Source organism: Allocatenococcus thiocycli (genome assembly GCF_921292965.1).
GTDB lineage: Bacteria > Pseudomonadota > Gammaproteobacteria > Enterobacterales > Vibrionaceae > Vibrio > Vibrio natriegens.
This window is the reverse complement of sequence record NZ_CAKLCK010000051.1, coordinates 57,672-173,014: the sequence shown is the minus strand read 5'-3', so window position 1 is coordinate 173,014 and position 115,343 is coordinate 57,672. Positions and strand designations below refer to the sequence as shown.

110 protein-coding genes, 1 pseudogene and 1 riboswitch (2 of these 112 cut by a window edge) are annotated in these 115,343 nt (G+C 44.0%); of the genes and pseudogenes, 49 read left to right on the top strand and 62 right to left on the bottom strand.

Going from position 1 to position 115,343, the window contains the following annotated elements; all coding sequences use genetic code 11:
• Window positions 1-433: pseudogene (locus L9Q40_RS21565) on the bottom strand (histidine kinase); its annotated part reaches 184 nt to the left of the window's first position; the annotation flags it as partial.
• 480 nt (window positions 434-913) lie between these two features.
• Between L9Q40_RS21565 and L9Q40_RS21560 the strand changes: the two are divergent.
• The 5 genes from L9Q40_RS21560 to L9Q40_RS21540 all read left to right on the top strand — a co-directional run bounded on the left by L9Q40_RS21560 (window position 914) and on the right by L9Q40_RS21540 (window position 6,009).
• A complete protein-coding gene (locus L9Q40_RS21560) occupies window positions 914-1,141 on the top strand; it encodes a hypothetical protein (RefSeq protein WP_014231956.1) in 228 nt (75 codons plus the stop codon).
• Window positions 1,142-1,273: 132 nt separating this feature from the next.
• Window positions 1,274-2,689, top strand: coding sequence for a TolC family protein (locus L9Q40_RS21555; protein WP_498794589.1), 1,416 nt, complete (start codon window positions 1,274-1,276; stop codon window positions 2,687-2,689).
• Window positions 2,690-2,692: 3 nt separating this feature from the next.
• Entirely contained in the window at window positions 2,693-3,673 is a 981-nt protein-coding gene (locus L9Q40_RS21550; RefSeq protein ID WP_498794588.1) for an HlyD family secretion protein, read from the top strand.
• 21 nt (window positions 3,674-3,694) lie between these two features.
• Window positions 3,695-4,861, top strand: coding sequence for an ABC transporter permease (locus tag L9Q40_RS21545; RefSeq protein ID WP_498794587.1), 1,167 nt, complete (start codon window positions 3,695-3,697; stop codon window positions 4,859-4,861).
• Window positions 4,858-6,009: an ABC transporter permease gene (locus L9Q40_RS21540; protein ID WP_498794586.1), complete on the top strand. Its 1,152-nt coding sequence runs from the start codon at window positions 4,858-4,860 to the stop codon at window positions 6,007-6,009. Before L9Q40_RS21545 ends, L9Q40_RS21540 begins: the two co-directional genes overlap by 4 nt.
• Window positions 6,010-6,161: 152 nt before the next feature.
• On the opposite strand, the gene L9Q40_RS21535 is transcribed toward L9Q40_RS21540, so the two are convergent.
• The 4 genes from L9Q40_RS21535 to ectA form a co-directional block, all read right to left on the bottom strand.
• Window positions 6,162-7,586 carry an aspartate kinase gene (locus L9Q40_RS21535; protein WP_498794585.1) on the bottom strand — a complete coding sequence of 475 codons (1,425 nt, stop codon included), beginning with the start codon at window positions 7,584-7,586 and terminating at the stop codon, window positions 6,162-6,164.
• Window positions 7,587-7,676: 90 nt separating this feature from the next.
• The gene (locus L9Q40_RS21530) at window positions 7,677-8,063 is read right to left on the bottom strand and encodes an ectoine synthase (protein ID WP_020336355.1); all 387 of its coding nucleotides are present in this window, start codon (window positions 8,061-8,063) and stop codon (window positions 7,677-7,679) included.
• A gap of 15 nt (window positions 8,064-8,078) precedes the next feature.
• The gene (gene ectB, locus L9Q40_RS21525) at window positions 8,079-9,344 is read right to left on the bottom strand and encodes a diaminobutyrate--2-oxoglutarate transaminase (protein ID WP_329351609.1); all 1,266 of its coding nucleotides are present in this window, start codon (window positions 9,342-9,344) and stop codon (window positions 8,079-8,081) included.
• Window positions 9,345-9,379: 35 nt separating this feature from the next.
• Window positions 9,380-9,913, bottom strand: coding sequence for a diaminobutyrate acetyltransferase (ectA, locus tag L9Q40_RS21520; protein ID WP_264901678.1), 534 nt, complete (start codon window positions 9,911-9,913; stop codon window positions 9,380-9,382).
• 704 nt (window positions 9,914-10,617) lie between these two features.
• On the opposite strand from ectA, the gene proV reads away from it, so the two are divergent.
• The 12 genes from proV to L9Q40_RS21460 all read left to right on the top strand — a co-directional run bounded on the left by proV (window position 10,618) and on the right by L9Q40_RS21460 (window position 23,290).
• Window positions 10,618-11,805 carry a glycine betaine/L-proline ABC transporter ATP-binding protein ProV gene (proV, locus tag L9Q40_RS21515; RefSeq protein WP_498794583.1) on the top strand — a complete coding sequence of 396 codons (1,188 nt, stop codon included), beginning with the start codon at window positions 10,618-10,620 and terminating at the stop codon, window positions 11,803-11,805.
• Window positions 11,806-11,809: 4 nt separating this feature from the next.
• The gene (proW, locus tag L9Q40_RS21510; RefSeq protein WP_498794582.1) at window positions 11,810-12,889 is read left to right on the top strand and encodes a glycine betaine/L-proline ABC transporter permease ProW; all 1,080 of its coding nucleotides are present in this window, start codon (window positions 11,810-11,812) and stop codon (window positions 12,887-12,889) included.
• Window positions 12,882-13,889, top strand: coding sequence for a glycine betaine/L-proline ABC transporter substrate-binding protein ProX (gene proX / locus L9Q40_RS21505; protein ID WP_014231967.1), 1,008 nt, complete (start codon window positions 12,882-12,884; stop codon window positions 13,887-13,889). Before proW ends, proX begins: the two co-directional genes overlap by 8 nt.
• 242 nt (window positions 13,890-14,131) lie before the next feature.
• Window positions 14,132-14,743: a thermostable hemolysin gene (locus tag L9Q40_RS21500; protein WP_065299722.1), complete on the top strand. Its 612-nt coding sequence runs from the start codon at window positions 14,132-14,134 to the stop codon at window positions 14,741-14,743.
• Window positions 14,744-14,750: 7 nt separating this feature from the next.
• The gene (locus L9Q40_RS21495; protein ID WP_498794581.1) at window positions 14,751-16,286 is read left to right on the top strand and encodes an AMP-binding protein; all 1,536 of its coding nucleotides are present in this window, start codon (window positions 14,751-14,753) and stop codon (window positions 16,284-16,286) included.
• A gap of 10 nt (window positions 16,287-16,296) precedes the next feature.
• Complete coding sequence (locus L9Q40_RS21490; protein ID WP_065299724.1) at window positions 16,297-16,980, top strand: iron-containing redox enzyme family protein; 684 nt, start codon at window positions 16,297-16,299, stop codon at window positions 16,978-16,980.
• An 8-nt stretch (window positions 16,981-16,988) separates the two neighbouring features.
• Window positions 16,989-17,783 (top strand): SDR family oxidoreductase, encoded by a 795-nt coding sequence (locus L9Q40_RS21485; protein ID WP_118118652.1) that lies wholly within the window; start codon window positions 16,989-16,991, stop codon window positions 17,781-17,783.
• Window positions 17,784-17,797: 14 nt separating this feature from the next.
• On the top strand, window positions 17,798-18,433 hold the full coding sequence (locus L9Q40_RS21480) for a tetratricopeptide repeat protein (protein ID WP_498794580.1): 636 nt from the start codon (window positions 17,798-17,800) through the stop codon (window positions 18,431-18,433).
• A 3-nt stretch (window positions 18,434-18,436) separates the two neighbouring features.
• On the top strand, window positions 18,437-19,093 hold the full coding sequence (locus L9Q40_RS21475; protein WP_014231973.1) for a response regulator: 657 nt from the start codon (window positions 18,437-18,439) through the stop codon (window positions 19,091-19,093).
• A complete protein-coding gene (locus L9Q40_RS21470) occupies window positions 19,083-20,495 on the top strand; it encodes a sensor histidine kinase (protein ID WP_498794578.1) in 1,413 nt (470 codons plus the stop codon). Before L9Q40_RS21475 ends, L9Q40_RS21470 begins: the two co-directional genes overlap by 11 nt.
• 200 nt (window positions 20,496-20,695) lie before the next feature.
• A complete protein-coding gene (locus L9Q40_RS21465; protein WP_498794577.1) occupies window positions 20,696-22,636 on the top strand; it encodes an LTA synthase family protein in 1,941 nt (646 codons plus the stop codon).
• A 270-nt stretch (window positions 22,637-22,906) separates the two neighbouring features.
• Window positions 22,907-23,290: a hypothetical protein gene (locus L9Q40_RS21460; protein ID WP_372378465.1), complete on the top strand. Its 384-nt coding sequence runs from the start codon at window positions 22,907-22,909 to the stop codon at window positions 23,288-23,290.
• A 79-nt stretch (window positions 23,291-23,369) separates the two neighbouring features.
• Here L9Q40_RS21460 and L9Q40_RS21455 read toward each other — a convergent pair whose 3' ends face one another.
• The 3 genes from L9Q40_RS21455 to L9Q40_RS21445 form a co-directional block, all read right to left on the bottom strand.
• A complete protein-coding gene (locus tag L9Q40_RS21455; RefSeq protein WP_498794576.1) occupies window positions 23,370-24,104 on the bottom strand; it encodes a chromosome partitioning protein ParA in 735 nt (244 codons plus the stop codon).
• A gap of 32 nt (window positions 24,105-24,136) precedes the next feature.
• Window positions 24,137-24,295: a hypothetical protein gene (locus L9Q40_RS21450; protein WP_014231978.1), complete on the bottom strand. Its 159-nt coding sequence runs from the start codon at window positions 24,293-24,295 to the stop codon at window positions 24,137-24,139.
• A gap of 478 nt (window positions 24,296-24,773) precedes the next feature.
• The gene (locus tag L9Q40_RS21445; RefSeq protein ID WP_498794575.1) at window positions 24,774-27,419 is read right to left on the bottom strand and encodes a S8 family serine peptidase; all 2,646 of its coding nucleotides are present in this window, start codon (window positions 27,417-27,419) and stop codon (window positions 24,774-24,776) included.
• Window positions 27,420-27,933: 514 nt separating this feature from the next.
• Between L9Q40_RS21445 and L9Q40_RS21440 the strand changes: the two genes are divergently transcribed.
• The gene (locus L9Q40_RS21440; protein WP_498794573.1) at window positions 27,934-28,905 is read left to right on the top strand and encodes a LysR family transcriptional regulator; all 972 of its coding nucleotides are present in this window, start codon (window positions 27,934-27,936) and stop codon (window positions 28,903-28,905) included.
• A gap of 36 nt (window positions 28,906-28,941) precedes the next feature.
• On the opposite strand, the gene L9Q40_RS21435 is transcribed toward L9Q40_RS21440, so the two are convergent.
• Window positions 28,942-29,601, bottom strand: a complete 660-nt coding sequence (locus L9Q40_RS21435) for a nitroreductase family protein (protein WP_014231981.1) — start codon at window positions 29,599-29,601, stop codon at window positions 28,942-28,944.
• A 553-nt stretch (window positions 29,602-30,154) separates the two neighbouring features.
• A riboswitch (glycine riboswitch) is annotated at window positions 30,155-30,255 on the top strand.
• 115 nt (window positions 30,256-30,370) lie between these two features.
• Here L9Q40_RS21435 and L9Q40_RS21430 point away from each other — a divergent pair.
• The 5 genes from L9Q40_RS21430 to L9Q40_RS21410 all read left to right on the top strand — a co-directional run bounded on the left by L9Q40_RS21430 (window position 30,371) and on the right by L9Q40_RS21410 (window position 34,641).
• A complete protein-coding gene (locus tag L9Q40_RS21430) occupies window positions 30,371-31,744 on the top strand; it encodes an alanine/glycine:cation symporter family protein (RefSeq protein WP_020336373.1) in 1,374 nt (457 codons plus the stop codon).
• A 298-nt stretch (window positions 31,745-32,042) separates the two neighbouring features.
• Window positions 32,043-33,056 (top strand): DUF2817 domain-containing protein, encoded by a 1,014-nt coding sequence (locus L9Q40_RS21425; RefSeq protein ID WP_498794572.1) that lies wholly within the window; start codon window positions 32,043-32,045, stop codon window positions 33,054-33,056.
• A complete protein-coding gene (locus L9Q40_RS21420; RefSeq protein WP_498794571.1) occupies window positions 33,044-33,805 on the top strand; it encodes an alpha/beta fold hydrolase in 762 nt (253 codons plus the stop codon). The genes L9Q40_RS21425 and L9Q40_RS21420 overlap by 13 nt, the downstream gene beginning before the upstream one ends.
• Before the next feature lie 145 nt (window positions 33,806-33,950).
• Window positions 33,951-34,331 (top strand): MsnO8 family LLM class oxidoreductase, encoded by a 381-nt coding sequence (locus L9Q40_RS21415; protein ID WP_498794570.1) that lies wholly within the window; start codon window positions 33,951-33,953, stop codon window positions 34,329-34,331.
• Window positions 34,309-34,641 carry a hypothetical protein gene (locus L9Q40_RS21410; protein ID WP_498794569.1) on the top strand — a complete coding sequence of 111 codons (333 nt, stop codon included), beginning with the start codon at window positions 34,309-34,311 and terminating at the stop codon, window positions 34,639-34,641. Before L9Q40_RS21415 ends, L9Q40_RS21410 begins: the two co-directional genes overlap by 23 nt.
• 54 nt (window positions 34,642-34,695) lie before the next feature.
• Here L9Q40_RS21410 and L9Q40_RS21405 read toward each other — a convergent pair whose 3' ends face one another.
• On the bottom strand, window positions 34,696-35,331 hold the full coding sequence (locus L9Q40_RS21405; RefSeq protein ID WP_024373076.1) for a LysE family translocator: 636 nt from the start codon (window positions 35,329-35,331) through the stop codon (window positions 34,696-34,698).
• A gap of 209 nt (window positions 35,332-35,540) precedes the next feature.
• On the opposite strand from L9Q40_RS21405, the gene L9Q40_RS21400 reads away from it, so the two are divergent.
• Window positions 35,541-37,022: a carboxypeptidase M32 gene (locus tag L9Q40_RS21400; RefSeq protein ID WP_330470272.1), complete on the top strand. Its 1,482-nt coding sequence runs from the start codon at window positions 35,541-35,543 to the stop codon at window positions 37,020-37,022.
• Window positions 37,023-37,213: 191 nt separating this feature from the next.
• Entirely contained in the window at window positions 37,214-38,176 is a 963-nt protein-coding gene (locus L9Q40_RS21395; RefSeq protein WP_498794568.1) for a ketopantoate reductase family protein, read from the top strand.
• A gap of 156 nt (window positions 38,177-38,332) precedes the next feature.
• On the opposite strand, the gene L9Q40_RS21390 is transcribed toward L9Q40_RS21395, so the two are convergent.
• From L9Q40_RS21390 to L9Q40_RS21370, 5 genes are all read right to left on the bottom strand, one after another.
• A complete protein-coding gene (locus L9Q40_RS21390) occupies window positions 38,333-40,384 on the bottom strand; it encodes an FUSC family protein (RefSeq protein WP_498794567.1) in 2,052 nt (683 codons plus the stop codon).
• Window positions 40,385-40,386: 2 nt separating this feature from the next.
• Window positions 40,387-41,253, bottom strand: coding sequence for an efflux RND transporter periplasmic adaptor subunit (locus L9Q40_RS21385; RefSeq protein ID WP_014232004.1), 867 nt, complete (start codon window positions 41,251-41,253; stop codon window positions 40,387-40,389).
• A 6-nt stretch (window positions 41,254-41,259) separates the two neighbouring features.
• Window positions 41,260-41,460: a DUF1656 domain-containing protein gene (locus tag L9Q40_RS21380; RefSeq protein WP_014232005.1), complete on the bottom strand. Its 201-nt coding sequence runs from the start codon at window positions 41,458-41,460 to the stop codon at window positions 41,260-41,262.
• Between the two features lie 273 nt (window positions 41,461-41,733).
• Window positions 41,734-42,684: an LpxL/LpxP family Kdo(2)-lipid IV(A) lauroyl/palmitoleoyl acyltransferase gene (locus tag L9Q40_RS21375; RefSeq protein WP_434170446.1), complete on the bottom strand. Its 951-nt coding sequence runs from the start codon at window positions 42,682-42,684 to the stop codon at window positions 41,734-41,736.
• Window positions 42,685-43,060: 376 nt separating this feature from the next.
• Window positions 43,061-43,417, bottom strand: coding sequence for a DUF6559 family protein (locus tag L9Q40_RS21370; RefSeq protein ID WP_014232007.1), 357 nt, complete (start codon window positions 43,415-43,417; stop codon window positions 43,061-43,063).
• Window positions 43,418-43,780: 363 nt separating this feature from the next.
• Between L9Q40_RS21370 and metA the strand changes: the two genes are divergently transcribed.
• From metA to L9Q40_RS21345, 5 genes are all read left to right on the top strand, one after another.
• Window positions 43,781-44,722 carry a homoserine O-acetyltransferase MetA gene (gene metA, locus L9Q40_RS21365; protein WP_014232008.1) on the top strand — a complete coding sequence of 314 codons (942 nt, stop codon included), beginning with the start codon at window positions 43,781-43,783 and terminating at the stop codon, window positions 44,720-44,722.
• Between the two features lie 149 nt (window positions 44,723-44,871).
• Window positions 44,872-45,594, top strand: coding sequence for a type IV pilus biogenesis/stability protein PilW (gene pilW / locus L9Q40_RS21360; RefSeq protein WP_498794565.1), 723 nt, complete (start codon window positions 44,872-44,874; stop codon window positions 45,592-45,594).
• A 165-nt stretch (window positions 45,595-45,759) separates the two neighbouring features.
• A complete protein-coding gene (locus L9Q40_RS21355; protein WP_498794564.1) occupies window positions 45,760-48,924 on the top strand; it encodes a response regulator in 3,165 nt (1,054 codons plus the stop codon).
• Window positions 48,925-48,935: 11 nt separating this feature from the next.
• Window positions 48,936-49,412 (top strand): hypothetical protein, encoded by a 477-nt coding sequence (locus L9Q40_RS21350; protein WP_498794563.1) that lies wholly within the window; start codon window positions 48,936-48,938, stop codon window positions 49,410-49,412.
• 1 nt (window position 49,413) lies between these two features.
• Entirely contained in the window at window positions 49,414-50,505 is a 1,092-nt protein-coding gene (locus L9Q40_RS21345) for an outer membrane protein (RefSeq protein WP_498794561.1), read from the top strand.
• Here the strand turns inward: L9Q40_RS21345 and L9Q40_RS21340 are convergent.
• From L9Q40_RS21340 to L9Q40_RS21325, 4 genes are all read right to left on the bottom strand, one after another.
• Entirely contained in the window at window positions 50,502-50,828 is a 327-nt protein-coding gene (locus tag L9Q40_RS21340) for a hypothetical protein (protein WP_020336389.1), read from the bottom strand. The genes L9Q40_RS21345 and L9Q40_RS21340 overlap by 4 nt on opposite strands.
• Window positions 50,829-51,053: 225 nt before the next feature.
• Window positions 51,054-51,488, bottom strand: coding sequence for an Mpo1 family 2-hydroxy fatty acid dioxygenase (locus tag L9Q40_RS21335; RefSeq protein ID WP_243974059.1), 435 nt, complete (start codon window positions 51,486-51,488; stop codon window positions 51,054-51,056).
• 160 nt (window positions 51,489-51,648) lie between these two features.
• On the bottom strand, window positions 51,649-52,005 hold the full coding sequence (locus tag L9Q40_RS21330) for an MmcQ/YjbR family DNA-binding protein (protein ID WP_409390911.1): 357 nt from the start codon (window positions 52,003-52,005) through the stop codon (window positions 51,649-51,651).
• Between the two features lie 20 nt (window positions 52,006-52,025).
• The gene (locus tag L9Q40_RS21325; RefSeq protein ID WP_263836952.1) at window positions 52,026-52,508 is read right to left on the bottom strand and encodes a MarR family winged helix-turn-helix transcriptional regulator; all 483 of its coding nucleotides are present in this window, start codon (window positions 52,506-52,508) and stop codon (window positions 52,026-52,028) included.
• Between the two features lie 119 nt (window positions 52,509-52,627).
• Here L9Q40_RS21325 and L9Q40_RS21320 point away from each other — a divergent pair, with 119 nt between their 5' ends.
• A complete protein-coding gene (locus tag L9Q40_RS21320; protein ID WP_498794560.1) occupies window positions 52,628-53,494 on the top strand; it encodes a DMT family transporter in 867 nt (288 codons plus the stop codon).
• Window positions 53,495-53,758: 264 nt separating this feature from the next.
• Here the strand turns inward: L9Q40_RS21320 and gabT are convergent, their stop codons facing one another.
• The 8 genes from gabT to L9Q40_RS21280 all read right to left on the bottom strand — a co-directional run bounded on the left by gabT (window position 53,759) and on the right by L9Q40_RS21280 (window position 62,687).
• On the bottom strand, window positions 53,759-55,030 hold the full coding sequence (gabT, locus tag L9Q40_RS21315) for a 4-aminobutyrate--2-oxoglutarate transaminase (protein ID WP_498794559.1): 1,272 nt from the start codon (window positions 55,028-55,030) through the stop codon (window positions 53,759-53,761).
• 11 nt (window positions 55,031-55,041) lie between these two features.
• Window positions 55,042-56,469 carry an NAD-dependent succinate-semialdehyde dehydrogenase gene (locus L9Q40_RS21310; protein ID WP_498794558.1) on the bottom strand — a complete coding sequence of 476 codons (1,428 nt, stop codon included), beginning with the start codon at window positions 56,467-56,469 and terminating at the stop codon, window positions 55,042-55,044.
• A gap of 71 nt (window positions 56,470-56,540) precedes the next feature.
• On the bottom strand, window positions 56,541-57,623 hold the full coding sequence (aguA, locus tag L9Q40_RS21305) for an agmatine deiminase (RefSeq protein ID WP_330470262.1): 1,083 nt from the start codon (window positions 57,621-57,623) through the stop codon (window positions 56,541-56,543).
• A 12-nt stretch (window positions 57,624-57,635) separates the two neighbouring features.
• On the bottom strand, window positions 57,636-58,502 hold the full coding sequence (aguB, locus tag L9Q40_RS21300) for an N-carbamoylputrescine amidase (protein ID WP_014232021.1): 867 nt from the start codon (window positions 58,500-58,502) through the stop codon (window positions 57,636-57,638).
• A gap of 17 nt (window positions 58,503-58,519) precedes the next feature.
• Window positions 58,520-59,797, bottom strand: coding sequence for an NAD(P)/FAD-dependent oxidoreductase (locus L9Q40_RS21295; protein ID WP_014232022.1), 1,278 nt, complete (start codon window positions 59,795-59,797; stop codon window positions 58,520-58,522).
• 48 nt (window positions 59,798-59,845) lie between these two features.
• Complete coding sequence (locus tag L9Q40_RS21290; protein WP_065296926.1) at window positions 59,846-61,330, bottom strand: aldehyde dehydrogenase; 1,485 nt, start codon at window positions 61,328-61,330, stop codon at window positions 59,846-59,848.
• A 35-nt stretch (window positions 61,331-61,365) separates the two neighbouring features.
• Window positions 61,366-61,923: an HTH-type transcriptional regulator PuuR gene (puuR, locus tag L9Q40_RS21285; protein ID WP_014232024.1), complete on the bottom strand. Its 558-nt coding sequence runs from the start codon at window positions 61,921-61,923 to the stop codon at window positions 61,366-61,368.
• A gap of 17 nt (window positions 61,924-61,940) precedes the next feature.
• Window positions 61,941-62,687 (bottom strand): gamma-glutamyl-gamma-aminobutyrate hydrolase family protein, encoded by a 747-nt coding sequence (locus L9Q40_RS21280; RefSeq protein WP_498794556.1) that lies wholly within the window; start codon window positions 62,685-62,687, stop codon window positions 61,941-61,943.
• A 339-nt stretch (window positions 62,688-63,026) separates the two neighbouring features.
• Here L9Q40_RS21280 and L9Q40_RS21275 point away from each other — a divergent pair, with 339 nt between their 5' ends.
• From L9Q40_RS21275 to L9Q40_RS21265, 3 genes are all read left to right on the top strand, one after another.
• A complete protein-coding gene (locus L9Q40_RS21275; protein WP_498794555.1) occupies window positions 63,027-64,370 on the top strand; it encodes a glutamine synthetase family protein in 1,344 nt (447 codons plus the stop codon).
• A gap of 18 nt (window positions 64,371-64,388) precedes the next feature.
• Window positions 64,389-65,864: a Na+/H+ antiporter NhaC family protein gene (locus tag L9Q40_RS21270; protein ID WP_014232027.1), complete on the top strand. Its 1,476-nt coding sequence runs from the start codon at window positions 64,389-64,391 to the stop codon at window positions 65,862-65,864.
• A gap of 313 nt (window positions 65,865-66,177) precedes the next feature.
• A complete protein-coding gene (locus tag L9Q40_RS21265) occupies window positions 66,178-67,134 on the top strand; it encodes a helix-turn-helix transcriptional regulator (protein ID WP_498794554.1) in 957 nt (318 codons plus the stop codon).
• A gap of 131 nt (window positions 67,135-67,265) precedes the next feature.
• On the opposite strand, the gene L9Q40_RS21260 is transcribed toward L9Q40_RS21265, so the two are convergent.
• From L9Q40_RS21260 to L9Q40_RS21240, 5 genes are all read right to left on the bottom strand, one after another.
• Complete coding sequence (locus tag L9Q40_RS21260) at window positions 67,266-68,204, bottom strand: OmpA family protein (protein WP_498794553.1); 939 nt, start codon at window positions 68,202-68,204, stop codon at window positions 67,266-67,268.
• A gap of 136 nt (window positions 68,205-68,340) precedes the next feature.
• Complete coding sequence (locus L9Q40_RS21255; protein ID WP_498794552.1) at window positions 68,341-70,176, bottom strand: fimbrial protein; 1,836 nt, start codon at window positions 70,174-70,176, stop codon at window positions 68,341-68,343.
• Between the two features lie 82 nt (window positions 70,177-70,258).
• A complete protein-coding gene (locus tag L9Q40_RS21250) occupies window positions 70,259-72,766 on the bottom strand; it encodes a fimbria/pilus outer membrane usher protein (RefSeq protein ID WP_498794551.1) in 2,508 nt (835 codons plus the stop codon).
• A 100-nt stretch (window positions 72,767-72,866) separates the two neighbouring features.
• Window positions 72,867-73,577, bottom strand: a complete 711-nt coding sequence (locus tag L9Q40_RS21245; protein WP_498794550.1) for a fimbrial biogenesis chaperone — start codon at window positions 73,575-73,577, stop codon at window positions 72,867-72,869.
• Window positions 73,578-73,641: 64 nt separating this feature from the next.
• Window positions 73,642-74,190 carry a fimbrial protein gene (locus L9Q40_RS21240; RefSeq protein WP_498794549.1) on the bottom strand — a complete coding sequence of 183 codons (549 nt, stop codon included), beginning with the start codon at window positions 74,188-74,190 and terminating at the stop codon, window positions 73,642-73,644.
• 332 nt (window positions 74,191-74,522) lie between these two features.
• Between L9Q40_RS21240 and L9Q40_RS21235 the strand changes: the two genes are divergently transcribed.
• The 3 genes from L9Q40_RS21235 (at window position 74,523) to L9Q40_RS21225 (ending at window position 77,725) form a co-directional block, all read left to right on the top strand.
• Window positions 74,523-75,077: a DUF3750 domain-containing protein gene (locus L9Q40_RS21235; RefSeq protein WP_065302400.1), complete on the top strand. Its 555-nt coding sequence runs from the start codon at window positions 74,523-74,525 to the stop codon at window positions 75,075-75,077.
• A gap of 441 nt (window positions 75,078-75,518) precedes the next feature.
• Window positions 75,519-77,234 carry an amidohydrolase gene (locus tag L9Q40_RS21230; RefSeq protein ID WP_498794548.1) on the top strand — a complete coding sequence of 572 codons (1,716 nt, stop codon included), beginning with the start codon at window positions 75,519-75,521 and terminating at the stop codon, window positions 77,232-77,234.
• Window positions 77,235-77,524: 290 nt separating this feature from the next.
• On the top strand, window positions 77,525-77,725 hold the full coding sequence (locus L9Q40_RS21225; protein WP_014232029.1) for a hypothetical protein: 201 nt from the start codon (window positions 77,525-77,527) through the stop codon (window positions 77,723-77,725).
• A gap of 94 nt (window positions 77,726-77,819) precedes the next feature.
• Here L9Q40_RS21225 and L9Q40_RS21220 read toward each other — a convergent pair whose 3' ends face one another.
• The 17 genes from L9Q40_RS21220 to L9Q40_RS21140 form a co-directional block, all read right to left on the bottom strand.
• Window positions 77,820-78,215 (bottom strand): ACT domain-containing protein, encoded by a 396-nt coding sequence (locus L9Q40_RS21220; protein WP_498794547.1) that lies wholly within the window; start codon window positions 78,213-78,215, stop codon window positions 77,820-77,822.
• Between the two features lie 36 nt (window positions 78,216-78,251).
• Window positions 78,252-78,581 carry a zinc ribbon domain-containing protein YjdM gene (locus L9Q40_RS21215; protein WP_020336411.1) on the bottom strand — a complete coding sequence of 110 codons (330 nt, stop codon included), beginning with the start codon at window positions 78,579-78,581 and terminating at the stop codon, window positions 78,252-78,254.
• 74 nt (window positions 78,582-78,655) lie between these two features.
• The gene (locus L9Q40_RS21210) at window positions 78,656-79,372 is read right to left on the bottom strand and encodes a TSUP family transporter (protein WP_498794545.1); all 717 of its coding nucleotides are present in this window, start codon (window positions 79,370-79,372) and stop codon (window positions 78,656-78,658) included.
• Between the two features lie 30 nt (window positions 79,373-79,402).
• On the bottom strand, window positions 79,403-79,822 hold the full coding sequence (locus tag L9Q40_RS21205) for a GFA family protein (protein ID WP_498794544.1): 420 nt from the start codon (window positions 79,820-79,822) through the stop codon (window positions 79,403-79,405).
• A 16-nt stretch (window positions 79,823-79,838) separates the two neighbouring features.
• A complete protein-coding gene (locus L9Q40_RS21200) occupies window positions 79,839-80,153 on the bottom strand; it encodes a hypothetical protein (RefSeq protein ID WP_118118711.1) in 315 nt (104 codons plus the stop codon).
• Window positions 80,154-80,285: 132 nt separating this feature from the next.
• A complete protein-coding gene (locus L9Q40_RS21195) occupies window positions 80,286-80,711 on the bottom strand; it encodes a GNAT family N-acetyltransferase (RefSeq protein WP_498794543.1) in 426 nt (141 codons plus the stop codon).
• Between the two features lie 24 nt (window positions 80,712-80,735).
• Window positions 80,736-81,098, bottom strand: a complete 363-nt coding sequence (locus L9Q40_RS21190) for a VOC family protein (RefSeq protein WP_498794542.1) — start codon at window positions 81,096-81,098, stop codon at window positions 80,736-80,738.
• A gap of 66 nt (window positions 81,099-81,164) precedes the next feature.
• Window positions 81,165-81,782 (bottom strand): HAD family hydrolase, encoded by a 618-nt coding sequence (locus tag L9Q40_RS21185; RefSeq protein WP_498794541.1) that lies wholly within the window; start codon window positions 81,780-81,782, stop codon window positions 81,165-81,167.
• 130 nt (window positions 81,783-81,912) lie between these two features.
• Window positions 81,913-82,329 carry a VOC family protein gene (locus L9Q40_RS21180; RefSeq protein ID WP_014232038.1) on the bottom strand — a complete coding sequence of 139 codons (417 nt, stop codon included), beginning with the start codon at window positions 82,327-82,329 and terminating at the stop codon, window positions 81,913-81,915.
• 148 nt (window positions 82,330-82,477) lie between these two features.
• A complete protein-coding gene (locus tag L9Q40_RS21175) occupies window positions 82,478-82,828 on the bottom strand; it encodes a hypothetical protein (protein WP_498794539.1) in 351 nt (116 codons plus the stop codon).
• Between the two features lie 108 nt (window positions 82,829-82,936).
• The gene (locus L9Q40_RS21170; RefSeq protein WP_065296934.1) at window positions 82,937-83,476 is read right to left on the bottom strand and encodes a GNAT family N-acetyltransferase; all 540 of its coding nucleotides are present in this window, start codon (window positions 83,474-83,476) and stop codon (window positions 82,937-82,939) included.
• A 54-nt stretch (window positions 83,477-83,530) separates the two neighbouring features.
• Complete coding sequence (locus L9Q40_RS21165; RefSeq protein ID WP_498794538.1) at window positions 83,531-84,049, bottom strand: GNAT family N-acetyltransferase; 519 nt, start codon at window positions 84,047-84,049, stop codon at window positions 83,531-83,533.
• A gap of 83 nt (window positions 84,050-84,132) precedes the next feature.
• Entirely contained in the window at window positions 84,133-84,570 is a 438-nt protein-coding gene (locus L9Q40_RS21160) for a GNAT family N-acetyltransferase (RefSeq protein ID WP_065296936.1), read from the bottom strand.
• A gap of 89 nt (window positions 84,571-84,659) precedes the next feature.
• Window positions 84,660-85,121, bottom strand: coding sequence for a hypothetical protein (locus L9Q40_RS21155; RefSeq protein ID WP_498794536.1), 462 nt, complete (start codon window positions 85,119-85,121; stop codon window positions 84,660-84,662).
• A gap of 16 nt (window positions 85,122-85,137) precedes the next feature.
• The gene (locus L9Q40_RS21150) at window positions 85,138-85,833 is read right to left on the bottom strand and encodes an aspartate/glutamate racemase family protein (protein WP_498794535.1); all 696 of its coding nucleotides are present in this window, start codon (window positions 85,831-85,833) and stop codon (window positions 85,138-85,140) included.
• Between the two features lie 34 nt (window positions 85,834-85,867).
• Window positions 85,868-86,446 (bottom strand): DJ-1/PfpI family protein, encoded by a 579-nt coding sequence (locus L9Q40_RS21145; protein WP_498794534.1) that lies wholly within the window; start codon window positions 86,444-86,446, stop codon window positions 85,868-85,870.
• Window positions 86,447-86,480: 34 nt separating this feature from the next.
• Window positions 86,481-86,933, bottom strand: a complete 453-nt coding sequence (locus L9Q40_RS21140; protein ID WP_014232046.1) for an HPP family protein — start codon at window positions 86,931-86,933, stop codon at window positions 86,481-86,483.
• Between the two features lie 95 nt (window positions 86,934-87,028).
• Between L9Q40_RS21140 and L9Q40_RS21135 the strand changes: the two genes are divergently transcribed.
• Entirely contained in the window at window positions 87,029-87,583 is a 555-nt protein-coding gene (locus tag L9Q40_RS21135) for a TetR/AcrR family transcriptional regulator (protein ID WP_498794532.1), read from the top strand.
• Window positions 87,584-87,685: 102 nt separating this feature from the next.
• Here L9Q40_RS21135 and L9Q40_RS21130 read toward each other — a convergent pair whose 3' ends face one another.
• Complete coding sequence (locus tag L9Q40_RS21130; RefSeq protein ID WP_498794531.1) at window positions 87,686-87,976, bottom strand: YkgJ family cysteine cluster protein; 291 nt, start codon at window positions 87,974-87,976, stop codon at window positions 87,686-87,688.
• A 228-nt stretch (window positions 87,977-88,204) separates the two neighbouring features.
• Between L9Q40_RS21130 and L9Q40_RS21125 the strand changes: the two genes are divergently transcribed.
• Window positions 88,205-88,444 (top strand): RNA recognition motif domain-containing protein, encoded by a 240-nt coding sequence (locus tag L9Q40_RS21125; RefSeq protein ID WP_065299817.1) that lies wholly within the window; start codon window positions 88,205-88,207, stop codon window positions 88,442-88,444.
• Between the two features lie 172 nt (window positions 88,445-88,616).
• Here the strand turns inward: L9Q40_RS21125 and L9Q40_RS21120 are convergent, their stop codons facing one another.
• Both L9Q40_RS21120 and L9Q40_RS21115 read right to left on the bottom strand, forming a co-directional pair.
• Window positions 88,617-88,997, bottom strand: a complete 381-nt coding sequence (locus L9Q40_RS21120) for a VOC family protein (protein ID WP_014232050.1) — start codon at window positions 88,995-88,997, stop codon at window positions 88,617-88,619.
• 382 nt (window positions 88,998-89,379) lie between these two features.
• On the bottom strand, window positions 89,380-89,802 hold the full coding sequence (locus L9Q40_RS21115) for a CPBP family intramembrane glutamic endopeptidase (RefSeq protein WP_498794530.1): 423 nt from the start codon (window positions 89,800-89,802) through the stop codon (window positions 89,380-89,382).
• Between the two features lie 993 nt (window positions 89,803-90,795).
• Here L9Q40_RS21115 and L9Q40_RS21110 point away from each other — a divergent pair.
• The 3 genes from L9Q40_RS21110 to L9Q40_RS21100 all read left to right on the top strand — a co-directional run bounded on the left by L9Q40_RS21110 (window position 90,796) and on the right by L9Q40_RS21100 (window position 95,393).
• Entirely contained in the window at window positions 90,796-93,462 is a 2,667-nt protein-coding gene (locus tag L9Q40_RS21110) for a beta-N-acetylhexosaminidase (protein ID WP_498794529.1), read from the top strand.
• An 88-nt stretch (window positions 93,463-93,550) separates the two neighbouring features.
• The gene (locus tag L9Q40_RS21105; protein WP_498794528.1) at window positions 93,551-94,213 is read left to right on the top strand and encodes a response regulator transcription factor; all 663 of its coding nucleotides are present in this window, start codon (window positions 93,551-93,553) and stop codon (window positions 94,211-94,213) included.
• Between the two features lie 85 nt (window positions 94,214-94,298).
• Window positions 94,299-95,393 (top strand): sensor histidine kinase, encoded by a 1,095-nt coding sequence (locus tag L9Q40_RS21100; RefSeq protein WP_498794526.1) that lies wholly within the window; start codon window positions 94,299-94,301, stop codon window positions 95,391-95,393.
• Window positions 95,394-95,486: 93 nt separating this feature from the next.
• Here the strand turns inward: L9Q40_RS21100 and L9Q40_RS21095 are convergent, their stop codons facing one another.
• The 7 genes from L9Q40_RS21095 to L9Q40_RS21065 form a co-directional block, all read right to left on the bottom strand.
• Window positions 95,487-95,966: a GNAT family N-acetyltransferase gene (locus L9Q40_RS21095; protein ID WP_498794524.1), complete on the bottom strand. Its 480-nt coding sequence runs from the start codon at window positions 95,964-95,966 to the stop codon at window positions 95,487-95,489.
• 75 nt (window positions 95,967-96,041) lie between these two features.
• A complete protein-coding gene (locus L9Q40_RS21090; RefSeq protein ID WP_065299824.1) occupies window positions 96,042-96,317 on the bottom strand; it encodes a hypothetical protein in 276 nt (91 codons plus the stop codon).
• 508 nt (window positions 96,318-96,825) lie between these two features.
• Window positions 96,826-98,340, bottom strand: a complete 1,515-nt coding sequence (locus L9Q40_RS21085; protein WP_014232078.1) for a CoA-acylating methylmalonate-semialdehyde dehydrogenase — start codon at window positions 98,338-98,340, stop codon at window positions 96,826-96,828.
• A gap of 826 nt (window positions 98,341-99,166) precedes the next feature.
• Complete coding sequence (locus L9Q40_RS21080) at window positions 99,167-99,385, bottom strand: hypothetical protein (RefSeq protein WP_498794522.1); 219 nt, start codon at window positions 99,383-99,385, stop codon at window positions 99,167-99,169.
• Window positions 99,386-99,395: 10 nt separating this feature from the next.
• Entirely contained in the window at window positions 99,396-99,560 is a 165-nt protein-coding gene (locus tag L9Q40_RS21075; protein WP_020336440.1) for a hypothetical protein, read from the bottom strand.
• Between the two features lie 11 nt (window positions 99,561-99,571).
• Window positions 99,572-99,736 (bottom strand): hypothetical protein, encoded by a 165-nt coding sequence (locus tag L9Q40_RS21070; protein WP_162889686.1) that lies wholly within the window; start codon window positions 99,734-99,736, stop codon window positions 99,572-99,574.
• Window positions 99,737-100,280: 544 nt separating this feature from the next.
• The gene (locus L9Q40_RS21065; RefSeq protein WP_014232080.1) at window positions 100,281-101,450 is read right to left on the bottom strand and encodes an iron-containing alcohol dehydrogenase; all 1,170 of its coding nucleotides are present in this window, start codon (window positions 101,448-101,450) and stop codon (window positions 100,281-100,283) included.
• Window positions 101,451-101,730: 280 nt separating this feature from the next.
• Here L9Q40_RS21065 and L9Q40_RS21060 point away from each other — a divergent pair, with 280 nt between their 5' ends.
• Window positions 101,731-103,110: a GntP family permease gene (locus L9Q40_RS21060; protein ID WP_014232081.1), complete on the top strand. Its 1,380-nt coding sequence runs from the start codon at window positions 101,731-101,733 to the stop codon at window positions 103,108-103,110.
• 139 nt (window positions 103,111-103,249) lie between these two features.
• Here the strand turns inward: L9Q40_RS21060 and L9Q40_RS21055 are convergent, their stop codons facing one another.
• Both L9Q40_RS21055 and iolB read right to left on the bottom strand, forming a co-directional pair.
• On the bottom strand, window positions 103,250-103,705 hold the full coding sequence (locus L9Q40_RS21055; RefSeq protein ID WP_065299827.1) for a methylglyoxal synthase: 456 nt from the start codon (window positions 103,703-103,705) through the stop codon (window positions 103,250-103,252).
• A 178-nt stretch (window positions 103,706-103,883) separates the two neighbouring features.
• Window positions 103,884-104,708, bottom strand: a complete 825-nt coding sequence (gene iolB / locus L9Q40_RS21050; RefSeq protein WP_014232083.1) for a 5-deoxy-glucuronate isomerase — start codon at window positions 104,706-104,708, stop codon at window positions 103,884-103,886.
• Window positions 104,709-105,524: 816 nt separating this feature from the next.
• Here iolB and L9Q40_RS21045 point away from each other — a divergent pair.
• The 3 genes from L9Q40_RS21045 (at window position 105,525) to L9Q40_RS21035 (ending at window position 109,235) form a co-directional block, all read left to right on the top strand.
• A complete protein-coding gene (locus L9Q40_RS21045) occupies window positions 105,525-106,547 on the top strand; it encodes a Gfo/Idh/MocA family protein (RefSeq protein WP_014232084.1) in 1,023 nt (340 codons plus the stop codon).
• A gap of 157 nt (window positions 106,548-106,704) precedes the next feature.
• On the top strand, window positions 106,705-108,180 hold the full coding sequence (locus tag L9Q40_RS21040) for a sugar porter family MFS transporter (RefSeq protein WP_020336445.1): 1,476 nt from the start codon (window positions 106,705-106,707) through the stop codon (window positions 108,178-108,180).
• A 149-nt stretch (window positions 108,181-108,329) separates the two neighbouring features.
• Entirely contained in the window at window positions 108,330-109,235 is a 906-nt protein-coding gene (locus tag L9Q40_RS21035; RefSeq protein ID WP_020336446.1) for a sugar phosphate isomerase/epimerase family protein, read from the top strand.
• Between the two features lie 66 nt (window positions 109,236-109,301).
• Here the strand turns inward: L9Q40_RS21035 and L9Q40_RS21030 are convergent, their stop codons facing one another.
• Window positions 109,302-110,318: a LacI family DNA-binding transcriptional regulator gene (locus L9Q40_RS21030; protein WP_498794521.1), complete on the bottom strand. Its 1,017-nt coding sequence runs from the start codon at window positions 110,316-110,318 to the stop codon at window positions 109,302-109,304.
• Between the two features lie 245 nt (window positions 110,319-110,563).
• On the opposite strand from L9Q40_RS21030, the gene L9Q40_RS21025 reads away from it, so the two are divergent.
• The 3 genes from L9Q40_RS21025 to adhE form a co-directional block, all read left to right on the top strand.
• The gene (locus tag L9Q40_RS21025) at window positions 110,564-111,502 is read left to right on the top strand and encodes a sugar phosphate isomerase/epimerase family protein (RefSeq protein WP_118118740.1); all 939 of its coding nucleotides are present in this window, start codon (window positions 110,564-110,566) and stop codon (window positions 111,500-111,502) included.
• A 337-nt stretch (window positions 111,503-111,839) separates the two neighbouring features.
• Window positions 111,840-113,747 carry a bifunctional 5-dehydro-2-deoxygluconokinase/5-dehydro-2-deoxyphosphogluconate aldolase gene (locus L9Q40_RS21020; RefSeq protein WP_498794520.1) on the top strand — a complete coding sequence of 636 codons (1,908 nt, stop codon included), beginning with the start codon at window positions 111,840-111,842 and terminating at the stop codon, window positions 113,745-113,747.
• A gap of 449 nt (window positions 113,748-114,196) precedes the next feature.
• Window positions 114,197-115,343, top strand: partial view of a bifunctional acetaldehyde-CoA/alcohol dehydrogenase gene (gene adhE / locus L9Q40_RS21015; protein ID WP_498794519.1) — the 5' end (the start) only. Its footprint extends 1,550 nt past the window's final position; 1,147 of the gene's 2,697 nt are visible here — the first part of the coding sequence; it begins with the start codon at window positions 114,197-114,199; its stop codon lies beyond the right edge, outside the window.

The following is a 115,343-nucleotide window of genomic DNA, read 5'->3' as shown; positions in this document are numbered from 1 at the left end:
CAAATATCGCGGCTTTGCCTCGAATGGAGTAACCCAATGAGCCCTTCGCTGTCGATATATATGACTTGCCTTCATCGAGCGCTCGTTGGTTATCACCGCCTTTCATTGGCTTTCCTATCCGCTCATCGATAGGGTGAATCACACGTACCCCATTACGATCGCCAATGACAATAAATGCCGCACCGATAGCTTGAGTCAGCTCGCGAAAACGTTCTTGATAACGTTGTGGATCATCACTCTCAATGATTTCACGCACGATCTCGGAGTTTGCTAAAAACTGAGCGACACCGAGCGCTTTCTCACCCATTTCTTGCTCTTGATTGACTTTCAGGTACGTAACCCCAGCAGCGACAAGGAGCAGCAACTCAATGAGACCAGAAAGTGTCATAATAATGAGCATTCGCTTACGAAAGCTAATGGTGCTCCAACTCATTATTTACTCCTCATCAACACCTTCCAAGCCACATAAGTTAACATTGAGTTAACAGTCAGGCTGTTATCAGATAGCAAATCTGTGAACAACACAAACAAACAGCAAATTTTGTGCTCAAATAATAGACGGCATGAAAGCGTTAGAGACAATCATTCACCAAAAAATGGGGAATTACCTTATATTCAACAGCATACATAACACTTACTCGAAAACATGAATTCGATCACGCCAATTTAGGCGATTTTTGAAGCGTCCTTAGGTTTTCAAGCGTATAATTTTTAGTCAGGGAGGCCGAACAGAGCCTCTCACTTATAAAGCAGTGAAACCGGAAGTCTATAAAGAGCTCAACATAATTGTCAGTAAATTCGAATAATAAATTCATAAAAAGAAATACTGCGATATGACAAATAGTTAGACACCATCTGAGTACTAAAAAACCATAAACAGAGGTGTATTTATAGTTAGAAGGAACACTTAAAAATGGAACGTGATAATTTTGGAATTTGTCTTAATAAGGCCATGTTGTCAGAAAATATGTATTCAACTTTCACGCATGTCCGTGCTTATGAGAAAAATGGAGGTAGCGCGTCAGAACTTAAAGTGCTGCTGTCATTCCCTCAGATGAGTGGAAAGGATCTATTGAATACAATGTGTGGCTCTCGCCAGTTAGAGTGGAGAGCTGAGTTCCACTGCCCGTACCAAAAATAAAGTTATGCTAAGTTGGCGTCTGGTAAGCATTAACCGGACGCCGTTGTAGCCCGCTTTTCTCGCTTTAACCACTTAACATCGCACGATTATTCCTCTATATTAGAGCTAATACTCTATAACAAAGCAGCCACTATGAAACAAACTGGAAAGTTTTGGGTACTTACTCTCATCAGTAGCTCGATTTCTTTCGCTTGTCATTCCACTCCTATTACCCTAGATAGTGCATGGCAATTGCTATTAGAAAACAACTATTCTCTGAAAGCACAACGCTCGAATGTTGAAAGTTATCAATATCAGGAGAAAGCAACAGGCAACCTTAATTTGCCGCAAGTTTCTCTTGGCGCAAACTACACTCGCTTAGATACCGACATCACCCTTTCTGGCAAACAGATTTTCGACAGCACAGGTGCTGAGATATCGGTTCCGCCTGCCTTTCAAAACATTTTGGGTACGCTAGCGAACACCACGTCGACCATTACTGAGCGTGATATTTTCTCTTCTTCTATTCGCGCGATCTGGCCTATTTTTACTGGCGGTCGTATTTCTGCCGCGCAGACTGCCGCCGAAGGGAAAACTGACGAAGCAAAAAGCCAACTCGCGATGGAACAACAAGCGCGTTTTGAAGATCTGTCGAAGTACTATTTTTCAGTTGTGCTGGCAAAAGAAGTGCTGGCGACTCGCCAAGCAGTAGAAAAAGGGCTGAGAAAACACCGCGACTTCGCGATTAAGCTGGAAGAGCAAGGACAAATTGCCCGAGTGGAACGCTTGCAAGCTGAAGCGTCATTAGATAAAGCCTCGGTTGAAACTCGCAAAGCCTTGAGTGATCTCACCATTGCTGAAGCCGCGTTGGGAAAAATTCTCGCCCAAGAGCAATCTGTTGAGCCAGCAGAAACGTTATTTATCAACACGAGCCTTCCGCCACTCAATGCCTTTATTGAGCAAACATTACACACCTACCCTGGTTTAGCTCTTCTTGATGCTAAAGACAAACAAGCTCGAAGTTTAATCAAAGCGGAAAAAGGCAAGTACTATCCCGAAGTCTTTTTATACGGTGACTACACCTTATATGAAGACGACTCTCTCGCAAGCCAAATGAAACCCGATTGGTTGGTCGGCGTTGGCGTGAGTGTCCCATTGATAGAATCAACTGGCCGAAGTGAAAAGACCAAAGCGGCGCAAAGTATGGTTTCGCAAGTCGACGCTTTGAAATCTCAGGCGAAACAAGACTTATCACTATTGGTTCAGAAAACCTATCTGGAAGCTCAACAAGCGATTGATGAAGTGCAAGGGTTAGGATCCAGTATCGCGCTTGCAAACGAAAATCTGCTTCTGCGTGAAAAAGCGTTTACCCAAGGCCTATCTTCTTCGCTCGATGTTGTTGATGCGCAGCTCTATGTCGCCAATATAGAAACGCAACGTTCGGCAGCGAGATTCCGCTATCTGATCTCTTTGACCAAGTTATTGGCATTAAGTAGCGAAATCGATAGTTTCCAACAATATAAAAACACCGCCTATACCCCAGCTTTACCGTCTAAAGAGGTGCGATAAACCATGGCAGCAAAATCATTAAAACCCATTTTATTATCACTTTGCGCTGTAGGTGTTACCGCTTGGGTTGGCTTTCAGTTTTATAAGGCTTATAGGCCAGAGCCGGTTCGTCTACAAGGCATGATTGAGGCACAGCAATACAGCATTTCCTCAAAGGTGCCGGGTCGTATTGATCAAGTCATGGTCCGTAAAGGGGATGATGTTGAGAAAGGCCAGCTAATTTTCACGCTTCACAGTCCAGAAATAGCGGCAAAATTAGAACAAGCCAAAGCGGGTGAGAAAGCGGCAGATGCCTTGGCCCAAGAGGCGGAAAAAGGGGCTCGTGAGCAGCAGATCCAAGCCGCTAAAGATCAATGGTTAAAAGCGCAAGCCGCCGCGAATCTCATGGAAAAAACCTATAACCGAGTTAATAACCTGTACCGAGATGGTGTCGTTGCTGAACAGAAACGCGACGAGGCATTAACTCAATGGCAGGCAGCTAAATACACAGAAAGCGCGGCTTTCCAAATGTATGAGATGGCGAAAGAAGGCGCTCGCAGTGAAACCAAAGTCGCAGCGGCAGAAAAAGCGCGCATGGCGTCTGGCGCTGTTGCTGAAGTAGAAGCTTACGCGAAAGACACCCAAATACACAGCTGGTTTAATGGCGAAGTGTCTCAGGTTCTACTGCAAAGTGGAGAACTTGCACCACAAGGATTCCCTGTGGTTACGGTTATTGATACACAAGACGCGTGGGCAACGCTGAATGTGCGTGAAGATCTTCTGAAGTATTTCAATGAAGGGGCAACCTTTCAGGCTTACTTACCCGCTTTGGATAAGAAAGTAGAATTTAAAGTCACACATGTTGCGGTAATGGGCGACTTCGCGACTTGGCGTGCAACGGATGCGGCTCAAGGGTTTGATTTACGTACTTTTGAAGTCGAGGCGAGGCCAGTCCAGCAAGAGTCTGACTTGCGTATGGGCATGAGTGTTGTGGTTGAACTCTGAACACGGCCTTAGGTTAACGTTATGACGATTCAGATTTCACAGCGCCATATAGTACGACGCGATAAATGGTTGGCATCCTGCCTTACTTGGGTGCCCATTCTACTTGCTCTGACGATTTGGGGAGTCTTCTCTGCTGGTATCGCGCGCGATTTACCCATCGGTATTGTGGACATGCAGCACTCGCAGCTTTCGCGTAAGCTGATCCAGTCCTTAGATGCGTCTTCGACTTTGTCCGTGGATTACCATTACGCCAGTACCACCGATGCGAAAAATGCCATGATCGAAGGTGACATTTACGCTTATGCCGTGATCCCGCCAAAGTTTGATCAGGACATACTTCAGCACCGTCAGCCTCAGCTGTCTGTTTTCTTCAACAGCCAATATATTCTGGTAGCGAAGTTAATAAACTCGGCCGTTGCACAAGCGCAAGGCTATTTTGATGCTCAGGTGCAATCCATGGGTAATCTCGCCAAAGGCAATACCACTTCGCTTGCCGCTATCGGGCAGGCCGTGCCTGTTTCGACACAAATTACTGCGCTTTTTAATCGCAATACCAACTATGCACAGTTTCTGGTTACGGCTATCGTGCCCGCTATCTGGCAGATTTGTATCGTAGTAAGTACGATTTTAATTTTTGCTGCTCATTTTCGTATTTATGGCGGTAAAAATAGGTTCGAGTTTCTCGGCGAAAAACCTTGCTTACGACTGGCGTCGATTCTAAGCCATTACATTCCAGTATTTATGATACAAGGTGCTCTATACCTCTACTGGTTTTATGCTCTGCTTAACTGGCCAATGGAAGGCAGCGTCGTAGTTATATTACTGGCGCAGCTGGTGACGGTTATCGCCTGTATTATTATGGGTGCTCTGTTTTTCTTTCTGTCTATGGATCCCGCTCGCGCGATGAGTTTCGCTGGTGCGTTTACTGCGCCAAGTTTTGCCTTTATGGGCATTACTTTTCCAGTCACAGACATGAGCACGCTTGCTACGGCTTGGCGCTCGCTATTGCCAATCAGCCATTACATTGAAGTTCAAGTAGGTCAGGCAAGCTACGGCGCGCCAGCGGCTCAATCACTGAGTTCACTTTGGACAATGATCGGTTACACCGTACCGTTGCTACTCACTGCTGCGTTAATCCACAAACACCGAAATGCCACAAGCCTTAATCATAATCAGGAGAGCGCATGACACTCTGGCAACTGATTAAAGCGGAAATTCGCTCAGTTTTTACCAACCCGGTCGTCACACTAACCGTCTTCGGTGGTGTGATATTTTATTCATTCCTATACCCACTGCCCTATACCCAGCAAACCCCACGGGAGCAGCCGATAGCCGTCGTCAATTTAGATGGCAGCCAGACCAGTCTGAAATTGGAGCGTATGGTGGATGCGACACCTCAGGTAAAAATTGTATCCAGATTACATACCATCGAAGACGCCAAACAAGCCTTTTTGAACCGCGATATCACCGGTTTTTTAGTCATTCCTGAGCACTTTTATAAAGACTTGATGTTAGGTAAAAGCCCAACTCTTGTCTATGCCGCTGACGCTTCTTACTTTTTGGTGTACGGCACAGTCGTAGAAGGTTTGGCACAAGCTGGCGGGACGCTAGGTGCGCAGGTAAAAGTCAGTAAGCTGGTGATTGAAGGTGTGCCTTTGAGTATGGCTAGCCACAACTACTCGGCCATAAAGCTTAATATGAAACCGACCTTTAACCCCACCATGGGTTATATCGAATACGTAGTACCTGCGGTGTTCGTTCTGATTCTACAACAAACGTTGATCATGGCGGTTGGATTACAAACGGGATCACAGCGACATGGTCGAGGTTACTGGTCACAAGTTACAACGACCTCATTGTTGTTTGTGCGAACGCTTATCTTTGTCGCGATTTATTTCCTGCTTAGTACGTATTATTTTGGTGCCAGCTTTGAAAGGTTAAGCGTTAATCACATCGCTCAGGCAACTGAACTGCTTTCCTTGCTGGTTCCGTTTCTGTTGAGCTGCTGTGGTTTGGGTTTTTGGCTCGGTTACCTTTTACCACGCAGAGAACTGGTCACCTTAGTCGTATTGGTCAGCTCAATGCCACTTATCTTCCTTGCCGGTTTCATTTGGCCAGTAGAATCCATTCCGGCTCCCCTGCTTTGGGTTGCTGATTTAAGCCCGAGTACTTGGGCGATTAAGGGCTTTCTCGCCTTAAATCAAATGGGCGCAACATGGCAACAAGTGGCTAAACACTGGACTGCCCTTTGGCTGCTAACTGTGTTCTGGGGCGGTATCGCGTATTGGATAGCCAGACGCCACTCAAATCCTGTCGTGACAGAAAGTGTAAGCTAAAGAAGGGATATGCATACGCACACAGGCACACAGCCCGTGTGTTATCGTCCAAACAAGCCGCTTTTCATTGCCGAAATAAACACAGTAAAGCCACAAACAACAAAGGAGCCTAAAAAGGCTCCCTTTGTATCACGTCTTGTTGTGTAATTGACTTACGCAACGTCTTCTATCGACTCAGCATTCTCAACCGGTTCGAAGAACTCATCATGTAGTGCACAAATCGCTCGCTGATACTCTTTATCACCCACAACGAATTGTACATTAACATTTCGTAATGATGAGTGCAGAGCCACTGGCGTAACACCACTATTCATCAGTGCCAATACACCTTTCGCCAAGGTTTTGTTGGTCTCAATCTGAGAACCAATCGCTGAGATCAACGCTACCATACGGCCTTTAATTGATGCTTTCGGGTAACATTTTTCCGCTTTATACAGAACTTTGTTTAAGCTGTCTGCATTACCGCCCAGGTAGTAAGTAATCGAGTTGGCGTTCATCTCTTTACCAACCAATGTCACGTGTGCATCTGAGATGATTTCCATCAGCTCGTAACTCACGTTATCTACTTTACCAACCATCGCTTGGTCAAACAGATGCAACGCAAACACTTTCTGCTTACCCGCGATGATCTCCACTTTGTCTTCCTCTGGACGGTAACCAGAAGAAATCAAAGTACCTTCATGTTCAGGTTCAAATGTGTTTTTAATTTGCAGTTCGATACCACTTTCACGCAAACCCGCTGCTGCGTTAGGGTGGATAGCTTCCATCCCTAAGTTCGCAAGCTGGTCCGCCACATCGTAGTTCGTGCTGCCAATTGGCAATACTTTCTCAGGACCAACAACACGTGGGTCAGCAGAACTTAAGTGATACTCCTTGTGGATTATCGCTAAATTCGCTTTCGTGATCGAAGCAACTCGGCTGAAAGTCATCTCACTGTAGCCTCTGTCATACGTATGCATAAGACCTTCTTTACAATATGCATAACCCGTCACGATAGGTAGTTCTTTTGATACATCGATATCAGCAAAAGCTTCACTGATTGATTCATCAAGACTCTTCGGCTCGGTTGTATCCCAACCTGACAAGTCGACAAACTTAGCGTTAATGCCCATGTTTTTCAGTTTCAACGCGGTGTTATAAGCACTGTGCGCTTCACCAATTGAAGAAAGAAACTCACGGATTTGAGGCAAGTAGTGACGCAGTGAAAACTGGCCGTACTGGCACGTTTCTAAAATATTAGCGATACAGTTTTTCGCTTCTGAAATGCGTGAACGAATAAACTTATCCGCTCGCATTCGATTCATTGGATCGGCGAAAATATTCTCGTTTGTCAGCAACATACGATTCTCTACGTATGCCAACGCTTCTTCCCACGAGTCATCACGCTTAGCAACCAGTTGGTATACGCCCGCTTTACTGGTTTTTTTACATTCTAATAGCGCGTCAGTCATACCACCGTAAGCCGATACAACAAAAACTCGGTTGTATGGTGTCTTGGGACGAAGAATAATATTGTCTAGAACAGCATCAAATGCTGTCATTGAAGTACCGCCGATTTTTTCTACGGTAAAAGTCATGTTAAGCCTTTTTTGATTGGTAACTTAAAAAATAAAGAAGAGAGAATTGAAATGTGAGGTGGAAACCCACCTCACAGTGACTATTTAGTTTTAGTCAACAAGAGGGTACACGCCGTTCTCATCGTGTACTTCCGCACCTGTGATAGGTGGGTTGAATACGCACGCCATTACCATTTCTTTGTTTTTATATGCTCTTAGGTAGTGCTCGTCGTTCTTGTCCAGAATATACAGTGTACCTGGTTTGATTGGATAGGTTTCACCACCTACCACTTCAATCTCGCCTTCACCACTCATACAGAAAACTGACTCTAAGTGGTTTTTGTAGTGGATGTGCGTTTCCGTACCTTCGTAGATAGTTGTGATATGGAAAGAGAAGCCCATCTTGTCGTCTTTCAACAACATACGGACACTTTCCCAAGTATCTGAAACTACACGTCGCTCACTGTTGCGACACTCTTCGAGTGTTCTAACGATCATTATTAATTTTCCTTATTAAGATGCTTGTTTGAAGTGTTTTGCAGCGATAGTTTCTACGGCATTTTCAAAAATGCTTAGTCCTTGATCGAGCTCTGATTCGCTGATAGTTAAAGGACAGAAGAATTTAACCACTTCGTCGTCTGGACCAGCAGTCTCGATGACCATACCGCTGTCAAAACACGATTTAGCAATTTCTGATGCCAGGTCACCACTGTTACACTCGATACCAACCATCATGCCACGACCTTTCTGCTTCACGAACATTTGTGGGAATCGACGTACACAACGCTCAATAACGCTGCTTACACGCTCTGAACACTGCTTGATGTGCGTTTCAAAGTCTTCGTTAGCCCAGTAGATTTCCAGCGCTTTAGCGGCAGTAATAAATGCGTGGTTGTTGCCACGGAATGTACCGTTGTGCTCACCTGGTTTCCATTGGTCAAGCTCTGGTTTCAGAAGCACAACCGCCATTGGTAAACCGTAACCACCAATAGATTTCGACAAGGTTACGATATCTGGCTGAATGCCTGCTGGCTCAAAACTAAAGAACGTACCCGTACGTCCACAACCAGCCTGAATATCATCGACAATCATAAGAATGTCGTTTGCTTTACAAATTTTGCTTAGACGTTGTAACCACTCGTTTGAAGCGACATTCAAGCCACCCTCACCCTGTACTGTTTCAAGAAGTACAGCGGCAGGCTTGTCCATGCCCGCTGAGTTGTCGTTAAGCATGGTTTCGAATAGAGCCAAACCATCCACGCCTGCGTAACCTTCGAAAGGAATACGAGACACGTTGTGAAGGCTAGAACCATTGCCTTGTCTATGATGCTGGTTACCCGTTGCCGCCAATGCGCCTGCTGTACAGCCGTGGAAACCATTGGTGAAAGCGACGATGCTGCTGCGGCCCGTTACTTTTTTAGCCAGCTTAAGTGCTGCCTCAACGGCGTTAGTACCAGTAGGCCCAGTGAACTGAACTTTGTAGTCCAATTTTCTTGGCTTAAGAATGTAGTTGTCCAGCGCTTCAAGAAACGTTGCTTTCGCTTCTGAGTGCATGTCTAGACCATGTGTAATACCGTCCATTTCAATGTACTCAAGTAATGCTTGCTTAAGTACAGGGTTGTTATGGCCGTAATTTAGAGATCCCGCTCCAGCAAGGAAGTCTAAATAGCGTTCGCCCTGTTCTGTTTCCAGCCAGCAGCCTTTCGCTTTACGAAATACGACTGGAAAGTTGTTTGAATATGAGCGTACGTTGGATTCCTGCTTTTTGAAAATATCCATGATAAGACCGTTTTTTAATTCCTATAGTTAGAGGATTATTTTAGGGGAATTCGATACAAGTACTCTGTATCGTGTTTGCCTTTAAAGTGGGCTTCTTCATCCAAAAATGTGCTTACTTGGCCAGAATTGCCGTTCATCGCATCTAACTTTTTGAATAATGCCCAAGAGGCTTTGTTGTCTTCCGTGATAGTCGTTTCTACCATTTTCACGCTACTCAGACCTTCTCTGGTAAGAAGTTCTTTTAACATGCGAAACGCTAAACCGTGACCTCTGTAACGAGGTGAAACTGCAACCTGCCAGACAAATAACACTTCTGGTTCATCTGGTTTCTGATAGCCCGATATGAAACCGGCGATATCTTTATTGCTTTCAACCAGAATACTGGTTTTACTAAAATGTGTTGACTGAAGGAAATTGCAATAAGAAGAATTCATATCTAACGGTGGACAGTCTGCAATTAAGCTGTAGATGTCGTCACCATCAGAGATCTTAGGTTCACGAAAAATCCATTTGTTTCTTGTTTCCTCTTCAATTTCTGGATAGAGGACCCAAGGTGCTGATGTGATCATGTGAAAATTCATATCCTTTGAGGTCTAATTAATTTCGCTATTATTATGGGCATCTCTCGCCACCAAAAATCAAATATTCGTGGATTATAACCGCATTTATGTGACTTAAATCACACTTTATGGCTAATTAACCATATATTAAAATATTTGATTTCTAATCTTCTCCGGAAGCTGTTAATAGCGCGGAGAAGCATAAATTAGCAAATATAATTTTGCACATGCCCTACTTTTCGAGAGAACATAAAGCCTGCCAATGAATTAAGGCGTGCTTTTTGACCCCTTCAACGCAAAAAAGCAATCAAACTCATTTCTTGCTGAGCAATTAATCCAAGATTTCAAACAATTTCCCTAACGAATGCATCTCAACTCTGACCTCCACACCAGTCATTCGGCATCTAAACATTTGACCTCTAAATTTAAGGTCAGGGTGATAGATCTTAAAAACTGGTTGAGATGTAGACACAATATCTACATGAAAATGTCTCATAAACTTCAAAATTAATTTACGCTTGGGTTAAGGGCCAAACAAAAGGCAAAATAAACACATTAACACTATGTTTTTAAAGAACATAATAACCCAAAGCGCGTTACTAGCAATAAGCTCAATACAGTTGGAGCAAAAATCACATTTTCACCTAGTTCGTTGATATTTTTTCAAAAATTAATTAGAGTACAAAACGTTAGATGCAAAAAAGGACGATTACATGGACCCCATACTGGAAGTTAAGGGACTTTATAAAGTGTTTGGTGAAAACCCAGAGCGTGCTTTCTCACTCATCGACAAAGGTGTCGATAAAGACAATATCTTTGAGCAGACTGGTTTAACTGTCGGTGTAAACGATGTTTCTCTTTCCATCAACGAAGGCGAGATTTTCGTAATCATGGGTCTTTCTGGCTCAGGTAAATCCACTCTTGTCCGCCTTCTAAATAGATTGATTGAACCAACCAGAGGGAGTGTCTACCTAAAAGGTGAAGATATCGCCCACATCTCTGAAGACGAACTAAGAGAAGTCCGTCGTAATAACATCTCAATGGTTTTCCAAAGCTTCGCACTGATGCCACATATGACGGTGATTGAAAACGCCGCCTTTGGTCTTGAGCTGTCCGGAGTTAATGTAGAGAAAAGACGAGCCAGCGCTCTGTCTGCGCTAGAGCGCGTAGGGTTAGATACTTACGCTGAGTCATTTCCGGATGAACTGTCAGGCGGTATGAAGCAACGTGTAGGCTTAGCAAGAGCACTTGCCTGTGACCCTGACATTCTTCTGATGGACGAAGCATTCTCTGCCCTCGACCCGCTTATTCGAACTGAAATGCAAGACGAGCTTATCCGTTTACAGAATGACGATAAGCGAACAATCGTGTTCATTTCTCACGATCTTGACGAAGCGATGCGAATCGGTGACAGAATTGCGATCATGCAAAATGGTGCGGTTGTTCAAGTTGGTACACCGGATGAAATCCTTCACAACCCCGCTAACGACTATGTAGAAGCCTTCTTCCGCGGCGTAAACATAGCCAGTGTTTTGACGGTTAAAGATATCGCTCGTAAAAAGCCAGCAGCCGTGTTTAAAAAATCGGATAACGACGGTCCGGGATCTGCAATGCAGATACTCATGGACCATGATCGTGAATACGGTATTGTCATCGACAAATCCAGCCGCTACTCCGGCATTGTTTCGCTCGAGTCATTACGCTCAGCGCACAAAGAAAATCGCTCCTTAGCCAGCGCACAGTTAGAGAACGATGTCACCCTCCAACCACACCAGTCGATTAACGATATTTTAGGCGTGGTTGCTGACGTTCCTTATGCTGTACCCGTTGTCGATGAACAAGGGACTTACTTTGGCGTTGTGACGAAATCACGTCTTCTGCAAACACTAGACAAGGAGTAAGGCAATGTCATCAGAAGAAACAAATAACGATCCGTGGGCTCAGCCAGCTCCTGCGCAAGATGATCCCTGGGGTCAAACCTCGGACGCAGCCACCAGCAATGACTGGCTCAGCTCAGAAACAGTTGAACATGCACCTTTTGATATCATGCACCCATTTAAGGAACCAGTACTTCCCCTCGATGACTGGGTAGAAACAGGGTTAAACTGGTTAGTGGATCACGGCCGTCCGGTTTTTCAGGCGATTCGAGTTCCAATCGACTTTATTCTGACCTCATTTGAAACCACACTTGTGTCAACGCCAGCACCAATTATGGTACTGGTTCTGTTTCTACTCGCGTGGCAATTCTCAAACTTCAAACTGGGCGTCTCGACCGCGCTATCCCTCATTTTCATTGGATTGATTGGCGCATGGTCTCAAGCGATGACCACACTGTCACTGGTCTTAACAGCCGTGTTTTTCTGTCTGTTGATCGGGCTACCTTTAGGGATATGGCTTGCAAGAAGTGACACCGCGGCAAAATTTGTCAGGCCGATCTTAGATGCCATGCAAACGACACCTGCGTTCGTTTATCTGGTACCTATCGTTATGCTGTTTGGTATCGGTAATGTTCCTGGTGTTGTGGTTACGATTATTTTCGCACTTCCGCCCGTTGTTCGTTTGACCATTCTGGGTATTCAACAAGTACCAGAAGAACTGATCGAAGCTGGTCATTCGTTCGGCGCAAGCAAAAAACAAATGCTTTATCGCATCCAATTACCTTTGGCACTCCCAACCATCATGGCGGGTGTAAACCAAACTCTGATGCTTTCGCTCTCTATGGTGGTTATCGCCTCCATGATCGCTGTCGGAGGCTTGGGCCAAATGGTACTACGTGGTATCGGGCGACTTGATATGGGCCTCGCAGCCGTTGGTGGTATCGGGATCGTAATCCTTGCGATTCTTTTGGACCGAATCACTCAGGTATTAGGCGTAAACGCAGGTAATACCAAACTGCGCTGGTATCACACGGGTCCTGTTTCATACCTGTTAAAACTGAAAACGAACCAAGACGACGAAAAACTTAGGAGAAAAACGAATGAATAGTTCATGGAAGACAACCCTTTCTATTGGGGCACTAAGTACCATTGCTTTTTCGACAAGTGGTATTGCAGCCGATCTACCAGGTGAAGGTGTGACTGTTCAACCAGTACAGTCAACCGTAGCAGAAGAGACGTTTCAAACATTAATCGTAAATCGTGCGTTGGAAGAACTTGGCTACGACGTTCAGCCAACCAAAGAAGTAGACTACAATGTTGGCTACACTTCCATTGCTAAAGGCGACGCGACGTTTCTAGCCGTTGGCTGGTTCCCTCTTCACGCCGACAAATACACCATGTCTGGTGGTGACGACAAGTTCTATCGCAAAGGCCAGTACGTTAGCGGCGCGGCCCAAGGCTACTTGATCGACAAGAAAACCGCAGAGAAATATGGCATTACCAATATTGGCCAATTGAAAGATCCAAAACTGGCGAAACTGTTTGATGCCAACGGTGACGGTAAAGCCGATTTAACTGGCTGTAACCCAGGTTGGGGTTGTGAAATGGTGGTTGAACACCAGATGGATGCTTTCAAACTTCGTGACACCGTCACGCATAACCAAGGTAACTATGCCGCGATCATCGCAGACACCATTTCCCGCTACAAGAAAGGCGACCCAATCCTTTACTACACGTGGACGCCATACTGGGTAAGTGGTGTTTTGGTTCCGGGTAAAGACGTCGTTTGGTTAGAAGTACCATTCTCTTCACTACCTGGTGAGCGTAACGATATCGACACTACCCTGCCAAACGGTAAGAACTACGGTTTCGAAATGAACTCTATGCGCATCGTTGCGAATAAAGAGTTTACTGAGAAAAACCCAGCGGCGGCTAAGCTGTTTGAAATCATGAAGCTCAACATTAATGACGTAAGTGCACAAAACATGATGATGAGCCAAGGTAAAAACAGTACTGCGGATATCGAGTCTCATGTTAACGGCTGGATTAAAGCGCACCAAAAAATGTTCGATGGCTGGGTAGCCGAAGCTAAGAAAGCGGCGATGTAAACCATTAGATAACGACTTTTAGAGTGCTATGTAACAGCACAAATCACGATGATAAGAGCCATTGGTTGATCCAACTGGCTCTTATTTTTTGACCTTTCCAGCCTAAACATGCCACTCCCTACGTCTTCTAAGCTACTGAAACTGCATTTGTAAGATAAAATTCAGTTAAATTTCATTCCTTAAGAGTTTCTTAAGTTTCGCGTTTTATTTTGTTGGTGACTAAACAACAAATGGAAGCGCTAATGAAAAAACATGAACAGACTTCTATTCAGGGTTTTACTTTAGACATCGTAAGCCCTACTCATCCTCTTTGGCATGATGTGATCGAGCATGTTTCTCTGCGTTATCAAGAAGCATTTTTTGCCGAACTTAAAGTTTTCATGCCTGCGTATTTAACGCTCATCGATAACGACAATATTATTTCAGTTTGTGGGTTTCGTATTGCAGAGCAAGAGCCTCTGTTTCTCGAACAATATTTAGAAGACGAAGCGCAAAACCTTGTCTCAACCGTTTTTCAGTGTGACGTAAAACGATCCAACCTGGTTGAGTTTGGACACCTTGCCTCATTTGCGAAAGGCATGTCTGCCCTGCACTTTTACCTGATCGCTCAAATGCTGGTCGATCTTGGCTTTGAGTGGTGCATTTTTACCGCAACGGATCCTCTTCACGCCATGATGGCTCGTCTTGGATTAGAACCACAAACCCTTGCTCAAGCCGATCCAAACAAGGTTCCGGATTCACTGTCGACTTGGGGGTCTTACTACGATCATCAACCGCGTGTGCTCGCTGGAAACCTGGTCAAAGGGTTAGAGCGTCTTCGTTTAGTTCACGAACGCAAAAGCAAACAAGCGTAGGTAAAATATGAATATTCTTTTCGATACTCTTAACCAGTGGGCTAATACAAAACCCAATCAAATTGCACTTGTTGGTACCGATGAACAGGGACAAAGCGTTCAATTTACGTATGCTGAACTGGTGGAGGAAATAGAACAGACCGCTGAAGCGCTGAAGGCTCTGAATATAGAAGCACTAGCGCTACGTGCTGAAAACAGCGTGAACTGGGCAATTATCGATTTGGCGGCAATGGCAGCGAATATCGTCGTTGTCCCTATTCCTACTTTTTTTTCTAACGCACAAGTGGCGCACACGTTAAAAGAGTCTCGAGTAGACGCGCTGATTGGCGACTGGAAAGAAGTTTTACTTCCGGCATCTATCGAGCCTCAAGCGAACCAGAATGCTAGCACCAAAGTCGCTGGCTTGAATGTCTTACGCATAGCCGTTAAAGGCTCCACTTCTTATCTGGCAGGCACGGGGAAAATCACCTTCACCTCGGGTTCAACAGGTCAGCCAAAAGGTGTCTGTTTAAGTAATGAACATCTCTGTGAAGTGGCTCAATCGCTAGCAGAAAGTGTTGACGGTTTAGCCAAATCACATTTGGTTTTACTTCCCCTATCGACATTGCTGGAAAACATCACAGGGATTTATGTACCACTTTTATTGGGCGCGACTTCCTATATTCTGCCTGGCGAAAAAACCGGGTTGTTGGGCTCCAGTCAGTTCGACGCGGGGTTATTTGCAAAAGTGTTAGCGAAGATTAAGCCAGACAGCTTAGTACTCACTCCTGCGCTGTTGCTCGCACTTATCCATATTGTCAGACAGCAGCCAGATCTTGCTGCTTCGCTGAAATTTGTCGCCGTTGGAGGCGCAAGAGTGTCGTCATCTCTGATTAACGCGGCTCACGCGCTGAACATTCCCGCATTTGAAGGCTACGGTTTATCGGAATGTGGCTCGGTCGTTTGTTTAAACACGCCTTTGTCTTTCAAAGCTGGGACGTGTGGAAAACCACTGCCGCATACACAAATTCGTATCGCAGAAGATGGTGAACTGCATGTAAAGGGCAACATCGCACTGGGCTATTTGAATGAGCCTTTTAGTCAAGAATGGCTAGCAACGGGCGACTTAGCGCAGCTCGATGAACAAGGGTTTGTCACCTTATCGGGTCGCAAGAAAAACCTTATCGTCACCGCTTATGGACGAAATGTGTCACCTGAGTGGATTGAATCTGAAGCATTGGCATTTCTGCCTAATGTTCCGCTCATTGTCACAGGTGACGGACGGCTTGACTTGTGCGCCATTGTCGCCACCAGCGATAACCTGGTAGAAAAAATTTCCGCATTAAATAGCACACTGCCTGATTACGCGCGAATCCAAACTTTGCTGGTCATCAAAAATCCTCGAGCCATCGCAAGTTGGTACACCGAAAACGGCAAACTTAAACGCAGTGAAATCGAACACAGTGTTAATCAACTAATCACAAATACGAATCCAGAATTCATGCTGCAAGGTCAAAAGGTTCAAAAACTTGACCTGCCTTTACCGCAGCCCATCGCATCTTAAGGAGAAGGTTATGACCCTTTTTTTCGAACAACTAAAACAACAAACTTCAGCAGCTCAACAAGTTATGCTTAGCGCACCAGTAATTGGTGACGTGCAACAAGGTCAAATTTCTAAGCAGATGTATATCGCCTTTCTTACCCAGGCTTATCATCACGTTAAACACACCGTGCCACTGCTGATGGCTTGTGGAGGCAGACTATCTTCTGAATATGAATGGGTTCGTGAAGCCATTGCTGAATATATTGAGGAAGAGAAAGGCCACCAAGAATGGATTCTCAATGATATCCAAGCCTGTGGCGGTAACGCTGACGCTGTGCGTAACAATCAGGACGAAGGCCGAGTCGGACAAGCAATCGAATTGATGGTGTCTTACCTCTACCACAATATCGATCGAAATAACCCGTTAGCCCTCTTTGGCATGGTTTGGGTTCTTGAGGGTACAAGTGTTGGCATCGGCGGGCAAATGGCAGAAAAAATCCAGTCTGTGCTGGGCCTTCCTCCTTCTGCAATGACCTATCTCGTTTCTCATAGCGTGTTGGATCAGGACCACCTGCAGTTTTTCGAGTCATTGATGAACAAAATCACCAAAGAGGAAGATCAGCAAGTCATCATCGACTCAGCAAACATGGTGTTTTCTCTTTATGGCCAGATGCTTCGAGCATTGCCATCTTACTCGAATCAGCAAGCCGCGTGAGGTAAATAATGAACATCAAAGACAGTAAAATTCTACTCACTGGCGCAACAGGCGGGATTGGTCAGTCTATTGCGACCGAGTTAGCCAATCGCGGTGCGACATTGATTTTAGTTGGAAGAAATGAAGAAAAGCTGATCGCGCTTAAAGCTTCGCTAGTCAATCCAGAATCCCACGACGTGTTAGTCGCAGACATTACCACTACCGATGGACTGAATGCCGTACGTGAACTAGCCCGACAAAAACAAAAGGTGGATGCGTTAATCAATAACGCCGGATGTAACGACTTCTCTTTATTAAGTCAAAAACGTCCGACACAGATTGAAGCGGATATTCAACTCAACTTGGTCGCACCCATGCTGCTTTGTCAGTCTGCACTATCCTGGCTGAAGCAACCAGGCGTTATCCTAAACATTGGTTCCACATTCGGATCCATTGGTTATCCAGGTTATACCTCCTATTGCGCGGCAAAAGCGGGCCTGCACCGTTTCACTGAAGCGCTGGATCGTGAATTGTTTGCGACTGGAATTCGGGCTTTGTACCTAGCGCCTAGAGCCACCGAGACATCATTAAACAGCGACACCGTTAATGAACTGAACCAGAAACTAGGGAACAAAACCGATTCACCACAGGTGGTCGCCGAACATGTCGTCACCATGCTGGAAAAAGAGATTTCAGCCAAATGGATCGGCTGGCCTGAAAAGCTTTTTGCACGCATTAATCAACTGTTGCCAAACATCGTGTCATCCGCGATTAGAAAACAGCAAGACACCATCCATCAATATGTAAACCGCGCCAGCCATTAAGAAGGACAGAAACGATGAATACTAAAAAACTACTATGCACTTTAACTGCGTGTTCAGCGTTAGCTTCAACCGTAGCGTTGGCAGGAAACACCCCACTCCAAGATGTGCAAAAGAAATGGGCAGAATGTCAGTACAGTACACCTAGCGGTGATGAAAAGGAAAATTGCTTTAATCGCGCAATTGCAAAAACCAGCATTTACTTAGACAGAGAACCGGGCAACCCAGAGCTGACGGTTTGGCTGGCTATCAATAAAGCGTCTCTTGCGGGAGCTAAAGGTGGATTGGGTGCACTGTCTCTAGCGAAAGAAGCGAAGTCTCTGCTTGAACAAGTCATTAAAACTTCACCACAAACTCTTGATGGATCAGCTTACACCAGCCTGGGTTCGCTGTATTATAAAGTTCCGGGGTGGCCAATTGGGTTTGGTGATGACGATAAAGCTGAACAAATGTTGAAAAAAGCTTTAGAGATCAACCCAAACGGCATCGATCCTAACTATTTTTATGGTGATTTCCTTGCTGAGGAAGGAAGAGATCAAGAAGCGAAAGTATATCTGACTCACGCAATGCAAGCCTCTCCTCGCCCTGACCGCCCTTTAGCTGATAAAGGCAGAAGACAAGAAATCGAAGCAACGCTAGGGAGACTAAAATAATTTATGCGCTTATTGCTGGTAGAAGATGACAAACTACTCGGCCAATCCATGGTGACTTCACTTAGTCGCCATGGATACACCGTCGACTGGTTAGAAAAAGGGGCGGGTGTGACTAGCGCACTTAAAACTGAAGCGTTTACTGCCGTGATTTTAGACCTCACTTTACCTGATATTGATGGATTAGAGGTGCTACGTAACATTCGAAAAGGCGGATTTAAACTACCAGTCATGATACTCACGGCACGAGATGATATCCGCGATCGTGTTCAGGGCCTGGATAGTGGCGCGGATGATTACCTGGGCAAACCATTTGCGCTGGAAGAACTGCTTGCGCGGTTGCGCGTGGTCATTCGACGTCAATCAGGCAGCGCCGATGAGCTTATTCAAGTTGGATTGTTATCCCTGTCATTATCTGAACAGAACATTCGTTATGACGGCGTGCCTCTCAAACTGACCCGCAATGAGTTTAAAATTCTAACGAGTTTGATCACCAACGCTGGTCGGGTACAAAGTAAAGAGCAGCTGCAACAATCTCTGCATGGCTGGGATGAAGGCGCAAGTGACAACGCGATAGAAGTACACATACACAACTTACGTAAAAAAGCGCCAAACGTAGCGATTAAAAACATTCGTGGTGTGGGGTACATTCTTGAAAAATAACAAGCCCTACTCTTTAAAACGTAAGCTTACCGTCTCTGTTGGCTTGCTGGTCTCGACCTTACTCCTGATATCACTTTATTTCAGTTTTGAATCCGCCAAGCATGAAGTGGAAGAGGTTTATGACGCAAGGCTTGGACAATCCGCGAAACTGATGTTTCTCACCCTTTCTGTATCGAAAGAAGAGAGCACACTTGCCAATCATAAAGAGTTGTTCCAGCAATGGATGCAAAATATCAAGCAGTTAGCAAAAGCCGATGGTGATGAAGCAACCAAGTTCGGCCACCCCTACGAACAAAACCTCGTGTTTCAGTTTTTCAGGAACGATGAACTCATTTGGAGTTCGTCCCCCAGCCTGCCTCCGCTTTCGTCTTCATCAAATAACAACGGCTACTTTGACATTAAAGTAAACAGCACAGCGTGGAGAACCTTCCAACTCTCCTTCCCTCATACCACCCATAACAATGAATATGTCGTGGTAGCTGAGAAACAAAAAATCAGACAAGAGATCATTCGTGAAATTGCTCTGTCGACATTGATTGAACAGATCTTGCTGATCCCAACATTATTGCTTTTGTTGATTTGGTTGATTCAACGCTACTTTCGCCCCATCAATGAGCTTCGTAGTGCCATCACACAAAGAAATGTACATCGATTAGATCGAATTCACGTAACGGACCACACGGTAGAACTAGACCCTTTGGTAAATGCGCTAAACTCCCTGCTGTCTGAGCTGGAACAGGCATGGCAACGTGAAAAACGCTTTACTCGCGCCGCCGCTCACGAGCTGAAAACGCCGCTCACTATACTCCGCTTAAACGCTGAAAATGCGCTTCAGAGTAATGATCCGGAACAGCTGCGTGGTGATCTGGAAAACATCCTAAAAGGCATAGAACGAACCGACCGGCTTATTCATCAGCTTCTCACTTTAGCCAAAGTAGACAGTCTCTCGGAACGTGTATTTAACACTATTGAGCTTACTCCTCTGCTACAAACGGTGGTCGCCGATTTGGCTCCGCTGGCATTGAGACAAGAGCAAGACATCAGCCTCTCCTCTCTGGATGTTCAGGTGTCCGGAGATCCGATGTTGCTCGGTGTCCTGTTCCGCAACCTGATAGATAACGCCATTCGATATTCCGGTGCGAATAGCGAAATTCAGGTGCAAGTGGCCCAGAATAAGAATGCCATCAAAGTGTCTGTGTCGGATACAGGGCCAGAAATTCCACAAGAAACTCGTGAGAGAATTTTTGAGCAATTTTATCGTGGTCACTCAGAAACCGGCGATGGTGCTGGTCTCGGTATGTCAATTTGCAAAGACATTGCATTACTGCACAATGCCACGATTGAGATTGCGCCTAGGGAAAACGGGATGAATACGTTCGTGATCGCATTCCCCAATACCTAACAAACGAACCAACCGCGCCAAGTTGCGCATAGCTTGCGCGGTTATTGACCCTACTATCAGTGAGGTTCGTCTCATTCCTTAACAAAAACTCAGATACTTCTCCTTTCACATATAGATTACGGTTATGTTTCACGTTTATTTCACAAAACGTGTGGTAGAAACACCGTCGCACAACTTTTAAATCTACCAAATAAGTAAATATGAGAAGTACTTTTAATAGACCCGTTTTTGGGCCACTACAGCCAATTGCTGTTTTTTCCTTGTTTTCACTCGCTTTCTTATCACTTTCACGAATTCTGTTACTCTTTTGGCAATCAGACCGAATCGAATCATTTCAAGATCTCATTTATATTCTTGGCCAAGGCGTTCGCGTCGATTTCGCTACATTGTGTTGGTTATTTATTCTCCCTGCTCTGCTGTCTGCACTGCTGCCTTTGAAGGGCAAAATAGGCAGTGGCTGGAAGTGGATACTGCGCCTGTGGATGGTCGCTGGCCTATGGATTCTGGTCTACATGGAATTGGCAACCGCTCCGTTTATTCAGGAGTATGACCTGCGCCCTAACCGCCTGTTCATCGAGTACTTAATTTATCCTAAAGAAGTCATGAGCATGCTCTGGACAGGTTATAAGCTAGAGCTGTTCATTGGTGCCGCTGGTACGGCTATTACTCTTATTTTAGGTTGGAAATGGAGTAAAAAGCTGACTGATTCTGCACAGCAGATCCACTGGAAGTGGCGTCCTTTGTTGGCGATTTTGGTTGTACTGATTGGTGTCGCAGGCGCGCGCTCTTCTTTGGGTCACCGTCCTCTTAACCCAGCGATGGTAGCCTTCTCTAGCGACCCTCTATTGAACGACCTGACCCTCAACTCTTCATACTCTCTGTTGTTTGCCGTCAATAACATGAAATCGGAAAAGAGTGCTGAGCAGTTCTACGGCAAGATGGATAGCCAAAAAATGTTGGAGATCGTTCGCGAATCGTCGAAGAAGTCGGATTTTAACCCTGAACTCTTGCCAACAATGAATCACAACTCTGCGACTTACAAAGGAAAACCTAAAAATTTAGTTATCCTTTTGCAAGAAAGTTTAGGTACGCAGTTTGTGGGCTCTTTAGGTGGCCTGCCATTAACACCAAATCTGGACAAATTAACAGAGGAAGGCTGGTTATTTACCCAAATGTACGCCACGGGTACACGATCAGTACGAGGCATTGAAGCGGTAACGACTGGTTTTCCGCCATCCCCTTCACGTTCGGTTGTGAAACTGAGCAAAAGCCAAACCGGCTTCTTTACCATTGCTGATTTGTTGAAAAATCAAGGTTATCACACACAGTTTATCTATGGCGGTGAGGCAAACTTCGACAACATGAAGACCTTCTTCTTTGGGAATGGTTTTGAACAAATTGTTGAAGAAAAAGATTACCGAAACCCGGGCTTCGTTGGATCATGGGGCGTAAGTGACGAAGACCTTTATAACAAAGCGGATGAAGAGTTCGAACGCCTGTCTAAGAATGACAAACCATTTTTCAGCTTAGTGTTCACATCAAGTAACCACAGCCCGTACGAATACCCTCAAGGTAAAATTGAGAAGTATGATGAGAACTACATGACGCGTAACAATGCCGTGAAGTATTCAGATTACGCGCTTGGCACCTTCTTTGAAAAAGCAAAGAAATCTGGCTACTGGGATGACACCATATTTATCGTGATTGCCGACCATGATGCTCGTGTATCAGGCGCTAACTTAGTGCCGGTCAAACACTTCCACATCCCTGCATTGATCATCGGTAAAGGGATTGAGCCTCGCAAAGACGATCGGATTTCTAACAACATCGACATGCCACCAACACTGCTTTCGCTGATTGGCGTTGATGCCAAAAGCCCGATGATTGGACGCGATCTGACCAAGCCGTTAGCACGAGAAGACGAACGCGCTATGATGCAGTACGACAAAAACTTTGGTTACTTAACGCGTGATAACTTGGTCGTGTTCTCTCCTGGAGAAAAAGTGACCACTTTGTCATACGACTTTGAAAACAAAACAATGCAACCTTTGGATGTTGAAGAAGCCATTGTTGAAAGAGCGAAAGCCAATGCGCTATTTGCTTCAAAAGCTTATAAACATGATTGGTACTCATCTCAATAAGAAGAAGATTTGGGGTTAACACTGATTAAAAGAGGAGCCATTTGAGCTCCTCTTTCTACATGTAAAAGACCCTTAGCTTTTCGACATCGAGTGTAAAGTTCGTAGCAGAAAAACCACATTTTTAGCCCTTAACCTCAAAATGAATTATTATTCACCAAAAAAGACTAAAAATATCATTTTAATTTCCATTCAACCATTCCCATTGGGACTTCAATAAATTAGACTCAAGTGAAAACCAACAGCTGTGTAGAAGACAAAAAAGGAATGGCAATGAGCTCAAGTATGATCCTTAGCGAGTCCCTAATCGAAAGCGGACGAGATATCCCACTAACTGAACTCCTGTACGCAAAACGCGTGCTTGATAACTACATGGCAGTGGCGAAGGATAGTAGTCCTCTTGAACTGCTGGCGGAAATGAAAGCAGCGGCACAACAAGTTGAATATTTCAAAACCGTTGATAACCCGTGTGAAGCTCGTAACGTCATCAGCGGTATGATCGATGAAATTGCCAAGGCGACAACGTTCGCTGAATTCAAAACATTCGCGGGTAAACCTTCCCTGGCGTTAAACGAATTAATCGAAGATCGTGCGCAATTGATTAAACGCGAAAGAGAGCTACTGCTGGCGTCTGGCTACGACGCGTCACGTATTTAGCTTCTAAAGAGTACGAAAAAAGGAGCACGTATTGGTGCTCCTTTTTGTTTATGCTTATATGAAGTGATAGTCAGACTAATTAGAGCCCCATGTCTTCACTCATTTCTTTGATCTGCTTTAAATCCATTTTGTGGACTTCAATCAGCTGATCAACCTGACTTAAGCGTGATGTAGCTTCGTCATGTTTGTTACACACATCAGATTTCACGTCCCAAGACTTGCCTTCTAAGTACACATCGCACTCTTTCTTCAGCTTACTAATTTTCGGCAGTAAACTTTCACGCTCTTTTTCTAAAGATTCTAATTCTTGTGAGACTTTAAGCTCTTTCTGGAAAACTTCGCGCGAACGTTCCAGCATTGTCGCTTGTATTCCACTCTGGCGAGTCAGTTTTTCGTTCTCTGATTTAGTGGTACTAATCTTGTCGTTCTGTTGCTTAACCTGAGATTCAAGAGACAAGTTTACCTTCTCGACTTCGGTAAGTTGTGACTGTAGCGCTTTCAGCTCTTTTTGATGCTCCGCTTCTTTTGCCGCAAGAAGAGCCGCGACTTTGTCCTCGACTTCTTTTTCTAAGCCCGCTTCGCGAACTTGCACTTGCGATACCAGCGCAGTTTTGTCCTGAGCAAGTACCTGATATTTCTCTTCTAAACTTTGATACGCCGATTCCCATTTGTTCGCAGTTAAAATGGAGCCGACTAAGCCACCCAAGGCAATGCCCAAGACCGCTGCAATTGCGATATAAATTTGAGTACGTTTGTCACGCTGCTCAATCACAACCACGTCTTCATGTTCTTCAATGTTATTCTGAGAACTCACCGTATATTACTCCAAGGAATCTTGTTATTTTGCTAGCGAATCAGTTCCGCGACCATTATCGATGCGGTGTAAATCAGGAATGCGCCTATCAAAATAATGATGGTCGCTTTTTGGACTTTTTCATTGGTTCGATAACGAAATAGCACGAATGCAAACACGATCAAAACCACTATGGCTAACAATCTGGTCATACAGCCTCCTTGTCCGATTGTGACATCGCCTATATCCACAGACAGTTTCACAAAAGTTTATTGTAACCTATTTCTATATTCCTCAACGTCAACATAGCGTAGATTTTAAGGTGAGTGCGGGTGTTTTGATCAATTTTGTGCTCTTAATTGAACTACTTACCTAGAGTCACAGAATAACTATTACCTGACGCTATGGAACATCTGGTCGACATTACGCTGCAAAATAGTGAAGTTTATACGATGTATAGCGCAAAACGATTAGCTAGCCATGATTAAGCACGCTCTTGGCAAATAATTATTTGAAAAATAAATCCGCATTGGGTGCTCAAAGTCAGTCGAGATGCATGAAAAAGTTTTCGGAACATTTATCGAGCGTGAGTTCTATTGGCAGATCCACTGTTGAGTGACGACCCTTTTTCTTCGATTCATTAATAAAAACGCCCGCTAATTTGCGGGCGTTTACACAGCTTAAAGGTAATTACCTTTTCAAGGTGATTGGATGCGATTCCCAAGTTTCAATGTCTGGTGACATGTCGTTTTCACCAAGTAACTTATGGAATTCCAACTTGATTACGTATTCTCCCGCTGGAGCATCGGTGCCATCTGCGAGTTTACCATCCCAGATACCGAACTCTAGACCAGTACCAGCACCACTAGTACGCACCATATACTGAACATCTTCCATCGTCACGCCTTCAGGCATGTTGCGCCAACCCAGAGGAGCAATAACCTTACCTTTGTTGTTTAGCACTTGTGCTCTAAATTTTCGCAACATAGGGAAGGCTTGTGATATCCCCATAAACACCGTATCGTCTTTTGCACTGTCGTTAGTAAAGTCTAAAGTGACAGGGACACCAGGGCCATATGATGGACCACAAGAGCCTGCAATTTCAGTTTGGTTACAACATGGAGATTGGTTCCAAACAGGGCCACTACAATTCGGAGTTGCTTCTGGACGAGTAAAGAATGAGCTCATGCTTGGGTTAATATCGGTCAATGTCTGATTTTCTACAGGTAAGGCGTGATAGTCACCTTTTAAGCCTAAATAAGGAACACGAATGATTTGACCTGTTTCAATCGCATCAAATACGATCCAACCTGAAATCACTGAACCCTCTGGTACTTCTGTAGGCTCTGTAATACTAAAATAGATGGTACCGTTACCACTTGCTGAGACTTCAATTTGATCGACGTTAAACGTTACTTCAGCCGCTTCTTTCTTCGCAATCCATTGCTGGGTCATTGGTGGCGCTGCGGTTAATGCTGCTTCATGACGAACATTGAACGTTAATGTTTGATCAGATTCGTTATTTAGCTCGATTGACCCATCAAAACTATGACCGTTCAAATCACCAATAGCAAATTTAGCAGGTAACGCAGTAACTTCTGTGGTCAAAGCTTGAATAGCGTTTACCATACCAGCGCCTTGCAATGCTGTTGATGCTGGTCCAACTACGCCAGTCCAGCCAATGACTTGTGGCTGAGCAGTATTCATAAGTATGTTGCGAATATCGCCGGGCTTAAGTTTTGGATTTGCAGACTGCATTAACGCTGTTATACCAGCTACATGAGGTGAAGCCATTGATGTTCCAGTTAAAAAGCCGTAATGAGAATATCGGCTTGGCATCGCAGAGAAAATTTGTTCTCCCGGTGCCATCACTTCCGGTTTGAAGTCTAACTCGTGTGTAGGCCCCCACGTAGAAGAAATAGAGGGAGTATTGGCATAAGGGTTGTCTATAGATACATAGGAACCCCAAACCACTGTTGTTTCTCCAGCTTCAATTTTTGCCTCTAATGCGGGTGCATCAATAGGTCTGATCCTAGCAACAGGAATCGATAGGTTTTGACCATACGAAATCATATTACTGGCCCAACGATATAACCAGAAGTCTGATTCATACCTTGGCTCATCCCACCAAATAATTGCGCCAGCGCCTTCTCTTTCAAACAAAGCAGCCTGTTTAGAAGTACACGAATAAGGAATAGATCCTTTCGGCTTTTTAACTAATACTGTTTTGCCTTCAAAAGGACCTGCCGGTTCAACATCACAGTCAAATGCGCCATAGTTAATAACTTCACTTTCACCACCTAGCGGTACAGATGAATTATTTGCAATAACAAATGGTACCTTTAAATCATCGATTTTAAATGCTAGCGCCGCGTCATAGTAACTACCAATAGCAGAGGCTACCGCTGTCGACTTTTTAGCAATTGCCGGCGATGATGGAAGGAACGGTCCTGCAATCGCATTACCAATAGATATGACCGGTGCGATACCTTTTACCGCTAATTTATCAACCGCTTTAGGTAGAATTGACTTTTGAATTACACCGCCATGGGCCGTGCCTAAACTCATGTTAACAACATCACAATCATCAGCAACGGCTTGCTCAAGCGCATTCAAAATCGTTGATGTATAGCCCCCGTATTCACCGCCAAATACTTTATAAATACGTAAGTTCGCATCCGGCGCTACACCCACCATATTTGGGCCATTACCAGCAAGAATACCTGCAACGTGGGTACCGTGGTAGCCGGAGTCTGAGTAGTCAGAATCGACTTCGGCAAAGTCATAACCACCTAAAATTTTACCTGCAAATGCCGGATGTTCGGTATCAATACCAGAGTCAATCACACAGGCAGTAATGCCTTTGCCGGTAAAACCTGCAGCATGGGCCTCTGGAACACCCGTAAGATTAGTTACGGTTATGGTTTCTCGGGTAGCATCAGTTTCAGCTTCTTCGATTTCTTCACCTGAGTAGTACATATATTCAGGATGAACAGCCTTTACCATTGAAAACTGTTCTATTGCTTTAATCGTTTCAGAATCTGCTTCAATCGAAACACCATTAACCAATCGGTTAAATTTGGAATGCTCTTTAAAATTAAGTTTCTTTTTCTTCGCTTGGCTACGAAAAGCGTTTTGTTCTTCCTGTATATCTTCTAGGTGAGAGCTTTCATTCGAATCGGTAACATCAGTAAGTGACTTACCTTTAAACTCAATGATATAGCGATCTTTTACACGACCATCACCGTCTATTTGATTCGCTAATGCTGTTGTTGAACAACAAGATAGCGCGACTATACAACTAGCTAACCTAGCTTTAAAACTAAGACTTTCCATTTACTTTCCTAATCCATTAGTTGTCGTAATTTTGAGACCTAGGCATAATTTTGATACCGAGGTCTATTTTTATGCTAGGGCGATATGCTAATCCATTCAATGCATTGGAAATGAATACGTAGTGTTATGATGTAACAAAATGAAGCGTTATCACAGAACTCGATAGTGGTTGCAAAATGTTGCTTTAATGTAATGAATCCACATCCCCATTACTTTTTCGCAACAAATAAAAACCAAGTGAAAGGATGCAGAGAATGCAACATCGCCTGTCATGAGCATCTTGCTCCAGGATCTATATCGTGACTTCATCAGAATGAATAAAGAGAGAGATGGAATAACTCAGAGTCATATTGTGCAATTGTTAAGGAAGGCATCGGCAGCGCTGAACATATTAGGTTTAAGCGGTAACATAACAAGGCGCTACGGCAAGTCTGACTCGTTTGAGTCCAGTTTCGAACTAGCTAATGAACTGTTATTTTCTAGCTTTTACTCCCCCTGATTTGATAGGAACATCATGGTCAACTCCAACCAAATTCTGCTGTTTGTCGATGTTGTACAGCAAGGCTCGTTTTCCAAAGCAGCAGCGCTCAATGAAATGGATAATTCCTCACTATCCAAACAGATCAAGCGCCTTGAGAGCGCTCTGGGCGTGCAGCTACTGAATCGCTCTACGCGCTCATTTTCAATGACCTCAGCCGGTGAGGAGATCTTCCGTTACGGACAAACTCTGCGCAATACCTTGCAAGAGATCCAACTCTCCGCAGATGCCTATCAGGAAAAACCCAAAGGGGTCTTGCGTATCACGTCGCCCAGTTATTTTGGTCATCAATATTTACAGCCAGTGATCACCGAGTTTATGCGCGCTCACCCCGATGTGCAGATCCACCATTCGTTGGACGACAGAAAATCTGACATTATCTCTGATCATTACGATCTCGCCTTTCGCTTGAGTAAGTTGTCCGACTCAAGCCTGATCGCCAAGACTATCGCCAAATCTCACTTTATCTTAGTGGCTGCAAACCGCTTTGTTAAAGAGTATGGTTTGCCAACCTCGCCGAAGGAACTTAACGCTTTGCCTGCGGTGATCTACAGCAATAATGATGTCACTTTGGATACTTTTACTATCAGTGAAACTGCCAATGGCGAGAATTATCAAGAGTATAAGATGCAAGGACGCTATCGGGTTAATGATGTGCGAACCCTGATTGAAGCGGTCAGAGATGGCGTCGGTTATGCGCGTCTTGATGCCTCAAACCTGTCGCAACCGCTCTCTGAGCTTGGATTGGTACAACTGCTTCCCAAGCACAACATTGTCACGCAGGATAAGGCTATTTACGCCCTCTATCCGCACCGTAAACAAACTCGGCTGGTTCAAGCGTTTATAAGCGCAGTAGAGGCATACATAGGCAACCCGCCACGCTGGCTTGAGTATATCGAGGACAAAACTCCGCTAAATGAAGATAAAAAAACCACCCAAGCTAAATGACTAAGGTGGCTTAGTGACTCTATCTTGTTTTATTAATTACAGGGTAACCAGAACATCTTCTGCTGCAAGGCGAGATTTAGGTAAACCGTAGTTGTAGTCTTCGCCTTCAAGGTGGTAACCCATCGCTAGTGCAAACTCACATACGTAACCATCAAGCTCTTTCTCGAAGATTTTGCCGATCATTTCAGGATCGACGCCCTCCATTGGTGTTGAAGCAATGCCAAGGCGTGCCAACACATGCAGAGTATTACCTAGGGCAATATAGGTTTGCGCTTTAGTCCAGTGACCATTAAAGCCAAGTTCATTGGTTTGCGACTCTGCAAATCCGAATGCTCCGTTGAGCATGTTGTCATACATCTCTGCTGGTAAGTGACCTGAAGAAACTTCCACATCGACAACTTTGCGGTAATCATCTTTAGTAAACTTCGGGTTGTGCGCAAACAAAATGATGTGTGACGCTTCTTTCGCGTGCGGTTGATTAAACTGGTGCATGTTCGCGAAAGTATCGTGAAAACGTTGCTTCGCTTCATCGCTCTCAATCACGATGAACTTCCATGGCTGTGAGTTGATCGAAGATGCTGACAAACGGATCGCTTCTTTGATTACATCCATATCTTGTGGCGAAATGCGCTTACTTGCGTCGTATTTTTTCGCTGTGTAGCGACGATTCAAATCTTGGATGATTGGATGTGACATTTATAATTCCTTATTGCGTTACCGATGTGGTGCATATTACCTATCACGAGGTAACAGAAACATATCTATTTTGGCCAATCATTATGGATAAAATTGTCCATAATTTCTTTTGAGCAATCTATGTAATAGCCGGGTGGGATTCTTCAATTGGCAGTTTTCCTGCCTCTCTAGGGTTAATTATCAATTAATTAACGAAACCGAATACTGTTTGTTGCTTGTTAAGGTGACTACTTAAGACTTGCTGAGCCGTGCGCAAACCAAGTTTAAATTGGCATACAAACTGGGGTACAAATTGTGTTTTTCACTCAAAAACAACTTGAAACCTACATCACTCTTTTGATAGATTACCTGCGTTAGCGAAAGCTAACTATCTGATTATCTGAAACTTTTTAACATTTTAGTAACATTTACTAAGTTTATAAATCATTTTAGGTAATTGTTCCGATGAAGACTGCAGGAGAGTGGTTATTAATCAAAATTTAATTTTTGATTAGCATAACCTGCCGAAGAATTAACTATTTCAGGTGCTACTTAGGTAGCGGGGACTGTAGTTGGAGGAACCTCTGGAGAGAACCGTTTAATCGGTCGCCGAAGGAGCAAGTCCTGTGTCATGCACAGGGTGAAACTCTCAGGCAAAAGGACAGAGGAGTGGAAAGTTGTAACCTAACTATTTGGCGTTCCCGTCTTTTAAATAGCTTTGTTCTATTAGAGATCTTGTATCTCGCCCTTTCCCTCTTCTCCTTATTAGTTGTTTTATTAAGGGGAAATCATGAACGACCTACAATCTTTACTTCAAACCATCGATAACTTTGTCTGGGGTCCACCACTACTGCTTTTGCTTGTGGGTACCGGTGTCTACTTCACTTTTAGCCTCGGCTTGATCCAGTTTAAACATCTACCGACCGCGTTAGTGATGGTATTTAGTAAAGATAAGTCATCTGATAAACAGGGTGACGTTTCTAGCTTTGCAGCATTATGTACTGCACTTTCAGCCACTATCGGTACTGGTAATATCGTTGGTGTTGCTACCGCAATTAAACTTGGTGGTCCGGGTGCTTTGTTCTGGATGTGGCTTGCTGCCCTATTCGGAATGGCAACCAAATACGCTGAGTGTCTACTTGCAGTAAAATACCGCCAAGTTGATGATAAAGGCCAAATGATCGGTGGCCCGATGTACTACCTACAATATGGTGTAGGCTCTAAAGCACTGGCGATCATGTTCGCTGTATTTGCTTTAGGTGTGGCTTGTTTTGGTATCGGTACTTTTCCTCAAGTGAACGCGATTTTGGATGCGACAGAGATTTCTTTCGGTGCTAACCGTGAGCTATCTGCTTTCATCCTGACTCTATTAGTCGCTTTTGTCACTTTAGGTGGTATCAAATCTATTGCTAAGGTCGCTGGTAAAGTTGTACCAACCATGGCTGTATTCTATGTATTGGCGTGTCTAAGCGTGATTATCATGAATGCAGACCAACTACTGAATGCTATTGAATTAGTGTTGGTATCAGCCTTCACTTCTACTGCAGCAACTGGTGGTTTCCTGGGCGCAAGCATCATGCTGGCTATCCAATCGGGTATCGCTCGAGGTGTATTCTCAAACGAATCTGGCTTGGGTAGTGCACCAATGGCGGCGGCAGCAGCGAAAACAGATTCTTGTGTCAAACAAGGTCTGATTTCCATGACAGGTACCTTCTTCGATACCATCATCATTTGTACTATGACCGGTCTTGCTCTTATCCTGACTGGCGCATGGCAAAGTGACTTCTCTGGCGCAGCAATGACGACCCACGCTTTTGCGGTTGGTTTAAATGCTGACACCTTTGGTCCAATGCTGGTATCAATTGGTCTGATGTTTTTCGCCTTTACAACCATTCTTGGTTGGAACTACTACGGTGAGCGTTGTGTCGTGTTCTTGTTCGGCACTAAAGCGGTACTGCCATACAAACTGATTTTTGTTGGTTTAGTCGCTTCAGGCGCGTTCCTGCATCTGGACATGATTTGGATTCTGGCTGACATCGTAAATGGACTGATGGCCATTCCGAACTTGATCGGTTTGATTGCGCTCCGCCAAGTCGTTGTAGAAGAAACCAAAAGATACTTTGCGCACGTCACATCGGCTATGGGCGATAAAGTGACGGCATAGTTCTTTGCCAATTTAGAAACGTTAGTAACATGATGCGAAGCCTACCAGCTTCGCATTTTTTATTCCTGGTTACTCAGACTGAAACAAATACTTCACCAAACCAACATTCAACCCGTTCTACACTTATGCCAGTCTGGACAAATAGATGATTTCGTTTTCGTCAAGGAAATCGATTAGTGCAGCGGATCATTATTCGAACAGCAAGTGCAATTAGGCAGTGTGCTACGTTGTCAACTGACGATAATGATCAAGTCTTTATTTTGAATGGTATCACTTCAAACCCTATCTGAGCATCGAGATGACTGGACACATTCCTCGTGAAATACAGCATATAGAGCAACTCGCGGAGCAATACCCTCAACAACTACGCCTTCACCTTCTTGATGATATTTATCACAAAGGGAAGTCACTACCGATTTATACGCTTGAATTAGGCTCAACGGACAGCGGCGCACCTTGTCTGTTTTTTACCGGCGCTATTCACGGTGTAGAACGTATTGGTAGCCAGATAATTCTCGCCTTTCTGAAGAGTTTGCTAAGAAGATTGGAATGGGATGGGCAACTTAAACAATCACTCAATAATTTGCGAATCATCGCGATTCCCGTGGTTAACCCCTGGGGGGTGGCACTTAAAAAGCGTGCAAATCACAATGGCGTGGACTTAATGCGCAATTCACCGATCAATAGTGACAACCCAGTTTACCAACTTTATGCCGGACAAAGTTTTAGCTCCTGTTTACCTTGGTATCGAGGAAATCCAAGCCAGATGGAGCAAGAGCTACTGGTGTTGTCACGCTACGTTCTAGATATTACAAAGCAGTCTCGCACCACCATTCTTTTGGATCTGCATAGCGGATTTGGTACTCGCGATCGACTGTGGTTTCCTTATGCCCATCACACAAATCCTCCGAGCAACCTAGCTCAGTATTATTTACTTTACCGGCTATTCCGCAAAAGTTATCCGCATTATGAGCTCTATCAGTTTGAGCCGCAGTGGCATCAATACACCACTCACGGTGATTTCTGGGACTGGATGCTGATCCAACATCAAGCGCAAACCGAGTATCATTTTTTGCCGCTCACCCTAGAGTTAGGATCATGGCTGTGGGTGAAGAAAAACCCAATTCAAATGCTGCGATTTAGTCAGCTTTTTCATCCGACTAAATCCCACCGTATTAAACGAGTTCAGCGCCGTCACAGCACTTTTTTAAGCTATTTAATTCAGGTACTTAATAATGATTTGATAGCAAACATGGATGCGACTGTAGAAAAGAAATATACAGATAAGGCAAAAAAACTATGGTACCGATAGTATTAGTGAGAGGGTTGCTAAGAGAGAGTGGTCATTGGCAAAGTATGCTCAATGCACTGACAAAAATCTCACCAGAGTTGATTATCATCACACCTAACGTACCTGGGAATGGTGAAAAATATCGTGAACTCAGCCCGCTGAAGATTGAACAGATGCTCCCATCCATGCTCGAGCAACTCCCTGGCCAGTGTGAACGTTATCATCTGATCGCCATTTCAATGGGATCAATGCTGGCCAGCCACTGGGCACATACCCTACCCGATCAAGTTGTCAGCTTAACCCTGATCAATCCGAGCTTTTCTCGTTACAGTCCTTTTTGGCGCAGAATCAACATCAAGGCGCTGCTCAGCATCGCAATTTCTAGGTTAAAAGGAAGCGATGCTTTCCAACAATCAATTCTCAAATGGACAAGTCCAGTCAGTGTCAATCAGCCAGACGTTCTCGCGCACCATATCAAGCTCGCTCGACAACACCCCGTCAGTTTCAGCAATACTATTCGCCAGCTGTATGCGGCAGCACAATTTAAAGGCCAAAGTTCGCCACCTGCTTGTCCGAGCCAAGTTATCGTCAGCACAGCGGATAAACTCGTTGATAGCCGATGTGGGGAAGCCATTGCTAAAGCCTGGCAAATCGAAGTAGTACATTTTGATTGTGATGCGCACGACTTACCATTAGCACAGCCCCAAGCACTTACCAATTACCTGCTCCATTGGCTAGAGAGGGTTGAACTAGCTAAAAATGATTCCTAGTTGGATTGGTTTGATTACCAAGCGGTTTTCTTCTAACCATTTTCCTTAGTGATACCCTGATTGCGTTTCATTGACGAATTAGGGGTTTATTTCGTACTACAAAGGCTCCACTTTATATGAACGAAGAAAGAAACTCTGAGGTCATATGCCATTCCCACGAATCTCCATCTTAGATCTAGCGCCCGTTGCAGAAGGCTCCAACTATACGGAAACCTATAAAAAGTCGGTATCCCTAGCCCAACATGCAGAAAAACTGGGCTACCACCGTTTTTGGCTGGCAGAGCATCACAACATGCCAGACATAGCCAGTGCAGCGACTTCAGTGCTGATGAGTCATATTGGCGCTCAAACTCAAAGCATTCGTCTTGGTTCTGGTGGCGTCATGCTTCCAAATCACGCGCCTTTAGTCATTGCAGAGCAGTTTGGCACATTAGAAGCTCTGTATCCGGGGCGTATTGACCTCGGACTAGGACGAGCGCCAGGAACCGACTACCCGACCATGCATGCCCTACGCCGAGACCACTGAAGAGGCCAATTATTTAGCGACGACGGAATATCAGAAATTCTTGCAGTTGATTCGCGGTGGCCAAGGTAAAATTCCTGCCCCTGTTACCGACATGGATCAGCTCTGGCAACCACATGAAAAGCATCAGGTCACTCATCAGCTCAGAGAGTCGATTCACGGTGACAAAGCCCTTGTATTGGAGAAACTCAACTCGCTGTTAGAACGTACTCAAGCGGACGAAATCATTGCCCACTCGATTATCTTTGATCACGAGAAAAAACTGCGTTCTTATGAACTGCTCGCTGAGCTAAAAAGTGAACAAATGCAGTAACCAGAATAAAAAAGAGCGACTAACCAGTCGCTCTTTCACTTACCTGTATGAAGACTACTTGTCTTCTAACATCAACTTAATGCCAAGCCCCACCAGCACTACACCAGTCGTGCCTTCCATCCAGTTCATGAAACGTGCGCTTTTCAGTAAGTTTTTAGCCGATGTTAACGCCCCTGCCAAACCACATTGCCAAACCATGGCGATAACAAAATGGATTGCCGCCATAAAGGTCGACTGTAAAAACGCCGAGCCTTCCGGATTGATGAACTGTGGTAAGAATGCGAGATAGAAAACCGCAGTTTTCGGGTTTAAAACATTAGACAAAAATCCCTCTCTCAATGAACGAGAGAAGCTGAATTCGTGACGGGTAATTCCCCTAGAAGCATCTTGCGGTGCTGCCGTATTGTTCCATAACCCTTTCAGCGTCGTAAAGCCTAAATAGATAAGGTAAGCCGCACCGACCATTTTAACCATATGGAACAATTCTGCAGACTGGGCAAGGATCGCAGAAATACCGATCGCGGAAAATGTCGCGTGAACAAATAACCCAAGGCAAATACCAAGGCTAGTGACCGCTCCATCAGTAAATCCACCGCGTGACGAATTACGAATGACTAACGCGGTGTCCAATCCCGGAGTGAGCGTCAGTATGGTTATAGCGATTAAAAACGCTTCAAAATTTTGTATCAAGCTTACATCCACCAAGCAAAGAGAGAAACTTCTCCTTTATTGTCATATTTACGCTGTCATTTCAATGAATTTTGATTGCTTACCCGTAAAATCCTTTCACAGATGTTGATAAAACAAATTGGAATAAATCCAACTTTCTGCGTGAATAACTTGGTAAGCCTTTGTAGGGTTGGTAAACTTTTGTTTTCTATAGTCATGGAAGGCGGCACATGAGCGCATTCGAAAAACTCAAAAAACACTCATTAAAACTCTCAAACTTTCAACACCTCGCGGCAATCTGCGGCTGGGACCAAGCGGCGGTTATGCCAAACGGTGGCAGTCAGGCTCGCTCAGAAGCCATGGCAGAGTTGTATGTTCATATGCATAACTTACAAACGCAGCCACAACTCGCAGACTGGTTTGCGCAGGCAGAGCAAGAGACGCTAAACGCTCAAGATAGCGCGACGCTTCGCGAGCTAAAACGTAACTGGCAGCAAGCGAATGTTCTGCCAGAAGATTTGGTGCAAGCAAAATCGCTAGCGGGTTCTAAGTGTGAACATGCCTGGCGTACTCAACGTGGTGAAAATGATTGGCAAGGTTTTGAAAAGAACTGGGCAGAAGTCGTCAAACTGTCTCAGGAAGAAGCCCAAATCCGCGCTGAAGTAACTGGTCTTTCCGCTTATGATGCAATGCTTGATATTTATGAACCGGGCACAACCACTGCATCATTAGACGCTTTATTCAGCGACGTAAAAACTTGGCTTCCAGAAATGATTAACCAAGCGATCGAAAAGCAATCTGCTGAGAATTTCATTGAGCCTAAAGGTACCTTCTCGAGTGATACACAAAAAGCCCTGGGCTTGGATGTGATGAAGCTTCTGCAATTCGATTTCGAACATGGCCGACTCGACGAAAGTGTCCACCCATTTTGTGGTGGCGTTCCCACTGATGTTCGTATCACCACACGCTATGATGAAAGCGAGTTTGTTCAATCTCTGATGGGTATTGTTCACGAGACAGGTCATGCTCGATATGAGCAAGGCTTGCCGAAATCTCTGGCTGGGTTACCGTCTGGTCAGGCTCGTTCTATGGGAATTCACGAATCTCAATCTTTGTTCTTTGAGATGCAGATTGGTCGTAGTAATGCGTTTATTGAGCACTTAGCACGTCTTGCTGGCGCTCACTTCACCGATCACGATCCTAAGTTATTCTCTCAAGACAATTTCCAAAAGCTGTACACGCGAGTGAAGAAAGACTTCATCCGTGTCGATGCCGATGAGATGACCTACCCTGCTCACGTTATCTTGCGTTACGAGATCGAACGTGACTTGATGAATGGTGTAATCAAGCATACCGACGTCCCTGAGTTGTGGGATCAAAAGATGCAGGCCTACTTGGGCTTATCAACCAAAGACAACTACAAAAACGGCTGCATGCAAGATATCCACTGGACCGATGGCGCATTCGGGTACTTCCCAAGTTACACATTAGGTGCGATGTATGCGGCTCAGTTCATGGCGGCGATGAAGAAAACGGTGGACGTTGACGGTGCTATCCAAAGTGGTGATTTAAGCCCTATCTTCACTTGGCTGTCAGATAATATCTGGAGCAAAGGCAGTCTCTTCACAACGGAAGAGTTAGTGCAACAAGCGACAGGTGAAACTCTGAATCCAACCCACTTCAAACATCACTTGGTCAATCGATATTTATAAGAGCCAGTAGTTAGGTGTCCGACTGGGCACCTAACTCAGAAATTACATTAGGCTTGAGCCAAATACTGACTCTCCACCCCAATAAAATGGCGTACGCCGAAGCTTTCTGGTGGTCGATGATCTAGATGAAAATCGATTCAGAAAAAATACTGAAATTACAAATACAACAGCGTTAGTAAAAAGGAAATACCATGAAATTTGCGATGTTAGGTGCAGGAGGCATCGGTTGTTATTTTGCAGCCCGACTCATTGATGCTGGCCATGAATGTGTATTAGTTGCAAGGGGTGAGCACTTAGAAGCATTACAAACTAATGGACTGCATCTGGAGCACCCTGACTTTCAGTATCATTCTTCGGTTGAAAGCACTGACGTGGCAGGATTATGTCAAGGCTATTCTTGTGACCATTTTGATTTGTTAATCCTTGGCGCAAAAAGTGGCGCAACAAGTTCAATGCTTGATGAAATGAAGCCTTGGTTAGCACAGGGAAGCACGCCTGTGTTGTCCATTCAAAACGGAGTAACCAATGAGGAACACATTGAGCTGCAAGTGGGACGCGAAAGAACAATTGGTGGGTTAGGAAATTATATCAGTGGCCATATTGAAAGTCCGGGACATGTAAAAGTACAAGGAGCGGGACAAATCGAGTTTGGCGCGTGGCCGCATACAGAAAGTAATCCAGCAATGGCTGAGCTTTGTCATACATTAGAGGCTGTTTTTAACGGTGCAGGCATACAGACTCGTCTTTATGAAGATGTCCGTTATGCGCTATGGCGAAAACTCGTTTTGAATAATGGTGTCAATCCTCTGACCGCATTGACGGCTCAAAAAACAGGTTTTGTAACTACAGACCCTATTTTAAGTCGTACCGTTCGCAACATGATGGAAGAAACGGCTCGCGCTGCAAATGTGGCAGGCGTAAAAATATCCGCTGCTGATGTAGAAGAAATGTTTGATTTAATCAGCAATTTTGGCGACATCAAAACTTCCATGCAAGTTGATATGGAACGTGGTCGTAGTTTGGAAGTAAACGAAATCTGCGGGCCGGTGATCGAGTATTGTCGAAAAATCAGCCAACCTGCAGAAACGACGGAACTGATTTACAGGTTATTGGTAAACGCCGACGAGTTAAACATAAAACCCATACAATTCTGACGTAAACCTATCGGACTAGTTGACGGCAACAAAGCCTGAAACATCATCTGCGCCGATATCGCGTTTACAAAATCAGGCCGGTAGTAATTTGAGAGTAAAAGTCCTCCTAACTAACAAAGGACATCCAATGATGTCCTTTGCCTTACACATCTCTAGTTAGGCTTTTTCTGCCGCGATGGCTTGTGCGCTACGTTCTAGAGTCAGTTGAATGCGTTCACACATACCAGTCAGTATGTCTTTCTGTTCCTGCAAAAAACCAAATTCATCCAGTCTCGACAACAGTGATTCATTGGCAAGCTGAAACCTCGGGTCTTCTTTACCATGAAAAGCGCTAAGGTACGCATTCGCCAGCGCCTCCTGCCAGAATTTCAAAGATGAATCCAATTGATTATCTGCGACTCTTCGAATAATACGATGCAATCGCATGGAAACATGACCAAAATTTAATCCGGTTAACGCCAGGTCTGTAACGTTTCTCTCTGAACTGAGTGCTTTATCATAAGTCGAAATTCTTAATAACCGATCCCCCATTCGCGCATTGAACCACTGCTCTGGCGCGGCGTGCTTATCCATATCAATAAGATCACGTTGAGTCGCTTTCATCAGGCGCGACTGCATGAGTGGTAAACTTGGGCCTGTGACTAATTTAAAAATCCAGTAAAGCACCGTTACACCAACAAAAATGGCCATTCCATTACTGATCGTCGTGTTAATGGTTAGTGCCCGGGTCATATCTGTACTCGGCATAACGAAGGTAGTAAACGGGATACAGATACCAAGACCGTACGGTAAGGTTGCTCGATTCGCTAACGCCAGCAGACCTAAAAAGTATGGACCAGCCAGTATGAGCACTAGCAGCTCAAAATCTTTACTGCTTGCCGCGACTAACGGTAGTGCAGAAAAAATGGCCAATGGTAAGGCGATAACAATACCGACCAATAACCGCTTCAATACTGTGGTAAGAATAGCCATCGGTAAGCGAGCCATCATAATAGAAAATACCACAGGCAGTATCATAATCATCATGACCGAGGATGAGCCCGTCCCCACCCAGAGCCCAGCGCCAACCAGAAATAGCAACACACTGCGAAGCCCGGTAGAAATTCCGACCAACGGATCACGATGGCTTTGAAAACTCGGTGCATTCAAATTGATTGTCTCTTTGCTGGATAACTTTGCATAACCTTTCAGCAAAACAATCAACTCAGCACTCAACTCAAGAGCAATCTTAAGTAACCGTTTTTGCAGCGGCGTTTTCTCACTAACCTGATTGGCATATTCCATCTGCTTGCGGCGCAGTGACTGGACAATAGCGTAGCACTCATCATAATCTCTTGAGGTTGCTATTTGCGTAAAGCTCATCCGCATCGAGTCCAGTACTGGCTCAAGAACCTCGCCGACAAGCTCCGGATGGCGACGTTGTAAACGCCCGAATATCTGCACCAGAGCCAATAGCGACAACACGCTATTACCAATCGCATTGGCAGCTCTGCTTTGGCCTAAACCTTCCGGCCCTTCAAAGCTCACTGCACTAGAGTCATCACTCAGAGCCGTCACCGATTCGAGTATACTATCGATTGTCTGGTGACGTTCCTGGTGAGTACCATTTTTATCCAGCTCAATGACTAAATAGTCTAACGTCTGGTTAATCACGTTCCTCGCGTTGACTACCAGGCCATCTTTCACTTTCACTGGCCAAATCAATTTACTGACCAGAGTCGCACAGATAACACCAATGACTATCTCACTTATTCGGGCCTGAGCAATGTCGAAAACGCGCTGGCTGCTCGCAATCTCTGGCTGAATCATAACAAGCAAACAGACTAAACACGCTGTCATGCCAGCCATCGCAAAGGCGTAGACTAAATTCTGGCGGCGCACCATTGCTGATAGCCCAGAGTTGATGCCCAACCAGAGCGCCAATAAGCCGAGTGCTATTTCAGGGTAAGGTGCGAACCATTGAAGAATCGTGATACCGACAAACCCGCCAACCAATGTGCCGATAATCTGGTACATGCCTTTTTCAACAACCAGACCACCCTCAGGGCGGATTTGCAGAAATACCGCACCAATTAACGCCCAATACGGTCGGTCCAGATTCAGAAACATGGCGATGTACAGAGACAGCGCCATCGCAATCACGCCTTTGATAGCAAACTTTATCGCCTGTTTGTCAGGGGAAATTAGACTATTAAACAGTGCTTGCATGGTTACTGCATGTTCTCATCTAAATGAATAGAAACGGTCATCCCGGCACTAAGATTTAAATCATCAGGGTAATCATCCAATTGGATATCCACCGGGATTCGTTGCGCTAAACGGACCCAGTTAAAGGTCTGCTGAACCTGAGGTAGCAATTGGCTGTTAGCGGTCGTGTTACTGTCAGCAATCGCGTCACCAATACTCGTAACCGTTCCGGTTAATGCTTTACCGCCACTCATTAGGGTGATCTTTGCCTTCTGGCCAAGTTTGATCAGTGGAATTTTTGTTTCTTCAAAATACCCCGTCACATAAAAAGAGTTCGCTTTGACTAATGAAAGTACGGATTTACCCTGACTGACATAATTACCAACGCGAAGAGTCAAATTGATGATACTGCCATCCGCTGGCGCTTTGATAACGGTACGATCTAGGTTGATTTGGGCACTGGCAAGTTGGGCCTGCGCCAGTTTGTAATTGGACTTGGCGAGTTCCGTAGTGATACGAGCGCTTTCCGCCGTTTCTTCACTAATCAATTGCTTATTGGTTAATGTCTCACGACGTGAGTACTGATGTTTTGCTAATTCCCATGCATATTTTTTATTTTCAACCTGAGCTTCCAGCTCGGCTATCGCCGCTTTATAGCGAGCATCGTCAACGGTGAAAATAACATCGCCTTTTTTGACATCCTGATTGTCACTGACCTCAACATCATTAACCCAACCAGAAACATCCGGAGCAATCGTTATCACGTGAGCCCTTATTCGTCCATCACGGGTCCAAGGCGAATACAGATAATGTTGCCAAATCCAATGGCCAAGAATAACGGCAATAACCAAAGTCGTAAGTGTGAGGGAGATGCGAACGAATTTTCCCATAGATGATTAGCTCCCAAATAGATAAATGACTAACGCGAGATAGCAGACATACAAGCTGACTTCAAACCAAGGTGCCTTCCACAGTTTTGCGTATAAGCCTGATTTATGCAGCACAAAACGCGTACTCCATGACAGTAAAAAAGCAAGAGGCATAAAAACCACCAACGGACTAAACAGAAGCCCGGCAAAAGCTAACTCGTCAAACATAGGGCATAGTTCTCGATTCTTGGTGTTGGCTTGATAAAAACGGATTGTTAGAAAAGCTTAGTACATTCACTATACAACCCAATGAATGTAAAAAAAATAGCAGATTAAACAGGTTACAAATGACGGCCTCAGTGATCTAGCCTATCGAGAAAAAAGAGGCTCAATCCCCGTATAGTTTCACTTATCCAAATAAAAAGCCCCCAATAATCGTGAACTATTGGGGGCTTCAAAATGTTAAACCACTACTTGGCATTAACAGCTAAAAACGATTCACTAACTCATCGCAGGGATTAACTGAGGTTTGTACAAACAATCTTCACCTTGCGGTCTGGTTTTAAATCGGCGGTGTAACCACATGTATTGACTAGGGCTAGCCATAATCGACTCTTCAACAATTTTATTGATAAAAATCGCCGCGTTTCTGGTATCACCTTTAGGAAATCCGTCAACTGGCTCCCTGATCGTTAATGTGTAATGGCCATCATCCCCTCTTACCATGGTAAACGGCACAATCGCACAATCTGTTGCATCAACAAGTAAACTGGTGCCTGTTGTGGTACAGGCGTTTTTGACAGCAAACAAAGGCGCAAAGGTCGATCTTCTGGTTCCATAATCATGGTCAGGCGCATACCAAACACGCTTGCCGGAATTCAATGCGTCCAGCATTCCTCTAACATTTTTACGATCGATCAAAGTACGATTAGAACGCGAACGACCCTTGTACTGAAAATAGTCAAAACAAGGGTTGTTATTCGGTCGATAAACACCCATTCCAGATTTTTGAATGCCAAATGCACGTGCACCCAGCTCTAAGTTCATGGAATGAACGGCAAGCATCAGCACCCCTTTGCCGTCCTTTTCTAACGCTTCTAGGTGTTCCATCCCTTTTATCGTTACGTGTTTATTAACCCTGCGATCCGACCAGAACCAAGCCATCGCTGTCTCAAACAGTGCAATGCCAGAATTATCGATGTTGGCCTTCAGTATCGCTTCTCGTTTGCTCTCGTCCATCTTCGGGAAACAGAGTTCTAAATTGCGACGAATGGTGACCTGACGCTTTTTCATTAATCGCATGGCCAAACGGCCAATGTTACGTCCCAGGAATAACTGAAATTTGAAAGGAAGAAGGCTAAGTAAATACATCACCCCGATGATGAGTAGAGTTCCCCAGTACCGAGGCATTAGGAACCGAGCCTCGAAAACAGGCTCTTTTTGTTTGTTCATGAAAGAATCGCCAGATGTGCCCATCTATAAGTAATTAAAGTTAATGATAATTGCATAAACGTTTATCATTGTTTGCACTTCAAAAAAAGTTAAAGCGCGGGTATTTTATGGATCTTCGACACACTACACAGGGAACCCAAACTGACTTCGAATTAAATTGTAAAGGCGACAAAAGATTTGAGCACGTTAACATTGGTTAGAGTAAATTACCTACATACTTTCATGAACTTTTGAATAAATAGAATTTTCCTACCCGAAAATGCAGCGCATACGCTTTCGAAAGGACGATAAAGAAAGGTGTTAGAAAAATGTGTTGGAAAAACAAGCTAGAAAACTGTGCCACGCTATTGAAAATAGTCGCGGCACAGTGAAAGCATTAATGTAGCGTATTAGCCGCTTTGTGATGCTCCTGAGAGATAACAAAATAGATATGCATATCAATAGGCTCAGGAGTATTAAGTAGCATCTTCCCAACCTCACGCTGAAAGTGTCTGTAGTCTCCAAGCTCATCGATTAAACCCAGCTGTCGATAACTCGATTCACTACTGAACATGCCATAAGCATATTGGTGATGGTGGATATCTTTCTGCTTATCGTAACCAAGTTGCAGCAAGGCAATATCAATTTCATCGGGCGCATAAGTGCTTTTATCGCCAAACATGCTGAGCAGTAAACTGGGAACTTCTTGAGCGATGCTCTGGATTTTCGTTTTTCGCTTAAAAATACCGAACATGGTGTCCTCCAATGACGATTCATCTCAAACTGCAAACCACAGTATTATTTTGAGATGGATAAGTTTTACATGACTCGAATTTTGCTTACTCAGTCAACAAAGCCATATTAGCGTGATCACATAATGACCTTCAAATACAGTTCACTGTGTTTCAATGATGTCTCATCAAAACTTCTGATTTAGTCACAATTAGCCGGCCATGAAGGTATACCAGACACGAAAAGCGCAGATGTATTTATTGTTCAGATCAATGCGCAGGCATTAAACTTGTTTTAAGTCACATTTCGTATCGACATCTATAACGATTTGAGTTAGCTTTAGATGTATAGACGTCTAGATGACTAGAATTAGGGAGAGAAAGTCGTGCCAATTAGAATTCCAGATCAATTACCAGCAACTGACATACTAAGGACAGAGAACATCTTCGTGATGAGTGAGACTCGAGCGGCTAGTCAGGAAATACGTCCGTTGCGAGTACTGATTCTGAATTTGATGCCTAAAAAAATTGAGACTGAAACGCAGTTTTTGCGTTTGCTTTCAAACAGTCCTTTGCAAGTCAATGTCGAATTATTGCGGATTGATGATCGCCCGAGTAAAAATACGCCTACCGAACATCTGGACAATTTTTATCGTCAATTTGAGATGGTTAAAAATAAAAACTTTGATGGCTTAATTATCACAGGCGCGCCACTTGGCCTAGTACAGTTTGAAGATGTGCTTTATTGGGACCATTTAAAAACAATCATGGAGTGGGCTAAAGATCATGTCACCTCTACCCTTTACGTATGTTGGGCAGCTCAAGCCGGGTTAAAGTTACTTTATGACCTGCCTAAAAAGACGCGTAAAGAGAAGCTTTCAGGTGTTTACCACCATCAAATTCATAACCAGTATCATCCAATATTACGCGGCTTTGATGACACGTTTTTGGCTCCGCATTCTCGCTATGCAGACTTTTCACCTCACTTCCTTGAGGAACATACGGACCTGGATATCTTAGCGACTTCAGATGTGGCTGGCGTTTACCTAGCGACAACCAAAGACAAACGAAACGTATTTGTGACGGGCCACCCTGAATATGACTCTCATACTCTCCACAATGAGTACATTCGTGATTTGGGCGAAGGAATGGAGCCAGCAATTCCGGTGAATTACTACCCGAACAATAATCCAGACAATGTTCCGAGTGCAAGCTGGAGAAGCCATGGTCACTTGCTGTTCGCAAACTGGCTAAACTATTGTGTTTACCAACAAACACCGTACGATCTTGACCATTTCAGTGAGTCTGCTTTCACTAAAGATGACTAATCCAATGCGTTAACTTTGTGAACCGAGCCGCCATATGGCGGCTTTTTCATATCAGATTGCAAACCCGCTCGCATAGTAATTTTTCGTCAATAGGTTTTTATCTCGCAATTCTTATCATGCTGTGAGATTTAGGGATACAGGGACGAGAAATGAAAACGATTAAGCTGGGCACACTTTTGCTGATAACTCAATTTTCACTGCTGGGATGCGTTACCGTAAAAGAAGACGGCTCTCCGATCGTTAAGCCCGACCCTATCGCTATGGCAGAGTCCCGTATCGCTCTCGGCTTGGGTTATCTGGAAGGTGGCAGCACTATCCGTGCTCATGACAATTTGCGACAAGCGCTTACTCACGCACCTAACTACTACCGTGCACAACTTTCTATGGCTCACTATTACGAGTCCGTCGGCGAAGAGTCAAAAGCCGAGGAAATGTATAAACGGTCACTCAACCAACATGCCAAAAACGGTAACGTGCTCAACAACTACGGCACGTTTTTGTGTAAACGTGGAGAATATAAAAAAGCAGATCTGATGTTTACACGAGCCATTGAGCAACCCTACTACTATTTGATCCCCGCGAGCTATGAAAACGCCGCGTTCTGCTCTCTTAAATCCAAAGACAACGATAAAGCAAGATATTACTTTACTCGCGCTATTGAGCACGATCCTCACAGACCAAAATCGATACTGCAACTCGCGAAGCTGGAAATAGAGTCGGGTGACTTTACCGATGCCAGAATTCGATTAATGCGATTCAATCAAATGTATGGGGTAAAAAAGCCCTCATTACAACTTATGGTTGAGCTAGAACGTGTGGCTGGAAACGAGGCTCTGGAAAAAAGGTACAGAGCACAACTCGACCAAATGTAACAAATCAGATGAATCAGTTTGAAAGTCCCTGTTTTAATAGGGAGTCTATTTGAAGTCTTGTCACACTTCTATTCTCTATTTAGTCAGAGTTCTGTTTACCAGCCTAACTATTTAGTTATATAAACTACACTTTTCATATCAACCTTTTGAATATGGAAGTGTACTGTGAGCGGAATTTTTTCCTGGGATAACTTGTCTGTAAAGCAAAAACTATTTGGCTTAGTTCTTTTGCCAATTATGCTATTGCTTATACTGGCAGGCCAGCACGTACACCGCCTTTCAACCCAAGCCCAAGAATTACATAGAGCACAACGATTTACTGACTATATCGATATCGTCTCCTACCTTTACGACTTACCTAATAATCCGCAAGTTAGCGATAAATCCGAGGAAGCGCAGCGACTCACTCTTGAGCTTAAAAAGTGGACGCCTGCGATTTTCGGGTCAAATGCCGAAATTTCTAGTCTGTTGACGAGCTTTGAAGAAGCGAATGCCTCATTACTGTCTGTCAAAGAAAATGATGATCGACTGGACGCTATAGAATGGCGAACGGATCTTTATGAGCAGATCCTTCTGAGCTTAGATCAAATCTACTTTAATAATATCAGCCATGAAACCAGTAACGATCTGTCTTCTATTCTCCAACTCGAATGGCTTATGTTTTGGTCGACCAAAGAGCATCAACTTAGCCATTTCCTCATCCAGTCAGTTGAACAAGATCAGCACTACGACTCGGATATTCGTGACGAAATTAAGTCACTGGTTCAGAACCAGCAGCTATTGATAGAGCGCTTCGTGACACTGAACGCCAACCAAAAGCAGGTCAACTTGCTCATTGATACCTTTACCGACGATGTGTTTCGAATAAGCCAAGAGTTTCGAACCAGTTTGCTTCAAGAACAAGAACTTCAGATGCTCAGCCCTCAACAAATTTCTGACGGGTTGGAAGCGCTCAACAAACGTCTCTCTCTCATCCACGATATCGACAACAAAATTGAGCAGCAGCTGCAAGCGAGTATCAGTCAGTCGATCACCAGAACAACTCAGCATCGTTTAGTCTTTATCGCTGCCATCTCGCTCGTTACTATCTTAGTGATTAGCCTGACGATACGACTAATTCGTAAAGTGACCGGAAATTTAAATGTCGTCCTCGAATTCCTTGCTCGCGAGAGTTATAACTCAGATTCACCGCTATCCGAATTGATAAAAGGCAAAGATGAGCTCAGCAGATTTGCCCGTGAAGTCGATAAGCTCAGCTTTGAGCGCGAGCAAACCAAACTGAAATTAACCCAAGCGAAAGAAGACGCAGAAAAAGCAAAAGATGAGGCGATCGAAGCGAGTAAAGCCAAAAGCAGTTTTCTGGCTAACATGTCACACGAAATACGAACGCCGTTAAATGGTGTCATTGGCATCTCCGAAGTCTTGTCAGATACGGCTCTGACCGCGGTACAACGCGACTACGTCGATACGATAGAAACCTCATCACAACTGTTGCTGGGCCTTATCAATGACGTATTGGATTTTTCTAAAATTGAATCCGGTATGCTTTTAATTAGTCCACATTCAACGTGCATTCGCGAGTCAATCTACGACATCGCCTCCATCATATGCCCTAAAGCGAAAGAAAAAGGCATTGATGTAAAAGTCAATATCAGCCGAAATACGCCATACCATGTCATGGTTGACGATCACCGCTTGCGCCAAGTCATCATGAACTTTATGTCCAACGCAGTAAAGTTTACGGAACAAGGTTATGTACGGCTTTCGGTTACCACTAAGACGCTCACCGACTCTTGCGCCACCATTGAGTTTGCCGTTGAAGACTCTGGCATTGGGATTGATGAGCAACAGCAACAAATTATTTTTGCTCCCTTCGCTCAAGAAGATAACTCTACAACACGACAATTTGGAGGCACTGGCCTGGGACTCGCCATCAGTACTCAACTTGTGGATTTAATGGGAGGAACGATACAACTGGAATCAGCGAAGGGACGCGGAAGCCGCTTTTTCTTTGAAGTGACCGCCTCGGTGGCTCAGCAACAATTTACTCCTCACCATACGTTAAACCAAAGTCAGATTTGGCTTGTGTGTGATGACGCCGAATTAGAAATGAAACTCCGTGATGAATTGAGCGTCTATCAGATCGACATTCATCAGTCGGTCAATAAACTCAGCGCCTTACCAACCTGGATTAACGACAATGAAAATATCATCATTGTTTACGCTGAGGGCGCACCCAATGTGGCGATCACAACATCCGATTATATGCGTAGGCTTGAAAACCAAAACATTCGCATCTGTTTGATTAAACATTTGCATAGTGACCAATTTGATTTTGGCAAAGTGGTCAGCGTCATTATCACTCAGCCACTACTCGGTCAACGCCTTCTCGCAGCACTTGAAAGATGTGAAGCAAGTTTCTCAGAACCTAACTCACTTCATTCTGCTCCCCTTCACGTCCCCACATTGCCGAACGTCTTGATTGTGGACGATAACACCGTTAATCAAAAGATAGCAGGCCTGCACCTGACTAAAGCGGGGTTTAACTTTGATGTTGCTGAGAATGGTGTGGAAGCCATCGATATGTTCAGAAAGCACCAATACAGCTTGATACTGATGGATTGTATGATGCCAGTAATGGATGGTTTTGAAGCAACCGAACACATTCGTCAAATTGAAGCCAGTGAACAACGACCTTTTCGTATCCCGATCATCGCGCTCACCGCGAGCGTGGTCGATGATGATATTCAAAAATGCTTAGCTGTTGGAATGGACGACTACATTCCAAAACCCTTTAAAGCCGACATGTTAAAGGCGAAGTTGGATAAAGCATTTGGTCTTCGCTTTAAGAAACCTTTGAGCGCCGAGCATATACCAGAAGTAAAAGACGTAACCGAAACCTCACCTTTGCCTGCTCAACGTGTGGGTGAGCCAACGATTAATGCTTTGTCACTGAAAACAGAACGAGTTTTGCTGGTAGAAGACAACCGAGTCAATCAAAAAGTGGCGTCGTTACTGTTGGATAAGGCAGGCTATCAATATGAAATTGCAGAAAATGGCCAGGTAGCCGTGGAAAAATTCCAGCAAGATTCCAACTTCGCCGTCATATTGATGGACTGCATGATGCCAGTGATGGACGGGTTCGAAGCGACAAGGCAAATTCGTGCTTTTGAAAAGGAAAACGGGCTTAAAAAAACCCCCATCATCGCGTTAACCGCCAGTGTCGTAGATGATGATATCCAGCGTTGCTTTGACTCAGGGATGGATGCCTATGTGCCAAAACCAGTGAGAAAAGAAAAGCTACTGCATCAAATCGAAACGATGATTTAGGTTAACGGCTTATGATGAGTCTCGGTCCTCGTTATCGCCCTTCCTCTTGGTTGCTTGCGACAAGCACGTTGATACTGGTTTATCTTCTGCTCCTGAGTGCGCCCTTGTACGCCGCTGATAACTACGCCATTTTTTCATTTAATTCAAAGTTTGATGCGCTAACAATAAACAAGGCAAGAAAACTCTACAGAGGTAAAACAAGCCTGTTACAAGGAGAGCGAGTTGAGCTTTCTGACTGGCCAGAAACGTCAACCGAACGGACAGAGTTTTATCGCTACCTTCTTAATAAAAATCTTGCCCAAATGAACGCACATTGGGCGAGTTTGTCGTTCTCAGGTAAAGCCCGCCCGCCCAAAGTCATCGAACAGCCAAGTATCGATGCTCTATTGGCATGGATGCAAGAACAACCCAATCGAATTGGCTACGCACCTGTAAACAGTCTGCCATCTAACGTCCACATTCTATATGTTGTAAGCTCGGAGAATTGATATGAAAAAATATCTGACCACAATACTACTTACCAGCATGGCTTTTCCGAGCATAGCAACCATTGAAATAACAGATAACCTCTCATTGAGTGGGTTTGGTTCAGCCTCCTGGGCGAGATCAGATAACCACACGCCGTTACTGATCAACCGATTCATCAAAGACGAAAGCTGCTTTGATTGTGATACAACGTTTGGTGTGCAGCTAGATTATTTCTCCGGTGCATTGCGTTCGTCAGTACAAGTGGTAAAAAGGCCACAAGATCACTGGAGTGACCCGCAGCTCGAATGGGCGTATCTTGCCTATACGTACAAAAACTACGATATTTACGCAGGCCGATTAAGGCTGCCCCTATTTTTAGCGTCCGAGTATTATTACGTCGGGCATGCGCTCACGCCCGCTCGTGCTCCCACAGAAGTGTATGATAGTTTACTCGGTATCACGGCCTATAATGGATTTTCAGTTCGTTGGCTTTATGACCTCAATGACAAAGCGATGATTACTGCTATGCCATTTGTAGGCTTCAAAGACGATAGCGATATCACCATCAATGACAACACAAAACTTAAAGTGGATGTGAATGATGTCGTTGGCATCAATGTGACGCTAAGTGGTGACCGCTATCGCTGGAACTTTGTTTATTTAAACGGAGACTACGACCAAACCACCATTCTTTCGAACGCCGAACAAGACATTCCAGGCCTTGGCACTATTGTGGTCGACCGTTTGACGCTTACAGAAAATGACTCAAAGATAGACCTGTATTCGTTGGGGGCTAAGTATGAAATAGATCGATTCACTATAGCGGCAGAAGCCCAAACCAGTGATATCTCAACCACTTGGTACGCCACCGCCAGTTATAATAGGAACAAATTCACACCGTACACTGTCTACGGGCAAATCTTCGATGAACATGAAAATAAAGCCGGAGATAGCTACCTTTTGGGATTGAGATATGACATCACATACAACGTATCTCTTAATGCAGAATGGCAATATTTTAAGGCGTTTGGTGATGGGTTAGGTACCTTCTCATCAATGCCGGAAGACGATAATTCCAACATGTATACGTTAATGCTCAACTTTGTTTTCTAGTTTTGCTTCTGTTGATTGGCACTTTTCTGCTTCATTTTGAGTTGCTTATCTTTTCGCCTTAACGCTCTAAAAAATTTCGACTCTTCGTGATACCAACCTAATACGCTAATAGGGAATCCCACCAGCATCATGATAAATAAATCCGCTGGCAACTGTTCAATGATATCCATAAAGGAGTGCAAGTCGCCAAAAATGAATAAACCAATTACTTTACCGACCAGCAACGCACAACAAATCATAAAAAACGACTTTAAGATGTAGTGCCATTTGCCTTTTTTACGTTCCTCTTTCCAGTAACTATATTTGTGCTCGCGGTTATACATCTCCCCTCCATACGTGACATTGTCACTCAGCACATAACCACTTGGTTTCAGTGCGCCACATCACTTTAAGCATAGTGTGAATAACAAGGCATTGCTGTCCAAACCAGCCGATCAGCCTAAATATTTTGGACAGCATTATGGAGAGCATGACGCGATGCAGGCTAGTGACAAAACAAGATATAACCCAAGCCTTTGCTCATGCAGGGTTAACCAGATGCGTTGTGGTTATTGCTTTCTAAACACCCAGACAGGGCCAATAAGAAGAAATTGTAAGTCTTCGTAAAATGAAGGCTTGGTTCCTTCTATTTTGTGCCCGATGAATTGCAACATCCAGAGAACACCAAAAATAAGTAAAGAGATATACAGAACCGGAAGTTGCAGCACTTCCAATGACCAGATTAAGCCAATACACGCCAATGTATAGCCCAGCATCATCATGAAGACACTGAGAGACAACCGGTAATAAAATATCCAAACAGGAATGACGGCTAACCATACCCAATTTATTTGATAACCGACGATAGACAATTGAGGAATCGACCAAATTAACCCAACGACAGAAAGATAAATGCCGGGCACGGCTATCGCGTGAATTTTTCGATTGATTGGGTTTTGATGACTTTCCCCATAGGCTTTAAGCCAGTCAGATAGTGCTCGCATAGCATTTCCCTCTTTGCCCTTATACTTTTTATATAGCCTGTACTTAATAAAGGCGCGAGTTTTTCTGAAACACGAGCTAATAATTCAATTCGGTCATGGTGATAAGAGCAAGATATCCGTCACTTTCTCCTGCCAATACTCTGATTTATCTGTGCTCTAACTACGCGAAACCTAACGAAGCACGCTGAGCTTTCGTCAACTTAGCAATGACAAGCTCGTATGAACGTTCACATAAATCCTGGATAAGTCCATCCTCGACATCTCCATTGAAATACACCGTGACCCAGTGTTTTTTATTCAAATGGTAACCGGGGGTGATATCAGTGAACTGAGAAGTCAGCACTTCACCATCCTCGGGTTTTACTTTTACACTGACGTAGTCTCGACCATCTCTTTGGGCAAGTATTGCGAACATTTTCCCTTTGATCTTAAAAACTAAAGCTTCAGGTCCAAACGGAAAGTCACTTTCCGCGCACATAAACGTATTAAGGTACGTTTCTAACGCTTTGATTTGCATCCCACACCTCGCAATTGATTTTATTCAAACTGTGGCAACAAGCTCTTTAATGCCTCATTAAGCTTTAACTTTTCTTCATCAGACAAGCCATGCATAAAGCCTCGTTGAACCTCAACATGTTCAACAATCAACTTATCGATAAGCATCAAACCCTTAGCCGTCAATTCAACCGTAACACTGCGTCTATCTTCCTTACTATGTTCTCTGACAATTAAACCTTTCGTTTCCAACTTATCTAAACGATTGGTCATCGCTCCGGACGTAAGCATCATTGACTCGATCAAGGCTGATGGCGTCAAACAGTATGGCGCTCCTGCTCGACGCAACGTCGCCAGTACATCAAATTCACCCATTTTAAGGTCATACTGCTTATGAAGCTCTGCGACTCGAGTCTCCATGTGTTTGGCAATTCTCATTAATCGCCCCATGATGGCCATCGGCTGTGTGTCGAGCTCAGGCTTTTCTTTAAACCACTGCTCTACCAGTCTATCAATTGCGTCCATTTCTTACTTCTCTCCAAAGCAACGCGGCTTGTCTAATTACTTTAACATGAAGATACTTTACAAAAAGTAACCTAAGGCGTATCTTTGCACTTAATTATCTTAACGTAAAGATATTTGACATGAACATTTTACTCGCCATGATCCCGGCGTTTTTCTGGGGCACGACTTATGCGGTTACGCAGTATACGGTGCCAGATTGGCCTCCTATTCTGCTGGGTGTCCTGCGCGCGCTGCCCGCGGGCTTACTGCTACTCGCGATAAAGCCGACATTGCCGAAAAAGCACGAGTGGAGAGCCCTGCTTGTATTAGGCACGATCAACATCGCGCTGTTCTTCTGCCTTGTCTTTGTCATGGCACTCACACTGCCTGCGGCGATTTCAGGCGTGGGTATGGTTTCATTACCCGTATTTGCGATGCTGTACAGTTGGGTGGTCTATAAACGCCGACCTAACGCGTTACAGGTATGCCGAGGCCTTGCTTTGGTTGTCCTCGCGTGGCTGCTATTTAATCCGGCAACCATCACACTGAATCCGGTTGGTTTGATTGCCATGCTTTCTGCCATTATGTGTATTGTGATCGGCAGCAGCGTTACTAAAGCACTCGGTACAAGAATGCATTGGTGGACGGTCCTGACTTGGCAGTTGATCATTGGTGGCGTGATTCTGACAATTGTTTCCGCTGTGATGGCTAGCCTTGATCCTGAGCCATATCTCAGTGCGGTACGACATACGTCGCTGGCTAACATCCTGGGGCTGCTCTGGGTGATCATTCTTAATACCGCATTAAGCTACACCATGTATGTCTGGCTTCTGCAAAGAATGTCTGTGGTTGACTTTACCTTTGGCAACATCATTAATCCGATTGCTGGTATTTTATCTGGCTTGTTACTGCTTGGAGAAAGCTTCACGCCTGTTCAATATAGCTTGATGTTGGGTATGATCTTGGTATCGCTACTACCACAACTTGTGATGAAATTTTTCAAGTAGGCATGGCCAACTTTATACCACTCTGGAAAATTAACTGATCAGGGAACAGGGGTCGATAAACAAACTCTATTTGCCATGGATGGCAAATCGAAGCCCCATGGATGGGTTCATGCGTGTTTGTTATCGATACCTGTTTTCTGCTTCTCTATCATTAAGTATGACCACTTTCTTACTTAGGTATTATTTAGGAAGGAACAGATTGATCAAAAAAGAGGAAGTCACTGACTTCCTCTTTGAATTAAGGCTCGATTTGTTTACTGGGTTTTACGCCAGCTCAAGAATGATTTTTTCCAGTTTGTCTAAACCTTCGTTCAGTACTTCTGACTCGATAGTTAGCGGTGGAAGCAGACGAATAACGTTCGCTTTTACCCCACAAGAAAGCAGAATGAGACCGTTCTCTTGCGCTTTAGCAATGACCGCTTTGGTCATGTCTTGCAGAGGCTTACCCGTTTCTGGATCAGTAAATTCAATCGCCATCATGGCGCCAGTGGTACGGATTTCACCAATCGCAAGCACTGATTTTTGCAGCTCAGTCATACGTGCATTAACCACTTCGCCAATGCCCATCGCTTTCGCACACAAGTCTTCTTCTTCGATGATTTTCAGTACTTCCAGACCAGCAACACAACCTAGTGGAGAGCCAGCATAAGTACCGCCTAAGCCACCTGGAAGTGCAGAGTCCATGACATCTGCTTTACCAACCACAGCTGAGATTGGGAAACCACCCGCAATGCCTTTCGCCATGGTCATTAGGTCTGGTTCAATACCCAGGTATTCGGTCGCAAACATCTTACCGGTACGGGCGAAGCCTGTCTGGATTTCATCAGCAATCAGCATGATACCGTGCTTGTCACACAACTCACGCAAGCCTTGAGCAAACGCTTCAGGCGCTTTGTAGAAACCACCCTCGCCTTGTACAGGTTCAAAAATGATCGCTGCAACGCGTGAAGGCTCGATATCACAAGCAAACAGATCATCGATCGCTTGTAGGCTTTGCTCAACGCTGATGCCGTGGAAGGCATTTGGGTATGGTGCGTGGTAGATTTCATTCGGGAAAGGACCAAAGCCTGCTTTGTATGGCGCGACTTTACCCGTCAGACCCATTGTCATGTTGGTACGACCATGGAAGCCACCTTTAAACGCAATCACGCCGCTACGGCCAGTGTGGGCACGTGCTACTTTCACTGCGTTTTCTACCGCTTCTGCGCCTGTTGTCAGGAAGATGGCTTTCTTCTTAGTCTCACCCGGAGCAAGTTCAGTTAATTTTTCCGCCAGCTCGACGAATGATGCGTAAGGCGTCACCATCGCACAAGTGTGTGAGAAGTTATCGAGCTGAGCTTTTACCGCTTCGCTGATGCGCTTATGAGAATGACCAGTATTAGTCACCGCAATGCCCGCCGCGAAATCGATGTACTTGTTACCTTCAATATCCCAAACATGCGCGTTCTCTGCTTTCTCTACGTAAAGCGGGTATAGCGCACCCATACCTTGAGCAATTACCTGGTTTCTTCTTTCGTGTAGTTGTTGGTTAGTCATTGTTTTTATCCTTAGTTACCGCCAAAGCAGAGATATTTCACGTCCATGTATTCATCGATACCCTGTTTTGCTCCTTCTCGTCCGATGCCGGACTGTTTAACACCACCGAAAGGAGCCACTTCAGTAGAGATCATGCCTTCGTTAATACCCACCATGCCGTATTCAAGCGCTTCTGCGATCTTCCAAACACGGTGAATGTTCTGGCTATAGAAGTATGATGCTAAGCCGTAAATCGTATCGTTCGCCATTTCGATAAGCTGTTCATCAGTATCAAAGCGAATCACTGGCGCGACAGGGCCGAAGATTTCTTCAGAAACAATCTTCATGTCGTGAGTCACGTCTTTTAGCACCACTGGCTGCATGAACAAGCCATCAAGCTCTTTAAGCTCAGTGACTGGCTTCGCACCTTGCTCGATAGCACCATCAATTAACGCTTGGATGCCCTGCTTCGCTGACTCGCTGATCACCGGGCCGATATTCACGCCCTCTTCCAGGCCATTGCCAACTTTAAGCTGCTGTACCGCTGCATCAAACTTAGTGACAAACTCGTCATACACTTTGCTGTGTACGTAGAAACGGTTCGCACAAACACACGTTTGGCCAGCATTGCGGAATTTAGACGCCATAGCACCAGTTACTGCGGCATCGATATCTGCATCATCAAATACGATGAATGGTGCATTGCCACCCAGCTCCATAGATGTGCGTTTTACGTCACCCGCACATTGCTGCATCAGCACACTGCCGACTTGAGTGGAGCCGGTAAACGAAAGCTTGCGGATCAGTGGGTGTGACGTGAAAATCGCGCCAATCTGACGAGAGCTTTCCCCAAGAACAACTTGAAGTACGTCTCTTGGAATACCCGCTTGATAAGCGAGTTCAGCCACTGCAAATGCAGAAAATGGTGTGGCTTCTGACGGTTTCACGATAAAAGTACAACCTGCCGCTAGTGCCGGACCCGCTTTACGGGTGATCATTGCGATTGGGAAGTTCCACGGCGTGATGGCACACGCAACACCAATTGGCTGTTTAATGGTCACCAAACGCTTGTCTGCACTTGGTGCAGGAATCGTGTCACCGTAAGTACGTTTCGCTTCTTCTGCAAACCATTCGATAAAGCTTGCCCCGTACAGCACTTCGCCTTGAGCCTCTGCCAACGGCTTGCCTTGCTCTAGTGTCATCAGGCGGCCAAGATCTTCTTTATTTTCTAGCAGAAGTTGGTACCAACGATTCAGCAAGCCAGAGCGAGTTTTCGCTGGCAGCGCCGCCCATTCTTTTTGTGCAACGCTAGCGCGTTCAATACCATCTAGAATGTCGGTTTCAGTCGTCACTGGCGCATAGCCAAGCACTTCGCCCGTGGCTGGGTTCGTTACCGCTGTACCTTGCACTTCACTCGCCACCATGAACGAAAGAAGGCTTTTGTTTTTAATCTGTTCCATGGTTATTCCTTTTAACCGCTTTTCAACAGCGCCACACTAACGAAGCAACTCGTGGCGATGTATTTCGCTTTTTAAGCTGGGATCTGCTGTGTAATGCAGTGAATATTTCCACCGCCAAGCAGCACTTCTCTTGACGGTATAGCAATGATTTGATGCTCTGGCATCGCGTTTTGCAAAATTTCGATTGCGATCGCATCCGTTTCTTCGTCGAGCATCGGCAAAAATACATGGTCGTTCACAATGAGGAAGTTCGCGTATGACGCACTGAGGCGCTCACCGGCTTGTCGGCTCATTCCTGCACTCGCATCAATGCCATTGGCTTCAGCTTCACTGTAGTGCAGTGGCCCTGGTATTGGTAGACGGACAATCTCGATATCGCGTCCCTTTGCGTCTTGCTGTGACTTCAGCGCTTTTTCAGCTTGTCTGGAAAGCTCGTACTGCGGATCGCTAGGATCGTCAGTCCAACTCAACACGACTTTACCCGGTGCAATCACATGCAGCAGGTTATCCACATGACCATCAGTTTCGTCATTGAATAAACCATTTGGAACCCAAATGACTTTTTCGATGCCTAGATAAACTTTTAACTGCTCTTCAATTTCCGTTTGGCTCAAGTGAGGGTTACGACCCGGGCTAAGCAGGCACTCTTCTGTCGTGTAAAGCGTCCCTTCTCCATCGGTATGAATCGAGCCGCCTTCAAGTACAAACGGGGCGCGGTAGTAATCAATACCGATGATGTCGCACACGGAACCTGCAACTAAATCATCTTGCTGCCAGTTTTCATACAAGCCGTTGTATTCTCCGCCCCAAGCATTGAACTTCCAGCTAATACCACGGCGATCACCCGTTTGATTCACAACAACCGTTGGGCCAATATCTCGCATCCATGCATCGTTAAATGGAATTTCTACCAAACGAACGTCGGGATGAAGCAACTTTCGCGCGCGGTCAAAGTTGTGAGAACACACTGCAACACTGACTTTTGTCACGTCGACAATTGCGTTGGCGATTCTGGCAAACGTCTCCTGAGCAGGAACCGCACCGTCACGCCAGTTATCACGTCTTTCGGGCCAAGCTAGCCAGACTTCACTTACCGGCTGAAATTCAGCCGGAAAATAGAAGCCATCTTGTGCTGGTGTTGTAGATAACTTCATAGTAACGCCTCTTTAAACAGCCAACTTTCCAACGCTTGTGTATAGCTCTGGACGACGGTCGCGGAACAGACCCCAAGCGTGACGAGCTTTTGCTGTTGCTTCTAGATCGATCTCTGCGTAAATGATCGTCTCGCCTTCACGTGGTGCTTCCGCAATTTTTGCACCCGTGTGGTCAGTAATGAAAGAAGATCCGTAGAACGTGGTTTCAATGCCGTCATCCACTTCTGTACCGACTCGGTTTGAAGCGATTACCGGCACTAAGTTTGCCGCAGAGTGACCTTGCATCGTACGCTGCCAGTGGTCACGAGAATCCAGTGTTGGATCTTGTGGCTCAGAGCCGATTGCCGTTGGGTAGAAAATCGCTTCTGCACCATGCAAAGCCAGACTACGTGCTAGCTCTGGGAACCATTGATCCCAGCAAATGCCCGCACCAAATTTACCAAACTTGGTTTGCCATACTTTGAAGCCAGTGTCACCAGGGCTAAAGTAGTACTTTTCGCTGTAGCCAGGGCCGTCAGGGATGTGAGATTTACGGTAGTTTTCCAGTACCGTGCCGTCAGCATCGATCATCACTAGCGAGTTAAAAAAGGTATTACCCGCTTTTTCAAAATAGCTAACAGGAATAACCACACCCAGCTCTTTAGCCAAAGCACTCATCTCTTTGATAAGACGACAATTCTCTGTTTCTTCCGCTAATTCAAAATATTTTGCTTCTTGTTTTTTGCAGAAGTAAGGCGCTGCGAATAGTTCCTGAGGAAGAATCACATTCGCACCATTTTGTGCCGCTTCACGAATCGCCTTTTTTGCTTTTTCTAGGTTATCTTCCAGATCCCAGCTCTTAGTCAGTTGAAGAGCTGCAAATTTAACTACTTTGCTCATTGGATATTCCTTATCTCTTAAATCGCTAGTTTGTCACGTAAGTTGTAGTAAGCCGCACCCATTGCTGTAAATGGAATTTGGAAGTGACGGCCACCCGGGAAGGAGTAGTGTTTTAGTGCTGCAAACGCATCAAAGCGTTCCGCGTGTCCGGTTAAAGCTTCAGCTAGAAGCTTACCTGCAAGGTGTGTACACGTAACGCCGTGGCCACTGTAGCCTTGTAGGTAGTAAATGTTGTCTGCAAATGAGCCGAACTGAGGCATACGTGAATAAGTCAGCAAGAAGTTACCTGTCCACGCATAATCAATCTTAATACCCTTCAATTGAGGGAAAACTTTTTCTAGTTTTGGACGAATCAACGACTCTACGTTTTCTGGGTCACGCGCACCGTAAACGACGCCGCCTCCGAAAAGCATTCGCTTGTCTGCTGTTAAGCGGAAGTAATCCAGCAGGTAGTTACAGTCTTCAACACAGTAGTCACTGGTCAGTACTTGCTTTAGCTGCTCTTCATTCAGTGGTTCCGTAGCAATAACCTGTGTTCCACAAGGAATCGCTTTATTACTGATATTCGGTGCCAGACCACCTAGGTACGCGTTACCTGCAAGCACAACGTATTTGCTCTTAACGCTGCCTTGCGCCGTTTTCACTACTGGATTAATACCTTTATCAATCGATAGCACAGCAGACTGTTCAAAAATTTGGCCACCCAAAGAAACAAATGCCGCCGCTTCGCCTAACGCCAGTTTAAGCGGGTGAATATGGCCACCACGCATGTCCAGCAGACCGCCAGTATAAACTTTCGTACCTACGGCCTTTTCAACTTCACCTGCGTCCAGTAAAGTGAGCTGATCGTTGCCGTAGCGTTCCCAGTTTTTCTTATGCTCTTCAAGACCTTTAAGCTGCTTCTTATTCAGCGCCGTGAACAAGCCACCTTGTTTTAAATCACATTCAATGTCGTATTTATCAACCAGACCACGGATGATGTCGCCACCTTCAAAGATCATGTCGCACAATGCTTTTGCCTGGCGTTGGTCGTAACGGCTTTCAATGACGTCAACATCTCGGCTGTAACTGTTGACGATCTGGCCACCGTTACGACCAGTTGCTCCAAAACCTACTTTTGCACTTTCCAGCACAACTACTTTGAAACCTTTTTCTGCAAGATGCAGTGCAGAAGAAAGACCAGAGAAGCCTGCGCCAACCACACACACATCACACTCGATGTTGTCTTGAAGTTGTGGGTAGTCCGGCATGTTTGGCACAGAGTGCGCGTAGAACGAATCCGTATGCTTGTTCATATTGATATTCCTTTATTAATCGTCAGCTGGGTTAGAACGTGTGCCTTTTTAGGCGTGAAGGCGAATCCAAGTGGTCTTGGTTTCTGTGAATTTCTCAATGGCGTGCAGCGATTTATCTCGCCCATTTCCGCTCATTTTGAATCCACCGAATGGAACCGTCATGTCACCTTCGTTGTAGTTGTTCACCCATACCGAGCCGGCTTGTAGTCGTTTAGCGACTCGGTGAACACGGTTGATGTTGCTGCTCCAAAGTGCCGCGCCCAGGCCGTACTTAGAGTCGTTGGCAATTTCGATAGCTTGTGCTTCATCCTTGAATGGAATCACACAGAGTACTGGTCCGAAGATTTCCTCTTGAGCAACGCGGTATTGATTGTCCACGTTATCCAAAATAGTTGGCTCGACGAACGCACCTTGACCTTCAACATTGCCACCACAGCGCAAAACGGCGCCTTCAGACTGGCCTAATGTAATGTATTCCAACACTTTTGATTTGTGGTCTTGGTCAATAAGCGCACCCATAGAAGAACTAGGATCCATTGGATCTTTTGGTGCAAAAGCTTTAGCCGCTTCGATCACTTTTTCGATGAACTGCTCTTTAATGCTTTCATGAATCAGCAGACGCGTTGCTGCTACACACACTTCACCCTGGTTATAGAAGCAACCCGCTGCCGTTTCAGCCGCTGCGCGGTCTAAATCGTCACAATCTTCGAATACGATGTTGGCGTTCTTACCACCTGCTTCTGCAAAGACACGTTTCAGGTTGCTTTCGCCAGAACGAACCATCAGCTGGCCAGCGATGCGCGTAGAACCAGTGAAAGCGATACAATCCACATCTTGGTGTGTTGCCAGCGCGTCACCCGCTTCATGACCAAAACCTGTGATGACCTGGAACACTCCCTTTGGCAAACCAGCTTGTTCTGCAAGTTGACCTAAGAAGATAGCAGTGAGTGAGGACTTTTCTGACGGCTTAAGGATCACGCTGTTGCCTGCCGCAAGAGCTGGACCAAGCTTCCAGCAAGCTAGCCAAAGTGGGAAGTTCCATGGAACAACTGCCGCGACAACACCAATCGCTTGGTGAGAAATAAACGCGTGAACATCTTTTTCTGTTGGCGCGACTTCGCCATAGACTTTATCGATCGCTTCTGCGTACCAGCGTAATGATGAAGCTGCGCCAGGGATATCTGTAGAGAAGCTGTGAGAAATAGGTTTACCGGTATCCAGAGTTTCAAGCAGAGCCAACTCTTCACGGTTTTGGTCGATCAGATCAGCGAACTGTTTTAGAATCGCTTTACGATGTGCAGGGCTGCTTTCACTCCACTGACCTGATTGAAATGCTTTACGAGCGTATGACACCGCAAGATCGACATCTTCACTTTCACAACGAGCAATTTCGGTAAATATTTCGTCTGTTGCTGGATTAACGACAGGGATCGTTTTTCCACTTAATGCTGCGCTGTATTCACCGTTGATGTACGCCCTGTTTTCGATGTTTAGATTGTTCTTAAGTTCAATCCATTGTTCTTGAGTTTTCATACGCTCTCCTTGTTATCACACAAGGCAAGCACCACCTAGAATGTGGTTGGCGTATGCGCGCTTATCATTCGACAAGCCTTGTCTGTGTGATTCGTAAATCTGTGTGGCTGCGTCGTATCAATAACGTACGACTCGCCTTCTTTGATGACGAACGAACGGCCTTTGTATTCCAGAGTGATTTCACCCTCTAGTACCGTGCCAATTTCTTCGCCTTCGTGTTTTATTTCAGCTGAACCTGTTGTTCCGTGTGGTGCATATTCTTCGATCAGGAATCCAATCACCTGCTCTTTCGTGCCGTTGGTCACCAGTTTCATCGAAACGGTTTCGCTGCCCATTTCGACCAGCTCTTCTGGCGTAACGACAACTTTCACTTCATCATTCTGAGTTTGTTCAAAAATGAAAAACTCCGACAGAGATAAAGAAAATACGTTCACTATTTTTTGCAACGAGCTAACCGAAGGGCTCACTTTGCCATTTTCAATCGATGAAATAGCACTGTGAGTAATGCCCGCTCGCTCGGCTAATTCTCGTTGTGACAATCCATGTTTTTTTCTTAACTGAACAATATTTCTACCAATCTCTTGATTGTCCATTCATGTGGCTCCAAAAATTAAAGAGAAGCCGCCATAATAAATTCTTTGAATAAAATTTGTGAGAAATGATTGGTTTTTGCTTTCCATTCTGGGTGCCACTGCACGCCAACGAAATATTTTTGTCCAGCCAGGCTAAAAGCTTCTATCAAACCATCGGGTGCTTTCGCTTCAACTTTAAGCTGTGGCGCCAGCTGATCAACACCTTGATTGTGCAGCGTATTGACTTCAAAGAAGGTCGTATTTTCCCAATGATTTTCAACTAACCATTGTTCAAATAAGCTCTCCTTTTGAACTAATACTGCATGAGCAGGCGCGTATTTCTGTTCGAAATCATCAACAGGTGCTTCGCGGTGATCATTAAAACCAGAATCGTGAACCGCAGGGTTAAGAGTGCCACCTAATGCAACGTTCATCTCCTGGAAGCCGCGACAAATACCAAGACAAGGAATGTCTTTATCTACCGCGTGTCGAATCAGGTTCAGTGCCAATTCATCGCGTGCTTCATCTTTCTTATTCTCAGTATGGCTAGCGTTGTAGCGATGTGGCGCAACATTTGAGTGGCTGCCCGGGAACAAGAAACCGTCACAAAGCTCCAGGATTGAGTCGACTTCATCACTCGACATATCCGGCGCTAACATAACAGGTAGACCACCAAAGTCTTTCACTGCGCGTAGGTAAAAATCATTGACTGCCTGAATTTGGTAACCACCTAACTCCTTGGTGCAGCTAACAACGCCAATGATGGGTGTGCGTGTCGTTGTCATAACATATCCGTGTTCAATTTATTTAACATCAACACTACAAACCGTGTACAAAATTATCAACACCAACGTTCGACATTGTCGCCAAAATGTGACATAGAGCACTTTTTAGCCCATTAATTTGAATATTTATGCTCATTATATTGAACAAATCAAAAACGACTGTTACAAAATAGTTAACAACAAAGCACAAAAATAACCCATTAAAAAGCCAGAACACAAGATAAGTGATTGTTTAAATTGAATATAGCTGAATTAACACGCTCATTAATTAACGCTTTGTAATTTAATTGTTAATTTGGCTATCTCTAATTTCTACGCATCTGGCTATTGGAGAAAAAAATGGAATCGTATCTACAGGAAGTTCAAAATTTTAAACAACAGTGGCCCAACATCGAGTTCGTCGACCTCATATTTACCGATATCAATGCTACACCAAGAGGCAAACGTATCCCGGTAGAGGCTTTGGAAAAGCTTAACAAAGGTGTCGCATTACCTCTTTCAACAATTACGCTCGATACGAAAGGTAATGTGGTAGAAACGGCAGGGTTAGGCGAAGACTTGGGCGAACCGGACAATCTTTGTTTCCCGGTTAGCGGTACATTGATGCCAACCGCGAAAGAACAAGTTGGCCAATTACTACTAAGCATGATGGATGATTCAGGAAAACGACCAAATCCTTTGTTCATTCGCAATATCCTCGCTTCGATGCTTGAGAAGTTAAAGGCTAAAGATCAGTACCCTTGTGTGGCTCTGGAACTGGAATTTTACTTAATTGATAAACAGCGCGGTGAGCATGGCACCCCTTTAACCGCAATCAACCCTACTAAGAAAACACGAGAGAAAGACACTGAGGTGTACGACTTAGACGGGCTTGATGACTACGCAGACTTCTTATCTGATCTCAACAAAATCGCATTGGAACAAGGCTTAAATACCTCAGGCGCTCTTTCGGAATCGGCTCCTGGCCAGTTTGAAATCAACTTTAACCACTCAAAAGATGTCCTTCGTGCGTGTGATGAAATCATCATCGCTAAGCGCCTGATCCGTCAGGTGGCCCACCAGCACGGGTTCGACGCAACCTTTATGGCTAAGCCTTTCGGCGAACAAGCTGGTAATGGTATGCACATCCACTTAAGTTTGATGGATAGCGCTGGCAACAACCACTTTAGCCAACAAGATGGCGAAGCAAGTCCCCTCTTTTATCAAACTATGGCGGCGATGCTTGAACAAACATCAGATGCCATGGGATTAATTTGTCCTAATGTTAACTCTTTCCGCCGATTTGTTCCTGGTGCTTACGTTCCGACAAAAGCGGACTGGGGCGAAAACCATCGTGGTGTCGCATTACGTGTTCCTATCAGCGATAGTAAAAACCGTCGCATCGAACATCGTATCGCGGGAGCTGACGTTAACCCTTACATCCTCGCTGCAGTAGTACTTTCCGCGGTATTAGCGAGCGGAAACTATACCAAAGACCAATGTCCATCAACCTTAAGCGACGACGCGATTGACTTACCAGTGCGTATGTCAGAAGCTCTAGAGCAGTTGGAACACAGTGAGCTGGCTCAGTACATTTCAAGGGACTTTATCGATATGTATTTAGCTTGCAAACGCAGTGAACTCGCTGAATTTGAGCGCGCTATCACGCCACTGGAAATTGACTGGATGTTGCACTCGGCATAAACAAAGGAAATGTAATTTATGACTACGCAAACAAAGGCGATGGATGCGCCGTTAAAATTCAACATGCAACATATGATTATCTCGTTAATTTGTGTTGCGACATTCGTACTATTTACGACGATCGGATTAAATCACGAAGAGGGGCAAACCTACGGATGGATGAGCCTTCTTCCAACCGCATTGGTTTTAGTCTTCGCGTTAACGACGCACCGAACTGTAGAAGCGCTGTTTAGCGGCGCAATTGCCGGGGTTCTATTACTTAACCCAACTGAAGCGGTAGAACAAATCGTTGATATCTCAATGACGGTGATGATGGACGAAACCATTGCTTGGATCATCCTGGTATGTGGCTTGATGGGCGGCCTGATAGCGATTCTTGAGAAAGGCGGCAGTATCCTAAGCTTCTCAGACATGTTGGTGACAAAGGTTAAGAGCCGTAAACAGTCGATGGTAATGACGTTTTTGCTTGGTATTGTTATCTTTATCGACGATTACTTAAACGCGATCGCTATCTCTTCATCAATGAAGAAGGTAACCGATGGCTACCAAATCTCTCGAGAAAAACTATCGTACCTTGTTGACTCAACGGCGGCACCAATCTGTATTCTTGTACCAATCTCGACTTGGGCTATCTTCTTTAGCTCTCTTCTTGAGTCAAATGGCGTTGCTGAGACAGGTAAAGGTATTCAAACCTATATCGAAGCGATCCCATACATGGCTTATGGTTGGGTAACGTTAGCCATCGTTCTGTTGGTTGCGATGGAAAAGATTCCAGATCTAGGTGCGATGAAAGCAGCAGAACAACGAGCTAAGAATGGTCAAGTTCGTCCTGACGGCGCGACCGATGTAGATTTTGGCTCTGATATTGCGGCTCATACTAATCCAACAATGGGTCTGATTAACTTCCTACTGCCGATGGTTGTTCTGGTTGCAGCAAGCTGGTACTTCGGTATTGACCTATTAGCTGGTGTATTTGTAGCAATTATCTTCACTGTATGCTTCTACGGTCTACAACGACTCATCTCGATGAACGACATGTTTGAAGCTGTTTATGATGGCATTAAAGTCATGTTACTACCGCTTGCGACAGTAATTGGCGGCTTTATGCTGAAAAATGTCAACGACTCGTTAGGTGTAACACAATACGTTATCGAGACAGTTAGCCCATACCTGAGCGCGTCTTATTTCCCTGCAATCATCTTCCTGATTACTGGTGGTCTGGTATTCGCGACAGCATCTTCTTGGGGTACATTCGCAGTAGCAATGCCTATCGTTCTGCCATTGGGTGAACAACTTGGCGTACCACTGCACTTAACGGTTGCGGCTCTACTTTCTGCATCTGCTGCGGGTAGCCATTCATGTTTCTTCAGTGACTCAACCGTACTTTCTGCACAAGGTTCAGGCTGTACTTCAATGCAACACGCAACAACCCAGTTCCCTTACGCATTGATCGGTATTATCGCAACAGCAATTTTCTTCCTTGTTATTGGATAATCACTGACCTTTAATACCAAAAGCCCCGCTGACAAATAGCGGGGCTTTGTTTTTTCTTCTATTCAATGCTTTTATTAATAAGTGTTAACTTTAATTTATATTTAATCATAACTAGTGACAATTAACGTTATAGTTTCATTTTAAACACACAACTCAATATAAAGTTAAAATTTAAAATACAATTAATAAGACAACGTTGCCACTGAGTCGTTACTAACGTTAATTGTTAGTCAATATCTTGACGATCTATTTTTAAAACCGTAATAAGTTTGTATTATGCTCTCAAAACATACATACAATAATATTGCTCAACATGAAATTTTCAGATTTTTTAAAAGAGTTGCGTACAGATTGTCAGCTGTCTCAACTACAAATGCTAAACAAACTCGCATTGAACAACGATCAGTTTGCAGATCTCACCGTCGTAACTTATAGCCGTTGGGAAAGAGGCGTCTCAACGCCTCCACTCATTAAAATGTTAAATATAGCAAAAGTATTCAACGTGGATATTTTTGAGTTTTTAACCACAATACAATTTAAAGAGTCCAAGAGTCAGATAAAATCATTTGATGGTTTTTCTGCACATTTTGCAAACGTAAGCAACCACTTCCGATTGCTACAACCCCGACTGTTTAATGAAGAGTTCTGCTATTACGGTAAAGATGAGCAAACCCCTCCTCAAAATTTTTTAGCATCAGTTAAAAAGTACTGGAACGTTTTCTTAAAACAGCAAAATACGGATGATAATCTAATAAACACCAGCTATGTTGATAATGCACTGAACAATGGTTCGCTGTATATCACATCTTGCAACGAACCTGATGACCAAGAAGTCTTAGCTCAAGGTATCTACGTTTTGCAAAATACACATCGAGAGCAAAGTATACTTGATGACTTCTCAAATCAGACATTAAGTATTAAAAAGTTATCTTGCGTCGACAATGATTCGGACAAGTTCATTTTTGTGCCTTTAATCGCATTACACAGCACGCCGTGGTTAAACTTTAACCTTTATAACTTTGTTAAAACATTTACGAAAATTAAAGGGATTACAAAGATTTATATAGTGGCATCACAGGTTAAAACCTTTTCTAAGCTCAAATACCTAGGATTTAATATAGAGCAAACGATTAAGTCAGAGATTAAAAATAAGATTGGGAGTTCTTATGTCAAGTCAGAGATTTCTTTACATTTGATGTCTTGCGATTTTGATGAGTTTATCTGCAATCACGGGTTAGTAAACTTAATCAAGCATTATAAAGATTATTAATCGTCGTGTTTAATCTCCACACCACACGGCAACCAGTCACAAACGACACAAGCCTCTACTCGTGCGTAAATTAGCAAGAGTCGAGGCTATATCAGTTCATACGAATTTGAAATTTTCCATGGCGTCTTTGATTATTGAGACGTTAAAAAACGGTAATCTACAGTAATTTCAACCCGTCGATTATCAATCCTACCTTGTCGACTGTCATTGCTGGCAATAGGTTGTGTCTCACCTTTGCCTTCTACTGAAATGTTCGACTCTGGCATACCTACTTCTACCAAAAAATCTTTTACCGCTTGTGCGCGACGTTCAGACAACCGCATGTTGTATTCTTCAGGTCCTGACGAGTCAGTATGTCCAATAATGTTGAACACCGCGGTCGACTGTACAGAAATTCTGCTAATAATATTCAATAAGTGTTCTTTACCTGCTGATGTCAGTTCAAAGCTGTCAAATCCAAACAAGGTTGCATCTTGTAATTCAATCACGGTAATCGGTGTTGCTGCTGGCTCCTGTGTGACCACCTCAACGGTTTCGTATTTAAAGCGATTACTGAAGTTATAAGTGAATGACAAGTTGATGCTGTTAGAGTCGATATCTAACTCATCGTGGCCACCAACGGCACGAGTATATTGATAGCTCAAACCAGTCGAGACTTTATCCGTTAACCAATAATTAATACCTACTTCAGCCAGTGGAGATACACCATCATAATCTTTATTACTCTGAGTAGAGTGATCTTCAACGAACGTGAAGCCCATACCTGCGCGACCAAATAAGCTAATGTCTTCATTGATGTACGAATCGTAGCGCAGCGCTGTCTCGATCACATCAACATCAATTTTATGCTGGGCTGATTCAATTTTCCCCCAGCTCTGATAACCAATATCCCAGCTTATGTTGTCGTTAAGACGCACACCAGCAAACATGCCAAGATGGCTGCCATCAGGGGAACTGGCATGACTATTGTCATCATCAAGGATGTGATAACCGCCTTTCACGCCAAAGTACACATTATCAGACAGAAAGTTACCTTCTGCCGCCATTGTCTGTGAAGCAAACAAAGACATCAGAACTATTAAGTTTTTATTAATCATAAGCGGAAAATTTATCTCTTAAGGACTGTCAGTATCCGGCGATGGCTGACTGCTTAAAAATAGAATCGTGATTGAAGGGGCTGACGACAACCAGCCCCAAGTAATGGCATTACAGATAAGTCGCTTCTACGGTGATCGTAGCTTCGAACTTGCCGGCCTTTAACTCGCCAAGTAGTAGCGATTTGTAAAAACCTGCTAAGAATTTTAGTGTTGGATTAGGGTCATTAGAGAGATCGAACGTCTGATCGTAGTTGATTACGGTGTTAAAACCTGGCACTGGCATTCGCCCAGTAGGCAAGTCTTGATAAAGCATAATGCCGACATTTTCAGCAGCGTTAGTTCCGACTAGCTCGTTTTTTATATACCCAATAGCCTCCCCATTAGCCACTTCTATGCCCGTATCACTCGCTGTATTTATACGAATAATAGGCTGATAATCCTTCTGCGTACCAACGCAAGACATACCGATTTCAAACGATTTCAATGAGGACTCCACTACGCCACTGTCAACATCCCCTGCCCATACAGTACCTAAATCAATGGTTTGTTCTGGTTGTGTCACCTCGCAGGACGTTGCGATTGGCTGAAAGTTGGTAACGATAAACATGTTTTTCGCTCCCTGATCTTTCAGGCTCTGGCCACCAATGCCAGGTTCGTCACCTTGCTCATATTCCACATTAAACGGATGCAAATTGTTTAGCGTCACATCTGACAGTTGCGGTTGTTCGTAAAGGTCAGGGTTCAGTACCGACCAAGTCACGTTGACATCTAGCGCCCCATCAAACCCCGCACTTTGTGAGTGATACAAACCATCACCCATGCGGCAAGCAAGCGTTAAACCGTCACAACCTGCATCATTATCATCAATAGCATGAGGGCCGCCACCAACGTTGCTGATTGCCGATTGGTTTTCTACGTTGAAGTGATCATCGTAAACCATTTCGTAACGATCACCACCAGAGGTAATCACATCGCCATCAAAGGTAATCTCTGCTTTTACTCCAGAGCCAGGGATGGAAGGATGAGTACAGTATTCTCCTTCTGCCGTCCAACCCTCTGCACATGTCAGTGTAATAAACAGCGATTGTTTGTCTACGATTCGGCCTGCGGCATAAGGTGAAGAAACCCAGAACGCGTTACGTTCACTCACATCACAGGCAATGGATTCACCATCAGAGATTGCTTCCTCGGTGCGACACTTTGCCGCATGAGGGGTACGCATTAACAACGGGATGTATTTGCCCGCGGTTTCATCACCCATGTTATCGGCGGCGTTGCCGGCAACGTCACTGAGTCCGGAGAACAACTGGTACAAATCTGAACCCAACATGGTATCACTGTAAATACTGTCATTAATCGCGGTGGCTAAGTTGTCAAACAGTGTTTCCAGCTCGGTCAAAGACATGTTGTTCAACTGCGCCAAAATGTCATCGCCCGTCACGCCATAAGTCACTTCGCCAATATGACCGATCGCAGTACTTAAAATGTTCAAGCGCTGCTGTGGTGTAGTGACTGCTTTAAGTTGGGTGTACAGTTCCTTACGCTTAGTCGTTGGCATCGAGCGCAATTTTCTTTCTACTTGCTGTAGAATTTGCTCAACAATACGCTGTTTGTCGGCTTCGCTCAGTTTATCTACCACCGCTTTTAGCATTTGCGGGTGAGAAGCAGCGAATTCGGACAACTGACTTTTTAAACGCGCTTTTTCTTCATGACTTAGCTGGTTGTATTTTTCTTTTAACGTCTTCTTAATCTTTGTCTTTTGCTCAGCAGAGAGCTGGCTCATCGCTTGACGCGCAGCCTGCTTTTGTTCACTGCTCATCGATGATAAGTGTTTAGCGGCCATGTCGAGTTGCTTTTGGTCGATGCCGGACGCGTTTGTAGTGAAACTCAATAAGCAACAAAGCAAGGCTAGCGCTCCGCTAACTCGTTTGGTTAATTGTTTCATAATAAGATCTTTCATATTCTTTTGATAAGCAGTCCCAGCAGAGCAACGACACCCCACCGGAACTAGGAATTGCATCAATCGGCTAACGACATTCGATGGCTTGCTTTACGATACCCAACTCAGCGCTTACCTTTTGGGTACTCTGCGTCAAGTCATAAATGGCAGTACATGTTTGGTTACTCCACTGAACCTGCAGCTCACCTTTATCGTTCAGACCTGATAGATAAACTACGCTGTCGTTCCCCACATATGCGGCTTCATTAGAAATATCATCAGCTACTTTTACCACAGAGCCAAATGGGATGTTTTGCCCTTTGTGGCGTAGCGTTAACAAGGCTTTATAACCTTTGCGGACATTAAAGTTGGCTTTAACCACCGCACCCGCAGTCGGCGAAACGCTCTGGACGGCATTCGTCGCCTCCATATTTCCGCTAAGAGAATCGGTATCGATAGAGACTTCATTCTCGCGATAGCTGTTTACATAAGGAATCACCGCGTAACCAGCACCATCGGTATCAATACCGGTACCGTTGTTTACGTGAACATCTTCTGCATCATTGGTATCAACAATGACAATACCGTTGTATTCTGCACTGTTGACAGCCTGTGACATTGTCACGCCACCAGCATGGGCAACAATTGCCCCACTCGCGCCGTAGCTAAGCTGAGTACCATCTCGGCGTTTGCTCACCGTCGCATTTAACTCAGCCTGGCTGCCTGTGTAACCAATACTTGCAGAAGCTGCATCATTGTTCTCACCATCTTGAATCGTGGCAGCAAGGCTATAACTTAAATTGTCATCTTCTAGCGCGCTGTCACTATAAGCGACTCGGCCAGTAGTATGGTGGTTATTATCTTCTGTTATCGAGAAGTCCACATACCCACTATCACGCCACCCACTCAATGGAATGCTCGCATTTAGCATCATCTGACGATCGTCAGAATAACGATCGGAATCCATCATGGAATAAGACAACGAGTAAGACACACGACCAATATTGTTGTTGTAACTTACCGAGAGGTTGCGATCAGTATTGTCGGTATCCCAGTACGCTTGCTTGTAGCCATAGAGTGATAGACTTCCCCACTCACCATCTTTAATCTGTTGGTTAAAGCTAACCTGCAGGCGTTCTTTTTTATGGTCTTCAAAACCAAAAGTGATGCCCCCCGAATTCTCCGCAATTAAGTCTTCCAGAGTGTAAAAATCTTCCGTTGAATAACGGTAACTCGCCAAGGTAAACGATGCGCCGATCTGTTCGATATCTTTTGAATAGTTTAGGCTGTATGACTGCCCCTGCGTGTAACCTTCTTGATCCAGTTGCGCGATAGAGTGCGTGACATCGGCAGTTAGTGCGCCGAACATGCCCAGACTGACACCAACACCGAGTGCAAAGGCGTCATAGTCTTCTGAAAACTGTAAGCCACCATAAACGGTGAATCGGTTAGACAAGCCATACATCGCACTCATCTCTGCAACGAAATCATCAGAATCAATCGATGATGAATCGTACTCACCCGCGCTTAACGTGTACTTAAACTGCCCTTCACGTACCATGTTTGGCACACCTGAAAACGGCTGGATGAATGTTCGCTCTGAGCCATCTTCTTCAGTGATTGTAACCAGTAAGTCGCCGCTAAGAGACGTTGGATACAAATCATCAATCATGAACTGACCTGGTGATACCACAGTTTGGTAGATCACGGAGCCATCTTGTTCAACCGTCACTTTGGCGTTGGAATTGGCAATACCATGGATTACTGGTGCAAACCCTTGTTGACTGGTTGGCAGCATAGAATCATCAGAAGCCAATTGCGCACCGAGGAGTTTCACGCTGTCGAAAATGCTGCTTCTTGTACTAATATTCCCCGCTTCAAAGCGACTGCGAATGCTTTTTATGTCTCTGAAAACTTTGGTGCCAAGATTATCCCATTCGTGCTCTTCCATATCCGCATCGTAACGATAGGTGTTGTAGTTTCTTAGTCTCCAGGCACCGAGGTTGAAGCCGCTGCGGAAATTACCGTAATAATCGTTACTCGTGCTCTCTCCATCCGTCCAACTATTGATGCCTTGCAAGTTATAGTTCAAGAGAAAAGCAGGGACACCGTCGTCCCATGTTTCTGGATTAACCCAACCTTGTTGCGTGCGTTCTACGTAAATTTGCGGTGCGAACAGGTCTAAACGCTGCTTCTTAGCATCAAATTTATAAATGAAGTTAGGGATGTAATTTTCCCAGTCAGCGATTGTTTCGTTTTCATTTATCTTTTTCGTCGCTGGTATTTCGCCCATCTTCACGCCGTAATCTTCCAGAGTACGCTTGCTGATAAGAGGACGAAGGTCTTGCTTTCCTTTTAAAGCAACAAACTCTAAATCCGACAGCGCCATGTAGTGATTGTTGAAGTAAACATCCACTTTATAAATGCCAGGCAACATACCATCCGTTAAATTTACAAAGGCTTCTAAGTCTTGAGGCAGTGTCGCGCCTTCATCAAGTTCCAACGCGTTGAGGTTAAACTCACCGTCAGTCGCGTTGGCCACAATTGGGCTACAAAAAATGGCTACGGCAAGCGCAACCTTAGTCATTTTGAACATTATTCCACACCTATGAACAAGGCTGATATGGAGTCAGCCTTGTTCGGAATCCGAGGGGATAGCTAGAAAAGACGAAAAGTCAGTAGACGACGTTGATTCGTTATAGTTCTTGCGCTTTTTCTTCAGTGATCGCACCGAAATCGTTGATCGCTTTCCAGGTTACTTTGTGGTGATTCTCACCGCGAGCAGACAACGAGAATTCGACTTGCCCTTTTGGTGGAACCATATCGTAGCCTGTTTCAACCTTAACTCCATCTACTTTTAGATCGAATAAAGAGACGTAAAAAGGAGTCGGGTTATTTACCACCAATTGGTGATCAGAATATTTGAACGTTAATTGTTCATAGCCATTATTGCCCTGCGTATATTCAGTTAGGACATCAGCTGGACGATAAAACAGCTTAATACGGCTTTTTACTGCAATGTTCATGCTGTTGCCTGATGCAGTTTCGTGCACTCTCGGAATGGCTTTTACATTCACCCAAAATACAGACTCTCGGTCCTGAGGCAGTGTCTGTGCTCCTGTCGAGACAACTCGTAGCTCATTTTTACTGTTCGCAACCGACTTAACGAGTGGTGGAGTAACAATAAATGGCGCTTTTTTTAGTTCTTTTTGGTCACCTGCTGGGCCTTTATTGTCAACCCAAGTTTGAACCAGATAGTCGCTGTTTTCCGTACCATTATTGACCACGAACTTCGCTTGTTCCTGGTTGCCATCAAAGATAACGCGTGTACTTCCGATACCAAAACCACCAGCATTGGCGATCGAACTGACTGTAATCAATAGCGCAGAAAGGAGTTTATATTTCATCGGATCTACCCTTTTATTATCGCGTCCCTGCGACTTACTTCTAGTAGTACTTAGCCAGTTCTAATTATTTGTAGTTGATTGAAAACGTTGCATCTAGATCAGCGTGACCAGCCGTCATCTCTGAACCCGCTTTTGTTGCTACGTATTGAGCTTCAACTGTCACAGAGCCTGTACCGGCAGAAACTGGGTATGTTTTACTTTCTTCACCGTACGCAATGATGTTACCTTCGTCATCGTTTAGACGGATAGCAACACCTTCAGCACCGCCAGTAGCGATTGCGTAGTCACCTACTGCTGTTCCATCTTCACCTTCAGTAGAAGTAACGCGTAGAGAAACGCCAGTGATACTTTCAGGACAGTTAGTTAGTTCAAGGTTTAGAGGAACAGAAGTTGAAACATCACCTGCCGCTGCAAAGTCTGTGCTTACGTAAGTACCCAGGTCCAGACTTTCTTCAAATGGGTTTTCCATGCCGTTAACAGTACAAGTAGAGTCTGTGATAAAGCCTGTAAAGTGAACCACGCCGCCTACTGCTTCAGCGCCTTCAATTGTTGCTGCAAATGCAGACGTAGATAGAGTTAGAGCAATTGCTGTCGCTGCGAATACTGATTTCATGAGGAATCCTCTTATTTAATTTTTTTAATGTTAAAACACTCGGGGTAATGTTTGACTTCCCCTTAAAGACAGGTACATTATCTACACAGATCACAAAACAAGCGTTATCAGTTAAAAAAACTTTTTTTGAAAACGTTAATTACCAGAGCATTCCTACAACACCATCTAATCAATCTCACAGACAAACGTATAACGACATGGTCTCTAGCAGTGACAAATACGTACAGACCGTTATAGTTTTAGGGATGACCACGTATTGAAGACATGGCTCTGAGTAGCCAATAGCATTGATAACGCAAAGTCGATATGAGAAGAATTTTAGGAGTACAGCGATGGAATATAGATTGAGTTTACAGCGGTTGCTTAAGGCTATTCTCTTAACTTTCTGTGTACTGGTAAGCGGCTGCACTCAGAGTGACTGGCGAACTGCCAGCCGCGAGCCTGCAGGCATTGCTCCGAACCCTACTGATGTTAAACAAGCGGTGATCGAATTCTATGCTGCGGATGCTTTTGGATGGCGTGGCTGGTTTGCCGTACACACCTGGCTAGCGATTAAGCCAGAGAACGCGAATGAATATACCGTCTATGAAGTGGTTGGGTGGCGTGTCGGCCGCGGACAACCCGCACTTTATACCTATCAAACAGCTACACCTGATCGTTACTGGTATGGCGCTCGTCCCGAGAAAGTGCTCTCTATTCAAGGTGAAAAAGCCCGTAATCTCATTCCTAAAATTCAGCGCGTCGTAGAGCACTATCCTTACGCGAACGAATACACGCTATTTCCGGGTCCAAACAGTAATACTTTCCCTGCGTGGGTCGGTCAGCAAGTCCCCGAGCTTGATTTAGACATGCCGTTTCGTGCTATTGGTAGTGGTTACATTAACTAGGTGCTGAACTGGGAAACCGTCGATTAGTCATCACATTGCGAACAAAAATGTCCTCCACCTCGGGTGAGTTGTTACGTCACTATGCATTAAGTTGGTGACTTCATCTCTATAGAACAATTCACCCTATTTCAAACGAGCTTATCTAACACTCCCTTTCTTTAAAAGGCACAAATCATTTCCTCAACACAAGTAAGTAAAGCTTTCTCCTCCGCCCAGTAAACAGAGTCATTGTCTTTTTCAAACAAAACGACATAAATCTCTGGCTCACATGGACAATACGTAAAAAGCGGAGTCACCTCTTCTTTTCCACGGATTGCACCAATAACGTCGCTTTTTGTCACCGTAAATGAAAGTAACTGGCACTACCCAGCAACAGCTTAGGTTTTCTATCGTTAGTCGACAGGTACTTACCTAACATCTTGGAATCAAAAGGAGATTGATATGACAAACCAAGGAAGGTTCACCTTAACAGCGCTAGCATTGGCACTTTTATCGGGATGCAACAATGATGATGCAACCCCGGAAATCGAGGCTGATACCGTATTTTACAACGGTACGATTGTGACCATGGATGGGGATCAGAGCGTAGCGAGTTCTTTGGCGATCAAAGATGGCAAAATTGTTGGTTTGAATGTCGAAAGTGACTACTACTCATCCGAAGATACCCGACTTATCGACCTCAACAACCAAACCATCGTTCCTGGTTTCATTGACGCACATGGCCATTTGTCGATGGTTGCACAAACGGTTAACTTCGCGAACCTTGCCCCATCTCCGATTGGAAACAGTGACACTATAGCCCTGTTGGTCAATGAGATGCAGCAGTTTTGGGACGGTAAAACTTTAGCTGAAGGACAATGGATGGTCGGGATGAGTTACGATGACTCCTTACTGGCAGAGAAGCGACATCCAACAAAATACGATCTAGACCAAATTAGTACTGAGGTACCGATTGTTATCGTTCACGTATCCTTTCATCTAGCGGTTGTGAATAGTAAAGCACTCGAGTTGCTAGGTATTGATGCCACCACGGCTAATCCAGATGGCGGTAAAATTGTTCGAGTTTCTGGAAGTAATGAGCCGAATGGGGTTTTGGAAGAAACCGCGATGTACTTGGCAATGGGAGGTCTGTCATCCGCACCTCAGTCAGCCGATACAATAAAAACCACTTTTAAAGCCGCGCAAGAGTACTACGCTAGTTTTGGTATCACCACCGTACAAGAAGGGGCAGCGAGTCATGAATCAGTTTTACTCTATGAGGATTTAGGAGCCTCAGGTGATTTGTTCTTAGATATCGTCGCCTACCCGACTTGGGATGCGTACAGCATGATGAAACTGGATGGCTACGCACCAAGCAAAACGTACACAAATAACTTTAGAATTGGCGGCGCTAAAATTGTCCTTGATGGTTCACCACAAGGCAAAACCGCGTTTATGACTCAGCCATATTTAAATCCACCAGTTGGAGAAGCGGCCAGCTATGTAGGTTACCCCACCCTGACCAGCGAGTTTCTCGAAACTAAGCTGAGAAGTTACCTAGACGAAGGCACTCAGTTCATCGTTCACACTAATGGTGATGCGTCTGTCGATATGTATTTGGCCGCACTCGACGCAATCTCAACGGAAAGCGATGACTTTAGCAAAATTCGTCCGGTTTCCATTCATTCTCAAACCACTCGAGATGATCAACTAGAAGCGATGGTCAAATATCAAATGATCCCATCATTCTTTAGCGCACATACCTTTTTCTGGGGAGATTGGCATCGCGACGAAGTGTTTGGTGAAGAGCGAGCAATACGAATCAGCCCGACCCGCTCTGCAAGTAACTTAGGCATTAACTATACCACTCATAACGATGCTCCCGTTGTTGACCCAGATATTATTCGACTCATGTACAACACGGTAAACCGAGTTACACGCTCTGGTCAGACATTAGGAGAAGACCAAAAAGCAACCGCGTATGAAGCCTTGGCGTCAGTCACTAAAAACGCCGCATATCAATATCTTGAAGAAGATCAAAAGGGGACAATTGAAGTTGGAAAACTAGCCGATCTTGTGGTCCTTTCTGCCAACCCTCTAACCATCGAACCTGAAAAAATGAACACCATAGAAGTGTTAAAGACCTACAAAGAAGGTCAACTCGTCTACAGTCAATAATGATTAGACCTAAAAAGCTCAAAGAGCTAATTATCAAACGGCGCAAGATACCTGCGCCGTTTTCTTTTATCACACCACAAATACAGAACTCACCACGCATCACTGGATGACTAGTCAAATAAAAATTGAGTGCCTTAAGCAACGTGAGTGAGGTCGCACCTCAAAATGTGTTTCAAATTTACAAAAGTGAATTTTAAATTAAAACTTAATCCAAACTTGATCACATTAAAAATCCAAACTACGTTTTAATCATACCAAATGGTAATTTAATTACATAAAAGGGAATTATTATGTTGTCAGCTATCAAGGAAATGTTGGTTCATCCCAAAGATTACTCTGGTCACGATGTGGATACGGTGATCTCACAACTCGCCGCTCAAACAAGTACAGAGCCTTATATCTGGTCTTATATCGAAGAACAATCCGTTTACGAAAACACCTCAAATGGAATGCGCGTCTACCCTCACGAACTTCGACGATATATTTACTAAACCCTTACCAGCTCCACAACATGTGCCCTACGGTATACTTCGGTTGTAGGGCACATTCTCTTTTTCAAAAGGACTGGCATTAAAAAATGAAGCGTTAAGCGGATAACTCACACAACGCTTCAATTGCAGCATCAGCTTTTGATGATTGGACAAAGATATGATCGTGGTAATAGGCCGCAATGACATTAGCACTGATGCCTTTTGAAGCAAGTTTTGTGGCCACCGCAGCGGTCAGTCCAACCGCTTCCAGGCTTGAATGAACCATCAGTGTAATTTGCTTAAACGAGCCTTCAAACGATAAACCAGCTTTTCGGGCAGCCGATTTTTCGATCACCAAAGTGAGCCCTTCAGCTTCGGTAAAGGTCGCAACAGGATTAAGTGACAAATAGTTTTTAAGCTCACCTGAAACGGTACAAAACACAAACTCAGAGTCGACGAGCGTAGGGCGTAGTGATTTAAGCAACTCATCTAATTCGGTTATCCCTGCCATTCAGATATTCTCCATAACGCTTAATAAATGCGAAACTCAAGCTTTCTTGACAAATTTCGCGGTGACCATCATTTCACCAGCGCCATCTACTTTGCAATCCAGTTGATGATCTTTACCTTCGACGATGCGTCTAATCACGGCTTTAGTGCCAATCTTTAAAACAAGGGAACTGCCTTTAACCTTGAGATCTTTCGCCAACGTGACTTTGTCCCCTTCTGCTAGCAATGTGCCATTCGCATCATTGACGCTAAAAGCTTCTTCAACTTCAGACGGATTCCATTCATAAGCACACTCAGGACAAATGAGATGGTTTTGGTCTTGGTAGACGTATTCTGATTGACAGTTTGGGCAAGGGGGGAAAGCCATAGTTATCTCTTTTCTATTAAAATCTGGATGCTATGTTAATACGTCACACCAAAAATGCACGCGATACCTAAATGTTATATGAAAACTGCTATTAACATCCTAATCGCTAATAAGGTGAGTAACGTTTTGATTATCAGAATGACTTTTTTATTGCCCGCGTTAAATCTCGCCTTGGTGCCAATAAACGAGCCAAGAATCGACCCTAGCACCATATAAACAATAACATTTAAGTTAGACACGAGATCACTTGTAACCGCAGCGTATACCGGGATCTTAGCCAAATGACTGATGGTCAAAAACATAGAGCTTGTTGCGATAACAGCGTCATTCGATTTCAACTGTTTGGTCAGTACGGCGAGTGACAAAGGGCCCACAGCACCAACAATAAGCCCCAATCCCGTTTGTAGAAAACCAATCAAATAGTAGCTTTCGTACCGACGTATAAAGTGCGCAAATCGCTTACTCCAAAGATTCAATAAGATATACGAACCGATTGCGACAGGGACATACTCGAAAGAGAGTTTCGATAGAAAAAAACCAAATACCAGCATACCGATTAGAGAGCCAGCCAAAAACTTAGGAAGTAACGACCACTTTACATGAGCGAGCGAGAAGAACATACGCGATGAGTTGCTGGCGAGCTGTGTCACACCATGTATTGGTATGATTAAGCTCGGGCTGAGAAAACTGGGAAGAACGGCAATCAATAGCATCCCTCCACCAAACCCAATAAACCCAGCGATCGCCGAGGTTACCATCGCAATGAACCCTAAAATAAACTCTACTGGCACCACATTCCCCTAGCACTAACGCTTTAATATCTAGTTTTTATTTTGCTCTGGTAATTGCTCAAAACTCGGTACTTGAGACAGGTTTTTTGTCCAATTCGCACAGCTACCTACAAAAATTTTTGCCGTAGGTGAAATTGGAACCGGGCCATCAAGACTACCGGCGGGGGTGACAATACATTGAATATTCTCTGCTACCGTTGGCAATGCTGAGCCACAGTTTTGACAAAAGCTCTTGCTATGTAACGTATGCGGATGTTGATAAGTCTTAACGTACGTTTCACCCTGAGTCCAAACTAACGTAGAGTCTTGAGCAAAGAGATTAGCCGCATGCGCTGAGCCTGTATACTTTTGACAGCGAGTACAGTAACACAAGAAGAATGACTGAAACTCACCTGTGATCTCGAACTTTACACGGCCGCAAAGGCATGATCCTTTATGTACCTTTCCCACAAACCAACCCTCTCATTTACATATCAACACGTGTTGCTACAAATGCTTCTATCCACTGATTGGGCTCTGCAATAACAAACTCGTAGGCACGTTGATCAGATAACGTAATACGAATTGCTTCACTGGTAACGGGCATGATACCAGCCCCTTTCCCTATACACTTTTCTACCGAAACAATTTCATCACGCTTTAAAATGTAGGGGCCAAATGCAAGCTTCTGACTATAGGGTTTAAAAATGACCTCTGTGTCTGTCAAAGACAACTTTCCATCTGCTCTTGCTACACCAACCTGTATCGTAGCAGTAGACGATTTAATAATTTCTCCAGCCATGATATCTCCTTATATTCTGACCGACTTAACTAATGCCTTGTTAAACACTTTCATCTTTGTGACTAATCTGATTAGTGGTTTAAAGACAATTTCGTCACCAAAATCATCATTAAACGCATTAACTATAGAGTATCAAGAGGTGGCCCGGGACATGTAAAAGAACCTGTCGTCTTCTTTTTCCACCTGAAAACCGCTCCGCTGGTACAAGTGGTAAGCCGGACTAATTTTGAAAACTTTGAGCCGAATAAGAGCTAGTTTTGCCTCGTTCGCCAATCTTGCAGTTTCAGCCAGCGCTGCCGCGCCAATTCCCTTGTTTTGAAATGAAGATCGGACTTGAAGGTCACGTAAGTAGCAGTGCCCATCATCATATTCCAGACGGATTGCGCCAACGACCTCACCTTCAAACAAGATATCCCAACTTTCCAGTTTGGCAATGTGTTCCAATATCTGCTGTTGATCCCAGTCAACCGAATAATGCTCATAATAAGAACGCATATTATTAAAAGTGATCTCAGCTGACTCAGAAAAATCAGCCGTTGGCCGAAATGAAATGTTCATAATTCTCCTTTCTCCAGCGAAACACTAAAGGTAAACCACAGCTTCGACATTGTTGCCATCAGGATCTAACAAAAAGGCGGCGTAATAGTTAGCCGCGTACTTTTTTCTCAACCCTGGCTTGCCATTACAACTTGCTCCATGAGTTAAGCCTGCTTGATGAAACTCGATAACTTGTTCTTTATTAAGAGCAGAAAAAGCGATGTGGCTTTTCGCGTTGTTATCACCCTTTTCAATTAGAAACCTGACGTTTGGTTCCGTGGTTAAGCCAAAGCCAGCAGCAGAGTCATCTGCCCATTTTAACTCAATACCAAGTGGTGTTAACGCACGTTGGTAGAAGTCGCGGCAATTTTCAAAATCAACGACTTTAATTTCAAAATGATCGATCACTCTAATTCCTTGTGATGTGGTTTTACATTTCCTTGTAAATTCTATTAGGCATTAACTCTCTGTAAATTAAAACTTTAGCCCAAGTGCTTTCAAGTCTGCCTCACACTGCCGGGCGTTTTCAAACTGAATCGCCGCCATGCCAACCGTTTCAGCGCCTTCGACATTATATGGCATATCATCAATAAACACGGTTTCTGACGCCTTCAATGCGTACTGAGTTAGCAAAGACTGATAAATTTCTGGTTGCGGTTTTAACAACCCTAGCTCAGCCGAGACTGTAGCCCCTTCAAAGATATTCCAAAACGTATAAGTCTCTTTCAAGTACGAGACAATTTCATGCACATTATCCGTGAGTGCAAACACGCAATAGCCAGCCGCTTTAACTCGCCTGATCAGCTCGACCGAGCCATAAATTAGAATCTGGGTTTGCTTCACGTAATAAAACAATCGCTCGCAATCAAGTTCGGAGAAACCAAGAAGTTGTTGATATTGAAGTTTTGCTTCACTTTCAGAAATAATGCCTTTGTTCAGATCTAACCAAGTGTCTGACTGAAAGATACTTTTCACCTTTTCTTCTGCGGAGTCGATGTTTCCAAACGTTAACCTTACGATTTCTAACGGCGCCCAGCGAACAACCACATTTCCGATGTCAAAAACGACATTTTTAATAGTGTTCGATTCCATTTTGTACTCCTCTCTTACTGTCTATTTCAGAAGCGGATACACGATGTAACGCTCTTCAAAACGAAACAAGCACCACGATAAAAACGTAAGTGCCACGAGTGACGAATCCCCATCAATAATCTGGCAAAATTTATCTTTTGGCCATTGGATGGTCAGGGTTCAACTGAAGAAGATCCCAGAGGTTTCCGTACAAATCTTCAAATACGGCAACGGTGCCATAATCTTGTTCTTTAGGCTCACGGACAAAGTTGATTCCTATGGATTTCATTCGTTCGTAGTCACGCCAAAAGTCGTCAGTATTTAAGAAAAGGAACACTCGCCCACCAGCTTGATTGCCAATAAAATCGAGCTGTTCTGGTTTTGAAGCTCTTGCCAGTAGCAATGCCACGCCATGAGAATTAGGTGGAGCTACGACGACCCAGCGTTTATCTTCTTCCGGCTGGTATGTGTCTTCGAGAAGCTCGAATTGAAGCTTGTTTACGTAAAAATCGATGGCTTCGTCGTAGTCTTTCACTACTAACGCTATATGGACAATATTTTGCTTCATTTCGATTCCTAATGGTCTGATTCGTTACCACACCAAGTGATAGTTTATTGAATGCTTACCGTCTAGCTGCGCATACCGGATGAACAAAAAATGCATTCTGAATGTGAGCATCTAATAATTAGAGCAACACGAGACGTACAACTCTTACTCAAAAAAACTGCAGCACCAAACAAGTCACAAATGCTGGTAAGCCCGCGATAAACAACACTAGCCCTGTTTGATAATTAAGTCGACGTTGTTCCTGCTGTTCTTTGTCAAAATCATGGCCTTTGACCATTTTGTAGACTTTATCAGTTCTGGGATTGGCGAGTCTGGATGCTTTACTGTCTACACCCGACTCCCACATAAGCTTCGCCAAGATCCAAATCACGATGACCACAAAAAATAAAAAATCGACGAGCTGTGTTGCTGCAAAGAATGGCACAAACTTCGACAGAACAAACACAGTTAATGCGGCGACCATGTTAATGAGCAGTACCTTTTTAATTAAATCAAGCAACGCACCCTCCTAGCGTTAAATCCGTTTTAAGTGACATTGAAAGCTCACGACTAATAACCGTTCCATTAAAAATATTTAACGGCACATCACTCACTGTTCGATTCCACATCAGGTATCTTTCGAGATTTTGTATAAGCAATGTCTTTCCAGTGGGTGCCCTTTTTCAACCTTAGGATGATTGAAGTTTTGCTTTGTATCGACCATACCAATCTTCAGCATAACGCGCTGCGAAGGCTCATTTTGTAAAGCCGTAAACGCATAAACAGATGGCGCATCCAGTTCTTTAAAAGCAAATTCTAAAGCTTTATTAGCGGCTTCAGGCGCGTAGCCTTGTCCCCAAAACTCAGATGACAACCGCCAACCGATTTCAATGAACGGCGCATTGGGAAAACCACTGTTCTCATCTTGCTGATGCAGCCCAACAAAGCCTATAAACTGGCCTGTTGATTTGAGTTCAACCGCCCAAAATCCCCAGCCATTGTCAGCAATAAGGTTTTGAATTTTTTCCGCTTGTTCAAAGCTTTCCTGCTGGGAAAGTGTTGAGAGAAAATATCTCATCACATGGGGGTCTGAACATAGTTCAGCATAAGGCTGGAAATCTTCACTTTTCCACTGACGCAGAATCAATCTGCTGGTTTCCATCTTCATTTGTTTTTCTCTTTATGGACTTTAAGCTTCTATGCACTAAAACTAGTGACGCCGTCACTTACAAGCCACCCAATATCTGGCCAAAAGATTGGGAAACACCTTACCCATTACTACATTCTCAAGTTGACCACCGTTGGCTTCGATAACTTTTCGTGACGCGAAATTGTCCTCATCTGCAGTGATTAACGCTTGCTCAATACCCAGCTCTTTGGCTTTACGCAAAGCCAGCCTTAACATGTACTTTCCATGACCTTTAGACCGAGAGGAAGGCGCAATGTCGTAGCCAATATGGCCTGCTTCTAATGTCAGAAAATCGTTGTTGATATTGTGGCGGACACGGATCGCACCAATAATGACTTTGTCTGAATTGACGAGCCAAAAATGACTACAGGGTACGTATCCTTCTCTCAGGTTAATCCCATTCGCTTCATCAGTCAGTCGTTGAACGTAATGAACGAAATTGGATTTACCCTCTTGGTAGTACTCTGAGTTTTCAACATCATGTTGAGCAAAGTCATCGTAAAAATGCGCAAAGGAAGACTCAAATTCTACTGATGGTACAACTAACTCCATGAAAAAATCCTTTTAAATGAGAGCTCCTTAAACAGAAGCTCAGACACAAAACGCGCCACACGTAGCGATTCAACCTTCAATCGTTATGCATTCGTTTTGATGTGATACTGCATTTCGATGAGCTGATGTTCACCAACAATTTCAACTTCTCGAATAAACTCAAAACCAAATTTCTCATAGTAATTGCGTAAATAACCATGAGCGTGAATTTCGATAGAGCTTACTCCATCATTTCGAGCGTAATCCATTAGCGCTTGGACAACTTTAGACGCGATTCCCATTCCTCGATAAGGCTCTGTAACCGCAACTCTGGCCATAACGGAAGAGCCGCCCTCTTTTATCGTTAATCGTGCCGTTGCAACTAGAGCGTCCTTGTCCTCTACCAAAGCGTGAATGGAACCTTCATCTAATCCATCTAGGTCTAACTCTCTCGGTATCTGCTGCTCAACAGTAAACACCTGATAACGAATAGCTTGTGCTTTTTGAATGATCTCTGAGCTGTTCCCAGTAATGATTTCCATGCCAACTTCCTTTAAGCATATAACGAGGTATTTAGAGAAACAGGCTAACACGCTAACGGATTCTTAGCCCGCTTCTGGATGTTTACTTTTTACGCTTCAGGGACAGGTATCAAATTGAATGTAGCATCAAAGATTGCTTTATCCTCTTCAGATAGCAGCCCTTGAAATTCAAGCGCTCGTTCATAGCATTCCAGCGCATTGGTTTGTTCACCCGCAATCTGAAATGCATGACTTAAGACGGCATTGGTAAACGCCTGAATCCAATCAGCACCTGTTCCATCAAAATAGTCAAAAGCAATTTTTGCGAACTGAAGGCTTAACTTCGATTCATTCACGCACAGTGCTCGCGCAACGGCTAAATGAGCGAGGTGTTTATTCTCATCGGTGCCTACTTCTGACCAATGATATAGTGATGAAAACGCAACGGTTAATAGTCTCTGTTTCTCTTCTGCATTTGCTGAACTCTCAGACAGAGACCAAAATTCATTGTTACTCTCAATGGCAAAGTATCGGTTTAAACGTGAGATATCTTCATTACTTGGTAGAGCCATAAATTGTCCTTATTTTTTAATTACCTAATGCCCATTCAACGCCATGCGCTGCATGAATTTCCGTGGTGTCATACAAAGGAACCGTCGTGTCACTTTGCTTCACTAATAATGCAATTTCAGTACATCCCAGAATCACCGCTTGGGCGCCCTGAGCGTGTAAATTGGCAATGATTTTCAAGTAACGGTCTCGGGACTCGGTTTTTATTTCCCCCAGGCAAAGCTCTTGATAAATAATATCGTGAACGACGGTTTGCTCATCGGCAGTAGGAACAACCACGTCTATGCCAAATTTCTCTGAGATTCTGCCCTTGTAGAAATCTTGCTCCATTGTAAAACGCGTTCCCAACAGACCAACTTTAGTGACACCGTCTTGAACCAGGCTCTCTGCGGTCGCATCAGCAATATGTAAAATTGGAATAGATATCTGCGACTCAATTTCTGGTACAACTTTATGCATTGTGTTCGTGCATATCATTAAAAAATCTGCGCCACCACATTCTACTGACTTGGCTGCTTCGGCAAGGATCAAAGCGGTTTCTGACCATTTTCCTTGATGCTGGAGTTTTTCAATTTCGTCAAAGTCGACACTGTATAAGCAAATTTTTGCTGAGTGCAAGCCACCTAACCTTAACTTAACGCCTTCATTCAGTGCTTTGTAATAACTGGCGGTGGATTCCCAACTCATTCCACCTAACATGCCTACTGTCTTCATTTTTCTTCCCTTACTTGAACCATCAATCGCTCAATTATGATCGTTCCTGCCACGTATACTCCATTTGACGCGCGACCAACTCGGCCAGGTCACGACTATGTAGCTGTGAAACCAGATATAAGCTCATATCGATACCGGCAGAGATACCTCCAGAAGTGGTGTATTTTCCTGATGTGACCCAGCGTTGATCGTCAATCACCATTAGGTCTGGAAAGCGACGCGATAAATCAGGTAAGTCTTCCCAGTGTGTTGTAACCGTTAAACCGTTGAGCAGACCAGCGCTGGCTAATAAAAACGCACCGGTACAAACCGATACCACCCGACTTGCACCTTGATCAACCGATTTGATCCAGTTCAATACCGGTAACTTCGTCATTTCCTCAGTGTGTACACCGCCCACTACAACCAACAAATCAATATCGGGATGATCATGAATAGAATAGTCAGGTAAGACGTTGAAGCCACCTCTTGCGACAACGGTGTTTTTAGTTTCTGCGACGAGAAACACATTCCAATCACTTGTCTCTAATCGCTTTGCTGTACTAAATACTTCGAAAGGCCCGGAGAAATCCAGCACCTCTGCCCCGTCATAGATGTATATTCCTATATTCATTGTGCCTCCATGCACATAAGCTATTGTTAGCACTTTAGCTTTTTACCCATTGCTTGAGCAACCCTTGCATACTCTTTCCGACTAACACAATAAGAACGGCTCCCAGTAAAACAGGAGTAATAAGGAAAGCCCATCCCTGCCCTGACAGCATAATCAACAACGGATTTGCCCCTGCTGGCGGATGCGTGGTTTTCGTCACTAGCATCAGACTCACTGCAATCCCAGTAGCCAGTGCCAGAGTCAGAGGTGAAACACCAATATATTGAGTAAAAAACACCCCTACAAATGCAGTAATTAAATGCCCAAAGATGACATTTTTAGGCTGCGCCAACGGACTCTCGGGTACGCCAAAAACCAGTACAGCCGTCGCTCCAAAAGGCGCCATGAGCAGTGCTACATCGCTCATTGTGGAATCAAAAAATGAAAGCAACCCTATTGCAAGAAATGCCCCAATGCCTGCGATAACAGATAAACCAAAATTCTTCATACTATTCTCCGAATTAAAGTAGACCGATTTGTCTACTAAACTAAAATAGACAAATCGGTCTACTTTTGTCAAACTACTTTTACAGGAGGAGCCTTATGAGTAAAAAACGTCAGTTATTGGTAGATACCGCGTTATCACTTTTTTATACCAATGGAATTAACACTATTGGCATCAATGAAATTTTGAGTGTCTCTGGCGTGGCTAAGCGCACCCTTTACACTCACTTCTCAAGTAAAGAAGCGCTGGTGCTGGCCGCTTTGCAGCAAAGGCACGACACGTTTTCTAACTGGCTAGATCAAAAACTAGCAGGTTCGAAGACAGATAAAGAATTGATAGATAGATTGTTTTCAGCACTATCAAGCTGGTTCAACAATCAGGAACAAGATTTAGGGAATTTCAGAGGCTGCTTTTTTATCAACACTTCGGCAGAATTCAGTGATTTGAATAGTGAGATCGCACGTTTCTGTGGGCATCACAAAGAAGAAGTCCGACAAATCATCGCCAGCCATCTAAAAAGTACGGAGAGTACGTTGCTAAATGCCATTTGCATTTTAAAAGAAGGCGCGATTGTCACTGCGCATGTAAGTGGAAATCGCCAAGATGTTACCCATCAATGTATTCAAATTCTGAACCAAATGATTGACGATTAACAGCAGTTGGAGAGAGTAAATAAAGTACGCGAGCTTATTGAGTTGTGACGATTCGAACGATGCCCCATCGCAAAAATACGGCATCATCAAGGAGTAACTAACCTATAGAAACTTTACTCTCTCATCAATACACTCATAAGACCCCATTTCGAACTCGCGACATATCCAGGGCCGGTTTTCATATATTGAGCACATGTACGTTTCTCTGTCTAAAGCCGCGCACCAACCGTCATCCAGTCTCATCATGGTTTCACCACCATACTGGTCGCGGGAAATGAATTGATCTGGAACACCTGTATCTGAAATGATCATAACTTCGAGGCGGCAGCAACACGCTTTGCAGTTTGAGCAAGACGGTGCTTCTGGAGAGGTATTTTTAATCGGTATATTCATGGGTAACTACAATTTCGTCAATTGTGCATGATACCTTAAATCTAATATGACTTTCGGAACTTTATAAGAAATATTTACGTTAGCATTGATTAAGAATGGCTAATTTATAAATAAACTGCACAGCAAACACGCTTTTAGGCTCGCTCTACCTTAGTGACAACAATTCTTTACTTGGTTTGTCAGAACTTACCTGAGACAATGGTCACAACTTACTACAGGCGAAACAATATGAAACTTTTAGTCCGCAATCTTGCGCGAACCACGACCGAACATGAAATTCGTGTTCTTTTTTCAGCCTACGGCACCGTCACTGAGTGCAACCTAGTATTAGACCAAGAAACTGGGCAATCTAAAGGCTTCGCATTCGTTGAAATGCCAGATAAAGATGAAGCGAAAAATGCACTTGAAAACCTTCATCTCACTAGCGTAGCCAAGAGCAAAATCCGAGTTAAATTCGCTCAAAACTAAGCAGCCTTCGGAGCCTGGTTAACCGCGCGTTATACAGGTTCCTTTGTTTAACTTCACCAGCGTTAACCCTTGTTCCCTGTCTGATATCTTCGCCAGACAAAAAAACGCAACGTACACCTAAACGCTACACGTTGCGAATATCAATTTAAGTACTAACTTTTACGTGATAATACTAAGCCATGATATGGGTAGCGCAAAGCTTATTACCCGCAGGATCACGTAAATAGGCAAGGTACATTTCGCGAGGACCAACCGCTCTTACACCTGGTGGATCTTCACAGTCAACACCACCACTTTCCAAGCCGGCTTTATGCCACAACTCGACTAATTCCGGGCTTTCCACTTTAAAGCCAATAGTCATACCATTTCCTGAAGTTGCAGCTTCACCATTGATTGGCGCGGTGATAGCAAAAGTCCCCTCAGGATGAAAATAGAAACAGCGTCCATGTGGATCTAAGACACCTTCTTGGTAGCCCAGAACGGCTAAGATGGCATCATAAAATTGCTTGGATTTATCGATATCATTCGAGCCAACCATAACGTGACTAAACATTTATATGTCCTTTTTAGAGTGTTGTTGAACTAACCTACTCTGCTATATCAACTTTCTTATGTCTATTGATGCTTTGTTAAGGTGTGAAGCACGTAATATGGTATTTTATATTTTGCTAATATAACCAAAATTCAAAGGGTGAATATGGAGCAAGCACCGAATCTGCTTCCTCCGATTGAGTGTCGTATTAACCTCCGATGTGGCAGGCAAATCCCATAGATTCAACTTTGCGTTTTAATTGCTCGATTTTTTCATCAGGGTTTGATGCCGTATTTTCCATTGGGTAAATACGCCCCATAAGCAATCACACACTATGTTGGTATCTTAAATTTACACTTCGTCAGATCATGTGAAAAATATTGTATTAATACATATTCACAACTTACATGCCTGAACCCATCAGCTTTTCTGGGTAAAATGAATAAGACAAAGATGCGTTCCAAAAAGCATGAAGTAAAATAGTGACCAATGTGGCCCAACAATGCCCATATTTAACTCGGAAGTATTCGTAAGTAACTGCAAACGCCACTCCCAGACCTAACGCATTTACCGCGTTTGCAATATTATTAGTCAGGTGAGTTAGAGAAAATAAAAAGCTCGCAATGAGTATAGATAAAAACAGACTGCTTGTGATTTTACGAGAAATATTTTGAATAATGACTTGGAAAATAATTGTCTCAATAACAGGAGCTAATACAACCAATGAAAAATAATCAATGCCACCCCACACTTCGGCGTATGAATAAATAGAACTTAAATCAATATCAAAATAATGGTCAATTGCAGTAGAAACAGATAGCAGCATATTATGCGTCAAACTAGACCAAGTACACATTAGCGCGTATACAATAAAGATAAACTTAGCATTGGAGAAGTCATAAATTTTCATCAACTTCTAATCATAAAACAGAAAGTACTTCATAACTCCCCAGATAAAGTATCAATATACCAATTAAAAACATAAACTTGAGTTAACATCAACTACGACTCACTTTTTGTTTTTTCTTTTTCATATCGTGCCTCTTGAATGACCCATGAGCACCAAAATGAAAAGGGTAGAACTAAAAGAATGACTACCATCTCGAGTGATTGTTCGATAATAAAGTCTATCATTGACACTTCATCGCTATTTATAGAATGCACGATAAAACGAATAGCGAAGACGACGAATAAAATAGAGATGCTATTAAATAATACATATTGGAGGAAACCTTTGGTCCGCGTTCTTGACCAATGCTCAAACTGTGATTTATTCATTTCTAACCATCTTTAGCAACCTGAAATCACATGCTAGTAAGTTGTTAGAAAATCACTACTACAAAATTCCAAATATTCGACCGGATTAAAAAAGTGATAACTCCGAATAACAACAGATGATTTAAATCATAAAACCAAATGTTTATTTTTAATTACATAATCATTTCGTAAATGGAAACATTTGAAGTCCGTCGCATTCCCCACAGCCTGTGATAAATCATCCATAAAGGACGGACTTTTTGACATTCCCACCACCTTGATCACCTTAGTCTTATTTGCCGGTGAGCACGTATGCGCTGACAGCATCGACTGAACATTTGTTGATCAGGCGATGGAATTTAAAAGGATGCGATCAGGTTATGGGTTGCTAAGAAACTATGCTCTTGTTTGCCCTTACTTTTTATATGACCATACAGGCATATTGTTTATCAATATCTAAAGAATGGTATTGAGCAAGCGGATGGTTTTTGAACGCGCGAATAGTGACTCCGATTTGGTGGTTATTAAATAATAAGGTTATACGACGTTTAAGGTATTCCACATGAATGTAAATATTAGTGCCGTTGCGACTGCAATTTCACTGTCTCTTTTGGCAGGTAATGCTTATTCTTCAGAACAAAATCAACAAAAGACAGAAGTAATACAATCGGTAGTCGATACTGTCGCATCTTCGCTTGAAGTTCACATCGCATCAATTGAGCATCAGCCAGCTGATACCAAGGCGAAATGTCCCGGAGGATATTGCTATCGCGCTGAGATCACCCTGACAAATAAAGGCAAAAAAGAGATTGGTGGAGACTGGGAAATCTACTTCTCCAACCTTCGCCGTATTTTGGATACAAAATCAGATTTATTCGAAATTACGCACGTGAATGGCGATCTTCATCGAATCGTACCAACCAGCAAATTTAAAAGCCTGAAACCAGGTGATTCCGTCGCTATTCAGTTTGACGCCGAGCACTGGAAAATCGTCGATTCTGACTACATGCCTCGCTACTACGTGGCAGCACAAGGGGCTGAAGCTCGAGTTATTCCAAACACCATTCCGCAGGAAGGAGACGGCCTAGCCGACTTGTCCGGTTACCTGGATTTGATCAGTACCGCACCGGAAGACGCCAATATGTGGCAACGTTACCCAGAAGACAGCAGTATCATGGCAACCGCTGGAACACGATATGAAAGAAATCTTGCGGTAAAAGATCTCGGCTTATCATCTGTCTCTGCCAAAATCATCCCTTCCCCTATCGATATAAAGGTGCATAACAGCAGTGTTAACATCAGCTCCGGGCTAAATTTGAAAATAGAAGAAGATAGCCTGACGGCAGACCAGCTAGAAGCGCTCGTACACCGCTTCAACCAGCTTGGCGTCACCCCGAATAAAGGGATTCCCGTTGTAATTTCTGTCGACCCTAAACACAAGGCATTTAAAGGAAAGACTAAGCAGGAAGCTTATACCCTGAAGGTGACACCAAAAGAAGTCCGGGTCGTTGGGGCTGATCCAGCAGGTGCATTTTATGGTGTTCAGTCATTAGCAGCGCTCGTCACAGTCGGCAGCCCGACTATTCCTGAAATCACTATTGATTACGATGCACCACGATTTGAACATCGAGGTATGCATTTGGACGTGGCTCGCAATTTCAAATCAAAGGCTGAGATCAAGAAAGTACTCGATCAAATGGCCGCATACAAAATGAATAAATTTCACTTCCATCTCGCAGACGATGAAGGTTGGCGTTTGGAGATTCCCGGCTTGCCAGAGCTCACCGAGGTTGGCGCACAACGTTGCCATGATTTGAGCGAACGTCAGTGCCTGTTACCACAAGTTGGCTCAGGTCCGGATGACTCCACATCTGGCTCTGGCTACTACAGCGTTGACGATTATGCGGAGATCTTAGCCTTTGCTTCAGCACGTAATATTCAGGTTATCCCGTCTATGGATATGCCCGGCCATGCTCGAGCAGCAGTAAAATCAATGGAAGCGCGCTATCACAAATATGCAGAACTTGGAGATATGGCTGCTGCTGAAATGTACCTACTTACTGACAGGCATGACGGCTCGGAGTATTTCTCGGTTCAAAACTACACTGACAATACGATTAACCCTTGTATGGAATCGAGCTTTGTCTTCATGGACAAAGTCATTTCAGAGATTGCTAAACAACATAAAAACGCGGGTCAACCTCTGGTGGACTATCATATCGGCGCTGATGAAACCCACGGCGCTTGGGTTGATTCCCCGGTATGTCGAGCACTGTTTGTCGATCCGACCAATAATATCGATAACGTGGCCGACCTTGGTGGATATTTCATTGAACGGATCAGCCATATCCTGGAAGCCAAACAACTAAACCTCGCCGCATGGAATGACGGATTAAAACATGGCAGTTATATGGATCCAACCAAGCTTGCTGGTGACGCTTCAGCCTATACCTGGTCAGCCCTATTCTGGGGTGGTGCGAATGAAGCCCACTCCCTCGTCAATGCGGGTTATAACGTTATCTTGTCATTGCCTGAGGTCACCTACTTTGACCACCCATACGAAGCCGACCCAAGAGAACCGGGGAACTATTGGGCAGGACGTTATACCGATACGCAAAAAGTCTTTAATTTTATGCCGGAGAACTTACCAGCCAATGCTGAGACCATGACGGACAGAGACAATAACCCATTCGAAATCCCTGCCAGCACTGTAGCCCTTAAGGATGGAAAGCGCTTTAAAGGCATGCAAGGCCACGTATGGACAGAAATGGTTCGTACTGATGAACAGTTGGATCACCGTGTTTTCCCTCGCATTTTAGGCATTGCAGAACGAGCATGGTCAAAAGCGGACTGGGAACTAGAGTACGATGCTAAAAAAGCGTATCGAACCAACACATCAGGGTATAAAGGCACCGACCATATGGGTAAACGAATAGTAAACCGTGATAACGACTGGACCGAATTTGCCAATACTCTGGGTTATAAAGAGTTTGCGAAGTTGGATGCGGCTGGTGTGGCCTATCGCCTTCCGGTACCTGGAGCGAAAATCGACAACAACGGAAAGCTGTCGATTAATAACGCCTTCCCTGGTGTTACCGTTCAATACTCGGTCAATGGCACAAACTGGCAAAACTACGATCATTCAAACAAACCAACAGTGAAAGCTGGTGTGAAGATACGCTCGATAGCCAGCACAGGTCGTGCAGGTCGGGAGACTGTCGTTAACTAACCTATAGTTGGCTAACTGTGGCTACCTGATGGTTAACCCCTCAGGTAGCCTTTTTCCATGCACATCATTTGATTTTCGGAGGAGATGGATGCGTGTATTGATCGTCGAAGACAGTATTCAAATCGCGGCGAATATTGGTGAATACCTTGAAATAATGGGTCACTCGGTAGATTTTTCTTACACAGGACAAGCAGCTCTCGAGTTATTATCCGAGAACCAATTCGACGTGATGATCTTGGATATTATGATGCCTGGCTTAGATGGGCTGTCTACGTGCAGGAAAATACGGGAGCAAGGTCGTGAACACCTGCCTATTTTGTTTCTCACCGCTTGCGATACGTTGGAAGATAAACTGGCTGGTTTCGCAGCAGGTGGCGATGATTACTTAGTCAAACCATTTGCTATGCAGGAGTTACTGGCAAGGCTCGAGGCGCTCACATTAAGATCCAAAGGTGGCAGAAGTCACGAGATCACTTTTTCCGGTTTAACCCTTTCCACCGAAACAGAACAAGCTTTCTTTCAAAACAACCGATTAAAGCTGGACCCATTGTTGTTCAAACTATTAAAAACCCTACTGCTGTCCGCTCCTCGTATCGTACATAAACAAGATCTTGAATACGAACTTTGGCATGGTGAGACCATCGATAGTAGTGTTCTGAGAACACATATTTATCGGCTGAGAAAGGTACTGCCTGAAGGATTGCTGGAAACCGTACGAGGAAAGGGCTATCGCCTCAATGAGATTAACTAGTCAATATTTTCAAAAACGGCTTTATAACCGAGTTTTCGCTTTGATTATGGGGCTGGTCTTATTATTAACCCTTAGCCTTTTACTAATGGCTTGGATTAACGCGCAACTGCACACAGACAGCCTGGTCAATCAAAAGTTGAATCAGCAAATGCGCTTCTTATTAGATGATTCCATCAAAAAAGGTCGCCTGGTCAAAGTTAATTCTCCGATGTTTTCCAGCTTTGTGGGGTCGGATAAAGGCTTACCACTTTATTTGTCAGGCTTAACAGAACAAGGGGTATTCGAAATTGAACACCCGAAAGTGCACGTGCAAGTAGTCAGTTCTCCATTTTCCGATGGCTTGCTTTATCTGCTCTATTTCCCTGAGAAAGATCTAGAGAGAAGCCTTTATCAGAGTAGGCTCAAATACTATGTTGTTATCGGTGTAATGGCGTTAATGGGCATAGGACTCATTGCCAGTCTTTACATCACCCGGATTATTGTTAAGCCCATCACCACTCTGCAGAAAAATATTGAATGTGCCAGCCCTGATTCACCTCCTGCTGTATTGGATAGGCAAGATGAGCTAGGTCAGTTGAGTCGGAGTTTTACTAACGCATTTCAGCGAATACGAGCATTCGTCGAGCGAGAGCACAACTTTACCCGGTTTGCCAGCCATGAGCTCAGAACGCCAGTCACTATTATACAGGGGGCATTGGAAGTCATCGCCTACTCACCGGATCTTGCTAAAGCGCAGCCAGCGTTGAGTAGAATTGAAAGTGCAAATAAAGATATGCAGGCATTAATTCACACTTTTCTTTCTATTAGCCGAGAGTCCAAAACCGAGCAGGTAGAATTGTTGTCGTTGCAAGAAAGTCTGGACTACTGCTTACAACAGTTAAGAACAGACAAGGCTGACATACTGTCGGTTCAATACAGTCTCAATTCAAAATCGGTGAATAAAATACTGGCCCATGTCGTGATACAAAATGTGTTAAGAAATGCCTTTAGTTATAGCGCCAATAGTGTGGCAATAGAATTAAAGTACGATCGACTGGTGGTTTCGAATGACATCGACCCCGACTGCCACTCTGGCTATGGCCACGGCATCGATATTATCAATGCTATATGCGAAAAAGCCGATTGGTTGGCTTTCTATCGGTGTCACAACAATAGGTTTAGCTGGCTAATCTATTTTTGATAGTGGTGAAGTAGACATTCCCCCTAACCCATTAAACCGTAGATAGGATTGCTATTTTAAACCCATGCCTTGGGCGTCACCCTCAAATGCGTGTTATATCCAAAGCGATTTGTTTAGCACCCATTTTTCGAGTTCTTCGTTATCATCATCAACCACCATGCCTGTAAACACGAAATTATTAGCATTGACAACATTCCGTGAAGCCAGATTCGTTGACGAAATCAAAGCAACTACGTTTTCAACGGTGCCAGAGCCGAACGCTAAATTGCAAAGTTGGTTAACGGCAGACTTTGCCAACCCACGACCTTGTTGTTGTAGCGCAACATTGTATCCAATTTCCACCTCACCAGCGTTGGGAGCATCTTTAAAGCCGCAAAAACCAACGACATGATCTTGGGATAACATCATGTAAGGTAATGACCATATATCAGCCATCGCGTTTTGAGCGTGTTGAACTGAACGATTGAGAACATGCTTTGGTGGGATAGAACCGTTACAAAACTCAATGTCTATAGCCGATGTACCAGCGATCAATTGATGAAGTTGTTTTTTATTTATCTGCTGAAGTTCCATTATCTACTCTTGAGAAAATGCCTCTGATGTATCTAAAAATGAGCGCTGCCAGAAACCACCTCAAATCGACGCTATTCATAGCGATGAGAATAAATAAGCTCCCACACCGAGTGGAATAAGCGTAATAACGCACAAAGCAGCACTTCCAATTTTATCAAAAAGTGAAGTAAGACTCTGAACTTTAATCGCCTTACGCAGCCTGATTAAAGATATTACTGAACCACAAAACCATACTGCAGTGAACATTATGATGTGACGATCGCTACCTTGGAGCCATACATTCTTTAGCGCAATGAAAAACACACCATGCATCAGCAAGGTGATTACAATAACAATTCTTGCCACTTTCATATCCCCAGCCAAAGCTTAACCCCACATTAAGAAAGGATTTATAGCACCAAAATATCTGCAAATCACGTTATTATAATCTATTGAATCTGGCACATTGGATAGAATAGACAACTGACACCCTGTGTGAACCCATCCTATGTCAAAGTATTGTTACTTTTAACATTAATAGCAGAACTTATCATGTATTGGGAAGCCCAAGCGGCCATATAAGCAAATAAAATCAAGCAGCGTTGATACGTTGCTCATTCCAAGGTTGGACAATAGAGTATGCGGTCATAGCGGGATGAGATACAAAATTGCTTAGTGCAGTAACAGGCATAGGTTTGGGTTTAGGCAACGGGAGATTAACCAGCCTTTATAGTGAATCTACAAACCCTGGAAATATTCTTAATGGCATAAAAAAAGCTGGCGATTCGCCAGCAAAAAGAAAAAAAAGGTAGCGCGCTCTGCCACGCGCTAACCCATCCGGGCCCCTACCATGCCCTACCAAAACGGATAAAAGGTTTGATTAGCCTAATGTTGGCATATTAAATGAGCTTGAGTGTTGCTCTAGGCGAACATCACTTGCAGGCCAGCGGCTAGATACTGTTTTCATTCTTGTGTAGAAACGAACACCGTCATTACCGTGCACATTTAATGGACCGAAAACAGAACGTTTCCAACCACCAAAGCTGTGGAATGCCATTGGTACTGGGATTGGGATGTTGATACCTACCATACCAGCCTGGACATTTTCACTAAACTGACGTGCCGTTTCACCATCACGAGTGAATATTGCCGTACCATTGCCATATTCATGACGGTTAACCAGTTGGATAGCCGTTTCAAAGTCCGGAACACGAACAATCGCAAGCACAGGGCCAAAGATCTCTTCTTTATAGATAGTCATCTCTGGTGACACATTGTCGAACAACGTTGGACCCACAAAGTATCCATTTTCAAAACCATCGACGCTCAAAGAGCGACCATCGATAAGCAGATCAGCCCCCTGCTCTACACCTGAGTCGATGTAACCAATGATTTTCTCTTTGTGAATTTGAGAAATCACCGGCCCCATATCATTCTCTTTACCTTCGACAATGCCAGGGCCAATGGTCATTTTGTCAACGCCGGTACGCAGTTTATCGATAAGGTGATCCGCTGTTTCGTCACCAACGACTACTGCCACTGAAAGAGCCATACAACGCTCACCAGCCGCACCAAATGCTGCACCGATAATTGCATTCGTTGCCATATCCAAATCTGCATCTGGCATTAAGATACAGTGGTTTTTAGCGCCGCCTAAAGCCTGACAACGTTTACCATGTGCTGATGCCGTTGAGTAAATGTACTCAGCAATTGGTGTTGAGCCAACAAAGCTAACCGCTTGAACACGTGGATCCGTTAGTAGTACATCTACCGACTCTTTATCGCCATTCACTACATTAAACACGCCGTCAGGAAGACCCGCTTCAGAAAGTAGCTCAGCCAGAATCAAAGAAGTTGTTGGATCCTTTTCTGACGGTTTTAGAACGAATGTGTTACCAGTCGCAAGTGCAATAGGGAACATCCACATTGAAACCATCGCAGGAAAGTTAAACGGAGTAATGCCCGCACAAACGCCTAGTGGTTGCATCAGTGAATGGCTATCAACACCAGTACCCACGTTAGCTGAATGCTCACCTTTTTGAAGATGAGGAATGCCGCAAGCAAACTCAACCACTTCCAGGCCTCGAGTTAGCTCGCCCATTGCATCTGAGTAAACCTTTCCGTGCTCAGTAGAAATCGTTTTGGCAAGCTTGTCCATATTAGCTTCCATTAACTCTTTGAACTTAAATAGGATTCGAGCACGTTTTAATGGCGACATTTTCGACCATGCAGGAAATGCCTTAGCAGCAGATTCAATTGCCAGTTCCGTTTCACTCTTTGAGCTAAGAACGACTTGGCGAATTTGTTCACCAGTAGCTGGGTTAAAAACTGGAGCAAATTTGCCGCTTTGGCTTTCCTGAATGCTTCCACCGATATAGTTATGAATAGTCTCCATGACCAACTCCTATTTTAGACTGACTGAGCGACTTGTTTCGCGTTGTACTTATGGCTATTTCTGTTTTAAAAAGCGGTTTCTAACGTCAAATTGAGCTTCGTTTATTGATGTCAGGTTTGCTTTTCCTTATCGAACGAAACCATTCTATGAAATTAATTTTTCATTTTCAATATATATGAAAAATTTAATTTACACTTTTGAAACGCCAGATCACAAAAAGAAACATACGTCAGCTAGAAACAGAGTAAGTCCTTTACAACTAGGTTGGTTTCTCTAAGGGAGTGAAGGGTAATATTTAAGGACCACGAAAAGTATTTTGAAATAAGGACACTTTTTAGGTGTGCTGAAACGCTGTACTCGTCGAATCTGTACACTGAAGTCAGAGCGTTTAATTCAATGTGAGTGGTTGGTGTTCGCTACAATGACTGACAGCAGGAACGTCCTTGATTAAATTGGAAATGAACAGACTCTGGCGAGTCGTGTTTTGGGAGAGATACGTTATGATTCTTCTCGCAGTACATCCAGTATTTCATAGTGGACTGTGCCACTATTCTGCCCTGCTGCTTCTATCTGGTGGTAATTTAAGTTCATCATCAACACTAACATTGGCGTTTTAGTTCACCTGACTGTTGTGCTGTCCTTTGGTCATAGTGCCACCAGCTTTGAGACTCGCCTTAACACCCTAGTCGGGTAGACTACTCAACTTTCCACTATTCCCGCGAAGTATTACTGCCTATTTATCTATTAAACTACTGACAGCATACGAGGTAAGCTTTTTATATACCTCTAAATTAAAAATCATTTAATCAGCTGTTTTTATTAACTTTTATCCATGTAACACTGTAAATGATGTCACCAGAAGTAGCAGTAAATACAACTCACTACCGTTACTCTTGGTCAACATCGGTATGTTGTTTTGTACAAATTCATTAAAAAGAAACGCTAAAGACTTTTGGTCCGCTTTCATCTTAATGCTATTGGTTTCTGGGTTTTCCTCCGCGTCTTTTACCATGTAGTACGCGTTGTAAGCGACTGCTCCGTACATATCATTCTCCTCATAAAATTTGGGTTGCTTGTGGTTCAGGTACTGCTTTTTTGAAAAAAGCCATAAATGAAAAACGCTTTTTCTCTGTCTTCACCGCTTCGACTTCTGAGACAGCTTGATTCTCGCGCGCGTCTTTAACCATGTAGTAAGTGTTGTATGCGATTGCTCCGTACATATCGTTATTCCTTATACAGTTTGAGTTGTTTGTGGTTCTAGTACTGCTTTGTTGAAAAGTGCTTTAAATGAAAAACGCTTTTTCTCTTTCTTCACGGCTTCGACTTCTGAAGCGACTTGATTCTCGCGAGCGTCTTTAACCATGTGGTAAGTGTTATATGCGATAGCTGCGTACATAATTTATTCTCCAAATGTTTGTAAGTTTCCTACATCAACGAGAGTAAATATAGATCCATCTCACACAAAATGCAATAGATATTTTAAATTTACAGGTAAATAAAATAAACATTTCCACACCAAAACATAATCAATTGAATTTATTGGACAATTCAATTTAAAGCCTGCCGAAGCTATGTTTCATGGCGTTCAGGACAACGAAAACAAAGCACTTTTTCAGCTAAAGAATGCCAGGCCGTGTAAGCGCACAGCCAAAAATTAAGCCGAAATGCCTTCTTGTAAGAAAAATACATTACGTAATTGGGCGAGCTTGAAATGAAAAGTTTGTTTATAAGTGGGCAAAATTGCAGGAAAGCACCATCTCTCAACGAGTAAAGAGAAGTAATACTGAGTGGCAAAGCAGTGAGTGTAAGTTAGGCAAGAGTAAGCAGGCTTAGGGTGATAGACGCGCTCTTCAGCTGCTGGAAAGCAATTTGGAAGAGCGCGCTACATGATTTGAAATCGTGTGGCTTAGTCGGTAATCGATTGTCGACTTCGGACTATTCTATTCGCCTTCATTCCAAACCGTTTTGTAAAGCTCGATAGTTTCTTCTAAAGAAGGAACGCGAGGGTTATTACCTGGTGACCCAGAATCTAGTGCTTGTTGCGCCATGGTCGATAGAAGCTCAAAGAAACGCTCTTTATCAATACCATATTGAGACGGCGTAGGAACGGATAGCTCTGTATTTAGTGCACGCAGTTCATTGACTAACTTCTTACATGCAATTGCATTGGTGTCAGACATAGAAGCAACACCAATAGCGCGAGCACACTCTGCGTAACGTTGTTCAGCGCTTGGAATGGAAAACTCGGTGATAGCAGGTAGCAACATTGCATTTGATAAGCCATGAGGAACATGAAAAAACGCACCAATCGGTCGGCTCATGCCATGCACTAATGCCACTGATGCATTAGAGAATGCCACTCCAGCCAACGTCGCACCAAACATCATATCAGAGCGCGCGGCTTCATCTTTTGGATTGTGATAAGCCTGACGAATACTCTTACCAATTTTTTCCATCGCGATCAGAGCTTGAGTATCTGAGAATTGGTTCGCTTTTTGACTAACATACGCTTCAATAGCATGAGTCAGCGCATCCAGGCCACAGTCAGCAGTGACGCGTGGAGGAAGTGACATAGTTAGTTCGTAGTCCACCAGCGCAGCGATAGGCATAAATCCAAGGCCAGAACACAACATTTTTTCGTCATGTAGATCGTCTGTAATCACCGTGAAGCGAGTGACCTCAGAGCCGGTTCCGGCAGTAGTAGGAATGGCAATGATCGGAAGCCCGGCTTCGCTAACATCACGAGGGAATTTGTAATCTCTTACTTGCCCACCAAATTTACCAACAATTGAGATTGCTTTGGCACTGTCGATTGGACTTCCTCCACCAATAGCAATAATGGAGTCAAATCCTCCTTCACGTACCATTTGTACACCTGCCTCGATTGAGCTTACTGTTGGCTCTGGAATCGTATCAGAAAATACGGAAGCCTCGATGCCCTGGGCAATTAGCGCCTCTTGAACTTTTGCTACATAACCTAGTTGAACCATCATCTTATCGGTGACAATTAACGGTCGAGATGCACCTACGCTTGCCATTACATCCGCAGCCTGAAGTGATGCCCCTTTGCCTACATGCATAATCCTTGGTAATACGATTCTTGCGCTCATTCTATTTCCTTAATCATTACATTGGTCGTGAATTCTAAGAGTAGATGAAATACTTGCTCTTAAACGTACCATTCGAAACAAACTTATTGAAATGAATTTTTCATTTTATGTGAAGAATGAACAATCCAAATACGCCTTATCTAGTGTTTTACTGTCTTTGATCAATATATCGGATGATTTACCTACATGAACTCAATCTTTCACTTTATTTAATATAAAATGAATGTTTCAATTTACCCACATTTTGGAAATAACATTTGATTACATATTGGAGATTACCGTGGACGTTGGAATATTGGGCATATTGCTGTCGTTAGTTTTGTTGATGTACCTCGCGTACCGAGGCATGTCAGTCATTTGGTTAGCACCTATTTTGGCATTAGTTGCTGCTCTGTTTTCTGCCGGAACGTACATGATGGCCAGTTATACAGAAGTCTTCATGTTAAGCGCAGCAAACTATGTAAAACTCTATTTTCCGGCCTTTTTGCTTGGTGCGATTTTTGGCAAAGTGATGGATGACTCTGGCGCTGCAAAGTCAATCGCTAAAGTCATAGTGAATAAGGTTGGGAGCAATAATGCGATCTTAGCCGTGGTGCTCGCCGTATCGGTGTTGACCTACGGCGGTGTATCGATGTTTGTGGTGGTATTTGCAGTCTACCCTATTGCCGCTCAAATATTTAAAGACAGCAATGTGCCTAAACGTCTGATTCCAGGAACGATTGCGCTAGGCTCCTTCACATTTACCATGACCGCTTTACCAGGGTCACCACAAATCCAAAATACCATCGCGATGCCTTTTTTCGGTACCACGGCATACGCTGCGCCAGCGCTTGGATTAGTTGGTGCCGGTGCCATGTTTGGCTTGGGCATGCTTTGGCTTAAACGCCGTGAAGCTATTGCTCGAACAAACGGAGAAGGTTATGGCATTCACGATGAGTCGGAATGTGACGATAGCGAAGAGAATAACAACATTCCTTCAGCGACCATTGCCTTTATCCCGATCGTTATCGTGCTGGTTTTAAACTTTCTGATCGTGACTTTCTATTTCCCAAGTGTCGATACCAGTTACCTTGCCAACTACGATACTACGCTGCAAAAAGTCAATGGCATGTGGAGCCTTATCATCGCGCTAACCACCGCCATTATCGTCGCACTCTTATTGTTTAAGAAATACATGAAGGACATACGCTTTTCTCTTAACGAAGGCGGTGAAAGCTCCATCATGCCGATCATGAATACCGCCGCCGCTGTCGGGTTTGGTAACGTGATCAAATCGCTCTCCTCCTTTGAATTAGTTAAAGAAGGGATACTTTCGATACCAGGAACCCCACTTTTATCCTTTGCGATGTCGACAAGTTTACTTGCAGGTATTACAGGGTCAGCCTCAGGAGGCCTGAGTATAGCGTTGGATGCACTTGGCCAGGTTTATATTCAAAAAGCACTGGAGTTAGGGATTAGTCTTGAGTCTTTACACCGTATTGCAGCGATAGCATGCGGCGGATTAGATTCACTCCCTCATAATGGCGCGGTGATTACACTGCTTGGGATTTGTGGCATGACTCACCGCGATTCGTACAAAGATATTTTTGTCTGTACGCTGGCGATTCCTGTCGTTGCGACTGGTGTTGTTTTAATTTTCGCGTCCATGGGCGTGGTGTAAATCTACTCTCACTATCAGTATCGATAGAATTCTTGAGTCCTTCATATACCTAAAAGCAGAGTATTCTTACTCTGCTTTTTTGTTTCCATTTCATTCATTTCCTATAACCGATGTTCTTATTCAGGGTTTGAGGAAAAGGCTAGGTCCGGTTACTCAAATATTTTTCATAATCAGGAATTTCGATTTCCACCTCTCCCGACATACACTCAGATGCAAACAAAAAATCCGCCGTCGCTTGATTTGTGGCAACAGGAATATTCCACACACTGGCAATACGAAGTAACGCCTTAACATCAGGGTCATGTGGCACCGAGTTTAGCGGGTCCCAAAAGAAGATCAGCATATCCAGACTCCCTTGAGATATGAGACTTCCAATTTGCTGATCGCCGCCCATTGGACCGCTAATCATGCTAATAATGGTTAAATCGGTATTCTTCTGGATCATATGCCCCGTAGTACCAGTGGCATAAAGTGTGTGAGGTTTCAGTTGATCTTGTTTTGCGCCAACCCACTTCAGGAGTTGAGCCTTACAGTTATCATGCGCAACTAACGCGATATGTTTACTCGCAGGTATGATTCGAGTTGTCGTATCCATAACAGTCTTCTTCTAAAAGTAAAAGGGAGTACTGAGCAGGTGTTCACTCAGCCATCGTTGGTGGGTATTTTCATTATCGATAAGAGCAAAGAAGCCATGAAAATCATGGCTTCTGGGGCGGATTTATTCTTCGTGATTCAGTTGGAGCCGAGACAAAATCGCCCTGCTCTATCGCAGATTAATCATGTTTTGCCGCATACTCTGGGCCATTAACCCAGTTATGGTCTTCTTCCCAAGTAAATAACCACTTACGTGAAGGGCCGGCCATAACATTGAGGTAATAGCTATCGTATCCCGCAATCGTCGCAACAGGGTGATACCCTTTCGGTGCCTTCACAACATCTTTGTTATAAGCAGCCATACACTCGTCTAATGAGCGGTCATCGGTATAAACACGTTGTAGAACGAAGCCTTGCTCTGGGTTTAGTCGGTGGTAATACGTTTCTTCCAGGTACGTCTCATTAGGCTCGTTTGCCGTGTCGTGTTTGTGGCTCGGGAAGGAACTTGTGCAGCCTTCATCAGTGTAAACCTCCACAACCAGCAATGTGTCTGCTTCGGCATAGTCAGGAAGAATGTTGTGAACATAGCGTTTGTTGTTACCAACGCCTCTCGCTTCAGCATCGATATTTTCTGGTGCAATCAATCGAGTAGGATAAGTGCCTTTACTTGGAGAGGTACATACTGCCAGCTCAATATCTGTCAATGCCTTCACTTCACAGTTATCACTTGGTGTCACATAAACTGCATAAGGTTTTTTGCGCTCGAATGGACACATGCGATCACCAATATTCTCGTATGTTGCCGAATCCGTCACCACAGTTGCCTTACCAGCAACCAATACCAGGCAAGTCTCTACTTCTGAAGCTGGCAGAGAAAGGCTTTCACCTGCTTTTAACTCATAAGCTTTAAATCCAACATATCCCCAATCAGCATTTTCTGGGGTAATGTTTTGAGTACAACCGTCAGATGGAGACGCTTGATATTTCGATAGTAGATTAGACATTCAACTGTTCCTTATGCGTATTAATGTGCACTTCCCAAATGGGCTTTACATTTCAATTTAACTCATAATATGAAATGAAGATTTCAAAAACAATGATAAAGATCGGCTAATGCCCTTATGTAGAGTCTTCTTTAAGATTTTTCCCTTCACAACTGAACATAGATCACAAAATGATGCCCAGCCGCTATTAACACATTTTATGAAATGAAATTTTCACATCGAAAGATAACTTGAAGGCAACCAGGTGACTGATAACACTTAGCTTCTGGTCGTCGTCTGAACCATCGTACCTGTATAATGTAGGCCAACCATGGGTAGGTATAAATAAATAGCGTCCCATATACGCCGTATTTAGAATCAATAAAAATATTCTCGCTGCTATAAATTCACTGCGAAAACCCGTCATGTCCAGAAAACAAGCCTTATTGCGCAACTGAGTGACTATTTGCGAGGCCACACAATCAGAATTTTCTTACTCTCCTTTCAGCTTAAGATCACATTTTGAACAAGCGGTTTATTGAAGAGAATACCCTTACCCCATTACTCTGTTTAGGTGCGGCAGACACCGTTATATCTAGCTATACGCTCTACTTTTAAGTCAGCGATTTAATGAAATAGAACGTTCACTTTAAATAAAAAGCAAAATAAATATTCCATTTTAAGTTCTACTTCACATTTGCTTGGCAACGCGAATGCTATATTAGCCTCCAGATTATCGGTAAATGAGTAAGTTACTTACTAATTCAATAATCAAAGTCTGAATGGTGAAACAAAAAAATCACTATCCGCACAAAAACATAATTAAGGATGAATATCATGTCTTTAAACATTACTGATCTAAAAGTAGGTGTAATTGGTGTTGGTGCTATCGGTAAAGAGCACATCAAACGTGTGAACTATCTCACTGGTGCTCATGTGACCGCAGTATTTGACGTGAATAATGACCAAGTACGCTCATGGCTGACTCAAGAAAATATTGAAGCGGAAGTTTTTGATAATGGTGTTGACCTAATCAATTCCGATATGGTCGATGCAATTGTTGTCGCATCTTGGGGTCCAACTCACGAAGAGTTCGTACTAGCAGCAATCGAAGCTGGTAAATACGTAATGTGTGAAAAGCCATTAGCAGTAACGGAAGAAGGCTGTCGCCGTATCATTGATGCTGAAATGGCTTGCGGTAAGCGCCTTGTTCAGGTTGGCTTCATGCGTCGTTACGACAAATCATACCGCCAGCTCAAATCCGTACTTGATCAAAAGATCATTGGTGAGCCATTAACGCTAAATGCCTGGCACCATGCACCAGAAGCACCAGGGTTTAGTGGTGACATGGCGATTACTGACTCATTCGTTCATGAAGCAGACGTTCTTCGCTGGCTATTGGATGAAGACTACGCGACAGCACAGGTTATTCTTCCTCGTAAAACTCAAATCTCTTCTGAGCCAGAGTTACAAGATCCACACATCATGATTCTAAGTACTAAATCTGGTGTTCATATCTCGGTTCAGAGCTTCGTATTCTGTCAGTATGGCTACGATATTCAATGTCAGATTACCGGTGAGAAAGGTGTTGCTGCCCTTCCTGATCCTGCGACAACTGTGATTCGTACCAACGCGACACTACAACAAGAAATTTTTGTAGATTGGAAAGACCGCTTCTTTGACGCCTTCGACGTTGAATTCCAAGAATGGATTGATGGCGCTCGTGCTGGCCAATTAACAGGCCCAACGTCATGGGACGGCTACTGCGTATCTGTAACGATCGATGCTTGTGTGAAAGCAAAATACTCTGGTGGCATTGAGAAAATCGAACTTCCAGAAAAACCTGAATTCTACAACTAATTAATGATTTATAAATCATTAGGTTACAAATTCAAAATCTAAACAATTTATATCGAGTAATACCTACAGTGTATACGGGTGCAGGGATTTGCACCCGGTTGCAACAAAGCAGTTCTGTTGCCCTACACAGAAAAATAAAATTCATTTAGGAGGATTCATGTCCACTAATAATCAAACTGTAGATACAAGTTATAATTTACGTTATATCCTCGTCATCTGTGCTGTTGCAGCACTGGGTGGCCTGCTACTAGGTTATGACACCGCAGTAATTTCTGGTGCAATTACCCCAATTGCGACCTACTTTGAACTAAGTTCTATCGGCGTCGGTTGGGCTGTATCAAACGTTGCCATTGGTTGTATTATCGGTGCGTTCTTATCCGGTAAGGTCGCTGATAAATACGGCCGTAAAAAGGCCCTCATTTTATCCGCCATTTTATTTACTATTTCAGCGATTGGTGCAGCCCTTGTTGACACGTTCTTCTGGTTTATCGTTTATCGCATGATTGGCGGATTAGCGGTTGGTATTGCCTCTTCGGTATCACCGATGTACATGTCAGAAGTCTCACCGAAGAAAATCCGTGGTCGTGCGTTAAGTTCGCAAAACTTTGCCATCGTATTCGGTCAAGTAGTTATCTTCGTTGTTAACTTCTTAATTGCTCAAGGTATGACTCACGAATGGCTGGTTGATGTAGGCTGGCGTATCATGATTGGTTCTGAAGCTATCCCATGTGCGTTGTTTGTTCTTGCATCATTCTTCATCCCTGAGTCGCCTCGTTGGTTAGTGCTGGTAGGACGCGAAAAAGAAGCGCTAGAAGTCACTGGTAAAATCTTCAACCCTGCTTATGCGCCTACGGTTATTAACGCGATTCATAACTCTATCCACGAAGAAGCAGAAAACAAAGCGCAAGTTGAAAAGCTTCAAGTTCACAAACAACGTCGCTTTTGGGTTTTCGTTTTCATCGCAACCATGATTGTTATCTTCCAACAAGCAAGTGGTGTAAACGTAATGATGTACTTCGCACCAGTTGTACTTGAAAAAGTAACAGGTAACAGCCAGGTCGCGCTCTTCTTGACTATTTGGGTCGGTGTGATTCAGCTAGTGGGTACCTTAATCGGTTCTCTGCTCATGGACAAAGTTGGTCGCAAACCACTGCTAAAAATTGGTTCATTGGGTGCCACGTTCGGCCTGCTGTTGACGTCTTACTTCATTTACCAATCTGCAGGTTTGCAAGGTGAAGCCGCTATCCAAATGGGTTACTGGACACTGTTTGGCATGATGGTATTCATGATTTGCTTTGCGTTCTCATGGAGCTTAGGTGCATGGATTGTCGTATCTGAAATCTTCCCTAACCGCTACCGTGGTTTAGGTATGTCATTTGCTATCGGTGGCCTTTGGGTAACTAACTTCCTGATTGGGCTAATCTTCCCGGTAATGAATGACAGCCCGCTTCTCAATGAGATGTTCCGTGGCGCATTCCCGATGTGGGTATTTGCTTTCTTCATGATTGTTTCTTATTTCTTCGTAAATCGCTACCTACCAGAAACCAATGGTGTAGCACTAGAAAGAATGGAAGAGCATGTTATGACTAACTGGAACGGCCAACAGACCAAAAAAGTAGACGTACCTGCTTAATAGGACCAATAAACCCACTGCCAATTTGTCGCTCATACTTAGGAATGTATCGATGAGAGACAAATTGCCAGTCTAACTAATAACGACTTAATAATTACACGTGAAATCAATAATAGGTTGATTGATATACACTTTATTTGGAGGTTTTTATGAAAATCGCATTCGACGTTGATGTACTAGCAAAACAAATGAGTATCCCGGATATGGTGCACAAAGTTGCTGACTGGGGTTACAAGTATATCGAGCAATCGCCTCATCCACGTATCAACCCGTTCTACAAGCACCCACTATTTTCTCGTGAGTGTGAAAGAGAATACAAAACTGCCCTACGTCAGGCTGGCGTTGAACTCTCTTCTTTTATCGTTGTTTATCGTTGGTCAGGCCCAACTGAAGAACAACGTAAACATGCAGTAGCAAACTGGAAAAAAATCGTAGAAATCGCTGTTAACATGGGTGTAGAAGTAATCAACACAGAACTTTCGGGCGATCCAAACCAACAAGAAATCTGTAACGGAATGTGGTTCCGCTCTATGGATGAATTACTACCTCTATTTGAAAGAGAAGGCATTCGTGTCGAAGTGCAATCGCATCCATGGGATTTCTGTGAACTGAATAATGAAACGTGTGACCTGGTTAAGTCCTACCGTTCGGACAATCTAAAGTACGTATACTCTGCGCCTCACGGTTTCTTCTATGATCAAGGTAAAGGTGACGTTCGCTCAATGTTAGAGTATGCAGGTGACGATCTTTCTCATGTATTGTTTGCGGATACCTTCAACCAAACATTGGATTGTCGTTATATCGCTAACCCACCTTGGTTGAACAATCAAGGTCGCAGTGATGTAGCTATCCACCAGCACTTAGCGATGGGTGAAGGCGATGTAGATTTCGATACTATGTTCTCAACACTAAGAGATATGGATTTTGCGAATAAGAAATTCGCAGTCGGTGGTGATTCAATTGCTTGTGTCTCTTATTTTGGATTCCCAGAAAAGATGGACGTGCAAGCTCCAGCGGCAAGAGAGCGTTTAGAAAGAGAATTCTTACTTCGATAATATAATAGTTCTAACTATTATCCAGGTACGGGGCAATATTATCTGTCCCGTACCATTAAAACATTATTATTGTCGATTTATTAAATGTGATTGACGTGTAATTAGCGTTCCAGGCATAAGTATTTTGTTGCTACTATTAACATCAGAATTAAGTAGTTCAACAGATTTACTAACCAAAGGTATGAGTTCCTGCCTGAATGTCGTGAGGCTATATTTAGGAGATGATGCTAGATCTATATCGTCAAATCCTACAATAGCAATAGTGTTATCAATTTTGTGATGATGTAATGCATCCAAAGCACCAATGGCTAAAATATCATTTTCACAAAAAATAGCGTCAACTCTCTGATTAACATCGGTTGTTTTTATGTAGTCAGAAAGGCAATTAAATGCGAGGTCTCTGGCATAGTGTTTGATATTAAATCTGTGCTCGAGTGGTATATCACACTCAGAAAGTCGACTGTTAAAACCTTGAAAGCGTAACAGCCCTGTTGATTTTTGTTCTGGGCCAGACATGTAAGCCATTCTTTTATAACCTAATTGCATGAAAAGACTGGCAACTTGCTGACCCGCCGTTATACCATCAGTACTGACAGAGTGAACGTTTGGCATATCACAATGACGATACAGAGAAATGAGAGGAATATGCTCAATGTTTTTTTCAACGATTTCTTGAGGTAAGTCGGTGCCAAGAAATATGATGCCGTCGACTTGCAACTGACCTGCTAACGTAAGGGCATTCTTATAGTCTTTTTTAGAATGAATATTGAGAACTATCGGAATTAACCCCTTATTTTGTAGTTTTGATGTGAGTTCATCAAAAACAGTCAAAACAACCGGAGATCCTAACTCTGAAATAAGTATAGCGACCATATTTGTTTTATTTTTTGCTAGGCTTCTTGCAAGTAAGTTAGGCTTATAGCCAAGTTCTTCAGCGGCTTTTAGCACTTTATTTAAACTAGACTCAGAAATTGAAGAACCCTGAGTAAATGCTCGGGAAACAGTCCATTTTGATACACCTGCAAGTTTTGCCACATCACGAGCAGTGATATTTTTTGTGACTTTGTCTTTATTTTCTTTCATCGGCTCAACAATTATATTGACAGTTTATTTTTATAGGATTTAAATTGATTTTAAAATAATCATGACTCTGTGACTATATAAAATCACGAAATAATACAAAGTGTCATTAATCGCACCGTTGATCAATCTTTTTGGTCAACAAATGCGAAACTAACCAACTTTGCACCCGGTTGCAAAAAGGTGCTAAGAGATTTATCCAGTTTTTGAATCAAAAGTAAACAATTTAGAATATCGAGGTTAATACTATGCAACTAGCAATTTGTACTGATGTATACGCAGATCTTTCATTCACAGACATGTTAGATAAAGTAAAGTCAATGGGTATTGACGCTGTAGAAATGACAGCCGGTGGCTGGGGTGCGCGTAAGCATGTGAACACTCAAGAGCTTCTGGGCGATGAAACCAAACTTCAGGAGTTCCAAGCTGAGCTAGAAAAACGTGGTATGCGTATTTCTGCTTTGAATACATCTTGTAACCCGCTTTGGCCATCAGAAACGGGCGAGCAATACGCGAAGAGCATGTACGAGTGTGCAACATTAGCTGGCAAACTTGGCGTGAAAAAAATTGTTGCTATGGCTGGTTTGCCTGCTGGTTCTCCTGAAGACAGAACACCAAACTGGATCACATCGACAGTATCTTGGCCTGATTTCATGGCACCAGCTTACGAGTACCAATGGGAAGTCACTATCAAGTTTTGGTCTGAATATGTCGATCACTGCAAGAAGTGCGGCGTAGAACAAATCGCGATCGAAGAGTTTCCTGGCACTATGGTTTGGAGTGCGTCAACGCTGCTTAAACTGCGTAACGCGGTTGACCCAATGATCGGTATCAACCTTGACCCATCTCACATGATCATTCTTGGTGCGGACCCGATTGCCGCAGCTCGCGCTCTAAAAGGCTGTATCTACCACGTGCACGGCAAAGATGCTCGTATCGAACGTGGTCTAGCTGACATTGATGGCCTGTTAGAGCCACGCCCAGTTGAAGACAGTGCAGACCGTACCTGGAACTACGTTGCAGTAGGTTGTGGTCAAGATCTTCAGTGGTGGAAAGAGTTTTTCTCTGTGTGTCATATGATGGGCTACAACGGTGATGTATCACTAGAGATGGAAGACCTGACCATGACAGTGGATGCTGGTGTTGAAACCTCTATCGACGCTTTGAAAGCAACAATCAGCCAGTAATCGCTATTCTTGTTTAGGTGCTAATCTATCTTGAAGCCCAACAAACAAGCTGAATGAAATTACATCGAATGGAGTAGCTCATACGAGTTGCTCCATTTTTGCGTAAGAGGGTTTCGAGCACTCATTTGGTCCCCTTCCCTAGCTGGCAGAAAGTAGTGAACCAATCTCTACTCCAACCTATTTGTACGATATGAAATAAAAATTTCATCATATAACTTGTGAATTCAACACCCATCACACAATAGGAGTTTAATTTCACTTACAATTGGTAATGAAATAAAAATTCCACAAATTTAAAGCAGTTCGTTTGTTAACGCGTTACCGTGAGAGGCTCAAAGTGAAAACTGAAAAGAAATTAGACCTGATTTGTATGGGACGAATCGCTGTTGACCTTTACGGCCAACAAGTCGGCTCTCGCTTAGAAGATATGGGCACATTCGCCAAGTATCTCGGTGGGTCTTCCGGTAACGTTGCTTATGGAACTGCCGTTCAAGGCCTTAAATCTTCAATGCTTGCCCGCGTTGGCGATGAACATATGGGACGTTTCTTACGTGAAGAACTGGAAAAAGTGGGTTGCGACACCAGCCACCTTATTACCGATAAAGAACGTCTTACTGGCCTAGTCATTTTAGGCATCAAAGACGAAGATACCTTTCCACTGATCTTTTACCGTGAAAACTGCGCTGACATGGCAATCAGCAAAGAGGACTTTACAGAAGAGTACATCGCATCAGCGCGCTGTCTCGCTATCACTGGTACGCACTTATCAAACCCAAAAACGCGCGACGCTGTTTTAACTGCACTTGAATATGCCCGCCGTAACAGAGTTAAAACCGCGCTTGATATTGATTATCGTCCTGTGCTGTGGGGACTGACTTCTCTGGGCGACGGCGAAACCCGTTTTATCGCATCAGATAAAGTGACCGAAGAACTGCAAGACGTTTTGGGGTTATTCGATGTAATTGTCGGAACAGAAGAAGAGTTCCATATTTGTGGCGGCTCAACAGATACCGTTGAAGCACTCAAAGCCGTACGTAAGGTTTCTGGCGCAGAATTGGTTTGTAAACGCGGTGCTCTTGGTTGTTCTGTCTACACGGATTCAATCCCAGAAACTCTGGATGAAGGCATTACTGTACACGGTGTGCGTGTGGATGTGTTGAACGTGCTTGGCGCTGGTGACGCATTCATGTCTGGTCTTCTTCGTGGCTATCTCAACGGTGAAGGATGGGAAAAAGCGTGTACTTATGCCAACGCTTGTGGCGCACTGGTGGTATCTCGTCATGGCTGTGCTCCCGCAATGCCAACCAAAGTCGAGTTAGACAACTACTTAACTCGCGCTAACGATGTTAAGCGCCCTGATTTAGATCCTCAGCTTAACCACTTGCACCGAGTAACGACACGTAAAACAGGGGCATGGGACGAATTATGTATATTAGCGTTCGATCATCGCAGCCAATTGGTCGATATGGCGAAAGAAGTCGGTGCAGATGTTGGAAAAATTCCAGCGCTGAAAAAGCTCATTCTCGAAGCGAGTCGTCAGGTAAGTAAAGAAGCCGGTTTAAAAGGTCAATCAGGACTCCTTTGTGATAGCACCTTCGGTCAGGATGTGCTTAATGACGTAACGGGTGACAATTGGTGGATCGGTCGTCCAATCGAAATGCCTGGCTCTCGCCCTCTAGAGTTCGAACACGGCAACATTGGCTCTCAACTGATCGACTGGCCTTTAGAGCATGTGGTGAAATGCCTGGTGTTCTACAGCCCGGAAGATGATGAAAGCATGCGCACTCTGCAAGAGAATAAAATAGCGGAAGCGTACCACGCCTGTCTTAAGTCTGGGCATGAACTGCTACTCGAAGTCATCCTGCCTGACGGCGTAATGAAAGAAGATCGTTTATACATTGAAGCTGTAAGCCGCTTCTACTCTTTGGGCATTAAGCCAGATTGGTGGAAGTTACCAGCGCTTGAAAGCGATTCATGGAATACGATGAACAGCTTAATCATCGAACAAGACCCATATTGTCGTGGTGTGGTGATTCTCGGTCTGGATGCCCCTGTAGAAGAGCTTAAAAAAGGCTTTGACCAAACAACTGGCCACGACTTAGTTAAAGGTTTTATGGTTGGCCGAACTATATTTGGTGAACCATCTAAAGAATGGTTGTCTGGGAATATTAATGACCAAGCGTTTATAAACAAAATAAAATCAAATTACCTAGAAATAATCCACCTTTGGAAGAATAGAGGATAATATTCCTGAAGATGATGTGCCCTAATATTGCACATCATCTTATCCAAACAGCTAGAGCGAAAAAGAATTGAACAAGTAAATGGGAAAACAGGTGTGCAACTCAGACTACTCAGCACGAGGCACGCCTGAACTTTTACAATCTTAAGTCATTGTTATTATGATATTTAATGTGCAAACCCTACCCTTCAGCACATTTAAAGGATAAGGCGTCATAAGCTTAGTAAAATTATACATTCGTTTTCCTGCAAACCGTGAATATTGATCACCCCATAACCTCTGTGAAAACAAGGCAAATTCCGTATGGGTAAAATAATTAAACAAACAGAAACTTTCTTATTTTAATTATTTATTTTTCTGAATTAAACAATGAATTAACGAGGTCTGAATATTTAAGTTCAGGCTTATCACATGATTTTTAGAAATGAAACCTTAAATTATTGGAGTAATCTATGCCAGTCACTAATATTAAAGAACTAGATGCCCTCGTTACTCGCGTTAAGAAAGCGCAAGAAGAGTTCTCTACTTACTCTCAAGAGCAAGTAGACAAAATCTTCCGTGCCGCTTCTCTTGCAGCTAACCAAGCTCGTATCCCTCTAGCGCAGCAAGCGGTTGAAGAATCTGGTATGGGTATTGTTGAAGATAAAGTAATCAAGAACCACTTCGCTTCTGAGTTTATCTACAACAAATACAAAGACGAACAGACTTGTGGCATCCTGGAAGAGGATGACAACCTGGGTACGATGACTATCGCTGAGCCTGTAGGCATCATCTGCGGTATCGTACCAACCACTAACCCAACTTCGACTGCGATCTTCAAATCTCTAATCTCTCTGAAGACTCGTAACGGTATCATCTTCTCGCCACACCCACGTGCGAAAAACTCTACTAACGATGCAGCGAAAATAGTTCTGGATGCAGCAGTAGCAGCGGGCGCACCAAAAGACATCATTGGTTGGATCGACCAACCTTCAGTTGAGCTTTCAAACGCTCTAATGAAACACGATGACATCGCACTTATCCTTGCAACTGGTGGTCCAGGCATGGTTAAAGCCGCTTACTCTTCTGGTAAGCCAGCAATCGGTGTAGGTGCAGGTAACGTTCCAGTTGTTATCGATGAAACGGCTGACATCAAACGTGCAGTGGCTTCTATCCTGATGTCTAAAACATTCGATAACGGCGTAGTGTGTGCTTCTGAGCAGGCTGCAATCGTGGTTGACGAAGTATACGACGAAGTGAAAGAGCGTTTCGCAACGCACAAAGCTTACGTACTAAGCAAAGCTGAAGCAGAGAAAGTTCGTAAAGTTCTGCTTATCGACGGCGCACTAAACGCGAAAATCGTTGGCCAACCAGCGGCAGCAATCGCTGAAATGGCAGGCGTTAAAGTGCCTGCAGACACGAAAGTGCTAGTAGGTGAAGGTCTAGGTAAAGTTTCTTACGACGACGCATTCGCTCACGAAAAACTGTCTCCAACACTAGGTCTATTCCGTGCTGACAACTTCGAAGACGCGGTTGCTCAAGCGGTAACAATGGTTGAAATCGGCGGTATCGGCCACACTTCTGGTCTGTACACTAACCAAGACGTTAACGCTGACCGCA

What these genes read in the sequence shown, in the direction of transcription:
- L9Q40_RS21560 (WP_014231956.1), top strand. Translation starts at nt 914, where the DNA reads ATGGAACGTGATAATTTTGGAATTTGTCTTAATAAGGCCATGTTGTCA.
- L9Q40_RS21555 (WP_498794589.1), top strand. Translation starts at nt 1,274, where the DNA reads ATGAAACAAACTGGAAAGTTTTGGGTACTTACTCTCATCAGTAGCTCG.
- L9Q40_RS21550 (WP_498794588.1), top strand. Translation starts at nt 2,693, where the DNA reads ATGGCAGCAAAATCATTAAAACCCATTTTATTATCACTTTGCGCTGTA.
- L9Q40_RS21545 (WP_498794587.1), top strand. Translation starts at nt 3,695, where the DNA reads ATGACGATTCAGATTTCACAGCGCCATATAGTACGACGCGATAAATGG.
- L9Q40_RS21540 (WP_498794586.1), top strand. Translation starts at nt 4,858, where the DNA reads ATGACACTCTGGCAACTGATTAAAGCGGAAATTCGCTCAGTTTTTACC.
- L9Q40_RS21535 (WP_498794585.1), bottom strand. Translation starts at nt 7,586, where the DNA reads ATGACTTTTACCGTAGAAAAAATCGGCGGTACTTCAATGACAGCATTT.
- L9Q40_RS21530 (WP_020336355.1), bottom strand. Translation starts at nt 8,063, where the DNA reads ATGATCGTTAGAACACTCGAAGAGTGTCGCAACAGTGAGCGACGTGTA.
- ectB (WP_329351609.1), bottom strand. Translation starts at nt 9,344, where the DNA reads ATGGATATTTTCAAAAAGCAGGAATCCAACGTACGCTCATATTCAAAC.
- ectA (WP_264901678.1), bottom strand. Translation starts at nt 9,913, where the DNA reads ATGATCACATCAGCACCTTGGGTCCTCTATCCAGAAATTGAAGAGGAA.
- proV (WP_498794583.1), top strand. Translation starts at nt 10,618, where the DNA reads ATGGACCCCATACTGGAAGTTAAGGGACTTTATAAAGTGTTTGGTGAA.
- proW (WP_498794582.1), top strand. Translation starts at nt 11,810, where the DNA reads ATGTCATCAGAAGAAACAAATAACGATCCGTGGGCTCAGCCAGCTCCT.
- proX (WP_014231967.1), top strand. Translation starts at nt 12,882, where the DNA reads ATGAATAGTTCATGGAAGACAACCCTTTCTATTGGGGCACTAAGTACC.
- L9Q40_RS21500 (WP_065299722.1), top strand. Translation starts at nt 14,132, where the DNA reads ATGAAAAAACATGAACAGACTTCTATTCAGGGTTTTACTTTAGACATC.
- L9Q40_RS21495 (WP_498794581.1), top strand. Translation starts at nt 14,751, where the DNA reads ATGAATATTCTTTTCGATACTCTTAACCAGTGGGCTAATACAAAACCC.
- L9Q40_RS21490 (WP_065299724.1), top strand. Translation starts at nt 16,297, where the DNA reads ATGACCCTTTTTTTCGAACAACTAAAACAACAAACTTCAGCAGCTCAA.
- L9Q40_RS21485 (WP_118118652.1), top strand. Translation starts at nt 16,989, where the DNA reads ATGAACATCAAAGACAGTAAAATTCTACTCACTGGCGCAACAGGCGGG.
- L9Q40_RS21480 (WP_498794580.1), top strand. Translation starts at nt 17,798, where the DNA reads ATGAATACTAAAAAACTACTATGCACTTTAACTGCGTGTTCAGCGTTA.
- L9Q40_RS21475 (WP_014231973.1), top strand. Translation starts at nt 18,437, where the DNA reads ATGCGCTTATTGCTGGTAGAAGATGACAAACTACTCGGCCAATCCATG.
- L9Q40_RS21465 (WP_498794577.1), top strand. Translation starts at nt 20,696, where the DNA reads ATGAGAAGTACTTTTAATAGACCCGTTTTTGGGCCACTACAGCCAATT.
- L9Q40_RS21460 (WP_372378465.1), top strand. Translation starts at nt 22,907, where the DNA reads ATGAGCTCAAGTATGATCCTTAGCGAGTCCCTAATCGAAAGCGGACGA.
- L9Q40_RS21450 (WP_014231978.1), bottom strand. Translation starts at nt 24,295, where the DNA reads ATGACCAGATTGTTAGCCATAGTGGTTTTGATCGTGTTTGCATTCGTG.
- L9Q40_RS21445 (WP_498794575.1), bottom strand. Translation starts at nt 27,419, where the DNA reads ATGGAAAGTCTTAGTTTTAAAGCTAGGTTAGCTAGTTGTATAGTCGCG.
- L9Q40_RS21440 (WP_498794573.1), top strand. Translation starts at nt 27,934, where the DNA reads ATGGTCAACTCCAACCAAATTCTGCTGTTTGTCGATGTTGTACAGCAA.
- L9Q40_RS21435 (WP_014231981.1), bottom strand. Translation starts at nt 29,601, where the DNA reads ATGTCACATCCAATCATCCAAGATTTGAATCGTCGCTACACAGCGAAA.
- L9Q40_RS21430 (WP_020336373.1), top strand. Translation starts at nt 30,371, where the DNA reads ATGAACGACCTACAATCTTTACTTCAAACCATCGATAACTTTGTCTGG.
- L9Q40_RS21425 (WP_498794572.1), top strand. Translation starts at nt 32,043, where the DNA reads ATGACTGGACACATTCCTCGTGAAATACAGCATATAGAGCAACTCGCG.
- L9Q40_RS21420 (WP_498794571.1), top strand. Translation starts at nt 33,044, where the DNA reads ATGGTACCGATAGTATTAGTGAGAGGGTTGCTAAGAGAGAGTGGTCAT.
- L9Q40_RS21415 (WP_498794570.1), top strand. Translation starts at nt 33,951, where the DNA reads ATGCCATTCCCACGAATCTCCATCTTAGATCTAGCGCCCGTTGCAGAA.
- L9Q40_RS21410 (WP_498794569.1), top strand. Translation starts at nt 34,309, where the DNA reads ATGCCCTACGCCGAGACCACTGAAGAGGCCAATTATTTAGCGACGACG.
- L9Q40_RS21400 (WP_330470272.1), top strand. Translation starts at nt 35,541, where the DNA reads ATGAGCGCATTCGAAAAACTCAAAAAACACTCATTAAAACTCTCAAAC.
- L9Q40_RS21395 (WP_498794568.1), top strand. Translation starts at nt 37,214, where the DNA reads ATGAAATTTGCGATGTTAGGTGCAGGAGGCATCGGTTGTTATTTTGCA.
- L9Q40_RS21390 (WP_498794567.1), bottom strand. Translation starts at nt 40,384, where the DNA reads ATGCAAGCACTGTTTAATAGTCTAATTTCCCCTGACAAACAGGCGATA.
- L9Q40_RS21385 (WP_014232004.1), bottom strand. Translation starts at nt 41,253, where the DNA reads ATGGGAAAATTCGTTCGCATCTCCCTCACACTTACGACTTTGGTTATT.
- L9Q40_RS21380 (WP_014232005.1), bottom strand. Translation starts at nt 41,460, where the DNA reads ATGTTTGACGAGTTAGCTTTTGCCGGGCTTCTGTTTAGTCCGTTGGTG.
- L9Q40_RS21375 (WP_434170446.1), bottom strand. Translation starts at nt 42,684, where the DNA reads ATGAACAAACAAAAAGAGCCTGTTTTCGAGGCTCGGTTCCTAATGCCT.
- L9Q40_RS21370 (WP_014232007.1), bottom strand. Translation starts at nt 43,417, where the DNA reads ATGTTCGGTATTTTTAAGCGAAAAACGAAAATCCAGAGCATCGCTCAA.
- pilW (WP_498794565.1), top strand. Translation starts at nt 44,872, where the DNA reads ATGAAAACGATTAAGCTGGGCACACTTTTGCTGATAACTCAATTTTCA.
- L9Q40_RS21350 (WP_498794563.1), top strand. Translation starts at nt 48,936, where the DNA reads ATGATGAGTCTCGGTCCTCGTTATCGCCCTTCCTCTTGGTTGCTTGCG.
- L9Q40_RS21345 (WP_498794561.1), top strand. Translation starts at nt 49,414, where the DNA reads ATGAAAAAATATCTGACCACAATACTACTTACCAGCATGGCTTTTCCG.
- L9Q40_RS21340 (WP_020336389.1), bottom strand. Translation starts at nt 50,828, where the DNA reads ATGTATAACCGCGAGCACAAATATAGTTACTGGAAAGAGGAACGTAAA.
- L9Q40_RS21335 (WP_243974059.1), bottom strand. Translation starts at nt 51,488, where the DNA reads ATGCGAGCACTATCTGACTGGCTTAAAGCCTATGGGGAAAGTCATCAA.
- L9Q40_RS21330 (WP_409390911.1), bottom strand. Translation starts at nt 52,005, where the DNA reads ATGCAAATCAAAGCGTTAGAAACGTACCTTAATACGTTTATGTGCGCG.
- L9Q40_RS21325 (WP_263836952.1), bottom strand. Translation starts at nt 52,508, where the DNA reads ATGGACGCAATTGATAGACTGGTAGAGCAGTGGTTTAAAGAAAAGCCT.
- L9Q40_RS21320 (WP_498794560.1), top strand. Translation starts at nt 52,628, where the DNA reads ATGAACATTTTACTCGCCATGATCCCGGCGTTTTTCTGGGGCACGACT.
- gabT (WP_498794559.1), bottom strand. Translation starts at nt 55,030, where the DNA reads ATGACTAACCAACAACTACACGAAAGAAGAAACCAGGTAATTGCTCAA.
- L9Q40_RS21310 (WP_498794558.1), bottom strand. Translation starts at nt 56,469, where the DNA reads ATGGAACAGATTAAAAACAAAAGCCTTCTTTCGTTCATGGTGGCGAGT.
- aguA (WP_330470262.1), bottom strand. Translation starts at nt 57,623, where the DNA reads ATGAAGTTATCTACAACACCAGCACAAGATGGCTTCTATTTTCCGGCT.
- aguB (WP_014232021.1), bottom strand. Translation starts at nt 58,502, where the DNA reads ATGAGCAAAGTAGTTAAATTTGCAGCTCTTCAACTGACTAAGAGCTGG.
- L9Q40_RS21295 (WP_014232022.1), bottom strand. Translation starts at nt 59,797, where the DNA reads ATGAACAAGCATACGGATTCGTTCTACGCGCACTCTGTGCCAAACATG.
- L9Q40_RS21290 (WP_065296926.1), bottom strand. Translation starts at nt 61,330, where the DNA reads ATGAAAACTCAAGAACAATGGATTGAACTTAAGAACAATCTAAACATC.
- puuR (WP_014232024.1), bottom strand. Translation starts at nt 61,923, where the DNA reads ATGGACAATCAAGAGATTGGTAGAAATATTGTTCAGTTAAGAAAAAAA.
- L9Q40_RS21280 (WP_498794556.1), bottom strand. Translation starts at nt 62,687, where the DNA reads ATGACAACGACACGCACACCCATCATTGGCGTTGTTAGCTGCACCAAG.
- L9Q40_RS21275 (WP_498794555.1), top strand. Translation starts at nt 63,027, where the DNA reads ATGGAATCGTATCTACAGGAAGTTCAAAATTTTAAACAACAGTGGCCC.
- L9Q40_RS21270 (WP_014232027.1), top strand. Translation starts at nt 64,389, where the DNA reads ATGACTACGCAAACAAAGGCGATGGATGCGCCGTTAAAATTCAACATG.
- L9Q40_RS21265 (WP_498794554.1), top strand. Translation starts at nt 66,178, where the DNA reads ATGAAATTTTCAGATTTTTTAAAAGAGTTGCGTACAGATTGTCAGCTG.
- L9Q40_RS21260 (WP_498794553.1), bottom strand. Translation starts at nt 68,204, where the DNA reads ATGTCTTTGTTTGCTTCACAGACAATGGCGGCAGAAGGTAACTTTCTG.
- L9Q40_RS21255 (WP_498794552.1), bottom strand. Translation starts at nt 70,176, where the DNA reads ATGAAACAATTAACCAAACGAGTTAGCGGAGCGCTAGCCTTGCTTTGT.
- L9Q40_RS21250 (WP_498794551.1), bottom strand. Translation starts at nt 72,766, where the DNA reads ATGTTCAAAATGACTAAGGTTGCGCTTGCCGTAGCCATTTTTTGTAGC.
- L9Q40_RS21245 (WP_498794550.1), bottom strand. Translation starts at nt 73,577, where the DNA reads ATGAAATATAAACTCCTTTCTGCGCTATTGATTACAGTCAGTTCGATC.
- L9Q40_RS21240 (WP_498794549.1), bottom strand. Translation starts at nt 74,190, where the DNA reads ATGAAATCAGTATTCGCAGCGACAGCAATTGCTCTAACTCTATCTACG.
- L9Q40_RS21235 (WP_065302400.1), top strand. Translation starts at nt 74,523, where the DNA reads ATGGAATATAGATTGAGTTTACAGCGGTTGCTTAAGGCTATTCTCTTA.
- L9Q40_RS21230 (WP_498794548.1), top strand. Translation starts at nt 75,519, where the DNA reads ATGACAAACCAAGGAAGGTTCACCTTAACAGCGCTAGCATTGGCACTT.
- L9Q40_RS21225 (WP_014232029.1), top strand. Translation starts at nt 77,525, where the DNA reads ATGTTGTCAGCTATCAAGGAAATGTTGGTTCATCCCAAAGATTACTCT.
- L9Q40_RS21220 (WP_498794547.1), bottom strand. Translation starts at nt 78,215, where the DNA reads ATGGCAGGGATAACCGAATTAGATGAGTTGCTTAAATCACTACGCCCT.
- L9Q40_RS21215 (WP_020336411.1), bottom strand. Translation starts at nt 78,581, where the DNA reads ATGGCTTTCCCCCCTTGCCCAAACTGTCAATCAGAATACGTCTACCAA.
- L9Q40_RS21200 (WP_118118711.1), bottom strand. Translation starts at nt 80,153, where the DNA reads ATGGCTGGAGAAATTATTAAATCGTCTACTGCTACGATACAGGTTGGT.
- L9Q40_RS21195 (WP_498794543.1), bottom strand. Translation starts at nt 80,711, where the DNA reads ATGAACATTTCATTTCGGCCAACGGCTGATTTTTCTGAGTCAGCTGAG.
- L9Q40_RS21185 (WP_498794541.1), bottom strand. Translation starts at nt 81,782, where the DNA reads ATGGAATCGAACACTATTAAAAATGTCGTTTTTGACATCGGAAATGTG.
- L9Q40_RS21180 (WP_014232038.1), bottom strand. Translation starts at nt 82,329, where the DNA reads ATGAAGCAAAATATTGTCCATATAGCGTTAGTAGTGAAAGACTACGAC.
- L9Q40_RS21170 (WP_065296934.1), bottom strand. Translation starts at nt 83,476, where the DNA reads ATGAAGATGGAAACCAGCAGATTGATTCTGCGTCAGTGGAAAAGTGAA.
- L9Q40_RS21165 (WP_498794538.1), bottom strand. Translation starts at nt 84,049, where the DNA reads ATGGAGTTAGTTGTACCATCAGTAGAATTTGAGTCTTCCTTTGCGCAT.
- L9Q40_RS21160 (WP_065296936.1), bottom strand. Translation starts at nt 84,570, where the DNA reads ATGGAAATCATTACTGGGAACAGCTCAGAGATCATTCAAAAAGCACAA.
- L9Q40_RS21155 (WP_498794536.1), bottom strand. Translation starts at nt 85,121, where the DNA reads ATGGCTCTACCAAGTAATGAAGATATCTCACGTTTAAACCGATACTTT.
- L9Q40_RS21150 (WP_498794535.1), bottom strand. Translation starts at nt 85,833, where the DNA reads ATGAAGACAGTAGGCATGTTAGGTGGAATGAGTTGGGAATCCACCGCC.
- L9Q40_RS21145 (WP_498794534.1), bottom strand. Translation starts at nt 86,446, where the DNA reads ATGAATATAGGAATATACATCTATGACGGGGCAGAGGTGCTGGATTTC.
- L9Q40_RS21140 (WP_014232046.1), bottom strand. Translation starts at nt 86,933, where the DNA reads ATGAAGAATTTTGGTTTATCTGTTATCGCAGGCATTGGGGCATTTCTT.
- L9Q40_RS21135 (WP_498794532.1), top strand. Translation starts at nt 87,029, where the DNA reads ATGAGTAAAAAACGTCAGTTATTGGTAGATACCGCGTTATCACTTTTT.
- L9Q40_RS21130 (WP_498794531.1), bottom strand. Translation starts at nt 87,976, where the DNA reads ATGAATATACCGATTAAAAATACCTCTCCAGAAGCACCGTCTTGCTCA.
- L9Q40_RS21125 (WP_065299817.1), top strand. Translation starts at nt 88,205, where the DNA reads ATGAAACTTTTAGTCCGCAATCTTGCGCGAACCACGACCGAACATGAA.
- L9Q40_RS21120 (WP_014232050.1), bottom strand. Translation starts at nt 88,997, where the DNA reads ATGTTTAGTCACGTTATGGTTGGCTCGAATGATATCGATAAATCCAAG.
- L9Q40_RS21115 (WP_498794530.1), bottom strand. Translation starts at nt 89,802, where the DNA reads ATGCTGCTATCTGTTTCTACTGCAATTGACCATTATTTTGATATTGAT.
- L9Q40_RS21110 (WP_498794529.1), top strand. Translation starts at nt 90,796, where the DNA reads ATGAATGTAAATATTAGTGCCGTTGCGACTGCAATTTCACTGTCTCTT.
- L9Q40_RS21105 (WP_498794528.1), top strand. Translation starts at nt 93,551, where the DNA reads ATGCGTGTATTGATCGTCGAAGACAGTATTCAAATCGCGGCGAATATT.
- L9Q40_RS21100 (WP_498794526.1), top strand. Translation starts at nt 94,299, where the DNA reads ATGGCTTGGATTAACGCGCAACTGCACACAGACAGCCTGGTCAATCAA.
- L9Q40_RS21095 (WP_498794524.1), bottom strand. Translation starts at nt 95,966, where the DNA reads ATGGAACTTCAGCAGATAAATAAAAAACAACTTCATCAATTGATCGCT.
- L9Q40_RS21090 (WP_065299824.1), bottom strand. Translation starts at nt 96,317, where the DNA reads ATGAAAGTGGCAAGAATTGTTATTGTAATCACCTTGCTGATGCATGGT.
- L9Q40_RS21085 (WP_014232078.1), bottom strand. Translation starts at nt 98,340, where the DNA reads ATGGAGACTATTCATAACTATATCGGTGGAAGCATTCAGGAAAGCCAA.
- L9Q40_RS21080 (WP_498794522.1), bottom strand. Translation starts at nt 99,385, where the DNA reads ATGTACGGAGCAGTCGCTTACAACGCGTACTACATGGTAAAAGACGCG.
- L9Q40_RS21075 (WP_020336440.1), bottom strand. Translation starts at nt 99,560, where the DNA reads ATGTACGGAGCAATCGCATACAACACTTACTACATGGTTAAAGACGCG.
- L9Q40_RS21070 (WP_162889686.1), bottom strand. Translation starts at nt 99,736, where the DNA reads ATGTACGCAGCTATCGCATATAACACTTACCACATGGTTAAAGACGCT.
- L9Q40_RS21065 (WP_014232080.1), bottom strand. Translation starts at nt 101,450, where the DNA reads ATGAGCGCAAGAATCGTATTACCAAGGATTATGCATGTAGGCAAAGGG.
- L9Q40_RS21055 (WP_065299827.1), bottom strand. Translation starts at nt 103,705, where the DNA reads ATGGATACGACAACTCGAATCATACCTGCGAGTAAACATATCGCGTTA.
- iolB (WP_014232083.1), bottom strand. Translation starts at nt 104,708, where the DNA reads ATGTCTAATCTACTATCGAAATATCAAGCGTCTCCATCTGACGGTTGT.
- L9Q40_RS21045 (WP_014232084.1), top strand. Translation starts at nt 105,525, where the DNA reads ATGTCTTTAAACATTACTGATCTAAAAGTAGGTGTAATTGGTGTTGGT.
- L9Q40_RS21040 (WP_020336445.1), top strand. Translation starts at nt 106,705, where the DNA reads ATGTCCACTAATAATCAAACTGTAGATACAAGTTATAATTTACGTTAT.
- L9Q40_RS21035 (WP_020336446.1), top strand. Translation starts at nt 108,330, where the DNA reads ATGAAAATCGCATTCGACGTTGATGTACTAGCAAAACAAATGAGTATC.
- L9Q40_RS21030 (WP_498794521.1), bottom strand. Translation starts at nt 110,318, where the DNA reads ATGAAAGAAAATAAAGACAAAGTCACAAAAAATATCACTGCTCGTGAT.
- L9Q40_RS21025 (WP_118118740.1), top strand. Translation starts at nt 110,564, where the DNA reads ATGCAACTAGCAATTTGTACTGATGTATACGCAGATCTTTCATTCACA.